This is a genomic window from Ensifer sp. 1H6, from assembly GCF_001976035.1.
Lineage (GTDB): Bacteria > Pseudomonadota > Alphaproteobacteria > Rhizobiales > Rhizobiaceae > Ensifer > Ensifer canadensis.
Genome location: NZ_MOAI01000023.1, coordinates 1 through 114,652, shown reverse-complemented (window position 1 = coordinate 114,652; position 114,652 = coordinate 1). Strand labels below are relative to the sequence as shown.

96 protein-coding genes and 9 pseudogenes are annotated in these 114,652 nt (G+C 61.9%); 47 read left to right on the top strand and 58 right to left on the bottom strand.

Features of this window, described 5'->3' with window-relative positions; genetic code table 11:
* Positions 1-263 precede the first annotated feature (263 nt).
* Positions 264-1,211 carry a GlxA family transcriptional regulator gene (locus tag BKP54_RS24330; protein ID WP_025428231.1) on the top strand — a complete coding sequence of 316 codons (948 nt, stop codon included), beginning with the start codon at positions 264-266 and terminating at the stop codon, positions 1,209-1,211.
* A gap of 317 nt (positions 1,212-1,528) precedes the next feature.
* Positions 1,529-2,326 carry a DUF1194 domain-containing protein gene (locus tag BKP54_RS24325; RefSeq protein WP_057225096.1) on the top strand — a complete coding sequence of 266 codons (798 nt, stop codon included), beginning with the start codon at positions 1,529-1,531 and terminating at the stop codon, positions 2,324-2,326.
* A 17-nt stretch (positions 2,327-2,343) separates the two neighbouring features.
* On the opposite strand, the pseudogene BKP54_RS36735 reads toward BKP54_RS24325, so the two are convergent.
* The 3 genes and pseudogenes from BKP54_RS36735 to BKP54_RS36730 form a co-directional block, all read right to left on the bottom strand.
* A pseudogene (locus BKP54_RS36735) lies at positions 2,344-2,631 on the bottom strand (hypothetical protein); the annotation flags it as partial.
* A 193-nt stretch (positions 2,632-2,824) separates the two neighbouring features.
* Positions 2,825-4,879 (bottom strand): calcium-binding protein, encoded by a 2,055-nt coding sequence (locus BKP54_RS24315; protein WP_084815046.1) that lies wholly within the window; start codon positions 4,877-4,879, stop codon positions 2,825-2,827.
* A 297-nt stretch (positions 4,880-5,176) separates the two neighbouring features.
* Positions 5,177-5,302, bottom strand: a pseudogene (locus BKP54_RS36730) (transcriptional regulator); the annotation flags it as partial.
* Between the two features lie 25 nt (positions 5,303-5,327).
* On the opposite strand from BKP54_RS36730, the pseudogene BKP54_RS36725 reads away from it, so the two are divergent.
* A pseudogene (locus BKP54_RS36725) lies at positions 5,328-5,693 on the top strand (LysR substrate-binding domain-containing protein); the annotation flags it as partial.
* Between the two features lie 253 nt (positions 5,694-5,946).
* On the opposite strand, the gene BKP54_RS24300 reads toward BKP54_RS36725, so the two are convergent.
* The 4 genes and pseudogenes from BKP54_RS24300 to BKP54_RS24285 all read right to left on the bottom strand — a co-directional run bounded on the left by BKP54_RS24300 (position 5,947) and on the right by BKP54_RS24285 (position 10,647).
* Complete coding sequence (locus BKP54_RS24300; protein ID WP_084815044.1) at positions 5,947-6,819, bottom strand: dioxygenase; 873 nt, start codon at positions 6,817-6,819, stop codon at positions 5,947-5,949.
* 13 nt (positions 6,820-6,832) lie between these two features.
* Positions 6,833-7,906: a prolyl oligopeptidase family serine peptidase gene (locus tag BKP54_RS24295; RefSeq protein ID WP_057217494.1), complete on the bottom strand. Its 1,074-nt coding sequence runs from the start codon at positions 7,904-7,906 to the stop codon at positions 6,833-6,835.
* Complete coding sequence (locus BKP54_RS24290) at positions 7,903-9,552, bottom strand: bifunctional 3-(3-hydroxy-phenyl)propionate/3-hydroxycinnamic acid hydroxylase (protein WP_051509217.1); 1,650 nt, start codon at positions 9,550-9,552, stop codon at positions 7,903-7,905. Before BKP54_RS24290 ends, BKP54_RS24295 begins: the two co-directional genes overlap by 4 nt.
* A gap of 40 nt (positions 9,553-9,592) precedes the next feature.
* Positions 9,593-10,647 (bottom strand): annotated as a pseudogene (locus tag BKP54_RS24285) (maleylacetate reductase).
* Between the two features lie 156 nt (positions 10,648-10,803).
* Here BKP54_RS24285 and BKP54_RS24280 point away from each other — a divergent pair.
* Positions 10,804-11,754, top strand: a complete 951-nt coding sequence (locus BKP54_RS24280) for a LysR family transcriptional regulator (RefSeq protein WP_084815043.1) — start codon at positions 10,804-10,806, stop codon at positions 11,752-11,754.
* A gap of 197 nt (positions 11,755-11,951) precedes the next feature.
* On the opposite strand, the gene BKP54_RS24275 is transcribed toward BKP54_RS24280, so the two are convergent.
* Positions 11,952-12,257 (bottom strand): hypothetical protein, encoded by a 306-nt coding sequence (locus tag BKP54_RS24275; RefSeq protein WP_025428240.1) that lies wholly within the window; start codon positions 12,255-12,257, stop codon positions 11,952-11,954.
* Between the two features lie 171 nt (positions 12,258-12,428).
* Here BKP54_RS24275 and BKP54_RS36720 point away from each other — a divergent pair.
* A pseudogene (locus BKP54_RS36720) lies at positions 12,429-12,539 on the top strand (alpha/beta hydrolase); the annotation flags it as partial.
* Positions 12,540-12,742: 203 nt separating this feature from the next.
* On the opposite strand, the gene BKP54_RS24265 reads toward BKP54_RS36720, so the two are convergent.
* Positions 12,743-15,304 carry an FAD-dependent oxidoreductase gene (locus tag BKP54_RS24265; RefSeq protein ID WP_084815042.1) on the bottom strand — a complete coding sequence of 854 codons (2,562 nt, stop codon included), beginning with the start codon at positions 15,302-15,304 and terminating at the stop codon, positions 12,743-12,745.
* 564 nt (positions 15,305-15,868) lie between these two features.
* On the opposite strand from BKP54_RS24265, the gene BKP54_RS24260 reads away from it, so the two are divergent.
* The 5 genes from BKP54_RS24260 (at position 15,869) to BKP54_RS24240 (ending at position 21,771) form a co-directional block, all read left to right on the top strand.
* Entirely contained in the window at positions 15,869-16,855 is a 987-nt protein-coding gene (locus BKP54_RS24260; RefSeq protein WP_084815041.1) for an ABC transporter permease, read from the top strand.
* Between the two features lie 78 nt (positions 16,856-16,933).
* A complete protein-coding gene (locus BKP54_RS24255) occupies positions 16,934-17,935 on the top strand; it encodes a substrate-binding domain-containing protein (RefSeq protein WP_057225080.1) in 1,002 nt (333 codons plus the stop codon).
* A gap of 196 nt (positions 17,936-18,131) precedes the next feature.
* The gene (locus tag BKP54_RS24250) at positions 18,132-19,718 is read left to right on the top strand and encodes a sugar ABC transporter ATP-binding protein (protein WP_084815040.1); all 1,587 of its coding nucleotides are present in this window, start codon (positions 18,132-18,134) and stop codon (positions 19,716-19,718) included.
* Positions 19,715-20,749, top strand: a complete 1,035-nt coding sequence (locus BKP54_RS24245) for an ABC transporter permease (protein ID WP_057225078.1) — start codon at positions 19,715-19,717, stop codon at positions 20,747-20,749. Before BKP54_RS24250 ends, BKP54_RS24245 begins: the two co-directional genes overlap by 4 nt.
* Before the next feature lie 74 nt (positions 20,750-20,823).
* Entirely contained in the window at positions 20,824-21,771 is a 948-nt protein-coding gene (locus tag BKP54_RS24240) for a sugar kinase (RefSeq protein WP_025428246.1), read from the top strand.
* Between the two features lie 46 nt (positions 21,772-21,817).
* On the opposite strand, the gene BKP54_RS24235 is transcribed toward BKP54_RS24240, so the two are convergent.
* On the bottom strand, positions 21,818-22,798 hold the full coding sequence (locus tag BKP54_RS24235) for a sugar-binding transcriptional regulator (RefSeq protein ID WP_225906433.1): 981 nt from the start codon (positions 22,796-22,798) through the stop codon (positions 21,818-21,820).
* Between the two features lie 467 nt (positions 22,799-23,265).
* On the opposite strand from BKP54_RS24235, the gene BKP54_RS24230 reads away from it, so the two are divergent.
* From BKP54_RS24230 to BKP54_RS36715, 4 genes are all read left to right on the top strand, one after another.
* Positions 23,266-25,314 carry a bifunctional aldolase/short-chain dehydrogenase gene (locus BKP54_RS24230; RefSeq protein WP_057225076.1) on the top strand — a complete coding sequence of 683 codons (2,049 nt, stop codon included), beginning with the start codon at positions 23,266-23,268 and terminating at the stop codon, positions 25,312-25,314.
* 300 nt (positions 25,315-25,614) lie between these two features.
* Positions 25,615-25,761 (top strand): DUF1127 domain-containing protein, encoded by a 147-nt coding sequence (locus BKP54_RS24225; RefSeq protein WP_067698903.1) that lies wholly within the window; start codon positions 25,615-25,617, stop codon positions 25,759-25,761.
* A gap of 386 nt (positions 25,762-26,147) precedes the next feature.
* A complete protein-coding gene (locus BKP54_RS24215; protein ID WP_063991850.1) occupies positions 26,148-27,044 on the top strand; it encodes a methylenetetrahydrofolate reductase in 897 nt (298 codons plus the stop codon).
* A 195-nt stretch (positions 27,045-27,239) separates the two neighbouring features.
* A complete protein-coding gene (locus tag BKP54_RS36715) occupies positions 27,240-27,557 on the top strand; it encodes a hypothetical protein (protein ID WP_245317891.1) in 318 nt (105 codons plus the stop codon).
* Here BKP54_RS36715 and BKP54_RS24205 read toward each other — a convergent pair.
* On the bottom strand, positions 27,536-28,162 hold the full coding sequence (locus BKP54_RS24205; RefSeq protein WP_057225068.1) for a TetR/AcrR family transcriptional regulator: 627 nt from the start codon (positions 28,160-28,162) through the stop codon (positions 27,536-27,538). The two genes, BKP54_RS36715 and BKP54_RS24205, sit on opposite strands and share 22 nt — an antisense overlap.
* Positions 28,163-28,502: 340 nt before the next feature.
* Between BKP54_RS24205 and BKP54_RS24200 the strand changes: the two genes are divergently transcribed.
* The 5 genes from BKP54_RS24200 (at position 28,503) to BKP54_RS24180 (ending at position 32,714) form a co-directional block, all read left to right on the top strand.
* Positions 28,503-29,219, top strand: coding sequence for a lysoplasmalogenase (locus tag BKP54_RS24200; RefSeq protein ID WP_057225067.1), 717 nt, complete (start codon positions 28,503-28,505; stop codon positions 29,217-29,219).
* A complete protein-coding gene (locus BKP54_RS24195) occupies positions 29,209-30,633 on the top strand; it encodes a coniferyl aldehyde dehydrogenase (protein WP_057225065.1) in 1,425 nt (474 codons plus the stop codon). The genes BKP54_RS24200 and BKP54_RS24195 overlap by 11 nt, the downstream gene beginning before the upstream one ends.
* 285 nt (positions 30,634-30,918) lie before the next feature.
* Positions 30,919-31,404 (top strand): DMT family transporter, encoded by a 486-nt coding sequence (locus BKP54_RS24190; protein ID WP_057207383.1) that lies wholly within the window; start codon positions 30,919-30,921, stop codon positions 31,402-31,404.
* Positions 31,401-31,823 carry a DMT family transporter gene (locus tag BKP54_RS24185; RefSeq protein ID WP_038577720.1) on the top strand — a complete coding sequence of 141 codons (423 nt, stop codon included), beginning with the start codon at positions 31,401-31,403 and terminating at the stop codon, positions 31,821-31,823. Before BKP54_RS24190 ends, BKP54_RS24185 begins: the two co-directional genes overlap by 4 nt.
* 276 nt (positions 31,824-32,099) lie before the next feature.
* The gene (locus tag BKP54_RS24180; protein WP_107027650.1) at positions 32,100-32,714 is read left to right on the top strand and encodes a DUF2165 family protein; all 615 of its coding nucleotides are present in this window, start codon (positions 32,100-32,102) and stop codon (positions 32,712-32,714) included.
* A gap of 52 nt (positions 32,715-32,766) precedes the next feature.
* Here BKP54_RS24180 and BKP54_RS24175 read toward each other — a convergent pair whose 3' ends face one another.
* Both BKP54_RS24175 and BKP54_RS24170 read right to left on the bottom strand, forming a co-directional pair.
* Positions 32,767-33,078 (bottom strand): hypothetical protein, encoded by a 312-nt coding sequence (locus BKP54_RS24175; RefSeq protein WP_057207381.1) that lies wholly within the window; start codon positions 33,076-33,078, stop codon positions 32,767-32,769.
* A gap of 221 nt (positions 33,079-33,299) precedes the next feature.
* On the bottom strand, positions 33,300-33,773 hold the full coding sequence (locus BKP54_RS24170) for a GNAT family N-acetyltransferase (RefSeq protein ID WP_057214676.1): 474 nt from the start codon (positions 33,771-33,773) through the stop codon (positions 33,300-33,302).
* Positions 33,774-34,304: 531 nt separating this feature from the next.
* Here BKP54_RS24170 and BKP54_RS24165 point away from each other — a divergent pair.
* From BKP54_RS24165 to BKP54_RS24155, 3 genes are all read left to right on the top strand, one after another.
* Positions 34,305-34,724: a VOC family protein gene (locus tag BKP54_RS24165; RefSeq protein ID WP_025428258.1), complete on the top strand. Its 420-nt coding sequence runs from the start codon at positions 34,305-34,307 to the stop codon at positions 34,722-34,724.
* A 239-nt stretch (positions 34,725-34,963) separates the two neighbouring features.
* On the top strand, positions 34,964-35,173 hold the full coding sequence (locus tag BKP54_RS24160) for a hypothetical protein (RefSeq protein ID WP_025428259.1): 210 nt from the start codon (positions 34,964-34,966) through the stop codon (positions 35,171-35,173).
* Between the two features lie 430 nt (positions 35,174-35,603).
* Complete coding sequence (locus BKP54_RS24155; protein ID WP_158071722.1) at positions 35,604-37,082, top strand: patatin-like phospholipase family protein; 1,479 nt, start codon at positions 35,604-35,606, stop codon at positions 37,080-37,082.
* 36 nt (positions 37,083-37,118) lie between these two features.
* Here the strand turns inward: BKP54_RS24155 and BKP54_RS24150 are convergent, their stop codons facing one another.
* Positions 37,119-38,372 carry a D-amino acid dehydrogenase gene (locus BKP54_RS24150; protein ID WP_057214645.1) on the bottom strand — a complete coding sequence of 418 codons (1,254 nt, stop codon included), beginning with the start codon at positions 38,370-38,372 and terminating at the stop codon, positions 37,119-37,121.
* Between the two features lie 198 nt (positions 38,373-38,570).
* Between BKP54_RS24150 and BKP54_RS24145 the strand changes: the two genes are divergently transcribed.
* Positions 38,571-39,032, top strand: a complete 462-nt coding sequence (locus tag BKP54_RS24145) for an Lrp/AsnC family transcriptional regulator (protein WP_025428262.1) — start codon at positions 38,571-38,573, stop codon at positions 39,030-39,032.
* Between the two features lie 162 nt (positions 39,033-39,194).
* Here BKP54_RS24145 and BKP54_RS24140 read toward each other — a convergent pair whose 3' ends face one another.
* The 7 genes and pseudogenes from BKP54_RS24140 to BKP54_RS24105 form a co-directional block, all read right to left on the bottom strand.
* Positions 39,195-39,452, bottom strand: coding sequence for a hypothetical protein (locus BKP54_RS24140; RefSeq protein WP_128090487.1), 258 nt, complete (start codon positions 39,450-39,452; stop codon positions 39,195-39,197).
* Positions 39,453-40,381: 929 nt separating this feature from the next.
* Positions 40,382-41,428, bottom strand: coding sequence for an IS110 family transposase (locus BKP54_RS24135; protein WP_084815039.1), 1,047 nt, complete (start codon positions 41,426-41,428; stop codon positions 40,382-40,384).
* Positions 41,429-41,691: 263 nt separating this feature from the next.
* Positions 41,692-42,723 (bottom strand): GH25 family lysozyme, encoded by a 1,032-nt coding sequence (locus tag BKP54_RS24130; protein ID WP_057214642.1) that lies wholly within the window; start codon positions 42,721-42,723, stop codon positions 41,692-41,694.
* 282 nt (positions 42,724-43,005) lie between these two features.
* Positions 43,006-44,361, bottom strand: coding sequence for a HAMP domain-containing sensor histidine kinase (locus BKP54_RS24120; RefSeq protein WP_057225059.1), 1,356 nt, complete (start codon positions 44,359-44,361; stop codon positions 43,006-43,008).
* Positions 44,358-45,032 (bottom strand): response regulator transcription factor, encoded by a 675-nt coding sequence (locus BKP54_RS24115; RefSeq protein WP_057225058.1) that lies wholly within the window; start codon positions 45,030-45,032, stop codon positions 44,358-44,360. Before BKP54_RS24115 ends, BKP54_RS24120 begins: the two co-directional genes overlap by 4 nt.
* Positions 45,033-45,151: 119 nt before the next feature.
* Positions 45,152-45,628, bottom strand: coding sequence for an Rrf2 family transcriptional regulator (locus BKP54_RS24110; protein WP_025428268.1), 477 nt, complete (start codon positions 45,626-45,628; stop codon positions 45,152-45,154).
* Between the two features lie 106 nt (positions 45,629-45,734).
* A pseudogene (locus BKP54_RS24105) lies at positions 45,735-46,621 on the bottom strand (NAD(P)/FAD-dependent oxidoreductase).
* Positions 46,622-46,972: 351 nt separating this feature from the next.
* Between BKP54_RS24105 and BKP54_RS24100 the strand changes: the two are divergent.
* From BKP54_RS24100 to BKP54_RS24090, 3 genes are all read left to right on the top strand, one after another.
* Positions 46,973-47,560, top strand: coding sequence for a YqaA family protein (locus BKP54_RS24100; protein WP_084815038.1), 588 nt, complete (start codon positions 46,973-46,975; stop codon positions 47,558-47,560).
* Between the two features lie 224 nt (positions 47,561-47,784).
* Entirely contained in the window at positions 47,785-49,056 is a 1,272-nt protein-coding gene (locus BKP54_RS24095; protein WP_063991849.1) for a glycosyltransferase, read from the top strand.
* A gap of 12 nt (positions 49,057-49,068) precedes the next feature.
* The gene (locus BKP54_RS24090) at positions 49,069-50,067 is read left to right on the top strand and encodes an NAD-dependent epimerase/dehydratase family protein (protein WP_057207374.1); all 999 of its coding nucleotides are present in this window, start codon (positions 49,069-49,071) and stop codon (positions 50,065-50,067) included.
* On the opposite strand, the gene hpaI is transcribed toward BKP54_RS24090, so the two are convergent.
* From hpaI to BKP54_RS24055, 7 genes are all read right to left on the bottom strand, one after another.
* Positions 50,061-50,858, bottom strand: a complete 798-nt coding sequence (gene hpaI / locus BKP54_RS24085; RefSeq protein ID WP_084815037.1) for a 4-hydroxy-2-oxoheptanedioate aldolase — start codon at positions 50,856-50,858, stop codon at positions 50,061-50,063. The genes BKP54_RS24090 and hpaI overlap by 7 nt on opposite strands.
* 9 nt (positions 50,859-50,867) lie before the next feature.
* Positions 50,868-51,671 (bottom strand): 2-oxo-hept-4-ene-1,7-dioate hydratase, encoded by an 804-nt coding sequence (hpaH, locus tag BKP54_RS24080; protein ID WP_057214618.1) that lies wholly within the window; start codon positions 51,669-51,671, stop codon positions 50,868-50,870.
* 3 nt (positions 51,672-51,674) lie between these two features.
* A complete protein-coding gene (locus BKP54_RS24075) occupies positions 51,675-52,544 on the bottom strand; it encodes a fumarylacetoacetate hydrolase family protein (RefSeq protein WP_084815036.1) in 870 nt (289 codons plus the stop codon).
* Positions 52,545-52,602: 58 nt separating this feature from the next.
* Positions 52,603-54,015, bottom strand: a complete 1,413-nt coding sequence (locus tag BKP54_RS24070; RefSeq protein WP_084815035.1) for a pyridoxal-dependent decarboxylase — start codon at positions 54,013-54,015, stop codon at positions 52,603-52,605.
* A 67-nt stretch (positions 54,016-54,082) separates the two neighbouring features.
* A complete protein-coding gene (gene hpaD, locus BKP54_RS24065) occupies positions 54,083-55,063 on the bottom strand; it encodes a 3,4-dihydroxyphenylacetate 2,3-dioxygenase (protein WP_084815034.1) in 981 nt (326 codons plus the stop codon).
* 44 nt (positions 55,064-55,107) lie between these two features.
* Positions 55,108-56,625, bottom strand: coding sequence for a 5-carboxymethyl-2-hydroxymuconate semialdehyde dehydrogenase (gene hpaE, locus BKP54_RS24060; protein ID WP_057225047.1), 1,518 nt, complete (start codon positions 56,623-56,625; stop codon positions 55,108-55,110).
* Between the two features lie 67 nt (positions 56,626-56,692).
* Positions 56,693-57,085, bottom strand: coding sequence for a 5-carboxymethyl-2-hydroxymuconate Delta-isomerase (locus BKP54_RS24055; protein ID WP_057225045.1), 393 nt, complete (start codon positions 57,083-57,085; stop codon positions 56,693-56,695).
* Positions 57,086-57,218: 133 nt separating this feature from the next.
* On the opposite strand from BKP54_RS24055, the pseudogene hpaR reads away from it, so the two are divergent.
* Positions 57,219-57,688: pseudogene (hpaR, locus tag BKP54_RS24050) on the top strand (homoprotocatechuate degradation operon regulator HpaR).
* Between the two features lie 17 nt (positions 57,689-57,705).
* Here hpaR and BKP54_RS24045 read toward each other — a convergent pair.
* From BKP54_RS24045 to BKP54_RS24020, 6 genes and pseudogenes are all read right to left on the bottom strand, one after another.
* Positions 57,706-58,719 (bottom strand): phosphotransferase, encoded by a 1,014-nt coding sequence (locus tag BKP54_RS24045; protein ID WP_084815033.1) that lies wholly within the window; start codon positions 58,717-58,719, stop codon positions 57,706-57,708.
* A gap of 7 nt (positions 58,720-58,726) precedes the next feature.
* Positions 58,727-60,010, bottom strand: a complete 1,284-nt coding sequence (locus BKP54_RS24040) for an aminotransferase class III-fold pyridoxal phosphate-dependent enzyme (RefSeq protein WP_057225040.1) — start codon at positions 60,008-60,010, stop codon at positions 58,727-58,729.
* A gap of 1 nt (position 60,011) precedes the next feature.
* Positions 60,012-61,369, bottom strand: a pseudogene (locus BKP54_RS24035) (aspartate aminotransferase family protein).
* Between the two features lie 18 nt (positions 61,370-61,387).
* On the bottom strand, positions 61,388-62,035 hold the full coding sequence (locus tag BKP54_RS24030; protein WP_057220701.1) for an HAD-IA family hydrolase: 648 nt from the start codon (positions 62,033-62,035) through the stop codon (positions 61,388-61,390).
* Positions 62,032-63,285: a Tm-1-like ATP-binding domain-containing protein gene (locus tag BKP54_RS24025; protein ID WP_084815032.1), complete on the bottom strand. Its 1,254-nt coding sequence runs from the start codon at positions 63,283-63,285 to the stop codon at positions 62,032-62,034. Before BKP54_RS24025 ends, BKP54_RS24030 begins: the two co-directional genes overlap by 4 nt.
* Entirely contained in the window at positions 63,285-64,067 is a 783-nt protein-coding gene (locus BKP54_RS24020; protein ID WP_057225033.1) for an IclR family transcriptional regulator, read from the bottom strand. The genes BKP54_RS24025 and BKP54_RS24020 overlap by 1 nt, the downstream gene beginning before the upstream one ends.
* Positions 64,068-64,374: 307 nt before the next feature.
* Between BKP54_RS24020 and BKP54_RS24015 the strand changes: the two genes are divergently transcribed.
* Together BKP54_RS24015 and BKP54_RS24010 are read left to right on the top strand one after the other, a co-directional pair.
* On the top strand, positions 64,375-65,826 hold the full coding sequence (locus tag BKP54_RS24015; RefSeq protein WP_057225031.1) for an APC family permease: 1,452 nt from the start codon (positions 64,375-64,377) through the stop codon (positions 65,824-65,826).
* A gap of 59 nt (positions 65,827-65,885) precedes the next feature.
* A complete protein-coding gene (locus BKP54_RS24010; RefSeq protein WP_057225029.1) occupies positions 65,886-67,364 on the top strand; it encodes an aldehyde dehydrogenase in 1,479 nt (492 codons plus the stop codon).
* A 77-nt stretch (positions 67,365-67,441) separates the two neighbouring features.
* Here BKP54_RS24010 and BKP54_RS24005 read toward each other — a convergent pair whose 3' ends face one another.
* Together BKP54_RS24005 and BKP54_RS24000 are read right to left on the bottom strand one after the other, a co-directional pair.
* A complete protein-coding gene (locus BKP54_RS24005; RefSeq protein ID WP_057225027.1) occupies positions 67,442-67,954 on the bottom strand; it encodes a flavin reductase in 513 nt (170 codons plus the stop codon).
* Between the two features lie 10 nt (positions 67,955-67,964).
* A complete protein-coding gene (locus tag BKP54_RS24000) occupies positions 67,965-69,527 on the bottom strand; it encodes a 4-hydroxyphenylacetate 3-hydroxylase N-terminal domain-containing protein (RefSeq protein ID WP_057225025.1) in 1,563 nt (520 codons plus the stop codon).
* A gap of 95 nt (positions 69,528-69,622) precedes the next feature.
* Here BKP54_RS24000 and BKP54_RS23995 point away from each other — a divergent pair, with 95 nt between their 5' ends.
* The 3 genes from BKP54_RS23995 (at position 69,623) to BKP54_RS23985 (ending at position 72,029) form a co-directional block, all read left to right on the top strand.
* Positions 69,623-70,504, top strand: a complete 882-nt coding sequence (locus BKP54_RS23995) for a helix-turn-helix domain-containing protein (RefSeq protein ID WP_057225023.1) — start codon at positions 69,623-69,625, stop codon at positions 70,502-70,504.
* Between the two features lie 592 nt (positions 70,505-71,096).
* Positions 71,097-71,390 carry a hypothetical protein gene (locus tag BKP54_RS23990; protein ID WP_128090486.1) on the top strand — a complete coding sequence of 98 codons (294 nt, stop codon included), beginning with the start codon at positions 71,097-71,099 and terminating at the stop codon, positions 71,388-71,390.
* A 78-nt stretch (positions 71,391-71,468) separates the two neighbouring features.
* Complete coding sequence (locus BKP54_RS23985; protein ID WP_057207356.1) at positions 71,469-72,029, top strand: type 1 glutamine amidotransferase domain-containing protein; 561 nt, start codon at positions 71,469-71,471, stop codon at positions 72,027-72,029.
* A 97-nt stretch (positions 72,030-72,126) separates the two neighbouring features.
* On the opposite strand, the gene BKP54_RS23980 is transcribed toward BKP54_RS23985, so the two are convergent.
* The 5 genes from BKP54_RS23980 to BKP54_RS23960 all read right to left on the bottom strand — a co-directional run bounded on the left by BKP54_RS23980 (position 72,127) and on the right by BKP54_RS23960 (position 77,676).
* Positions 72,127-73,134, bottom strand: a complete 1,008-nt coding sequence (locus tag BKP54_RS23980; RefSeq protein ID WP_057214574.1) for an alpha/beta hydrolase-fold protein — start codon at positions 73,132-73,134, stop codon at positions 72,127-72,129.
* 113 nt (positions 73,135-73,247) lie between these two features.
* Complete coding sequence (locus tag BKP54_RS23975; RefSeq protein ID WP_057225118.1) at positions 73,248-74,054, bottom strand: alpha/beta hydrolase; 807 nt, start codon at positions 74,052-74,054, stop codon at positions 73,248-73,250.
* A gap of 162 nt (positions 74,055-74,216) precedes the next feature.
* Positions 74,217-75,896, bottom strand: a complete 1,680-nt coding sequence (locus BKP54_RS23970) for a flotillin domain-containing protein (RefSeq protein WP_057207354.1) — start codon at positions 75,894-75,896, stop codon at positions 74,217-74,219.
* Positions 75,893-76,540: an OB-fold-containig protein gene (locus BKP54_RS23965; protein ID WP_057207353.1), complete on the bottom strand. Its 648-nt coding sequence runs from the start codon at positions 76,538-76,540 to the stop codon at positions 75,893-75,895. Before BKP54_RS23965 ends, BKP54_RS23970 begins: the two co-directional genes overlap by 4 nt.
* A gap of 5 nt (positions 76,541-76,545) precedes the next feature.
* The gene (locus BKP54_RS23960) at positions 76,546-77,676 is read right to left on the bottom strand and encodes a PspA/IM30 family protein (protein WP_057225116.1); all 1,131 of its coding nucleotides are present in this window, start codon (positions 77,674-77,676) and stop codon (positions 76,546-76,548) included.
* A 265-nt stretch (positions 77,677-77,941) separates the two neighbouring features.
* Between BKP54_RS23960 and BKP54_RS23955 the strand changes: the two genes are divergently transcribed.
* Positions 77,942-79,432 (top strand): sensor domain-containing diguanylate cyclase, encoded by a 1,491-nt coding sequence (locus tag BKP54_RS23955; protein WP_057225019.1) that lies wholly within the window; start codon positions 77,942-77,944, stop codon positions 79,430-79,432.
* Between the two features lie 157 nt (positions 79,433-79,589).
* Here BKP54_RS23955 and BKP54_RS23950 read toward each other — a convergent pair whose 3' ends face one another.
* Both BKP54_RS23950 and BKP54_RS35905 read right to left on the bottom strand, forming a co-directional pair.
* Positions 79,590-79,931, bottom strand: coding sequence for a GFA family protein (locus BKP54_RS23950; RefSeq protein ID WP_025428289.1), 342 nt, complete (start codon positions 79,929-79,931; stop codon positions 79,590-79,592).
* 282 nt (positions 79,932-80,213) lie between these two features.
* Positions 80,214-80,378 carry a hypothetical protein gene (locus BKP54_RS35905; RefSeq protein WP_156408417.1) on the bottom strand — a complete coding sequence of 55 codons (165 nt, stop codon included), beginning with the start codon at positions 80,376-80,378 and terminating at the stop codon, positions 80,214-80,216.
* Here BKP54_RS35905 and ggt point away from each other — a divergent pair.
* Entirely contained in the window at positions 80,377-82,122 is a 1,746-nt protein-coding gene (gene ggt, locus BKP54_RS23945) for a gamma-glutamyltransferase (protein ID WP_057225017.1), read from the top strand. The two genes, BKP54_RS35905 and ggt, sit on opposite strands and share 2 nt — an antisense overlap.
* Before the next feature lie 26 nt (positions 82,123-82,148).
* Here the strand turns inward: ggt and BKP54_RS23940 are convergent, their stop codons facing one another.
* Positions 82,149-83,039 (bottom strand): LysR family transcriptional regulator, encoded by an 891-nt coding sequence (locus BKP54_RS23940; protein ID WP_084815031.1) that lies wholly within the window; start codon positions 83,037-83,039, stop codon positions 82,149-82,151.
* A gap of 97 nt (positions 83,040-83,136) precedes the next feature.
* On the opposite strand from BKP54_RS23940, the gene BKP54_RS23935 reads away from it, so the two are divergent.
* The gene (locus BKP54_RS23935; RefSeq protein ID WP_057207406.1) at positions 83,137-83,886 is read left to right on the top strand and encodes a sulfite exporter TauE/SafE family protein; all 750 of its coding nucleotides are present in this window, start codon (positions 83,137-83,139) and stop codon (positions 83,884-83,886) included.
* 110 nt (positions 83,887-83,996) lie between these two features.
* Here the strand turns inward: BKP54_RS23935 and BKP54_RS23930 are convergent, their stop codons facing one another.
* The 5 genes from BKP54_RS23930 to BKP54_RS23910 all read right to left on the bottom strand — a co-directional run bounded on the left by BKP54_RS23930 (position 83,997) and on the right by BKP54_RS23910 (position 89,706).
* Positions 83,997-85,286: a CehA/McbA family metallohydrolase gene (locus tag BKP54_RS23930; RefSeq protein ID WP_245317890.1), complete on the bottom strand. Its 1,290-nt coding sequence runs from the start codon at positions 85,284-85,286 to the stop codon at positions 83,997-83,999.
* 119 nt (positions 85,287-85,405) lie between these two features.
* Complete coding sequence (locus tag BKP54_RS23925) at positions 85,406-86,506, bottom strand: ABC transporter ATP-binding protein (RefSeq protein ID WP_057220694.1); 1,101 nt, start codon at positions 86,504-86,506, stop codon at positions 85,406-85,408.
* 16 nt (positions 86,507-86,522) lie between these two features.
* Entirely contained in the window at positions 86,523-87,353 is an 831-nt protein-coding gene (locus BKP54_RS23920) for a carbohydrate ABC transporter permease (RefSeq protein WP_025428295.1), read from the bottom strand.
* Entirely contained in the window at positions 87,353-88,261 is a 909-nt protein-coding gene (locus tag BKP54_RS23915; RefSeq protein WP_084815030.1) for a sugar ABC transporter permease, read from the bottom strand. Before BKP54_RS23915 ends, BKP54_RS23920 begins: the two co-directional genes overlap by 1 nt.
* 83 nt (positions 88,262-88,344) lie before the next feature.
* Complete coding sequence (locus tag BKP54_RS23910; protein ID WP_025428297.1) at positions 88,345-89,706, bottom strand: extracellular solute-binding protein; 1,362 nt, start codon at positions 89,704-89,706, stop codon at positions 88,345-88,347.
* Positions 89,707-89,995: 289 nt separating this feature from the next.
* Here BKP54_RS23910 and BKP54_RS23905 point away from each other — a divergent pair, with 289 nt between their 5' ends.
* Both BKP54_RS23905 and BKP54_RS23900 read left to right on the top strand, forming a co-directional pair.
* A complete protein-coding gene (locus BKP54_RS23905) occupies positions 89,996-91,036 on the top strand; it encodes a LacI family DNA-binding transcriptional regulator (protein WP_025428298.1) in 1,041 nt (346 codons plus the stop codon).
* A 10-nt stretch (positions 91,037-91,046) separates the two neighbouring features.
* Positions 91,047-92,978, top strand: a complete 1,932-nt coding sequence (locus BKP54_RS23900; protein WP_057225011.1) for a DUF5054 domain-containing protein — start codon at positions 91,047-91,049, stop codon at positions 92,976-92,978.
* A gap of 73 nt (positions 92,979-93,051) precedes the next feature.
* On the opposite strand, the gene BKP54_RS23895 is transcribed toward BKP54_RS23900, so the two are convergent.
* The 8 genes from BKP54_RS23895 to BKP54_RS23855 all read right to left on the bottom strand — a co-directional run bounded on the left by BKP54_RS23895 (position 93,052) and on the right by BKP54_RS23855 (position 102,875).
* A complete protein-coding gene (locus BKP54_RS23895; protein WP_025428300.1) occupies positions 93,052-94,500 on the bottom strand; it encodes an MFS transporter in 1,449 nt (482 codons plus the stop codon).
* 557 nt (positions 94,501-95,057) lie between these two features.
* The gene (locus tag BKP54_RS23885; protein ID WP_025428302.1) at positions 95,058-95,684 is read right to left on the bottom strand and encodes a DUF1554 domain-containing protein; all 627 of its coding nucleotides are present in this window, start codon (positions 95,682-95,684) and stop codon (positions 95,058-95,060) included.
* Positions 95,685-96,088: 404 nt separating this feature from the next.
* Positions 96,089-96,427: a hypothetical protein gene (locus BKP54_RS23880; protein ID WP_025428303.1), complete on the bottom strand. Its 339-nt coding sequence runs from the start codon at positions 96,425-96,427 to the stop codon at positions 96,089-96,091.
* A gap of 13 nt (positions 96,428-96,440) precedes the next feature.
* Positions 96,441-97,001 carry an ATP-binding protein gene (locus BKP54_RS23875; RefSeq protein ID WP_025428304.1) on the bottom strand — a complete coding sequence of 187 codons (561 nt, stop codon included), beginning with the start codon at positions 96,999-97,001 and terminating at the stop codon, positions 96,441-96,443.
* A 4-nt stretch (positions 97,002-97,005) separates the two neighbouring features.
* A complete protein-coding gene (locus BKP54_RS23870; RefSeq protein ID WP_084815029.1) occupies positions 97,006-99,366 on the bottom strand; it encodes a SpoIIE family protein phosphatase in 2,361 nt (786 codons plus the stop codon).
* Positions 99,363-100,541, bottom strand: coding sequence for a class I SAM-dependent methyltransferase (locus tag BKP54_RS23865; RefSeq protein ID WP_025428306.1), 1,179 nt, complete (start codon positions 100,539-100,541; stop codon positions 99,363-99,365). The genes BKP54_RS23870 and BKP54_RS23865 overlap by 4 nt, the downstream gene beginning before the upstream one ends.
* On the bottom strand, positions 100,538-101,056 hold the full coding sequence (locus tag BKP54_RS23860; RefSeq protein ID WP_025428307.1) for a hypothetical protein: 519 nt from the start codon (positions 101,054-101,056) through the stop codon (positions 100,538-100,540). The genes BKP54_RS23865 and BKP54_RS23860 overlap by 4 nt, the downstream gene beginning before the upstream one ends.
* 139 nt (positions 101,057-101,195) lie before the next feature.
* Positions 101,196-102,875, bottom strand: coding sequence for an EAL domain-containing protein (locus tag BKP54_RS23855; protein WP_025428308.1), 1,680 nt, complete (start codon positions 102,873-102,875; stop codon positions 101,196-101,198).
* A gap of 772 nt (positions 102,876-103,647) precedes the next feature.
* On the opposite strand from BKP54_RS23855, the gene BKP54_RS23850 reads away from it, so the two are divergent.
* From BKP54_RS23850 to BKP54_RS23815, 8 genes are all read left to right on the top strand, one after another.
* Positions 103,648-104,421 (top strand): amino acid ABC transporter ATP-binding protein, encoded by a 774-nt coding sequence (locus BKP54_RS23850; RefSeq protein ID WP_025428309.1) that lies wholly within the window; start codon positions 103,648-103,650, stop codon positions 104,419-104,421.
* Positions 104,418-105,062, top strand: coding sequence for an amino acid ABC transporter permease (locus tag BKP54_RS23845; protein ID WP_025428310.1), 645 nt, complete (start codon positions 104,418-104,420; stop codon positions 105,060-105,062). Before BKP54_RS23850 ends, BKP54_RS23845 begins: the two co-directional genes overlap by 4 nt.
* A complete protein-coding gene (locus BKP54_RS23840; protein ID WP_025428311.1) occupies positions 105,062-105,724 on the top strand; it encodes an amino acid ABC transporter permease in 663 nt (220 codons plus the stop codon). The genes BKP54_RS23845 and BKP54_RS23840 overlap by 1 nt, the downstream gene beginning before the upstream one ends.
* A 27-nt stretch (positions 105,725-105,751) precedes the next feature.
* A complete protein-coding gene (locus BKP54_RS23835; protein ID WP_057207345.1) occupies positions 105,752-106,591 on the top strand; it encodes a transporter substrate-binding domain-containing protein in 840 nt (279 codons plus the stop codon).
* 102 nt (positions 106,592-106,693) lie between these two features.
* Positions 106,694-107,428, top strand: coding sequence for an aspartate/glutamate racemase family protein (locus BKP54_RS23830; protein ID WP_025428313.1), 735 nt, complete (start codon positions 106,694-106,696; stop codon positions 107,426-107,428).
* A 43-nt stretch (positions 107,429-107,471) separates the two neighbouring features.
* On the top strand, positions 107,472-108,611 hold the full coding sequence (locus BKP54_RS23825; RefSeq protein ID WP_084815028.1) for an aldo/keto reductase: 1,140 nt from the start codon (positions 107,472-107,474) through the stop codon (positions 108,609-108,611).
* A 50-nt stretch (positions 108,612-108,661) separates the two neighbouring features.
* Positions 108,662-109,552 (top strand): formyltetrahydrofolate deformylase, encoded by an 891-nt coding sequence (gene purU, locus BKP54_RS23820; RefSeq protein ID WP_084815027.1) that lies wholly within the window; start codon positions 108,662-108,664, stop codon positions 109,550-109,552.
* Between the two features lie 78 nt (positions 109,553-109,630).
* A complete protein-coding gene (locus tag BKP54_RS23815) occupies positions 109,631-110,914 on the top strand; it encodes an FAD-binding oxidoreductase (protein ID WP_025428316.1) in 1,284 nt (427 codons plus the stop codon).
* Here the strand turns inward: BKP54_RS23815 and BKP54_RS23810 are convergent.
* The gene (locus BKP54_RS23810; RefSeq protein WP_057207341.1) at positions 110,911-111,846 is read right to left on the bottom strand and encodes a LysR substrate-binding domain-containing protein; all 936 of its coding nucleotides are present in this window, start codon (positions 111,844-111,846) and stop codon (positions 110,911-110,913) included. The two genes, BKP54_RS23815 and BKP54_RS23810, sit on opposite strands and share 4 nt — an antisense overlap.
* Before the next feature lie 95 nt (positions 111,847-111,941).
* On the opposite strand from BKP54_RS23810, the gene BKP54_RS23805 reads away from it, so the two are divergent.
* Together BKP54_RS23805 and BKP54_RS23800 are read left to right on the top strand one after the other, a co-directional pair.
* Positions 111,942-114,383 (top strand): FAD-dependent oxidoreductase, encoded by a 2,442-nt coding sequence (locus BKP54_RS23805; RefSeq protein ID WP_025428318.1) that lies wholly within the window; start codon positions 111,942-111,944, stop codon positions 114,381-114,383.
* 42 nt (positions 114,384-114,425) lie between these two features.
* Positions 114,426-114,652: pseudogene (locus tag BKP54_RS23800) on the top strand (hypothetical protein); the annotation flags it as partial.

The following is a 114,652-nucleotide window of genomic DNA, read 5'->3' as shown; positions in this document are numbered from 1 at the left end:
CGGGTACGCAATCCACCGAAAACCGGATTGCGTACCCGTCTGCATCTTGTCGCAGGGCGTCTACGACTACGATGAGGCGGACGGCATCCGGTTCCCGACGAGGCGCCGTGCCTTCTTGCGGGGCACGGATGATAGCGTCGTCGAAGATCCGCTGCTGGCGTCCGTCAATGTATGCAACATCCACTTCGCGTGCGGACGAGGGCGCTTCTTGCGATGGCGCAAATGTGATATAAGCGGCGGTTTCAGACAAAAGGTGGTGTGCCATGCACAAGATCGGTTACGTCGTGTTTCCAGGATTCCAGCTCCTCGGTTTTGCAGCGGTCACTGCCTTCGAGATGGCCAACATTCAGCTTGGAGAGCCGGCTTACGAGATAACGTTGCTTTCCGAAGCCGGCGGAGAGATCAAGTCGTCGGCTGGGTTTGGTGTCATCACGAAAGCCTTCGACGATACGACCTACGACACCGTGATGTTTGGAGCCGGCACGACGATCGAGCCGATGACACCGGGCCTTATCGAGTTCGCGCGCCATTCCCTGCAAACTGCGCGTCGGCTGGCTGGCCCCTGTACCGCCGCCTTCATTCTTGCAGAATCCGGGCTGCTGGATGGGCGCCGTGCGACGACGCATTGGCTTTTTGCGCGCCAGCTCCGGGAGCGGTTCCCGGCCGTCAAGGTCGAGGAGGATCGCATCTTCATCGTCGATGGCTCCGTATGGACGTCGGCGGGAATGACGGCAAGCATCGACCTGGCTCTCGCCATGGTCGAGAAGGACCATGGTCAGGACGTTGCTCGCTCGGTCGCACGCAAGCTCGTGGTCTACCACCGCAGGGCCGGCGGCCAATCGCAGTTCTCGGCGTTGCTCGAACTGGACCCGAAGTCGGACCGGATCCAGAAATCGGTCAACTATGCCAAGGCCAATCTGCGCAGCGTTCTGTCGGTGGACGAACTGGCGGATGCGGCGGGCTTGAGCGCGCGCCAGTTCAGCCGCGCCTTCCGGTCAGAGACGGGGCAGTCGCCGGCCAAGGCGGTGGAGAACCTGCGCGTCGAGGCGGCGCGGCTGCTGATGGAACAAGGCCGCCACTCCATGGATGTGATCGCGGAGGAAACCGGCTTCGCCGATAGCGATCGCATGCGCCGGGCTTTTCTGCGGGCACTCGGACAGCCGCCCCAGACTATCCGGCGCAACGCCCGCGACAGTGAACTGGCACCCTGAATCGGGAGAACGAGGGTGTCGCGGCACAGAAGAACTGTGCACTGCTGGAGATGGTGATCGAGTTGTCGTGTGATTCCCTAATCTTGGGGTTCATGGACTCTGCTGGCAGGCATAGCGAGGTCGGCGGTTCGAAACCCTTCAAGGCAAGGGTTCACAGCTGGCTTTCCGAAGGGCGGCCGGTCCATCGGCCCGCCCCTTTTCGTCTGGAATGGGTGGGTGCGCCAAGAGCGGACAGGTGCTGAATCTGAGCTAGCATCCCTGTATTGCGAGCTCGCTGAACGGGCGTAGTATGATCGTGCACTGGGCTTCCGATCGCGATGAAACCGCAATGCGCGCTTCTTGTCTGCTTTGGCCTTCTGGGGGGCAGCACGCCCGCTCAGCTTTCTCAATTTGACGTTGATCTTGAGTTGGTTCTTGCCGTCGATGTCTCCTACTCAATGGAGATCGACGAACAGCGTGCGCAACGTCAAGGCTATGTGAATGCATTTCTCCAGCCCGAACTCGTCAATGCAATAGAGGACGGGCCTATCGGCAAAATCGCCGTGACATACGTTGAGTGGGGTGGCTCTGCTGTCCAGATCATGCCTTGGACGCTGATCGATGGCCCCAGCACTGCGGGCCAATTCGCCGATGCTCTGCGCCAGCAACCGATGAGGAGGATATCGTTCACCTCGATTTCCAACACGCTGGCGTTTTCACGAAACCTCTTCTTAGCTAGCCCGTTCCAGGGAATGCGACGCGTGGTCGACATATCGGGAGATGGGCCGAACAACTCCGGTGTGCCGGTACCCGTTGCCCGTAATTCGACTGTCGCCCAAGGCATCGTGATCGATGGACTGCCCATCATGTTGACGCGTCAGGATTCCGCATCGATTCCGGACCTCGACGCTTATTATGAGAATTGTGTCATCGGTGGAGATGGGGCCTTTCTGTTGAAAGTCTCAGATCCTGGCGATTTTGCGGAGGCTATTCTGAGCAAGCTCATTGTCGAGATACTTGGACCGAACGTGAGCGACCTGAAGCGGTTCGAGCCACTGTTGCAACGCGTCGACGACCGAGCAGACTACAATTGCTTTGTGGGCGAAGAAATGCAGGAGCGTCGCATTGGGCAATAGTTCAATGCGCTTTGCGTTCACGCTGAACCGCGACCTGCGGGCTTTGAGAGGCTGACCGGTGCGCCTGATCTGCGCGCGCGTTTCTGGCGGAAGACTTCGGCGGGTGGTTTGTAGCCGAGGCATTTGCGCGGTGTTGCGTTCAGATGATTGCAGATTTCGGTTAGATCGCAGTCGCTGAGCGACAGGGGATCGACCTCTCTCGAAAGCCATTTCCTGGCCCGTCTGTTGGTGTTTTCGACGGTTCCTTTCTGCCACGGGGATTGTGGATCGCAGAACCATGTTTGCGCTCCGATGGTGGCTTGCAGGCAGGGCCGCGGGCGGCAACAATGTCGTGATCGGCGAACCATGGCATCCCGGCTCCTCGCGGTCATCCACGACCTCGACACGGCGTATGGACCGGCGGCGTCATCCCATCGATGGACGCCTGACCACGGTGGCCAACGAAGCCGCGGCTGCAGGCGAATGCGGGCCTCCGGAAAGCTGAGGCCTAGCGTGCCGTCAGCCGAGACCGAAGACGACATCGCTTTCCATGAGAGCCGAGAGCGAAACATGCTCAATCAGAATGCCTTCGACATCGGAGCCGTTGAAGGCGATGAACAAGCCGTCGGTCGTATCGCTGGCGGCGGCAAGAAAATCGGCATAGCTGTGAATGCCTGTGGCGTCCTGGGCCTCTTCGGAAAAGGCGATCCGATCGCCCTGCCTGCCAACGAAATCGAGAATGTGATCGAGGCCCGCCTGGCCGGAGGTTTCCGACGACCACAGAAACGTGTCGGCGCCGCTGTCGCCCTTCAACAGGTCGGCGCCATTGCCGCCACTCAACAGGTCGTCCTGCGAGCCGCCGTCGAGAAAATCCGCACCTTCGCCGCCGAAAAGCTGGTCGTTTTCCGAGGCGCCCCTCAGCGTGTCGTCCCCACCACGCCCATCGAGGATATCGTTGCCGCTCGACGAATAGAGGGTGTCATTGTCGTCGGCGCCGCGCAGCACGTCGTCGTAGCGCCCGGATGAGACGTTGAAGTACTCCACATTGGTGAAGGCCAAGCCGGTGTGTGTTGCGCCGCGTGTCGCGTCGAAGTCGGTTACCTGCGGCAAGCCGCCATAGTTGAGGTTCAATAGATCCCGGCCTTCGCCGCCATCGACCTCTCCGAGGTAACGGGCATTGATCGTGTCGTTGCCCGCGCCGCCGCGCAGGATCGACGCGACGCCAAGGGTGCCGCTGCCGGGAAAGGTGTCCTGCAGCCAGTCATCGCCGGCGCCGCCATCGAGCATGTCGCTGCCGCCGTCATTGGCAAGCGTATCCCTGCCGTCGCCGCCAAAAGCCACGTCATCGCCAGCGCCTGTCTCTATCATGTCGTCTCCGGCGCCGGCATCGATGTAGTCGTTGCCCTCCTCGCCATCGAACCGGTCACGCCTGGCACCGCCTTCGAGATGATCGTTTCCCGCGCCGGCATCGACCACGAGATAGGTAAGATCACCCGCGATGACCCGATCGTTGCCGCTGCCAAGCGCGAGGCTTGCCTCCTCTATGCCGCGCAACACTGTGCCGGTCGAGGCCTCACCGGCAGCGAAATCGACAGTGAGGTCGCTCGTGCTCTGCGTCTCCTTGATATAGAGCCAGTCCTGGCCGGCGCCGCCATCGATCTCGGCGGAGTAGAGTGTCGAGACGATCTGGTCGCGGCCGTCGCCGCCAAAAAGACGGTTGGCACCGAGCCCGTCGGTGATCATGTCATCGCCCGCGCCGGCGTCGACGAAATCGTTGCCGCCTGCCGTCTCGATAACGTCGCCAAGTGCGCTACCCGTAATATGATCGCTTCCGCGTCCCGTCGTCAGCACAATCCGCTCGACATCCTGGTACTGGATGAAGAGATGCCGCTCCTCCTGCGTCCCGTATCCGATGATGCCGTGACCATTCTCCAGGTTGAACACGACCGGAGCGGCCGATGCCGAGAGGTCGACGGCCAGCGTATCGTCTCCGGCACCGCCGAAAACGGCGCTGCCCGTCCCGACAAGCACGAAGCGGTCATTTCCATCACCGCCGTCGAGACGGTCGTGACCACCCGTATTGGTGATGATGTCCTGTCCCGCGCCCGCATTGACGACGTCGTTGCCGGCACCGGTCGAAATCCGATCGCCCCCGGCAGTTCCGGTGATCCGGTCGTCACCACTGCCGGCGAGCAGGCGCAGCCACTCGATATCGTGGAAGAAGATGTGCCGGTTTGTGGCGCTCGGGTCGCCAGCATAGCCATGGCCGCTGGCACCGTTGAAGACCATCCGGTCTGCGCTTTGCGAGAAGTCGACGACAAGGCCGTCGTAACCGCTGCCTCCGGTAACTGCGCCGCCGGTCCCGGTGAGAACGATCTGGTCATCACCGGCACCGCCGTCGAGGCGATCGTAGCCGTTCGAACTTGTCAGGGTGTCGCTTTCAGCCCCACCATCGACAAAATCGTCGCCGCCGCCCCCATCGATCGTATCGCTGCCGGGCAGGCCCCAGATGTAGTCGGTTACCTCCGAGCCTTTCAAAGCATCGTTTGAGTACGAGCCTACGATCTTTGCCATCTCGCCATACCTTTCGATAGACTTATGCCAATACTTGCGATCACTCGAATAAAATCACCAAGCATCAAATCTATTTAACTAATTGCGTAAATCAACTCCGAATTAATCTTCCAAATGGAGGCAATTTAATATGAAATCTATATTAGATATCGAAAGGGAACTGCGGAGAATTGCTTTGAAGTAAAGCCAAGATCTGCGGAAAGACGAAGCCATAGGTCAGGACGTGCTGTGACATGCTCGAGGACGAGAAGAGGTCCGTCATGTTTCTCCAGAGCCCCAGAGAGGATGTGGACAAGGGGTGCAATCTGCGGCCTCGGCGGCGCGGCGCGGCGTGTTGAGTTGGATCGCCCCTACCGCTTCTGACTTCTCGATCAATTCGATGGTTGAGGACCGAACGCCGATGCGTGCACCGACGAGAAGCCTGGTCCGTACGTGACCCTATGTCGTGCCGTTGGCCAGAAGCGAGATCTGCATCGAGGATCTGAAGGGCGAGAAGATCATCTCGTTCTCGCGTCAGAACCTGTCGTTCACCGAGCGCTGCTTTGCTGAAAAGTTCGAGGCGCACGATCTTGCAAAGAGCGTCGCCTATACCTGCGACGACACCTTCTCGGTGGTGTCACTGGTCTCGGCCGGTCTTGGCATCGGCTTTGCGCCGGAATGGACGCTGGATCTTCCCAACCGCAATTTCGAGCTCAGGAAGGTGAGGGGTATCGACTTCCGGATCGGTCTTGGGGTCGCCTGGAGTAAGGACGATCCAACCGCGGCCCGGGACGACATCATCGAAATTGCTCGGTCGCGGGTCAGAGCGGGGAAGTCAGGGGCGAGGTCTCGAAAACCTCGTGGTCTGCGATCCCTCAATCAAACGGAGCGGCTTGCCGGGCCTAGGCCTCCCGGATCCCGGCCGTTGGCCGTCGCGATGCTGATCCTCCGAGACGAGGCCTTTAACCGGTCAAGCCGCGCGCGAACGGGCTCTGGCAGCGCTGTTGCCGTCGCCTGGTACGCTCATTATTCTCCCAAGCTGCCGGCGGGGTCCGCGTTCGACCTCACTCAAAAGCTACAGTTCACGACTATCTGACGTTACTGCAGCTGCGATGTTCGAATCTGTCCTCCTGCACCATGACGAAATCGAATGCGGCCTGCCACGAGGTCGCGCCGTCGATGCGCTCGAAATCAGCGATCAGGGAGGATTTGACACCGAAAACGGCGTCGGAAGTGAGGAAGGGGTCGCCGCCGGTGAAGATGTGGGTGACAACCTTCTGGTGGCCCGGAGCAGTTACAAGGAAATGCATGTGGGCCGGGCGACAGGGGTGGCGATGGAGCGCCTCCAACAGGTCCCCAGCAGGCCCGTCGTCGGGAATGGAATAACTGACAGGCTTGATACCGACGAAGCTGTAGGCGCCGTCGGCGCCCGTGACGAAGCGTCCGCGGTTGTTCCATTTCGGCTGCAGGTCCGGCTGCTGAACGTCGTAGAAGCCATCGGCATTGTCTGACCAGACGTCGATCGTTGCCCCTTCTATTGCGTTGCCGTCGAGATCAATCACCCGGCCGTGGAACAGGCAGCTTTCGCCCTTACCGTCCAGACTGATGCTTTCCCCCATCGCCCGGATCGGCGCGTTGGCGACGTGGAACGGGCCGAAGACGGTGTTCTCCGTCGCGCCTTCGGGACGACGGTTGCCGATGGCGTCGACCAGCATGGAAAGCCCAAGGACGTCGCTGAGCAGGATAAACTCCTGCCGTGTGTCGGTACAGGTCTGGCCGGCGCGGGTGAGGAAATCAACGGCCAACTCCCATTCCCGCTGGGTCAACTCCACGTCCTTGATAAAATCATGCAGATGTCGAACGAGGCTCGCCATGACCTGACGCATGCGCGGTGCCACGTCTACGCCAATCCTGCCGTTCACAGTCTCGGCGGAGTGTTCCTCAGTGAAATAACGGCGCATCAATCGCTCCCTGTCAGGCGGATCGGTCGAGCCGTGCGGCGAACCAGTCGCCGACGAGTGCCGTCCGCTCGAAGCTGTGGTTGTATATCGTGTGCTCACCGTCCGGCCAGACGCGGAGGGCGGCCTCGCCCGTCGCGGCATCGAGGAAGGGTTGCTGGTCCTCCAGTGCCACCAGCGGATCGGCGCCTCCGTGCAGGACGAGAAGCGGGCAGGCGATTCTGTCCCGCGCCGGATCGAAACGCAGCTTTTCCATGACAGCCTCAATCATCGCTCGATCCTCGGTGCCGATCATTGCCGCGCTCTGCTCGAAGGCCGTGCGGAAGGGCAGGATGGCGGGGTGGGCGAAGGAGCCGTTGACGCAACAGGCGCGGATGCGGCTGTCGCTGCCCGCAGTGCGTGCCGCCCACAGGCCGCCGTAGCTGTTGCCCCAGATGCCCGGCGCGCCGAGGCTCGGATCGTCCAGGATTACATCGACCCAGCGGCTATAGGCGGCCTCGACCCCCGCCTGAAGATAAAGGCCTTGCTCGATGCGGGTCTCGCCCTGGCCGGGGCCTTCGGCGAGAAGGGTGGCAAGCCCGCGGCGCGCCAGCTCCCGGGCGATTGGCAGATAGGCGATGCCCCAGCCGCTCTGGCCGCCGAACAGGATGACGGTGCCGTTTGCACTTCCGCTTGCGGGGCGCACCAGCCAGCCGATCAGGCTTTTTCCCGAATATCCGGTCTCGACCCGCTCGAAGGGCAGGCCGAAGACAGGGGTGAGCTTCCGACAGGCGGCGACCAGCCTGCGATACAGCGCGACCTTGCGGGGTTCGTCGAAATTGAAGGCCATCTGGGCGTAGACCAGCGCGGCGATGCCGCGCTGCCGTGCCTCGCCGGCGGTGACGATGTTTCCTTCAGCCTCGGCCCGGTCGGCCTGTTGCAGGCGCTCGGTGGCGATGGTTTCTGCCACCGCATCCCAGGGCTCGCCCTCCGAGATGCGGGCATGAAGCCGGCGCGCATCCCCCGGGTCCATGCCGCAGTCGAGAAGCCGCGTCAGTGGCATGGCCCGCTGATGGGCAAGGTTCGCCTTGATGACCGAGTCCTCGGTCATGCCCGTGCCTCCATGGTGGTCTCAAAGGTGGGTACAGGCTGATGCAGCCAGTGCAGCCTGTCGCGAAGGCCGCGCAGCAGGGTGGGGAGATCGGAGAGATCCCGGACTGCACCATACATCAGGAAATCGGGACGGCGCAGATAGGCGGCGAAACCATTTCTCTCCAGAAACGCCAGTTGCACGCCGTCAAGATCTGCGACTTGATCGGGCGCAGCATCGGTGTCGCCGACGACGATCCAGCGACCACCGATGGCGTCGAAGAAAGCGTGGGTCGCGGGATCCAGATGGAGGCTCGGGTCGGTCCGGCTGACGATCAGGAAGCCGCGCCCCACCACGTCGTCCATCAAGCCTTCGCGGCCGCCGGCGCGCACGAGACCCTGTGGCGTTGGTGCACCGGTGGGGGTGAGGAGGTTACCATCGGGCTCCACATGCACCACGCCGGTCTCGATCTTGGGGAAGGGCGGGGGCGGCGGCATGTTTCCGGACAGGAAGAGTGCATTGCGTTCAGCCACCTTCGCCGGGTCGTCCTCGTTGGCGACCTTGCCGAGCATGGTCGAGGTCTTGGTGATCTGCGTGACATGCGGGCGCCGCTCTGCTTCATAGGTATCGAGAAGCTCCGGCTCGGCCTTGCCCCGCAACACGAGGTCCAGCTTCCATGCAAGATTGGCGCTGTCGCGAATGGCCGAACAGGCGCCCTGGCCCATATAGGGCATCATCGTGTGGGCGGCATCGCCCACCAGCATGACCCGGCCTTCCTTCCAGCTTTTTGTGATCGCGGGGTCAAATGTATAGACAACGTTGCGGATCGGCCGGATTTCGTCGAGCCCGATGCCATGCTGCTCGCTGAGCCAGGCAAGGCCATTCTTGATGTCTTCCCAGTAGCTGGTTTCCTCGCCCGGCAGCACGCGCATCTCGAAACGCACGCGGGATTTGCCGATCGGCATGTACATGTGCGCCCGTGCCGGGTCGCAATAGATCGAGGTAATGGCAAAGCGGTCGCCGAGATCCTTGACGTATTCGGAATCAAGATTGAGCCAACGTTCATGATGGCCGTACTGGTGACGCGCGATGCCGAGTGCGCGGCGCGTGAAACTGTTGGCGCCATCCGCGCCGATCACATAGTCCACCTCGATCCTGCGGACTGGATCGCCCCCGTCAGAAACCGCCTTCCACGAACCGTCCCAGGGTTGGGCTTCCAGAACGACCTTATCCGCACTCTGCTCGAGCTTGGAGACTTCCCAGCCGCGTAGGAACTCGACGTTCGGCAGAGGCTGTGCGCGGGAATAGATCGCGTCCTCGATTTCCGGCTGGAAGATCGAAATATGGGCGGGAAAACCGCATTGCTGCCCCTTCCAGTCCAGATCGATCAGAATGTTTCCCTGATCGTCGAGGTAGTGGTAGGTGTCGATCGCCTGCGCGTCGCGAAGGGCATGACCGATATCCCCGGCCGAGGCGACCAGGCGTGCCGTCTCGCCGTCGATATGGCTGAGGCGGGGCAGGCCGTAGGGTTCGGGCCAGCGCTCGATAACGATGACATTATGGCCGGCTTGTCCGAGGAGCGAGGCGGCAGTCAGGCCCGCAGGCCCGCAACCGATAACGGCCACTTGCCGGTGCACCACAGGCGGCGATGCCTTGGATTGATTCATGTTATCCTCCCGTTTTGCAGATATGTCTCGGCGCGCGCGTTCAGGGCGCGTCGCCTCGCCATGCCGCGGCGAGCAGCGCGTGAATATCGGCCCGTGTCACTTCCCGCGGGTTCCAATAGGGGTTCGCTGTGGCGATCTCCGCGGCGCGGCCGATATCTTCCTCCCGAAAACCGATCTCCCTGAGGGCTGTCGGGGCGCCGATCTTGACCGCAAAACCGTGTATTGCCGCACCGGGGGAGGTTTCCCCGAAAATCGCACTGAGCGGCCGAAGTTCGTCGGCAGCGGCGGCCGCGTTGAAGGCGATTGCGTGGGGCAGAACGATCGCATGGGTCTCCGCATGCGGCAGGTCGAAGGCCCCCCCTAACACATGGCAGAGCTTGTGATGCAACGACATGCCGACTGTGCCAAGCACAGTGCCGCACAGCCAGGCGCCGTAGAGTGCATCGCTTCTGGCCGACAGATCCCGCGGCGCCATAGCGATGCGCGGTAGGGCCTCAGCGAGGGCTCTCAGGCCTTCCGTCGCCATTAGCGAGGAAATCGGGTTACGATCGCGAGCGTAGAGTGCCTCGGCGGCGTGGGCCATGGCGTTTAGGCCGCTGGTCATCGTCATTGGGACCGGCAGGCTGAGCGTGAGTTCCGGATCATAGATCACCAGTTCCGGCAGAATCGACGCTGCACGTACCGTCTCCTTGCGCCCCGCCTGAGTCTGCCCAAGGATGGGTGTGACCTCCGAGCCGGCATAGGTTGTGGGTATGACGATCTGAGGCGTATCGAGGCGATAGGCGATCGCTTTGCCGAGCCCGGTAGTCGAGCCGCCGCCGAAAGCGACGGTGCAGTCCGCGTCGTTGTCGCGCATGGCCTTGAGCGCCTGTTCGGTGATCTCGACGGGCGTGTGCATGGTCGCCTGCGTGAACAATCCAGCGGCGCGATCCGCCAAAAGGTTGACGATGGCACCGGCATCGTTGGCTTGCTGTGGTGTGGAGAGCACGAGGGCACGCTTGCAGCCCAAGGCTTCAACAGCTTCTGCCACCCCCGCGCGGCGCCGGCGCCGAACCTAATTCTTGCCGGGGACCCCTGATAGTCGAATTCCCTCATCGGTTCCTCCCTGAACGGGGCCGCGAAATCGCTTGCGGCTCCATCTCGAGGAAAACAGTAGCGACGGACGAAGGTGAATTCGAATAATGATATCTCCAGATAACATACCATTATGTTATGTTGTGAGCGGAACACGGAACTTGGGAGAATCTCTTCTTGCAGATTGATCCGCGCCATCTGCTACAGCTCTGGGCGATCGTCGATGCCGGCGGCATGTCCGAGGCGGCGGAAATGCTGGGAATGACGCAGCCCGGCTTGTCACGCACAGTCGCCTTTCTGGAAAAGCGGCTGGGTGAGCCATTGTTTCTGCGCAACCGCCGCCCGATGGAGCCGACTCCCTTGTGTCGGGATCTTGCCGATCTCGGTGCAGCGGTACGGCGCGCAACGGCGCGAGCGAGCGACGTGGCCCAGTCATTCAGGCGTGGCGAGCGTGGCGATATCAGGATCGGCGGCACGCCGTTTTTCATGGACGCGCTGGTCTCGGCGATGGTCGGCCAATTCCAGCGGACAAGGCCGAACGTTAGAATCGAGCAGGTCTATGGTTACACGACGAGCCTTGCCGAAAAGATCAGAGCTGGGCAGCTGGACCTCGCGATCTGTCCGGTCGAGGTCTTCGATGCAGATAGCGATCTGACCTTCGACCCGATCCTGACAGGGCGCAATGTGGTTGCCTGTCGCTCGGGACATCCGCTTCTTGCATCGGACAGGCTCCTGCCTGCCGACCTGCTGCGGTATCCCTGGATCGAGCCACCTGCCGGAAGTCCGCTGAGCGCCGATCTCAGAACTGCGCTAGTCAATCTGGGCGCCGAGCATGTGCGCATCAATTTCTCCGGCGCCTCGCTCGCCGGCATTCTCGCCCATCTCGCCCATTCTGACAGCCTCGCCGTGCTGCCCTTCGGCGTGGTCTTCGCTCGGCGGGAAACCGACAACATCACCGCGTTACCCATCCTGCCGAGCGGCGTGCCGCGCGCGCTTGGCTTCGTGCAATCAAAACTGATGCCGCCTGGGCCAGCAGCGCTGCAACTCAAGATGCACGTGCTCTCGGCTTTTGCCGGGCTGAAGCCCGAGATGGAGGCCTATGCGCAACGGTGCGGCGTTTCTGGCTAGGATAGCCACTGGTTCCGGCGGTCTAATGCTACGACAGACATTCGTAACAGACGGGCCAAGGGGCAGTGGTTCAATTCTACCCAAGGCGACCTTTACGTCGGATTGAGATTAGGCGTTCCACAGGCTGCAAGCACACGTCTCAAAAGTCCTTTTGACCCCGTCGTGTACGAGGAAGCGCAACATGGCGGCGCGAGTTCTTAAATCCCTGATCCGTCGAGCTCTCGCTCGTCTTCGCCTTCCCAGGGTGAGGGCATTGAGGTGCGATTGAGATTGGCCGAGGGCATCGGCATCCAGCACTTCAATTCGGGCTCGGCGTATTCGATGATGCGGCCGGGCGAGGAATCAGAGGCGCGCCAGCCTTCTGCACCGAACTGATCGCCATTCGACCAATATGCGAGGTCAACTTCTGCCGCCCCCTGTTCGGACGGGCGGATCGTAACGAGGATCCGACTGCCGTTTTTCGGCGCGCTTGCCATGTGGCGCCAGGGATCTGGCTCGGCCATCATTTTCCTCCTGTCTTGCTGCAGGTTGCAAGTGTCGCCTCGCCATCGGAAACGGTCAACTCAAACTTTGCACAACCCATCGTCTATCGATTGACTACCCGATCAGGATGGACGCTCCGAATTGAGGTGTACCATCGCTCCTCGGCTGGCATTTCGTAGCGTGGGTCCGCCGATGGCGCCGGCTGGAGGAGTGTCTACGACATTTTGAAGCAGGACGGCTGCACCATCAGCATCGTCCAGAACCCGACGATCTCGCCTGCCGATGACGTTGCCGCCGCCCGCACAAAGGCTGATGGCAAAGCGCGCCGGCTCAAAGTTCACCAACGTCATGTCCTTCGCACACTGGCGGCTCCGGTATCCGAACAACAGACAAATTCCAGGGGCGCAGGCATAATGAACGAACGCCAAAAACGAACGCGCCCGCTTGAAGCAAGCAGGCGCGTGACGGGACGTCCACCGCGGGTGGGCCGAGGGGTTGTAAAATCTCAGCTCCGCGGCTTCAGGTTCTCCGGGTCGTAGAGTGGCTTGTAGCCGACGCCGGCGACTTCGACGGGGTAGGTCTCGGCGAAGTATTCGACGTTCAGCTTGCGGCCGACCTGGCAGTGGGACCAAGGCAAATAGGCAAGCGCGATGTTCTTGCCGATCGTCGGGCCGTAGGCGATGGAGGTGGTATAGGAGCGGCGGCCGAGTTCGTCGACCAGCACCGCGCCGGTTTCCGGGTCCATGACCGGCAGGCTGCCGACCGGGTAGCGCTTCACGCCGTTTCTATCGGTATTCTCCGTGAGGATGAGCGTGCAGAGCATGGCCGGCTGGTGCTCACGTGCCTTGTATTCAAGATGTTTCGCCTTGCCGCGGAAGTCCACGTCCTTCACCTTCGGACGAGCCAGATCGGCCTCGATGAGGTTGTACTGTGTGAGAAGATCGGCATTCTGCAGGCGCAGGCTCTTTTCCAGACGGCGCGAGTTTGCATAGGTTTCGACGCCGAAGGCCATGACGCCGGTTGAGCGCAGTGCGTCCCAGACGGCGAGGCCGTCCTCATATTTCATGTGCAACTCCCAGCCCTGCTCGCCGACATAGGAGATGCGGAAGGCGGTGACCTTCCTGCCGGCGATTTCGATCGGTTTGATCGCAGCGAAAGCAAAGTTCTCGAGATCGAGGCCGGCCGGATCGGCAACCACCTTCTTCAGCGTTTCGCGGGCGTTGGAGCCCCAAATGCCGATGGTGATGAACTTCTCCGAAACGTCGGTGATGGTGACGTCAATGCCGCGATCTTCGGCGACGCGGCGCATGTACTGGAAGTCGCGCGGGCCGGCATCGGCGCCGTTCACGAGACGGCAGCGATCGGCCATGCGGAAGACGGTGAAGTCGGCCCGTACCATTCCTTCGTCATCGAGGAAATGGGTGTAGATGCCCTTGCCGATATTGCCGTCGCCGCCGATCTTGGCGGCGCAAAGCCACTCCAGCAACTCGACGTGGTCAGGGCCTTCGATGTCAACCATATGAAAGTGCGAGAGGTTGACGATACCGCAATCCTCGCTCATCGCCAGATGTTCGGCGTTGGACACGCGCCAGAAATGGCGGCTGTCCCACTCGTTCTGGCGCACTGGAACGCGGTTGCCGTATTTTTCTAGGAGGTGCTCGTTGGCGGCGTAGCCATGGGCGCGCTCCCAGCCACCGAGTTCCATGAAGTAGCCGCCGAGCTCTTTCTCGCGCTCGTAGAAGGGCGAGCGCTTGACGTTGCGGCCGCTGGCATAGGGCTCGCGCGTGTGCACGGCCGGATAGTAGATCTTCTGCGCCGCCTCGAAGCAGCGGCCCTCGATGAACTTCTCCTCCAGCTGGTGCGGGTAGAAGCGAGAATAGTCGATCGAGGCGTGGTCGATCTCAGTGCGCCCGTCCGTCATCCAGTCGGCGATCAGCTTGCCGTAGCCGGGACCGTCCTTCACCCAGATGGCGACGCAGTACCAGAGGCCGCGCACCTTCTGGCTCTCGCCGCAGGAGGGGCCGCCGGCGGCCGAGACCTGCAGCAGGCCGTTGAAGGAATGGCCTTCATTGTAGCCGAGTTCGCCGAGGATCGGCGTCAGTTCCATGGCGCGCTCGAGCGGCTCGATGATCTGCTCCATATCGAGGTCGCGCTGCGAGGGCGACAGGCGTGCCTCGTGCTTTTCGAGAATGTTGCGCGGATGGCAGAGGCGCGGGTTGGTGGTCTCGTAATAGCCCCACTCGATCTGGCCACCTTCGGTGGTCTTCGGATCGCCGGTGTCGCGCATATAGGCGGAGTTGCCCTGGTCGCGCAGGAGCGGGAAGCCGATTTCCTTGCCGGTGCCTTCGAATTCGTTATACGGGCCGAAGAAGGTGAGCGGATGGTCGACCGGCATCACCGGCAGATCCTCGCCGACCATTTCGGCGATCAGGCGGCCCCAGATGCCGGCGCAGACGACGACATGGTCGGCCATGATCGTGCCGCGATGGGTGACGACGCCCTTGATGCGGCCGTTCTCGACGATGAGCGACCTTGCCGGCGTGTTGCCGAAGATCTGGAGCTTTCCGGATTTCTCGGCCGCATCGACCAGTTTGCCAGCAACTGTCTGCGAGCGCGGGATGACGAGGCCGGCATCCGGGTCGAACATGCCGCCCATGACCTGATCTTCCTCGATCAGCGGGAACATCTTCTTGATTTCCGCGGGCGAGACATAGTGGGCGCGGGTGCCGAAGGCCTTGGCGGAGGAAAGCTTGCGCTTGATCTCTTCCATCCAGACATCGTCGCCGGTACGCGCGACTTCCAGGCCGCCAATGCGGGCGTAGTGACCCATCTTCTCGAAGAAGTCGATCGAATACTGCGTCGTCCAAACCGAAAGATAATCGTGGCTGGTCGTGTAGCAGAAGTCGGACGCGTGCGCCGTCGAGCCGATATCGGTCGGGATGCCGGACTTGTCGATGCCAACGATGTCGTCCCAACCGCGCTCGATCAGGTGATGCGCGATCGAGGCACCAACGATGCCACCCAGCCCGATGATTACGACCTTCGCCTTTTGAGGAAACTCTGCCATTGATTGCGACCCTGATTGAAACTGAAGCCGGATTTTAGGATTTGCGGCGCTGCGATTAGAGCCTGTCTACGACATAATTATCGTGCTGCACGACCAGAGCCTGCACTCTGCAAACAGGATTTCTCCATCACGACAGAGCCGTCGACAAGGGTGCATCTCCTCGAACTCGGGTTTTTTCTTATCACCGCGACGACGCAGGGCCGCTGCAGAGTGGATCGCACGTGGCGCTGGCAGCTTCATAAGTCACGAGCCCTTGACGTCGTTAGCTCTCGACGTCGTTCATTTTCTCCTGATGCGCGGAATGCGCGCCGAAAATTGCGGCATGGGGAGTGTTCTCCGCTGGGGGAAACGCCAAACTTTTCAGATAAATAAGCCGGCCGCGATAGATTGGTGTTGACAATACACAACAGTCTTTGGCAAATGTCATCGCCGGCCTCATCAGGTCGGCCGTCGCGGCATCCGAACTCGAAAGAGGTCCGGGTGCGCGCTCACGGAGCGTGCCTAGGAGCACGCTGGGAGCCGTGATTGCGCTTGCCTGCGAACGACAATGACGGAGGGCGCGCTTTGGAATTTCGGGTTGATCGCCAGTTGGCATTTTTGGCCGTCGTCAACGTTGCTGTGCTGGTAGCGGGCGGCGTGTTGGTCGGTGCCAGTTTCCTCGACATCTACAACCTGCAATCCATGGCGGGCCAAGTGCCCGAACTCGGCCTTCTTGCGCTGGGCGTTATGCTGGCGATGATCTCCGGCAATGGCGGTATCGATCTGTCCGGGATCGCGCTTGCGAACCTGTCGGGCGTCGTCGCCTATCTTCTGCTGCGCGACACGGTTTCGCCCGATGACGCGCCGCTGCTGTTCAGCTGGAGCTTTGCCGGCATAGCACTGCTCGTCGGCCTAGTTGGCGGAATGCTGAATGGGTTTCTGATTTCGAGCGCCGGCTTGACGCCGATCATCGCGACGCTTGGCACGCAGCTGTTCTTTACCGGCCTTGCGATCGCTTTCACCAACGGTTCGGCGCTGGGCCTCGGCTTCATCGAGCCGCTCGACGCCTTCGGTAACACACCGGTTCTGGGTGTGCCGCTGTGCTTTGCGCTCTTCTTACTGATTGCTCTCATCCTCGGCGGCGTGCTGCGCTACAGCCCGTTCGGCCTCAGGCTCCTGCTGCTCGGCAACAATGCCAAGGCCGCGCGCTATGCCGGCATTGCGGAAAAGCGCATCCTGTTTTTGACCTATACCGCCTGCGGCGTGCTTGCGTCGGTCGCCGGCATCGTGATCGCCGCGCGCACATCGAGCGTGAAGTGGGACTACGGCAATTCCTACGTGCTGATCGCCATTCTCATCGCCGTCATGGCGGGCGTTCGCCCTGAGGGCGGCTATGGCCGGGTGATCTGTGTCGTCCTGTCGGCGACGTCGCTGCAGATCCTGTCGAGCCTGTTCAACTTCATTGACATTTCCAACTTCTTCCGCGACCTCGCCTGGGGCGTGCTTCTGCTCGTCTTTCTCGCGACATCCGGCTTCGACGCCAAGGCCTGGTTCAAGGCATTGCGCGGCTGATCCAAGTTCCAGGGCCGGCGAGATGCCTTCGCACGCCGGTCGATCTGTCAAAATTCGAAGGTTCTTTGGGAGGAATGCATGCTTGCCATTCGTAAATTCGCTGCCTGCGCCGTCGCGCTTGGAGCAATGACTGCAACCACGGCCGCCATTGCCGAGGAAAACCCCAGCATCGTCACGGTGGTGAAGGTCACGGGCGAAAACTGGTTTACTCGCATGAACGAAGGCGTCGATGCCTATGGCAAGGAAAATCCCGGCGTATCCACCAGCCAGGTCGGACCGGGCAAGGCCGACGCAGCCCAGCAGGGCCGGCTGATCGAAGACCTGGTTGCCAAGAAGGTCGCCGCAATCGCCGTCGTGCCGATGGATGCTTCCGCCCTTGAAGGCGTGTTGAAGCGCGCCGCCCAGCGCGGCATCAAGGTCATCACCCATGAAGCCGATAATATGAAGAACACGCTCGTCGACATCGAAGCCTTCGACAACAAGGTCTTTGGCGCGCGCTTCAACGAGAAGATCGCCGAATGCATGGGCAAGTCCGGCAAGTGGACCTCCTTCGTCGGCTCGCTCGGCAGCCTGACCCATGTGCAGTGGGCCGATGGCGGTTCGGAAAACGCCCAGAAATACCCCGAGATGGAACTGGTCTCCGAGAAGAACGAATCCTTCAACGATGCCAACCGCGCCTATGAAAAGGCGCGCGAAATCCTGCGCAAGTACCCCGACATCAAGGGCTTCCAGGGCGGTTCGGCCATCGACGTCATCGGCATCGGCCGTGCCGTCGAGGAAGCCGGCCTGCAGGACAAGACCTGCGTATTCGGCATCGGCCTGCCCAAGGACACCGGCTCCTACCTCGAATCGGGCGCTGTCGACGGCATCAGCTTCTGGGATCCGAAGGATGCCGGCTACGTCATGAACAAGGTCGCCGACATGGTGCTGAAGGACGAGGAACTGAAGGACGGCATGGACCTCGGCGTTGCCGGCTACGAAAAGGTCACCGTCAAGAAGGGTGCCGGCGACGGCGTGATCGTGGTCGGCCAGGCATGGGTCGACGTCGACAAGTCGAACTACGCCAAGTACCCGTTCTGATTGGGTCGAGATGATAGCGATGCCGGGCCCGACAATGGGCCCGGCGTTGCGCGTCGAGTGCCGCTACAGCGTCGCGCGTCGAATGTGATGCGCCAGAGACACTGTAACGCTTTAGACCTGCTGCAATCGTCTCCTGGATCTATGGCGATCCAAGGAAACGTGCAGCAGGCCCGTTCTTTTTGGTCAGGACAGTGCCATGCAGCTCAAGCACGAAGCCGGCGCGCCGCATCCCGGCGGCGAAACCTCGAAAGCCGCAATTCCCTATCTGGAAATTCGCGATGTCCAGAAACGCTTCGGCGGCGTTCGCGCGCTGAAGGGGGTCAGCTTTTCGATCGAGCCCGGACAGATCTACCATCTCATGGGCGAGAATGGCTGCGGCAAGAGTACGCTCATCAAGATCATTTCCGGCGCGCAGCCGGCCGATGCCGGCGAACTGCTGATCGATGGCAAGCCCGTGGGCCATCTCACACCGGTTGCCGCGCTCGCGGCCGGGATCGAGACCGTCTATCAGGACTTTTCTCTGCTGCCCAACCTGTCCGTCGCCGAAAATGTCGGCCTGACGCAGCAACTGGTCGCAGCCTCCGGCAAGCTTGCCCGGCGGCTTGATCTCGGACGAATGCGCCAGACGGCGGAACGGGCGCTCGCGGCCGTGAACCTGCCGACGACCCGCGCCTTTCTTTCGACCCGCACGGACGAGCTGCCGATGGCCACGCGTCAGCTCATTGCCATTGCGCGCGCCATTGCTTCCGATGCGCGCCTCGTCATCATGGACGAGCCGACGACGGCACTGACGAAGCACGAAGTCGATAATCTCATCTGCATAGTCAACCGACTGCGCGCCAAGGGCGTCGCAGTGCTGTTCGTCACCCACAAGCTCGACGAGTGCAAGTCGATCGGCGGGCGCGCCGTCATCATGCGCGACGGCCAGAAGGTCGCCGAATGCGACATCGCCGATCACACCAAGGCCGAACTCGGCTTCTGGATGACGGGCAAGGTGCTGGACGAGGCGCGCTATCGTTCGGCGCCGAAGTTCGGCGAGGATCTGCTTGTCGTCGACGCGCTGTCGCTGAAGGATACCTTCGCCAATGTTTCCTTCTCCATGCGCCGCGGCGAGATCGTCGGTATCACCGGGCTTCTGGATTCCGGCCGCAACGAGCTGGCCCGGGCGATTGCCGGCGTCGCTCCAGCCGATACCGGACGCATCCGCCTCAATGGAAAGGATGTGACGCCCCGCAAGCCCGCCGACGCCATTGATGCCGGCATCGGCTACGTCCCCGAGGATCGCCTTTCGGAAGGTCTCTTTCTCGAGAAGCCGATCGAAGAGAACATTGTCGTGCCGGTGCTCGATCGCCTGCGCGGCGCCTTCGGCATCCTGGACGGCCGCCGCAGCCGCGCGCTGGCGAAGCGCTCGGTCGAAGACCTGCAGGTGGTCACGCCGGATGTCGCCAACCCGGTGCAGTCGCTGTCGGGCGGCAACCAGCAGCGCGTGCTTATCGGCCGCTGGCTGACCATCAATCCGAAGCTTCTGGTCCTGCACGGGCCGACCGTCGGCGTCGATGTCGGATCCAAGGACACGATCTACCGGATCATCCAGCGTCTCGCGGACGAAGGCATGGGCGTCATCATCATCAGCGACGACCTGCTCGAACTTCTGCAGAACTGCGACCGGATCATGGTGATGCGCAAAGGCGAAGTGGTGGAAACCTTTCAGGCCGAGGCGCTGGAGGAAGAGGCGCTTTACCGCGCCCTTGTAGAAGAGACGACCGTGAGGACCCCGCAATGACCGATACGACATTCAATGGGGCCACCCCAGCTGGCAACGACAAGGTTTCGCTTGGCTCCGCCTGGCGCTGGCTGCTGCGTCATCCGCCGGTCGTGACCTTTGCGCTGATCGTGCTCGTCTGCCTGGTGGTCGGCTCGATCAATACGGACTTCTGGCAGGTGTCGAACCTGTTCGACATCCTGCGCGCTTCCGTCGTGCGCGGGCTGTTCGCGCTCGGGGTCCTGGTGGTGCTGGCGTCCGGCGGCATCGACGTTTCCTTCACCGCCATTGCCGCCTTCGTCATGTATACGGTGACGATGCTGGTCACGAACCTGCTGCCGGGGTTGCCGATGCCGGTGATTTTGCTGGTCGCTGCCGCCGGCGGCGCCTGCTTCGGAGCGCTCAACGGCGTGCTCGTCCACGCGCTGCGCGCGCCGTCGCTGATTGTGACGATCGGAACGCAATACGTCATTCGCAGCTTCCTGCTGACCTTTGTCGGCACTGCCCTGTTCATGAACATTCCGGGCTCGATGGAGGCGTTCGGCAAACTCGCGCTTTTCACCCATCAAAGCGCCAACGGCTCCATCTCGGTGCTGCCGGCCTTCGTGCTTGTGCTCGCTGTTGCGGCCGCGGTGACCTGGTGGATCCTAGAGCGTACTTTGATGGGCCGGGCGGTTTATGCGGTCGGCGGCAATCCCGGCATCGCCGAACGCCTCGGCTTCAATCTGCGCACCGTGCATATCTTCGTCTTTGCCTATGCGGGCCTGCTGGCCGGTATTGCCGGGATCATGCATGTGGCGAGCAACCGGCTTGCCAATCCGTTCGACCTTGCCGGAACCGAGCTTGAGATCATCGCCGCGGTCGTTCTCGGCGGTGCGCGCATCACCGGCGGTTCGGGTAGCGTGATCGGCACGTTGCTCGGCGTGGTGCTGATCACGCTTGTCAGCAACGTCCTCATTCTCGTCGGCATTCCGAGCACGTGGCAGCTCGCCATTATCGGCGTCTTCATCGTTCTTGCCGGCACCGTCTTCTCGCTTCGTGCAAAAGACTAACGGGCTTCGGCCGTCGTCCAGCGGGTCAAGGACTGCTATCCGCGGTCACCAATTCAGTAGGGAAGGTTGAGTGCATGGCGCACGACGTATCTGTAATCGGACTTTACATTCTAGATATTCTCGGCCGACCGGTGGACCGGATCCCGTCCGGCGGCAACGTCGAATTCATCGACGAGATCCGCTTGACCGTTGCGGGCACTGCCGGCGGTACGGTCGTCGACCTTGCCAAACTCGGGCTGAACTGCCTCGCGGTCGGTGCGGTCGGTGACGATGAGAAGGCGGACTTCGTGCTCGCCACGCTCGACCGCTTCGGTGTCGACCGGTCGGAGATGCAGCGCATTGCCGGCGTGCCGACATCCGCGAGCATTCTCAACATCCGCCGCAATGGCGAACGGCCAGCTTTGCACGTACGCGGCGCCTCCGGACATTTCGAGATCCCCGCGGATGCGCGCGAGCGGGTGCTGGCGCCGCCGATCGTCCATCTCGGCGGCACTGGGCTGCTCGATCGCCTCGACGGCGAACCCAGCCGCGTTTTGCTCGAGGAAGCCAAGCGCTTCGGCAGAACCACGACCTTCGACCTCCTGGGCGCGAACGACAACACGCTGTCGCTGATCCGGCCGCTTTTCCCCTTTATCGACTATTTCATGCCTTCAGTGGAGGAGGCGATGCTGATTTCCGGCCAGAAGACCGCCGAGGATGCCGGCCGTTTCTTTGCCGATCTCGGCGTCAAGCACTGCATCTTTACGCTCGGCGGCGACGGCGTCTGCTTCCTCGATGCCGACGGTAAGAGCCTGCGCCTCCCGGCATTCGAGATCGACGTGGTTGACACCACCGGCTGCGGCGACGCCTTCAATGCCGGCTTCATTGCCGGGCTTCATCATCGCATGGAGACGGAAACCGCCTTGAAGTTCGCCCAGGCATCCGCCGCGCTCGTGGCGACGGGTCTCGGCTCTGACGCCGGGATCACCTCTTTCGAGGCGACCTGGGACTTCATGAACAATGCCCGCGTGAAGGCCAACTGACGCCAGTCGTGGCTGCTGCCCGATCCTGTATCGGGCAGCAGGACGGCTATTGCAGCAGCATCTCTGCCGTCGCGATGTCAGTGACAAGATGGGTTGCGTAGCCGCCCTTCAACGTCGCCCTGATGGCCGTCAGCTTGCTGGCGCCCCCGGCAACGCACAGGCGCCGCGGCACCTGGCTTAACTCGTTGAGTTCGATGCCGACCATGCGGTTGTCGAGATCACCGCGCACCGGCCGGCCTTCCGCGTCGATGAAGCGGCAGATCAGCACCCCGACCGCTCCTCCGGCCTGGTAGGCGTCGATGTCTTCCTGCCCGGTGATATTGGCCGAGCGGATCAGCGTCTCGGGGCCGATGTCGCCGACACCGAAGAGGATGATGTTGGAGGAATGAATGAGCTCGAACTGCTTGACCAGCACCTGTTCGGCCAGAAGCGCCTGCTTCAAGGCGGGTGTCGACAGCAGGGCCGGCGCAAGCAGGTTGATGCAGCGGGCGTGGATGCGGCGCGACATCAAGGATGTGCAGAATTCAGGCGCGAAATCCGGATTGGCGATCGAGCTTCCGGAGACCTGCACCACCGTCAATCCCTCTACCGGCTCGGGAAGCGAGATGCTGTCGGCCACGGCCAGCACCGTCCGGCCCCAGGCGACGCCGATCGTGTCGCCTGGCTGAACCATATCGGCAAGCAGGCGAGCACCGGCCTCGCCAAGCCGTTGCACCAGGTCGCTGTTGTCGAGGGCGGGAATGACCAGCGCACCCTCCAGGCTGAACTTGTCCTTCAGACGCCGTGCGATACCAGTCCGGGAGCCGACTTCCGTGTTCAGGCGAATGTTGACCAGGCCACGCTCGCGCGCTTCCTGCAGGTAGTTGACGATCGTTGCCCTGGATACACCGAGCATCTTGGCGATTTCGCTCTGGGTGAGCTGGTCGACATAATAGAGCCAGGCAGCCCAGACGACGCCGTCGTCGAACTCCGCAGGCAAGACTATGCCTTCGCCGACTGCCCGGTTTCCCCGCGCCGTATCCATCATCGTCTGCTCCCCTGGATTGTCATGGCTTCTCCTGAAGCGGAAAAAGTGTCCGCCGTCAAACAAATTTGCCATGCGTGTTGACACATGACACAGCATGGTGGCAATTGTCTCGACGAAGGTTTTGGGAGACGCCGAGATGGAATGCTCGACTATAGGCGCGTGCCAGTGGGTTGGAAACGAACCAATCGGCAAAGCGCGGCTTGGTGTCTTTCCCGCCCCCACAAATCGGCTGCAGCTCGCTCTCGACGTCGACCGCAATCCCGAGGCCATGCAGCCTTGGCGTGATGGCGCAGACGCAGGTTGCCGCCTGCAGCCAACCGACGGATAGCGTCGCCGTTTTGTCCTCACGGCGTGCGGGGAACGGTCGTCCGTTCGGCGCGCAGGCCGAGCAAGGGCTGCTGACGACAGGACTTGATTTTCAAACCCCATGGAAAACGCTGCCAAGCGCGGGAAGACAGGAGCCTTTTATGAAATCCAGATGGTCAGAAACCGAATTCGCCCGTGTCGTCGACACCTACGTCAACGCCGGCGTCAACCGGGACCTAGCGATCCGCACCTACACGACACGGCTTCTGGGTTCGGATTCCGAACTAGTACTGCATGGCGGCGGCAACACCTCCGTCAAGACCACGTTTACCGAGATGGACGGTTCCGAGGTTGCCGTTCTGTGCGTGAAAGGCAGCGGCTGGGACATGGGCACGATCGAACCGGCGGGCCTGCCTGCCGTCAGGCTGGAGCCGCTTCAGGCCATGGTCAAATTCCCGACGCTCAGCGACGACGACATGGTGATGCTGCAGCGCCGGCTGCTGCTTGATCCTGCAGCGCCGAACCCTTCGGTGGAAGCGATCCTGCACGCCAACCTGCCGTTTCGGCATATCGACCACACCCATGCCAATGCGATCGTGTCGCTGACCAATCAGCCGCATGGCGAGGATCTGGTGCGCGAACTGTTCCCCGATTCCATCATCGTTCCCTACGTGATGCCGGGCTTCGATCTCGCCAAGGCCTGCGACGAGGCGTTCCGCGCCAATCCGGGCGCCGACGGCATGATCCTGCTGAAGCATGGCATTTTCACCTGGTCGGAAGATCCGCGTGAATCCTATGAGAAGATGATCGCCACCATCGACAAGGCCGAGCGCCGCATCGCCCGCGGCAACCCGCGTCCGTTCATGGTCGTCCAGCCGGCGGCCCCGCTTGCCACGGCAGCTCAGATCGCCCCGGTTCTGCGCGGCGCCATCGCGATAGACAGCGGCATCGAGGGCTGCCCGCGCCGCTTCGTGCTGGAACATCGCTCCGGCCCTGATGTCCTCGATTTCTGCAATGCCGAGAATGTTGCCGATCTGGTTCACCGCGGCAATGCGACCCCTGAGCACGTCATCCACATCAAGCGCTTTGGCGTGGCGCTGCCCGCCCCCGTTGCCGGCGACATGGCCGGCTGGGCCGACAAGGTGCGCGCAGCCGTCGCCACCTACAAGGACGAGTATCGCGCCTATTTCGAGCGCAACAATGCGCGCGTCGGTGGGATCAAGCGCATGCTCGATCCGATGCCGCGTGTCTTCTATGTTGCCGGTGTCGGCCTGTTTGCCGCCGGCCCGACAAAGAAGGCCGCCCGTGTCGGCGCCGACGTTGCCGAGGCGACGATTGCCGTGATCCGCAATGCCGAAGGCATCGAGAGCTTCGAGGCATTGTCGGAAGAGGACCTATTCGACATCGAGTACTGGTCGCTCGAGCAGGTTAAGCTGACGAAGCAGGCGGAGAAGCCGCTGAGCCGGCAGGTCGCGGTGATCACCGGTGGTGCGGGTGGCCTCGGGCTGGCGATTGCCGAGGCTCTGCACGCCGAAGGCGCCGAGATCGCGCTCTTGGACCTTGCCGAGGATGCCTTGCAGAAGGAAGCGGCAAGGCTTGGTGGTGTCGGCCTCGTCTGCGATGTGACGAAGCCCGAGGCGGTCGACGCGGCGCTCGCCGATGTGGCCCGGCATTTCGGTGGCATCGATATCGTCATCTCGAACGCCGGTGCGGCCTTCCAGGGCGCCCTGCTCGATGTTTCGGAGGAGGTCTTCCAGAAGGCTTTCGCGCTGAACTTCTGGGGGCACCACTATATTGCCCGCAGCGCGGTCCGGATCATGAAAGCCCAGAGAACTGGCGGTGCACTGGTCTTCAATGTCTCGAAGCAGGCGGTCAATCCCGGCCCCGACTTCGGCCCTTACGGAACGTCGAAGGCGGCGCTGATGGCATTGATGCGCCAATATGCCGTCGAACATGGCGCCGACGGCATTACCTCGAACGCGGTCAACGCCGACCGCATTCGCACCGGCCTGATGACCGACCAAATGATCGAGGAGCGCAGCCAGGCGCGGAGTATTTCGCCGGAAAGCTACATGCGCGGCAACCTGGTTCGACGTGAGGTAACGGCACGGGACGTCGCGGCCGCCTTCGTCCACCTCGCCAAGGCGCGCACCAGCACAGGCGCGGTGCTCACGGTCGACGGCGGCAATGTCGGGGCGATGATGCGCTGAGTTTAAAGCGTCCGTTATTCCGCCAAGTCCGAAGTAGCTCGGCCCCGGTCAGTCCAACTTGACCGGGGTTGGGCATATCCGTCCTTCAGGGCAGTCGCTCCCATTGGCTGTTCCCGCCGATCCATCTGCCGGCCGCCGCAGTTCCCTGGGGCACAACGATCCATGCGCGGCTTGCAGGGGTGGAGTGAAGTCTTAGCGCTGCTATCTGCGGGGGTGATCGACTATATATCCCTCATCGAAGTGAACGAAGCGCCAAGGACTGGCAGCTAGGCTTCGAAAGCCCACGGAAAGGGGATCATCATGAACGTAGCACGCTCTTTCAACAACTGGCTCAAGTACCGGCAGACGGTCTCCGAACTGGGCCGCATGTCCACGCGCGAACTGCGCGACCTCGGCATCGACCGCGCCGACATCCCGAGCATTGCCCGCAATGCCTTCGGCCGCTAACCGCGCCTGAGACCATCAAAGATTTCATGAAGCGCCCGCTCGGAAACGAGCGGGCGCTTTCTATTTCTGACGCTGCTCGTTCGGTCCGGACACTGTCGCTGAGCGCCGCGCTTCGAGCCCCGGAGCCATTCGGCAGGTCGGCGCTTGCGTCCCATATTTTCCTCGGACTGGATGCGTTGAGGGCCTGCGACGCTTGGCGCGTCGACGCGGCAATTTCGATCGGCTAGATCAATGCCGCATGCGCGGAGGCATGGTGGCTCGGCCGCCGCAGAAAACCGTGCCCGCTTCCAACTCGACCAAGCCTTAGATTGAGGCATGCCCGAGCCCGACAGCTCGCGCCGTTGACTCGAGGCGACCCAAGCCCGTCGCACCGGCAAAGGATCTTCATGACCGCGCTCATACAACACGGTTCTGCTCTGTTTCGTGACTATTCACTGGAGATTACCGGCAAGGATATCTGGCAAATCGAAGCTGCGAAATCCGAGATTCCTGCCGGCACGCCAATCAATATCGCCTACCTCGGCAACGAGAGCCACGCGCAACGCATCGAGGCGGCCGCGCGTATCCGGCAATGGGGCTTCGAGCCTGTCCCCATCATTTCGTCCCGGCGGCTGAGATCGGTGCAGGATCGGGACGAATTGCTCACGGGCCTGATCAGCGCAGCGCGTCCTGCCCGGTTCATGTTCGTGGGTGGCGATCCGTCGTCGCCAACCGGTCCCTATAAGGACTCGCTCGATCTAATTGCCGGCGGCATCGTCGCGGACCATGGCATCGTCAACGTCGGGATCGCCGGCTACCCGGAAGGCCATCCGAAGATTGACCAGGCGCGCCTGTGGGAGGCCCTTGGCCAGAAGACCGAGCTTCTGAAGGCCCGCGGCTGCAGCGTCGAGATCACCACCCAATTCGGCTTCGATGCGGATGCGGTCGTCGACTGGATCGCGCAGGTCAGGGCGCGTGGCATCGATGCGCCGATCCGCATCGGCGTGCCTGGACCTGCGGATGTGAAGCGATTGCTGCGGTTTGCGGCGCAATTCGGTGTGGCTTCGTCCGCGGCGATCGTCGGGAAATACGGGTTCTCGCTGGCCAACCTCGTCAACAAGGTGGGGCCGGATCGTTTCATGAGCCGGCTTGCAGGCGGCATGGCGGGCCGCGATCTCGGCACGGTCATGCTGCATCTCTACCCCTTCGGCGGCATTGCCGACACGGTCGCCTGGGCTGCGCGCGCCGCTGGCCGGCAAACGAATGAAAGCGTCGGTGCGCTCGACAGGCCCCGATATTATTGATCGGGCGGAAAACACGTCAACCAAGCGGTGCGAATGCCGTCGCCTTGATCTCGACCAGCCCACCGTCCGGATTGAGGTCGCCCCGGCAAGCTCGACCGCGGCGGGGTAGGGGATAGCAAAGAACTCGTCCCGCACCGCGGCGATCGCGGCCAGTTGCCCCGCCGTGTCCAATGCCAGGCGGTCACTTCCGAACACATGAAACATCTGGAGTTCGACGACGTCATCGAGGCGCGCCTCGCACGCAGCCAGCAATTGCTCGATCAACGTGAAGACACGGCGCAGTTCGCGACGAAATCCTTCGGCGTCCATCGGTTCGGTGTCGCCGTTTGCGGCAACAATGCCGGACAGGTAGACGAAATCACCGGCACGGCGCGCGGGCGCGTAATGAAACTGATCCACATCCGACTGGAGTTCGGCCGGTATCACGACCTTTCCGGTCCGGGTGGGCACAGCGTTGACGGTCGTTCCGATGGGCTGCATCATATTCTTTCTCAAGGTGTTGAGACTTCTTGATCGGCAGCCGGTATTCCCTGCAGTGCGGCGAGGGATGGACCGACGAGGGCTTCGAGCTCCTGTCGGGTCGCGCCATCGCGGGCCTGCATGGAAATGGCTTGCATCATGGCACCGTAATAGGTCGCCAGTGTCGGTATGTCGGTGGTTTGCGGGAGGTCGCCGTCGGCCACGCCGCGCTCCAGCCTTGCGTGTACGCGCTCCACCGTTTCTTTCCTTATGCCTTTGAGCAGGTCGTAGAGTGGCCCGGTTTCTGGCTGGCAATTCATCACGCCGAGAATCAACAGGCAGCCGTTCGATTGCGGTGCCCTAAGCGCGACCTCGATACTGGCGAGAAGCATCGCGCGTATCGCCTGTCGCGCCGTTTCACCCTCATCGAGTGCGCGCATCGGGCCCGATCCTGCTGTCGCGGCATAGAGGCTGACCGCCTCGCGAAACGCGGCTTCCTTCGACCCGAACGCGGGGTAGAAGCTCGGCGGCGTGATGCCGATTGCCGCCGTCAGGTCGTTGAGCTGGGCGGCCTCGTAACCCTTCGCCCAAAACACCTCCGTGATTTTTTGAAGCGCAAGATCGCGGTCGAAACCACGTGGCCGTCCCCTGGTCGCCATGAGCACTCCTTTCTGTAGTGAAGTTTATATAAATAGCAAAAATATCTCCCGCAACCCTGACCGCAGAAATATGTAGTGATAATTATAGAAAGCATTCGCCGGTAGCGAACACCGCTGATCGCCAACCAATTGCTTCTCCGATGCAGACGGATGCCGGGCGGCACTAGAAATGGATTCCACTCAGCCTTACGCGCAAGGAACAGCGCCTCCATATTTGTTCAGCTATGGACAATATCCGGGGCTTGACTACAGTCCCTCGAATAAACGGTTGCGGATCGGCGATGCCGGTCGTTGTTGGGCAATAAGGGCGAGCCAGTCTCGCTGATAACGAGGGACGGGCATGAGGCAGAGCAGTACTTTGAGCGCGCGAAACAACGCATCGATCTATGCGCTGTTTGCCGTTTGCGCGGTTCTCGCCATCATCGGCAGTCTCTTGGCCGGCGGCGATCAATCCGGCTGGCGGTGGTTGCATTACGTCACCAAGCCGACGGCAACGATACTTTTGCTCATTGCTGTTCTACGCAACATCGGCCCGCCATCGCGGGCCTATGGGCTGGCGATTGTCGCCGGGCTCGCCTTTGCGGCGGCAGGCGACTTCTTTCTGATGTTGCCGGGCGACTATTTCCTCGCCGGCCTCGTCTGCTTTCTCCTGACCCACTGCGCCTATATCTGGGCGCTGACCCGCGATAGCCGCTTTGCCGCCGACAAGGGGATATTCGCGATCTTCGCAGGGATCGGTTTGATCGTCATTACCGGATTGTGGTCGTCCTTGCCGCCCGGTATGCGCCTTCCCGTTGTCATCTATGCGCTGGCGCTGGCAGCAATGGCCGCACAGGCAATTTCCCGTGATCGACAGCTGGCGGTTGGAGCGCCGCAGAAATCCGCCGCGCGGTCGGCAGCCCTCGGCGGCCTGTTCTTCATGGTCAGCGACACGCTGCTTGCCTATGGGCGGTTCCGCTGGAACATTCCCTATAATGCCGTCTGGGTGCTGGGTACCTACTACACGGCGCAATGGCTGTTCGCGCGCTCGACTAAAGGCAATGCGCATGCAAGATAACCATCCGTTTCAGCTGCAGCCCAGCTTCGAGCGGCTGCGTGCCGCCTGGCTCGAACAGCGTCCGTCCTACGAGCAGCGCCGGGACGATCTGAAGCGTCTGCGCCGTCTTTTCCGCGAGCGCCTGGATGAGATGTCGAAGGCGGTCAGCGCCGATTTCGGCCATCGCTCAGTTCACGAGACGCTGCTCGGCGAAGGCAGCGTGGTTCTTTCGGAGATCGATCACACGCTGGCCAGGCTCAAGGCCTGGATGAAGCCCGAACGCCGGGCGGCCGGATGGAAGCTCTGGCCGGCAAAGGCAGAAATTCGGTTCGTTCCGCTTGGTGTCGTCGGGATCATTTCGCCGTGGAACTACCCGGTCAATCTGGCGCTCGCGCCTCTGGTCGCGGCGATCGGTGCCGGCAATCATGTGCTTCTCAAGCCGTCCGAACATACGCCGCGCACGTCGGAGTTTTTGCGCACGCTCATCGCCGATGTTTTCCCAGACACGCGCGCGACGGTGGTGCTCGGCGGTGCTGATCTCTCGGCGGCCTTTTCCGCCCTGCCGTTCGACCATCTGTTCTTCACCGGCTCCACCGCCGTTGGCCGTAAGGTGATGGCGGCTGCCGCTCAAAATTTGACCCCGGTCACGCTGGAGCTCGGCGGCAAATCACCCGCCATCGTCGGGGAGACGGCGGATTTGCCGCGTGCTGCGAACCGCATCGCCACCGGCAAGTTCTTCAATGCCGGCCAAACCTGCATCGCGCCGGACTATGTCCTTGTTCATGAGAGCAAACGCGATGCTTTCGTCACCCTGCTGAAGCAGCAGATGGGCGAGCGCTACGGTGCCGGCAACGGTTATGAGGACTACACGTCGATCATCAACGAAGCCCAGCATGACCGCCTCGCCACTCTGGTAAACGATGCGCGCGCGCGCGGATACGAACTGGTTTCGCTGCTGGACATGAAACAGATGCCACCGTCGCGGGTGCGAATGCTCGAGCCCACCGTAGTGCTCGATCCGGACCAAGACAGCGCGGTTATGCGCGAGGAGATCTTCGGGCCGATCCTGCCGGTCATCGGCTATCGCACCCCGGCCGAGGCGATCGGCTATGTGCTCGGTCGCGATCGGCCGCTGGCGCTTTATTGCTTCAGCGCAGATGCGGCCGAGATCGAAGCGATCCTCGCCCGCATCGTTGCCGGTGGCGTTTGCGTCAACGATACGCTCTACCAGTTTGCCTGCAACGACATGCCTTTCGGCGGTGTCGGGGCGAGCGGCATGGGCCACTACCACGGCAGGGAAGGCTTCCTGACCTTTTCCAAGTCGATGTCGGTGCTCAGAAAATACGATCCGGCGCCGAGCGATTTGATCTCGCCGCCGTACAAGGGGCTGACGGACAAACTCGTCCGTTTCATCACCTGGATCCCCGGGCGCTGAATGTTTCGGCTGCCCGGGATCACGCCTGGAAAGCGGGCGTGATCGTGCAGTTCGTATTGCAGCCGGTGGTGTATCGTCCTCATATAGGTGATGCCGCCTGTGGCGCCCACGCCGTAGACGCCGCCGGGCGGCCCCGCGCAGAACATCGCAAGGCGAAACTGCAGCCAGTCGGGTTGTTGGGCGAAACCGAGTGAAAGCTGTCAGTCTGTCATCGAAGTCTCTGGAGGAAAGGCAATCGGCAGGTGATGATTGTCGCATGACCGATTCTGTTGCGAGCACCCCTTCATGACCAGTCCCTCCGGGCACCCACTCAATCCGCTGCATCTCCTGGCCGCCTTTGGTACCGGCGGGCTCTTGACCCTCATGGTTCACTTCAACGGCGAACTGGGACGCTACGGCAACGCGTTGTTCTCGTCCTGGGCGGCGCATGGCACGGGGACTGTGGCGGCGCTTGTGATGCTCGCCATGCTTTATCCCTGGCGCAACCGGAATGCCGGGACGAAACCGCATGCGCCGCTCTGGGCCTATCTTGGCGGGATTTCCGGCGGCGTGACCGTCATGTTGACCTCTTTTGCCGTGAACTCACCGCTTGCACTATCCGGGACTCTTGCCTTGGGGCTGGCGGGCCAGGTGGTATTCAGCATCGCTGCGGATCGCTGGGGGCTGTTCGGCCTGCCGATGCGCCGCCCGGATCGCCGCGATCTGGCAGCCATGGCACTGATCGTTGCCGGCAGCGCCCTTATCATCCTGTTCGGCAGAGGCAGCGCATGACCTTGCCGATCCTTCTCGCCTGTCTCGCCGGTGTGCTTGTTGGTGTCAGCCGGCAGGTCAATGGCCGGCTCAGTCTCTCGACGTCACCGCTGATCGCATCGTTCTGGAACCATGTCGTCGGCTTCGTCGCGTTGAGCATTCTTGGGCTGTCGGTCGGCGGGCTGATCCCGGCGGGCGCTGCGGACGCGCCTTGGCACGCCTATCTCGGTGGTTCGATCGGTGTGGTCTTCGTTGCCGCCGGCAGCTGGCTCATCGCGCGCATCGGTGCCGTCAATACCGCCCTGCTGGTGATCGGCGGGCAGATGGTCTCGGGCGTGGCGCTCGATCTGTTGCGGGGAACATCCGCAACCTTCCTTGCAAGCGCCCTTGGCGTGGTTCTGATCCTGGCAGGCATGGCGCTGACTCAACGACGCCGCTAATCGCCGAATTGCGCAGGCAAGCGCCATAGCCGTAATAGGCGGCCTCTGACATCACTCGCTCTGATAGATACTGGCGACAGGCGCCTTGCCGATCATGCCTTGCGCAGGCCCTCGTTCGATCCCGCGCAAGGCAATGGGTCTTAGGCCCGCCGACAGGAATGGTGCCACTGCTTTCGTGGCCTCAATAAGGCGTCCAGACGCGTCGGGAGCGGGCACATCGCGGGCTGCCGGTTGATCCCCAACTTATTGCTCAAGCTGTGGACAGCCTCCGTCCGCATGGAAAAAGCGACGCTGAGCGAAAAAAGCGTCATTCGGGTGTCACGGGCGGCCACTGCCGATCGTCATCAAGGTATCGCGCTTGAGCGTGCAGGCCCAACCCATGGTGATATCGAAATGACTCAACCAACCTCGCTTCTTCTGATCAAAGCCGTACTGCTCTCCGGGCTCGCGCTCTGGCTTGCCGTTATCGTCCTCAACAACGTCGTCGCATTTCGCAATGGCGTCTTTGCGGTTGGTATGCTGATGGGCATGCAGCTCTTCGATCAGGAACCGCCCATCCGTACACCGCTGTTGTCGCGCCGTGTAACGAACGCTGTGTGGCATCGTATGGTCTTCAGCTTCGTTCTGGTGATGGAGGTGGCAACCATGATGCTTTTGGCGGCGGCCGCCATCATGCTTATCGGCACATTCTTCGGACTATCGGACGGTGCCGCCGCGATGATATGGGCGAACCTCGCTCTCGCAGCCTTCATCGCTCTCAGCCTGATCATGCTGCTCGGCGGTGCCTGGTTTGCCTACTATGTCCGTCAGGAGACCATGCAGATCACCCATTTCATCCTGATTGGGCTCGGGGTGGCCGGCACCCTGTTGGTGAACATGCCGATGCAATAGAGTAGCGCCTGACCCTGCGGTTGACGGAAGGGTCAACCTCAGGCTCTGCCTGCTATCGCCACCGCGCGTTGCTTTGGAAGGACACGCCGACAAGGACTCCGATGGCAAAGCCGATCAGTCCCGCCGTACTGACGACCGTCGTCGCGGTGCCCGGGTTGTCCTTTGCCGCTTCGACAACGCTTTGTCCCTGTGCACGCACAACACGTGCGGCCGAGCTCACCCGTCCTCTTGCGTCCTCCGCCAGATCGGCGGCACTGCCTGCAGCCTCGCCAGCGCGTGCGGAGATCGATCGTGTCAGATCGGCAACCTGTGCCCGCAGCTCGGAAATCTGGTCTTCGACGGATCGCTGAATGTCATTTGCCATTTTTTGCACCTCGTTTGTTCTACAGCGCCTTTTGCGCGTCTTATTAGACGCGCAAAGGTCGCTGTAGCACTTTGAATGGCTGCCTGTTTTTATCCTTAAATCGAATAGGATTTAAGGAAACATGCAGCAGCAAGGTACCAACGACGACGGCCGGCTTAAGTTCCGCATGGGATCGTAACCGGGGGCAACCGCCGATGCCATATCTGAGTATGCGTTGAGTTCTAGCGCGGCTTGAGCGTCTTGCTCATATTGGTGCCGGTGACCCGAAACCCTGTTGCCTCATAGACATGCCGGGCGCGGCTGTTGTCTTCGGCGACGCGCAATTTGATCTGGTCGAACCCGTTTGCCAAGAGCTCGGCCTCAAGTGCTTCGATCGCGAGCTTTCCAAGGCCTTTTCCCTGGTGGGTGGGCAGAATATGGAAATCGCTGATGAAGGCTGAGCGGCCCTTCGCGTCCGGTCGATACCAGAGATAGCCGACATGCTCGGCGCTTTCGCTGTCGATCAGACACAGCAGGACGTTGCCTGGCGTGCCGACGCCTTGCGGCAGGTCCTCGGCGATTTCACCGGTTGCCTGGGCGAGGGCGTCTGCGTCGGGGAGCCCGTAGTTGGCGGCGATCTCCGTGGCATAGTCGGGGATGAAATAGGCGAGATATCCAGCATACTCGCTCTCAAGCATAGGTCTGAATGAGATCATGGCTCTTTCGCATGTCAGCGGCGCCGCCATTCCGACGGCTCATGCCGCGGAAAATTCGTGAACGGCCACGTGGTCTCGTGGCAGCGAGGTAGACGTCAATCGCCCGCCCGACCCCACCCTAAAACTGATGGCGATCGCGTTCCCGGGTCTTCTGCCAGACAAAGGCAGTCGAGCGCAACCGATCTGTTCGGATTTTGATGAGACCGAGGGATCCCAAAACAAAAAAGGCCGGCAATGCCGACCTTTTCCCGTTCGCTGCTTTACCCTGCCAGTACATCCGTGGTCAGCGGTTTAGCGCAAACTCTGACCGGAACACATCCGTCTCACCGAGACTGTCTATGCTCAACGATCAATTCGTTATGCCCCATATGGCGAGCGATTGCGGCTATTTCAAGCCCTTATAATCACATCGTCCAAATCCTGTCTTCGGCCCCGGAGACCTGAGGCGGCCAAGGTGCCGATGCTCCGCCACCATTGACGGACCTCAGGTCGGACCTAAATTTCTGCCGATTGCGAACGGAGGATTTCCGGATGGAATTGCACCGCGGTCGGCTGATCGACCATATTCAACTCGTGATCAAGGATCTCGGCGCCAGCCGGAGGTTTTACGAAGCCGTGTTTCAAGCTCTCGATGTGCCGATGGGAGGCGAGGGCAAAGACTACTTCTGGGCCGACGAGCTTTTCGTGTCGACCGCCGATAGCGAAGCGGCCCAGGGAAAGCTGACCGGGCGCCATCATCTCGCGTTCCAGGCCCGGGACCGCACCATGGTCGACGCCTTTCACAAGGCCGGCGTTGAAAACGGCGGTAAGGACAATGGGCCACCCGGCGAACGCCCCTATCACCCAGGTTACTACGCCGCCTTCCTGCTCGATCCCGATGGCAACAACATTGAGGCGGTGTTTCACGGGCCGGCCAACCGCAGCGCCAGTTCGGTGAAGATCACGTTCTAAAGCATGTCGCGCAGTGCGCAGCGGTTTTGCGATAACGGCATGCGCAGAACCAGAGCTTAAAGCGCAACAAGAGAATCCTGGAGATCGCGACGCGCTTTAGCGGCTGCCGGGGTGACCCGCCGCTCACGTGCTGCTGTCGCGCCGACCGGCCCGCGTTGCCGCTGTTCTCAACCTGGGATCTGGTCACTTGACATTCTGCTAAAAATAGAACAAAAAGAGAACAGATGTGGAGATGAACGATGACCCGCACTGACATCATCAATCGCGCACTGGCCGCCGTCGCCGATTCTCGCCTGAAGCGGGAGCGCGACAGTGAGCGCCGCAAGCAGATTTTTGGCCGTATCGACCTCACGGCACCTTTGCCGAAGCTGAGCCGCGGCGTGCAGCTCAGCTTGAATCTCGATGGCGGGCGGAAACGATCCGAGCCGACGAGGGCGAAGTCCCATTGACCCCGAAGGCCACCGCGATTGGTGGCGCGCAAAGTCGATGCCGAGCGGTTGCTTTCCAATGAAAGAGCACTGTACGCCTTGGTGCGGGACTGCCTGCGGTTATTGCCACGAACGCGGCGGCGCCGAGGATAATCGGTACGACGGGCGGGTATAAAGGCATCTGTCGCGGCCAGAGTCATGTTGACCTCAGTGATAGAACCGCTTGGCCACGGTGCCGGAGGAGGCATCCCATCTTCCAGAAACCGTTGTCGGAGGGAGCCGGAGCCGCCGCTTTCGCTTCGCCCGCCGCGGCATGCCATGCTGTCTCAATCTAGATCCGTAAGGTGTTCGAACGGTCGGCGCCGACATCAATGTCGGCCCGGCTGGATCAGCCCGCGGACGGAGCGAGATGGCGATGAACTGCGGAGAACGATGGGACAGGTGGCATCTCGTGCGGTCAGATGTTCGCGATTTGCGGCGGTTATGGATCACCGCCGGCCGCGTCCTGAGGAGAGGCGTCCTTGTCGGCGCCATGATCTTGTCCGGCTGCATGGCGCCTGATACGCGCCCGACCAACAAGCCACTTGTCTTCACCACCGGGAGCATCCAGTTCCGGGACGCGCAAAACTTTGGCGACGTCGGCATCATCATTGCCTTTTCTGGCGGTGGTGCCAGATCTGCCGCCTTCGGCTATGGCGTACTGTCCGCCCTGGCTGATCAGCCTTCGCCCGGTGGTAAGAACCGAATGCTCGCCGATGACGTCGCAGTCGTTGCTGGGGTTTCGGGCGGTGCGGTCCTTGCCTCCCATTTCGCGCTTCGCGGGCGGACCGGTCTTGACGATTTTCGCCGGAATTTTCTCGGTCAGGATGTGGAAGCCTCGCTGCACACGGCCTTCACGCCGCAAAATCTGCTGCGCGGTTATCAGGGTGGCATGAACGACCTCTCGGGGTTCCCGTCCTGGCTCGATCGCAAGCTCTTCCGGGGCGCGACACTTGGCGACATGAGCCGTCCTGACCGTCCTCGGCTGGTGATCCACGCCACCGACCTCTACAATCGCAACCCGTTCATTTTCGATCGTCCATCCTTTGCCGCAATCTGCAGCAACTACAATGACTATCCGCTGGCCTATGCCGTGGCGGCGTCCGCCGCTGTCCCGGTGGTGTTTGCGCCGGTCACCCTGCAGAACTTCAGCAAAAGCTGTTTGCCAGGCGATGGCGGAAGCCCGCGAGCACAGTCGTCTGCTCGTGGCGCGACGTCGCTTGTCGAGCGCGAATATTGGAATGCGCTCGGCCGCTACGAGACGGCGCCGGATCTGAACTATCTCAAATTATACGACGGCGGCCTGGTCGATGGCATCGGAACACAGAGCCTGCTGCATCTGATGGGCCGGCCAGCGCCGGAACCGCTTCCTGCCGCCCGCGCGCGACGGCTCCGGCACCTGCTGGTCATCGTCGTCGATGCCTCGACGCGGGTTGGAGGTGATCTTTCCATCAATGCAAAGAGCCCGAAAGCCCCCGATGCGATCGTGGCCGCGATCGATGCGATGATCAACATTCCGAACTTCCAGAGCTTCGATGCCCTGCAAAATCGATTGCCCGTCTGGCGTGATCAGGTCATCAGATGGCGCTGCGCCACTCAGCGTTCCGGCAAAGGCTGTCGCGATCTCGATGTCGGCATCGTTCGCCTGGCGCTCGCCGATACCGCCGATCCGCCAACGGCAAAACGCATCATGCGGCTGCACAACCGCCTGACGTTGAAGCCCGACGATGTCGACTTTTTGTCAGGCCTTGGCCGACGGCTTCTCATCGAGCATCCGGCTTATCGACAGTTCCTGCAACGCACGGGCAAGGGGATGCCGCTTGCGCGTTCAACGCCAGATCTCCGGCGAGGCGGACTCGTGACGGCCCGGCGGATCACCAGTATGTTCTGACGTTTACGCTCGGCATCGAAGCGATACGAATGCCCATCAGTGGTATCGGCTGATCGCCAGGTCCGCCGTTTCGATCTCGGGCTTGGTGCCGCTGATCAGATCGCTCAGCACGCGGCCCGAGCCGCAGGCCATGGTCCAGCCGAGCGTGCCGTGCCCGGAGTTGAGGAACAGGTTGGCGAAGCGCGTTGCACCGACCACCGGTGTTCCATCCGGCGTCATCGGCCGCAAGCCGGACCAGAAGGTTGCTTGCCTCTGGTTGCCAGCGCCGCCGAACAGGTCTTCGACCGAATGTTCGAGCGTCGCGCGACGTGTCTGGGGAAGGGCACTGCTGAAGCCGGCGATCTCCGCCATGCCGCCGACGCGAATTCGATCGCCAAGCCGGGTGATGGCGATCTTGTAGGTCTCATCCATGATCGTCGATACCGGCGCCCGCGTCTCGTCGACGATCGGAACGGTGATGGAGTAGCCCTTCACGGGATAGACGGGCAGGCGAAGGCCGAGCGGCTTTAGGAGCGCCGGCGTATAGCTGCCGAGGGCGGCGACGAAGATGTCGGAACGGATCTCGCCCTCTGCCGTCTCGACGGCGACGATGCGGTTGCCCTCCTGTCGAAGCCGGCGGATATCGACGCCGAAGCGGAACTGCACGCCGAGAGCCTCGGCGCGTCTCTGCAGTTCGTTGGTGAACTTGAAGCAGTCGCCGGTTTCGTCATTCGGCAGCCGAAGGCCGCCGACGATCTTGTCGCGGACCGGTTGCAGGCCTGGTTCAGCGGCCACGCAGCCGGCCGGGTCGAGCACTTCGAAGGGCACGCCATCGGCCTTCAGCACTTCGATATCCTTGCCGATGCCGTCGAGTTGCTTGGCGGTCCGGAAGAGCTGCAGGGTGCCCTGCGTGCGGTGATCGTAGGCAATGCCCGTTTCCCCGCGTAGCGCAATCAGGCAATCACGGCTGTATTCGGCAAGGCGGACCATCCGCCCCTTGTTGACGGCGTAACGCGCCGAGGTGCAGTTGCGCAGCATTGCCGTCATCCAGCGCCAGGTGGCAGCGTCCACCATCGGGCGGATGATCAAGGGCGCGTGCTTCATGAACAGCCACTTGAGTGCCTTCTGCGGGATGCCGGGTGCCGCCCACGGCGAGGCATAGCCGGGAGAAATTTCGCCGGCATTGGCAAAGCTCGTTTCCAGAGCAGGGCCGGACTGCCGATCGAGGACGGTCACCTCGTGACCCGCCTTGGCAAGATAATATGCGGAGGTGACGCCGATCACACCGGCGCCCAATATGGTAATCTTCATCGCATCCTCAGGATCACAGATCGATCGTCAAACGGGCTGAGGTACGCGCAAAATGCTCGCTGTTACCAGCCCCCAAACCCGGCAGAAGTTGCGCTCGAACATAGTGAAATAATCGAGCACGATCATGCGAAGTAGCGCTTGAATATTCGAGTATTCGCTGATCTTAAGAATTATCGGCGGGAAAATGAAAGAATCTGCATGTCCGGTTTGGATGCGATCGATCGCAACATCATTCGTCTGCTGCGTCTCAATGCGCGCATGAGCAACACAAAGCTCGCCGCCGAGGTGGGGCTGTCACCTTCGGCCTGCTTGAGGCGCATCAATCTGCTGGAGCAGGGCGGCGTGATCCGCGGTTATACGGCGCTGGTCGGAAACGCCGATGGCGACAACGCCATTGCGGTGATCATCAACATCACGCTCGAACGCCAGACGGAGGAGCACCTCAATCGCTTCGAGGCGGCGGTGCGGAAACACCCGGAAATCCAGGAATGTTACCTCATGACCGGCGGGTCCGATTATCTGTTGCGGGTGGAGGTCGAAAATGCCGGCGACTTCGAGCGCATCCACAAGGAAATCCTTGCGAAGCTCCCGGGCGTGTTGCGCATTCATTCCAGCTTTTCGATCCGCAACGTGCTTGTGTCACGCGCGAGACGGCGCTAGCTCATTCGCGCAGCGAGAGCCGTAGCGCGCGGCTTCTACCCTATGGAGCGGTTCCAGCGGACGATGGCCGATACCAAGCATGTTTCCTCAACCAACCCGTTCACTGGCATTGTCCAAGCGGAGGCCATTGCGACGGCCTCCGCACAGACTTCCGAACGCGGATCAGTGAAGCGCGCGCTGCTCGGGTGGTGTGGATTGCAGCCACGGCGGGAACGCCCGGCTCGAAACCAGACGCGCGATCAGGCGCCCGCTCGGGGATAGGACGTCGACGATCGCGCCCCGATATTCGTATTCCTCGGCGAGTTCGTCGACGATGAGTTGTCCGTAAGCGACCGCACGGCCGTCATTGGGGTGCTGTTTGCCGGCCTGATCGCGGCTCGTCACGCCGGCCGCATGGATATGGTACATGTAGCGGGGCATAGTCCGCCGATCCTTTCCGATTTGCATGGGCTTTCAATGCTTCTCGCATCCACAACCGATGGCGGAGGGATGTCCGAGACACGCGATGACGGGATTTTATAACACGGTTTGTGGGACCGTTCCCGTGACATGGGCGTGACGCTTGCAGGCGCTGTCGCTAATATTCAACTAACCATTTGGAATATTATCGTTTTTTGCCGACTTGGTGGGCGCGCCCACGCGAAGGGGTAACCGTGCGCCGGCATTTCTATGGTCTCTTCAGTCAAGACCACTGCATGTTTCCCTAAATCCTATTTAGAAACATGCAGCAATTCAAAGTGCTACAGTGACCTTTGCACGTCTCATAAGACGCGCGGCGCTGTAGAACCTGCATGGTGCCCTCGGAGTGCCTGACCGGCGCTCCGCGCATGGCTGGTCTGCGAAGTCAGATCTACGAAATCGCGTGCATTCTTGTATAGTCAACTCATCGAAGCGATGCATCTCCTCCCGCAGGACTTCGAGTGTGCAAGCGCTTTCTCCTCCTCCCAACGAGCGCTTGCCGGAATGGCGACACTCCTCCTCCCGGTTGCCATTCAATCCCTTTGAAAGCCTGCCGCACCTCCTCCCGCGGCAGGCTTTTTCTTTTGGGGAGCTGCCTTTATGCATATGTGGACGGCTCCCGCTTGCAAGTCATTTCTGCAGATATTTTCGATCGGATCGCTTGCTTCCATATGTGCGGCCTTTGAATGCGGTCGCACATGACCACTGGCCAAGATGGTTTCCGCGACGCGAGTTCCCAACAAGGCAACGACCTTAAATGGCCACTGGATATAACGGAGTTTCACGCGTCTTGGATCGATCGATCGCACCATCTGCTTTTCTCTTGCAAGTTCACAGCATCAGCTCAGCACGGTAGCGTTCATTGTGTGCTCACCGTGATGGCCAATCTGTCATGCCGCCAGCCCCGCAGCCTGCGGGACATCTTGTGATCTTCGGCACGCTTCGCCGCTGACCATAAGCTTCCAGGCGACACGGGCGATCTTGTTCGCCAGCGCCACCGCAACCAGCTTCGGCTTCTTGCGTTGGAGGAGTTCAAGGAGCCATCGGGAGGCGTGTTTACTTCGACCTATCCGAACCTGCTGAAGAAGGGCGGTGGCACCAACCACCAGGACGCTTCGTAGCATCTCGTCGCCAGCGCGGGTGATCACACCAAGCCTGACTTTGCCGGCGGTCGAATGATCTCTGGGCGTCAGACCGATCCAGGCGGCAAAATCACGCCCCGATTTAAACATCGTCGGATCCGGGGTCTTCATCATCAGAAGCGATGCGCCAATCGGTCCAACACCGGGGATTTCCGCCAAGCGTTTGCTGCATTCATCAGCACGATGCAAGGTCATCAGCTTCTCATCGACGGTTTTGATCTCGGCAAGAAGATCACGATGTTCCTCACCTTGCATGGCGAAGAGCTCACGTGCCAATTCCGGCAGAGCCTCGTCACTGGCGATGCGCTGCAACAGCGGTTCGATCCGGCACATACCCTTGGCCGCGACGATGCCGAACTCCATGGCAAAACCGCGGATAGCATTGGAAAGTTGGGTGCGATTGCGGATCAACCTTTCCCTCACTCCGACCAGCATCAAGGCTGCCTGCTGATCGGCGGTCTTTACCGGCACGAAGCGCATGGTCGGGCGGCTCATCGCCTCGCACAATGCTTCTGCATCTGCCGCATCGTTCTTGCCACGTTTGACGTAGGGCTTTGCCAGTTGCGGCGCGATCAGCTTCACCTCGTGACCGAACGAGCTTAACAATCTCGCCCAGTGATGCGAACCGCCGCAGGCCTCAAGCGCAATAGTGGTCGTCGGCGTCTTCGCGAAGAACTTCACCATTTCCCTGCGTGAGAGCTTCTTGCGAAGCACCGGCTGCTCGCTCGCATTCACACCATGCAATTGGAAAACGCTCTTTGACGTATCCATACCAATTCGGATAATCTGTTCCACGGACGGTCTCCCTCGATTGAGATTTCAACGAACTCATTCTGGCACATTCGATGCCGTTGGGAGCCGTCCACTCCAACAAGGCAGGTTGTAATCACTCAGGATTTGAAACTGGGCCCGGAGCGCGCGGCTGCTCCCGCGCGCAATGCGGCGGCCCAAGTGCATAGGGACGGCACCACAGCAGGCTTCGGCTCAGGGGCAACGCAGCTGTGAAACAGAGATCAGGCCAGCCAGGCACACGTCAGGCGCCTGGTCTGTCGCAAAACCTAGCTTGCCCGCCTGGCGAGCCAGTTCTGCCATTCGTTCTCGTTGCCGTGGAACACATTAAGGTCGATCTTGCCTTCGACGCCGTGCGACAGGCCCGAGCCCGAATACTGCCAGAAGATCCACTTGCGGCCTGGATATCTCTTGGAGGGATGAGCTGCCACCGAGCGCAGCCAGAACGGGTAGTCGAGCAGTTCGCCGGTCAGGTTGTCCTGATAGAAATCCGGGGCGGTGTAGATGATCGGTCGCTGGCCGTAATGCGCCTCGAGCTTGTCCATGAAGACTTGCATCTTTTCAAGCACACGGGCGCGCGACAGGCGTCGCTTGCAGCTGGACTCACCGTTGTATTCGACGTCGATGACAGGCGGCAGAGCGCCGGCTTCTCTTGGAACATTGCGGATGAACCAGTCGGCCTGCTCGCCGGCCGTGCGGCACCAATAGAAGAAGTGGTAGGCGCCGCGCTTCAGCCCGGCTTCTTTTGCCTTGCGCCAGTTCTTCTTGAACATCGGATCGAGGTGGTCGCCGCCATCGGTCGCCTTGATATAGGCGAAGTTGGCACCCTGCGCGCGCAGCTTGGGCCAGTCGATCTCGCCCTGCCAGCGCGACACGTCGACACCATGAACGGCCATCTTGCGCGGGGATGCGCGGCCGAAATTAATCGGCTTGGCATCGCGGAAGCGATGGCTGTAGATCTGCGTGCGTGTCCCCGGTGTCGTCAGGACCGCGGGTGTTGCCGGGGCGATCACGGCAACGGGCCGCTCCAGCGGCATGGGCGTTGCCGCCGTCTTAGCCTGCGGTCGGAAGGCTTCCGGTTCCGGAACTGCTCCGGCCCAGGCCAGCACCTCCTGCGGCGGGGCGGCTTGAGCCGCTGCGACGCCGACATTGGCCGAAGGCACGGGAGACGTCGGCACGACCGAACTCGTCGTTTCGCGCGAGGGCTGCTGCGGCACGATCGTGTCCAGCGTCGAACTGGACGTGCAGCCCGCCAAAACCAGACAGGCAAGGAACATTGCTGGCACAGCTGAAAAACGCATGAGCACCCGTACGCAAAACATTGTCGACGGCGAACAACAGTACCGCCGGGACCCCATTGATGTGAAATTGCTAACGGAAACTTACCGGAAAAGATTAAATACAATCTTTACGATCGACCCCCTTTCCGAAAAGTCGAAGCGGCGAGCATGGCGCAGAGAGAACACGCTTCTTTACAGCGCCGCGCGTCTTATCAGACGCGCAAAGGTCGCTGTAGCACTTTAAATTGCTGCATGTTTTTATCCTTGAATCGGATACGATTTAAGGAAACATGCAGTAGCGCGTCATGCCGGCGGCAGGTCGATCCTGAAACATGCGCCGCCCGATGTCGCGTCGACGATCGCGACATGGCCACCGTGGAGGTGCACGATCTCCCTGACCAAGCTCAAGCCCAGCCCGGCGCCCTTGCCGCCGGGATGAAGCCGGCTGAACGGCTCGAAAATTCGTTCGCGCTCTGCAAGTGGGACGCCGTCACCTTCGTCGCAGATTTCGACGCGCGCCGGCGCCATGACGCGAAAAGTGATCTTGCCGCGACGACCGCCATGCTCGATGGCATTCTGCACGAGATTGGTCAAAGCCCGTTCGAGCGACGAATGATCGCCAAGGACGATCATCGGCTCGTCTGCCGGATCGAAGGACATTTCGTATCCGGCGGCAAAGGCAAGTGGCGCCAGATCGACAATGACGCGTTCGGCGAGTGCCCTGAGGTCGAGCGGGCAAAACGGGGTCGTTCGTTTGCCGAGGCGCTGCAGGTCGAGCAGCTGGCCGGCGAGTGTCGCCAGGCGATTGGTGTCCTCGATCAGCCGCGCCTTGCCGTCGCTCGGCGGCAACGTTGCTACCCGCGTGTTGAGGATTGCAATGGGGGTGCGCAACTCGTGAGCCGCCTGGGCGAGAAAGCGCTTGTGGCGGGCATATCCCTCGTCGAGGCGTTTAAGGGCATTGTTGAAAGCTTCGACCAGCGGCAGGAATTCGGCCGGAACGCCCTTGATCGGCATCTGCACGCCCTGCTGGTCAAACTCGATATGGGCTGCATGGGCTGCTGCATGCGAGAGACCGGCCAGCATCCGGCGAACGACGATCGGCGTGACGATGATGGTGGCGAGTGCCAGCAACAGCAGCATAGGCACGAAAATGGTCAGGAACGCGCCAGAGGTGCCGAGCAGCAGCCGGCGAAGCGTGAGTTGCCCCTCCGTGCCGGTGAAGATCTGGATATTCCCCGCGGGCGAATCGACCCATTTGACGACGGCTTCCGGCCGCGAATCCTTGTCGGGCGAGAGCCTGAAGCGTCCGTCGTTCATCCGGTCGAGACCGGCCGTGGCAAAGGCGAATGCCAGAGGCACCGCGCCTTCGGAAAGCCTGTGTCCGGCGCGGTCGCGAGCGATGAACCAGATCTCGCCTACTTCGCGCCGCAGCCGCGCCAGCTCTGGGGTTTCCTGGACCACGAGGTTGTTCTGCCCATCGCGCACGATCGCGTCCGTGAGCACATCGATATTGCCGTTCTCGTAGCCGTCGATAAGATAGCCAGTCGCCCAGAGCAGACCGACCGCGATGGCGATTACAAGGCTGATGGCGGCTGTTTCGAAGAGCACCAGCCAGCGGACGAGCCGCCATTTGAAGGAGTGCGGCGTGCCGGTGATCATTGCGCTTCCCGCAGGAGGTAGCCGACGCCGCGAATGCCATTGATCGTGACGCCTGCATTGGCGTCGAGAAGCTTTCTCCGCACACGCGATATGTGGGTATCGAGGGCGTTCGACTGGATTTCGTCGTCAAGGCCGAACACGGCTTCCATGAGGGCCGCACGCAGCACCATCCGCCCCATGCGCCGCGTCAGGGTTTCGAGAACCAGCAGTTCACGGCGTGGCATTTTCAGGGGCACGCCATCGACTTTGGCTTCAAGATGGGCGAGGTCGAACGACAGGCGGCCGACCGCCACGACGTCGGATTGTACGGCGACAGGGCGCCGCGCCAGCGCCCGCAGGCGCGCCAGAAGCTCCTCGAATGCGAAGGGCTTGCCGATATAATCGTCGGCGCCGCCATCAAGTCCGGCGACACGATCCGCAAGTTCGCCCAGCGCCGTCAGCACAAGCACCGGCACGCTGTTGCCCCGCAATCTGATCGCCGGGATGAGCGAAAGCCCGTCTCCATCCGGCAGCCGCCGATCGAGCACGACGACGTCATAGACCGCATCGCTGAGAACGAGGGTCGCCTCCGCCAGGTCACGCGCATGATCGACGACCATGCGGTGTTGGCTAAGCGCTGTCTTCAGCGCCCCCGCAAGTTCTGCCTCGTCCTCGACCAATAGCACCCGCATGAAACCGCTTCACTCCGCACGACGCTCCGACGCGCGGCGATCCTCGCGCACGTTCATTGAGGGAACCTGTCATCAGCCGGAAAAACAAACGATGTCCGGTTCAATCAGTGACGAGGTCTTCAACTCGGCTCTGTCGGATGACCTTTGCACGAGGACAATCGGTTGCCCGTGACAGCGCCATAGCGCCGCTCGAAATCGGCGGCGATATCGGAGATGGCGATCTCGCCCAATCGCGCGAGCAGCAGGGTCTCTGCCTCATCGAGTGTTCGCTCCAGCGCCGAATTGACAGCCTGTTCGACCAGGCATTGCGGTTCGTCGGTTGCGACACCCATGGCGAAGAAGCCGGGACTGCCGATGGTTCGATAGACGTCGAGGAGGGTGATCTCGGAAAGCGGCCGCGACAACGTCCAACCGCCGCCATGGCCCTTCTCGGACGACACGTAACCGGCATCGCGAAGGCCGGCCATCGTCCGGCGCACGACGACGGAGTTCGTGCCGAGCATCCGGGCAATGGTTTCGGATGTCATCGGCGCTGCGTGCTTTTCCATGTGCAGCAACACATGCAGCAGCCGTGAAAGCCGTCCGTCCTGGCGCATTGGCAATCTTCCCTGTTTCGCATCTGATAGCATGGATAGTGCCGCCTAGGGGAGGCCGCCGTTTCATTGTCCAGCGGCGTGACGCCCGGACCCGCTGCAGTCGCTGTCAGTCGAACATCAGCGAGCGGTGGGTTGCAGCTCCGGCCATGGCACCGTCTCCAACGGCGAGCGCGACCGACCCCGTCGGCCTTGCCGCATCTCCGCAGGCAAAGACGCCCGGAACCGTCGTTGCCTTCATCGCATCGGTTCGGATGTAGCGTCCGAGCGGGCCGTCGTCCAAGGTGCAGCCGAGCTGTTCGGAAAATGGCGCCGAGACCACCGTCCTGGTGGTGGTGAATATGCCGTCCATCGGCAACACCCGCCCGTCCTTCATGACGACATCGACCCGTTCACCCTCGATCCTGTCGATAAGCCCGTGCTCCAGCGTGACATTGCGCCATGCAAGCTGCTGTAGCTGGTCCGCGTCGGGCTCGAATGCACCGTTGAGAAAGAAGGTGGTCGGACCCCAGTCCGGCAGCATCAGCGCCTGATGCATCGAAAGGGGCGACGTCGCGAGCACGCCGATCCTACCCTGGTCGAGTTCGTAGCCATGGCAATAGGGGCAATGGAAGACGCTCCTGCCCCAGCGTTCGGCAAGCCCGTCAAGATCCGGCAGGACGTCGGTGACGCCGGTGGCGAGGACAAGCCGTTTGCCAGTGACATCGGGGCCCTGCTGCAGGGCGACCTTGAAGCCATCCTGCACACGTTCGGCACTTATGGCGCAGTCTGCAGCCATTCGACCGACCGGTATTCCATCAATTGCGAGCGGGCTTCGGCGGCGATTTCAGCCGGCGCGCTGCCATCCTGGGTCAGGAAACCGTGCGATGTCGCGGCGAAACGGTTCCGCCGCATTCCGGTGTCGATAACCAGCACGCTCCTGCGGGCGCGGGCGAGTTGAAGGCCGGCGGAAAGGCCGGCGTAGCTGCCGCCAAGGATGATTACGTCATGGGTCATATCGGGCCTCTTCGTCTCAAGATCGTATCTTTATAAGTTACGTGAAGTTGGCTTTCAATATCACGAAACAACAAAAGTTCCATGACTGAGCCTGGCGGCGATGGCTGGCGCCTCAGGATCGGCTCCGGCCGAAAGACGCGAGGCTACGGATAGCTTTGCTGGCGGGGCGGACCAATAGGACCGTCGCTCAAGTTGCTCTGGCGCGATTTCAAGGCAGACAAAAGTCCGCCTGTTTGGTAGTCGACTGGATATTATCGTTGCGTGTTCAGCCTCTGTCCCCGGCATCGGGGATCGGAACGCTTCCCGCCAAGGTCCCGCACGGGACGCCCCCGATGAACGACCGGATTTCCCATGCTTCGCAGTTTGTACAATTGGACGATGGACCTCGCTGGCCGGAAGTCCGCCGCATGGTGGCTGGCGCTGGTAGCCTTTGTCGAAAGCTCCGTCTTCGTCGTTCCGGCAGACGTCCTGTTCCTGCCGATGGTGCTGGCAAAACCGCATAGGGCCTATCGTTATGCCTTCATTGCCACACTGTTCTCGGTGCTCGGCGGCATCGCGGGCTGGTTCCTCGGACACTACGCCTTCGACGCGATCGCCCGTCCAATCCTGCAGTTCTACGGCAAGATCGATGCGTTCGAATCGATGCGCGCTTCGGTCGACATGGAGGCAATCGTGCTTCTGCTGGTGACATCGGGGCTTGCGCACGTGCCGCCGATGAAGGTCGTCACCATCCTCTCTGGTGCCGCCAATGTCAGCCTTGGCATGTTCATCGCGTCGGCGGTGATCACGCGCGGCGCGCGCTTCTTCATTTTGGCGGCGGTTCTTCGCCGGCACGGCGAAGCCGTCCGGCATTTCATCGAGAAGCGCCTGGGGTTGATTGCAGCCGTCGCTGCGGCCGTGCCGATCCTGCTTTACGGCGTCTACGTTCTCGCAAAATAACAACAGCGAAGCTGTGCCGAAAGCCTGCCTGCCGTCGGTGGAGGCAAAGGCTTAACGGCCATTTCGGCCCGACAGTGCGCGCCTTGAGGTATTTGGCAAGGCGTTATTCCGTCCATCCGCGCGCAGCGTCTACCGCAAATTGATATCTTGCAAACCGTCGGCAAGCGGCAGCCAAATGGGGGAGATCCAGGTCGCCCAGTAAAGTCTCCGAGAGGCAAGTGTTCATGCGGCTTATCGTTGTCAACGACGTGTCGGAGGCCCTGGGCGGTGCGACCAAGGTCGCGCTCCAATGCATTGAGGCAGGCGTTGCGGCGGGGCTCGACTGTTCCGTTCTGGTCGGGGATGACGGTGCGGGCATTCGCTTGCGATTCCCGGGCGTACAGGTGGAGGCGCTGGGCGAGCGCCCCTTGCGCGACGGCGTCCGCTTCGCAAACCTGTTCGACAGGAATTTCAACGGCCGCGCCTACCGTGCCTTGCGCCGATTGCTCAAGTCCGGAAGTGACACGGTCGTTCATGTTCACGGTTGGTCACAGATCCTGTCCCCTTCGATTTTTCACGCGCTGGAGCGCAGTGACGCCAAGGTCATCGTTACCGCGCATGATTTCTTTCTGAGCTGTCCGAACGGCGCGTATGCTCATTTCGGGAAGGGCGATATCTGCGAGGAGAAACCGCTGACTGCCGGTTGCTTGGCCAGCGCCTGCGACAAGCGCAACTACCTTCACAAGCTGTGGCGTTTCGGCCGTTCGATGACCCAGAGCGCCGCGGGTGAGGTCTTCTGGGGCCGCGTCGGTGTCATTCTCGCGCATGAAGCCATGGAACCTTACCTGAGCACGGGCTCGCTTCGAAACTTCCTGACGTTGCGCACGCCGTCGACGCCGCTCACGCGGTTTCCCGTTGAAGCCTGGAAGAACGAACGCGCCATGTTTCTTGGCCGCATGACGGTAGAAAAGGGCGTCCGTACGCTGGCCGAGGCGCTCAACGTGACGGGCAAGGCGGCGACCTTGATTGGACAAGGGCCGTTGCTCCAGGAAATACAACACACACTTCCTCACTGTCATGTTCCGGGATGGCTTGATGACGGCGAGGTTACCGCCGTCGCGGCCAAGGCACGCTATTTTTTCATGCCGTCGCGGATGCCCGAACCCTACGGTCTCGTCGCCGCCGAGGCGCTGATGTCGGGCATACCGGTGATCGCCAGCAGCAATGCGCTCATTGCCAGAGAAATCGAAGAGAACCAGGCGGGGCTGGTTTTTCAGAGCGGCAATGCCCGATCCCTCGCCGAGAAGATGGTGCTGATGGAAAACGACGATCTCGTTCGGCGTTTGAGCGAGGGTGCATTCGCCTATGGCAAGAGGATCGCGCCTTCGCGCGATGAATGGCACCAGCGGATGGTCGATATCTATGCCGGACGGATCAAATTTTCGATCCGTGATGTGATGACAGGGGCGGTGGGGCGACCTGGACATCCAGAGTTTGGGATGGCCAGCCGGATCTGAAAGGGAGAGAGGATGGCGCGTGCATTGGTGACCGGCGGAGCCGGATTTGTGGGACGCCATCTCTGCGGCAAGCTGATGTCGGAAGGTGTCGAGGTCGTTTGCGTCGATAAGCTCGCGCGCGGAACCGGGGCAATGCGTCCTGAGGATTGGCCGAACCCGCCGAGGGGCGGCTTCTCCCTCATCGAGGAGGATTGCCGCCGCTACTTCGATCGCTCCGACGACCGTTTCGACATGGTGTTTCATCTCGCCGCGATGGTCGGCGGTCGTGTCATGCTGGAGACCCAGACGCTTCTGGTTGCTGAGGATCTCGCGGTGGACACCGATATGTGGCGCTGGGCCGCGCGCACGCGTCCGGGATCCGTCATCTATTTCAGCTCGAGTGCCGCTTATCCCGTGAGCCTCCAGCGCCCGGAAGGGTACCGCAAGCTGAGCGAAGACATGATCGACTTCGAGCACACGATCGGCGTCCCGGATCTGAGTTACGGCTGGGCGAAGCTCAGCGGCGAATACCTCATGAAGCTTTATGTCGAGAATTATGGCGGGCGGGCGGTCGCCTACCGGCCGTTCAGCGGCTACGGCGAGGATCAGGACCTGAGCTATCCATTCCCGGCGATCTGCAGACGGCTCCTCGATGAGCGCGGCACGGAAGAGGTTTTCGTCTGGGGCTCGGGCCGGCAATGTCGCGACTTCATCCATATCTCGGATTGCGTCGATTTCGTCTGGCGAACCTTTACCCGGTTGCAGAACGGCGCATCTCTCAACATCTCCACCGGCATCGCCACCTCCTTCATTGAACTCGCCCAACTGGTCAGCCGGTGCATCGGCTGGGAGCCGAGAGTAAGCGGCCGGTCAGACAAGCCCGAGGGCGTGTTCTTCCGTTGTGGCGATACGGCGCTGCAGGCGTCCTATGGCCTTGCGCCGCGCATCGATCTTCAGGCCGGCGTGGCGCGGGCGCTCGACCAAATGCAATCGAAGCGACCCTATGCACTCGGTGGCGTTGCCTCTCAATAGCCGGATGCGGGCGGCGCAACCGGCTGTTCGGCAAAGTTCGCACGCAGGCGGCTGGTCGCTCCCACGAGCAGGCTAACATCGTTCCCAACAGCGACGAAGAGCGCGCCCAGTTCGAGGTAGCGCTTGGCGAGTGCGGTGTCCGAGGTCAGGATGCCGGCAGCCTTGCCGTGCGACTGTATGCGCGCGAGTGCAGCCTCGACCGCCTCCTGCACCTCGGGTGCCCCGGGCCGGCCAAGGAAGCCCATGTCGGCCGCCAGATCCGCCGGACCGATGAAGACGCCATCGACCCCTTCGGTCGACGCAATATCGTCCAGTGCCGCCAGTCCCGCACGGCTTTCCACCTGCAACAGCAGGCAGATCTCGGCATTGGCGGTCGGGAGATAATCATCAATGCGGTTGAAGGCCGACGCGCGGGCAAGCGCTGCGCCGACGCCGCGCATGCCGTGGGGCGGATACCGCACGGCACGGACCAGCGCGCGGGCCTGTTCGCCGGTCTCGACCATAGGCACCAGCAGCGTCTGCGCGCCGAGATCGAGAAGCTGCTTGATCAGCCACGCCTCGCCGATCGGCGGGCGGATGATCGGATGGCTCGTCGAACTGGAGAGCGCCTGGAGCTGCGCCATCATCAGCGGCACGTCGTTCGGGGCATGTTCGCCGTCGATCAGCAGCCAGTCGAAACCGGCACCGCCGCAGATCTCGGCGGTGTAGGGATTGGCGAGGGCCAGCCAAAGGCCGATCTGCGGCCGGCCCTCGGAAAGGGCAAGCTTGAACATATTGCGTGGAGCAGGCATGGGCGCACCCTATTCGAAGAAGCAGCTGACGGTTCCCTGCGGCCCGAAATCGGCGACGATGGTGTCGCCGTGCCGGGCCTCGACGGGGCGGATGAACGAGCCGGCAAGCACAATCTGGCCGGCGTCGATGCGGTCGCCATAGCTGGCAAGCCGGTTGGCAAGCCAAGCGATGCCGCGGGCCGGATGGTTGAGGACGCCTGCACCAAGCCCGGTTTCTTCAACCGCGGCATTGCGCGAGACGATGGCGCCCATCCAGCGCATGTCGACATCCTGCGGGCGCATGGCGCGGCCGCCGATGACGATGCCGGCATTGGCGGCATTGTCGGAAATGGTGTCGACGATGGTTCGGGCCTTCTTCGTTTCCGGATCGACACGCAGGATGCGTGTGTCGAGAATCTCGAGCGCTGGAGTGACGTAGTCGGTAGCATTGAGGACGTCGAAGACGCTGACATTGGGGCCGGCGAGCGGCGCCTTCATGACGAAAGCGATCTCGGCCTCGATGCGCGGCTGGATGAAACGATCCCTGGGGATCGTGGCGCCGTCCTCGAACATCATGTCGTCGAACAACACGCCGGAATCGGGAATATCGATGTTCAGCGCATATTGCATCGCCTTCGACGTCAGCCCGATCTTCCAGCCGATGACCCTGCGTCCGCGGGCGATCTTCTGCTTCACCCAGGCCGATTGCACGGCGTAGGCGTCGTCCATGGTCATGTCGGGATGCTTCAGGGAGAGAAGGCCGGTCTGGATACGGCTCGCCTCCGCCGCATCGAGCGTCCTTGCGGCATCGGCGATTTCGCTGGCGTTCAACACGGCTCACACCTCGTCGGCGATGGGGTTGCGAAGCAGGCCGATGCCATCGGCCTCGACCTCGACGACATCGCCGGGTTTCAGCCAGATCGGCGGGTCGAAGCGGGCGCCGGCACCGGTCGGCGTTCCCGTGACGATCACGTCGCCGGGCACCAGCGTGGTGAAGGTCGAGACGTAGTTGATGATCTTGCGGAAGGAGAAGATCATCCGGCTGGTTCGGTCCTGCTGGCGGACCCAACCATTGACGCGGGTTTCGAGCTTGATGTCTGCGATCTGCGCCTCGTTGGTGAAGGGAACCAGCCATGGCCCGATCGAACCCGTGCGGTCGAAGTTCTTGCCTTGCGTGACGTTGAACTTGGCGTGGCGCACCCAGTCGCGGATCGTGCCTTCGTTGCAGAGCGACAACGCAGCTATATGGTCGAGCGCCGAGCCTTCGGGGATGCGCCGGCCGCCCTTGCCGATGACGATGACGATCTCGCCCTCGTAGTCGAGCTGCGGGCTTTCAGGCGGGCGGATCAGCGGCTGTCCGTGCCCGGTAAAGGAGCGCGGAAAACGGATGAACAACGACGGGTTGGGAGGTGCTGCCTGCCCATCCCGGTACTCTTCGTTGCGATCGGGGAAATTGACTCCGACGCAGATGATCTTTTCCGGCGCGGGGATCGGGATTTCGAAGCGGATATCGGCGAGCGACACGTCGGGGGCGAGGGTGGCGGCTTCGTCCGCAAGCCTTGTCAGGGCGCCGTCGGCAATGACCTCGCGCAGCGTCGGCCATTTCGAGCAATAACGCCGGGACAGATCGATGATGCCGTGGTCGCTGACAAGGCCGTATCCCTGACCGTCGCTCGTGTAAAAACTGGCGAATTTCGCAAGCGTCATTTCAATCCTCCGGCCTGGTCGGGCGATGCCGACGGGCAGACATGTTTGATCCCGCAGATCACCGGTTAGCCATGCCCGCAGCGACCTCGGTGATGACATCGAAGGCGACATCGGCGTCCGCCTCGGTCATGTCGAACTGGCCTGCCTGGAAGCGGATGGCGACGCGGCCGTCGACCCGCGTCTGGGTCAGGTAAATGCGGCCATCGTCGTTGATGGCATTGACCAGCGCGATGTTGTGGGCGTCGCTGTCGGCGCCACCGCGATGGCGGAACGAGAACAGCGAGAAGCGCGGCGCGGTGACGATTTCGAAGTTTTCGTTCGCGCCGAGGCGCGCGGCCAGGCGATTTGCCCAGGCGACGTGGTTGCGGATCATCGTCTTCAGACCATCCAGCCCGTGGAAGCGCAGCAGGAACCACAGCTTCAGGGCGCGGAAGCGCCTTCCGAGCGGGATCGTCCATTCAGAATAGTTGATGATGCCGTCGCGGCCATGGGTCTTCAGATATTCCGGTTGGATCGCCAGCGTGCGGACGAGATCATCGGGATTGCGGATGAAATGGGCAGAGCAGTCGAACTGGGCGCCGAGCCATTTGTGCGGGTTGAAGACGACAGAATCCGCCTCTTCGACACCGGCCCAGAGCGAGCGGAATTCCTCGCAGATCATTGCCGACCCGGCCCATGCCGCATCGACATGGACATAAAGGCCGTGCTTGTGGGCGACGCGAACGACTTCGGCGATATCGTCGCAGGCGCCGGTGCTGGTGCCGCCGGTACAGGCAATGACGCCGGCCGGCAGGAAACCTGCGTCTTTATCCCTGATAATGGCCGCTTCGAGCGCTTGGCAGTCCATTGCGTGGAGCGGCCCGGCCGCCGGTATGCGCACGAGGTTTTCCTCGCCGATGCCCGACACCCAGATGGCCCGGTCGATCGAGGTGTGGACTTGGTCCGAGGAGTAGATGCGCAAGGGCGCGTGTGCGCTCAGTCCTTGCTTGTTGCCTTTCCAGTTCAAGGCGCGCTCGCGCATGACGAGTACGGCGGAGAGCGTGGCGGAGGACGCCGAGTCCTGGATCACGCCGGAAAAGCCGTCGGGCAGGCCGATCGCCTGGCGCAGCCAGTCGATCACCCTGGTTTCGAGCTCCGTGGCAGCGGGGGAGGTCTGCCACAGCATGCATTGGGCGGCCATCGCCGTCACCAGATATTCGGCGATGACGGAAACCGGGGCGGCGTTGGCAGGGAAATAGGCGAAGAAGCGCGGGTGCTGCCAATGGGTCATGCCCGGCAGGATGATGTTTTCGAAATCCTCGAAGATCGCCGCAATGTCCTCGCCGGTCTGGGGCGGCTTGCTCGGGATCTGGGCTGCGATCGCGCCCGGTGCCGTCTGGGCGCGAACAGGCCTGTCGCGTAGCGACGCCCGATAGGCCGATCCCCATTCCGCCGCTTTCTGCGACCACTCACCGAAAGTCTTCTCGTCCATAACGTTCCTCCCCTTGCGCCATTGGTGCCGGCCCTGTTGTGCCGGCATCCACCTTTCATGCCTCGATTTACGGGGCGATGATAGGTTGCGCCTTCAACGCCGGTTCCACCGTCTCGGCGTCTGCAAATTGGCTGCCCTCTTCGAACCAGGAGCGTGGCGCAGGCGCGCCCCAGAGCGTTTGGCGCTGCGGGTCCTTGAGATCCCATTTGATCGGTTCGAGATCGGGATCAACGGTCTGGTAGTCCGAGCAATAGATCTCGATGCGGTGGTTGTCGGGATCGCGGACATAGAGGAAGAAGGCATTGGAAATGCCATGACGTCCGGGGCCGCGCTCGATATTGGCGAGCCAGCCGGAGGTCGACATCAGGTCGAGCAGGTCGATGATGTTGAGCGGCGTCGGCACCCAGAAGGCGGTATGATGCAGGCGCGGGCCGCGACCATTGGTAAAGGCGATGTCGTGTACGCCGCCCTTGCGGTGGGTCCAGGCCGCCCAGAGCCGGCCGGTCTCCTCGTCGGCCGTATACTCGGTCACCCGGAAACCGATCTCGTTATAGAAGGCGACGGCGTCGTCGACATTGGGCGAGAAGCAGTTGAAATGGTCGATGCGCAGCGGCTTTACGCCGCGATAAAGCGCATATTTCTGATGGATCGGCGGCAGGCGGTCCATCTTCGAATAGAATTCCAAGGGAATGCCCTGCGGATCGCGGGTGCGGAAGGTGCGCGACTGATAGGGCCGCTCGATCCATTCGACCGGCAACCCCTTCTGCTTGAAGAAATGCGCCGCCTTGTCGAGGTCCTCGTCACCAAAGACCTTGAAACCGAGATCGCGGGCTTCGGCAGTCGCTGCCTTCTTCAGCACGATGCAGTGATGGCCGCGTTCTTCCATGGCGCGCAGATAGATCGTGTCGGCCGTCTCGTCGGTCACCTGCAGGCCCAGCACATCGACATAGAAGGCGCGCGATTTGGCGAGATCGGTGACGGCGAGTTCGACATGGCTCAGCCGCACGATGTTGAAAGGCGGGTGAAGGTTCGGCTTCGGTAAGGGCATTCTTGTCTCCTCCAGTTTTGGGCGGCGCGGTTCGTGTCTCGCGCTCAGCCGCCGAGCTTGGCGATCGCATGCGCCGAGCTGGCAAACGCGATGTTCTTGGTTTCCATGTAAAAGTCGAACGACCAGTCGCCGCCGTCGCGGCCGATGCCGGAGCTTTTGACGCCGCCAAAGGGCGTCGGCAGATGACGGACATTTTCGGAATTGACCCAAATCATCCCCGCCTCGAGATGATCGGTGAAGCGGAAGGCGCGCGTGATGTCGGAGGTCCAGAGGTAGCCGGTAAGGCCGTATTGAACGTCGTTGGCAAGCTCCAGCGCCTCCGCCTCGTCCTTGAAGGCAATGGCGGTCAGGACCGGCCCGAAGATCTCCTCCTGCGCGATCCGCATGGAATTGTTGGCGCCGGTAAAGAGCGTCGGCTGGACGTAGCAGCCGCCACCGGGGCCGTCGAACTTTGCACCGCCGGCAGCAACCGTCGCACCTTCTTCCTGGCCGATGCCGATGTATTCGAGCACCTTCTTTTCATGCTCCGGGTGGATCAGCGGCCCGACTACGGTTTCCGGATCGAGCGGATGACCGATCCTGATGCGCTTGGCCTTCTCGGCAACCAGCGCGGTAAAGCTGTTGTAGATGCTGTCTTCCACCAGCAGCCGAGAAGAGGAGGTGCAGCGTTCACCGTTCAGCGAATAGATCATGAAGACCGCGGCGTCAGCGGCGCGCTCCAGATCGGCGTCGGCAAAGACGACGACCGGGTTCTTGCCGCCGAGCTCGAAATGCACCCGCTTCAGCGTGTCGGCGCCCTGTTTCATGATCAGCGATCCCGTCCGGCTTTCGCCGACGAAGCCGATGGCCTTGATGGCAGGGTGCTCGGTCAGCGCCTTGCCGGCGTCCTCGCCAAAGCCGTTGACCAGGTTCCAGACACCCTTGGGTAGACCGGCTTCCTCGGCGATCTCGACGAGCAGGCGGGCCGTCAGCGGCGAGAACTCCGCCGGCTTGTGGACGATGGTGCAGCCGGCCGCGAGCGCGGGCGCTATCTTCCAAGTCGACAGCATGAACGGCGTGTTCCAGGGCGTGATGATGCCGACCGGGCCGATCGGTACGCGCGTGGTCATGTTGATCTGGTTGTCACCGCGTAGCACCTTGCCGTCGCGGGCCTCCGGTGCGCGATCGGCAAAGAAGCGAAAGTTCTCCGCACCACGCAGAGCGGCCTTGGCCATGAACTTGAGCGACTGCCCCGTGTCCATGCATTCGACGAAGGCAATCTCCTCGGCGCGCGCGACGATGGCATCGGCGATCTTGTGCAGAAGTTTTTTGCGCGTTTCGCCCGGCATGGCGGCCCAGGCTGGGAAGGCCTCCTTCGCGGCACGGGCAGCGCGGTCGATATCGGCTGCTTTGCCGCGTGAGACGGTTGCAAGCGGCTTGAGATCGACTGGCGAGATCGTCTCGAAGCTGTCGCCATCCAGCGCCGGCACGGCTTCGCCATTGATGTGGTTCAAGACGCCGTGCGTGCCGAAGCGGGCGAGATAGGCGTCCGCCTTCTTGAAGTTCTCGTCGAGTTTGGACATGTCATTCTCCAATCGTGGTGCGCTGCCGTTGTGCGGGCGCAGAAACTCTTGCCGACTTCTGCCGGGGTCAGTTGCCCTGCTTTCGAAGGCGCGGGTGGATCGCGTTCTTCTTCCAGCTGAGATCCGGGTCGATTTCGCGGATCTCCAGGCTGAGGGCGAAATGAGGTGTGTCGAAAAGGCTTGCGAGCTCTTGTGTGGCGGCATCGAAGATGGCCGTCCCGGTCGCCTGCTTTTCGGCGTCCGAGCGGCCCCAGCCGATTCGGAAGGACATGTCGATGAAACTGTTCTCAGGCAAGAGATCGGCAATCGCGTAGTCGGCACTGCGGATTGCGCGCACGCGAACGGCGCCGGTTTCAAAGAGACCGGTGCCGAGGATGGTCTTGTGGATCGTGCGGCACAGGCGGTCGAAGTCGACGCGCGCGTCGAGATTGGCGGAATGTTCGATCGTGAAGTGCGGCATTTCCTGTCCCCCGTGTCTCTCTGTTTATTAATTAACACGTTAACAATATGCCGTTCCGTGTCAAGCGACTTTCGCTGTCGCCCGAAGCTCGCCGGCAATTGCAGAAAGGTGAAAAATCGCCCATAGATCGCGCATGAGCCGTGCGAAAACCCCGATCGAGCTTGGGCCCGACGCCCTTCTTCCCCACAATACGCGTCGGTCGCTGCCGATCGCGCTTCTGCGCGCGCGCGAAGCGGTGATGGGGCATTTCCGACCGATGCTGGCGCGTCACGAAATCACCGAGCAGCAATGGCGCGTCATCCGGATCCTCGCAGAATCCGGCAAGGTCGACGCGTCCGAGATGGCCGACAAGGCCTTCATTTTGGCGCCGAGCCTCACGCGTATCATCGCTCGCTCGAGGAGCGCGGACTGATCACCAAGCACAAGGACGCCGACGACGGTCGTCGCGTGCTGCTCGAGATCGCGCCCGCGGGCATGCGCGTCATTGCCGATGTCAGCCCGGAAAGCCGGGCGATCTACGACCAGCTCGAAGCGCGTTACGGCCGCGAACGTGTTGAGGTGTTGCTCGACATGCTGGACGAGCTCGCAACGCTCGGCGATTGATAAGGCATCTGCATTCCTCATGCGAGGACCGGTAGCGCTTGCGCCAAGAGCAACGCCTCATCCGCGTAACGACGCACACGCGCCTCCGCGTCCGGAAGTTCCGGGCGCGCGGCAAACCAGCCGATATAGGTGAGGCTACGAAGCGCCATGAAGATCGGCAGCGCCGAAAGTGCCGGATCCGTCAATGGGCGCTTGCTTCTGTATCCTTCGATCAACGCCCTTTCGATCGCCTCGTAGGCCGGTTCATTGCGGTTCTTCAGGAGCGCCGTCGCGATATCGAACAGGCGAAAGCCGAAGCCCGCGTCGTCGAAATCGATGAACGCCACGCCGTCGTCACAAACCAGCACGTTCTCGCGCACGAGGTCGGCATGGACGAGGCCGTAGTCGAACTCGCCCGCAGGCACGTTTTCCAGAATGCTCCGAAGCCGATCGCGCAGAATGCCGAGCCCACACCTCTGCTCGACCGACAGGCCCTCGCAATCCCAGAAGCGGCCCCAGACCGGCCTTTCGCCAAGCAGGCCCGCGATGTCCCAGGCAGGACGTTTGAAGCCTGATGGCGCCGACCAGCGATCGGCAAGGTTGTGCATGTCGGCCATCATGGCCCCAAGCGCATGAAACAGGACGATCTGCCTCTCACCGCTATGCGCGAGCGGAACGCCGCTTTCACCGAACGGCGAGCCGTCCAGCCAGCTGACGATATCGGCATGCTGTGCGCCAAAATCATCGGTCGGGTCGAGATGCACGAGAAGACGGCCGTCCGGTGTCGCAATCGCGCTCGGCACCGTAAGGCCGCCGTCGCCCAAGGCTGTCATCCACTGCAGTTCGGAGCGCAGCGCGGCCTCGTCGTGATAACCCGGTCGGTGCAGTCTGAGCGCAGCCGGCTCGCCGTCGGCGAGGGTGACCCGGAAGACGGCGTTCTCCCGATATTTCAGCAGCTCGGGCCGCACGTCGGCAAGTCCCCAGTGGGTTATGGCCTCCAGTGCGCGGGCCTCGAGTGCTAGCAGCAGATGTTGTGGCAGATGCTCGGCCATGGCGCGTTCACAAGCCTGAAAGCACGTCGTCGAGGGTCGACAACATCAGGTCGGCGTTCTCCTTGGAGAACGGCATCGGCGGGCGGATCTTTGTCGCGCATTGATGGATGCCGAGCTTGCCCATCAGCACGCCACGCTCGCGCATGTCGTTGATGACCTTGGTGGCGAGTTCGGCGGCCGGCGTCTTGTTACCCCGGTCGAGCACGAGTTCCGCTCCGAAGAACAAGCCGCTGCCGCGCACGTCGCCGATGATGGCGTGCTTGTGCCTGAGCCGGTCGATGCCGGCCTTGGAATAGGCGCCGACCTCGCGGGCATTATCTACAAGCTTTTCATCCTCGATGACGTCGAGCACGGCCATTGCCGCGGCGCAGGACACCGGATTGCCGCCGAAGGTGTTGAAGTAGCGGAACGCCTTGCGGAACGCGTTCAGCGCATCGCTGCCGGCAACGACGCCGCCGATCGGATGGCCGTTGCCCATCGGCTTGCCTAGCGTGACGATGTCGGGGGTGATGCCGGCCTTCTGGTGGCCCCACATGTGCCCGCCCGTGCGGCCGAAACCGGGCTGGACCTCGTCGGCAATCACCACGCCGCCGGCTTTCCGCACGGCCGCAACGGTCCTGTCGAGGAAGCCCTCAGGTAGATCGGGGAAGCCCTCATTGGCGAAGAACGGGTCGATGATCAGCGCGGAAAAACCAAACGGGCTTTTCTGCAGCTCGGCGATCGCCTTTTCCACTTCGGCCGCAAACGCGATCGAAAAGGCTTCGCCGGAAACGCCGCCGAGTGGCCGGTAGCTATCCGGTGCCGGCACGTGGCGCACATGGCCGCCGGAGCCGCCGACCGGCGGCATCCGGGTGGAAAGCTGCGAAACGGAGGCAGTGTTGCCGTGATAGGTGTGATCGGTGGCGATGACCCCGGTTTTTCCGGTCACCGCCTGAGCCATGCGCAGGGCAATGTCGTTGGCCTCGCTGCCGGTGCAGGTCAGGATCGCTGTGTCTAGACTAGGATCGAACGTCGCGGTCAGTCGTTCGACATAGTCGAGGATACCCTCGTGCAGGTAGCGCGTGTGGGTGTTCAGCGTCGATGCCTGCCGGGTGATCGCTTCGACCACGCGGGGATGGCAATGGCCGACATGCGGCACATTGTTGTAGCAGTCGAGATAGCGTCTGCCGTCGGCGTCAAAGAGCCAGACGCCTTCTCCCCTGATGATATGGACCGGGTCGCTGTAAAACAGCGACATGTTCTTGCCGAGCAGCCGTTCGCGGCGTGCCAGCAGCGCTGCCGTGTCGCTCATGTCATTTGCCCCCGGCAGCACTCAGGCCGGCGTCGAGCGCCGAAAGAATGCGCGTGACATCCTCGGCAGTGATCACGAGTGGCGGCGACAGGATCACGTTCGGGCCGGAGGTGCGGACCATGACACCAGCCTCATAGGCTGCGTCCTGGACCTTCTGCACCACGTCCTTGGCAGCCGGCGATTTCTTTGCCTGGTCCGACACCAGTTCGAGCGCGCACATCAGGCCCTTGCCGCGCACATCGCCGATGAGGTCGTGGTTGGCCTTCAGAGCTTGCAGGCCGGCCATCAACTCCTCGCCGCGCGCGCCCGCATTGGCCGCCACATCAAGGCGTTTTGTTTCCTTGAGGGTTGCAAGGGCGGCAGCCGCACCGACCGGGTGACCGGAATAGGTGTAGCCATGGCCGATCGAACCGGCAGCCGTCCTGTTGGTCTCGAAAGCCTCGGCAACCTTGTCCGAGATCATCACCGCGCCGAAGGGATAATAACCGTTGGTGATGGCCTTGGCCGTCGACATCAGGTCCGGCTTGACACCCCAAAGACGCGAACCGGTCCAGGCGCCGGTGCGGCCGAAGGCGGTGATCACCTCGTCAGCAATCAGCAGGATGCCGTGGCGATCGCAGATCTCGCGCATTAGCGGCATGAAGGTTTCGTGCGGCACGATCACGCCGCCGGCACCGAGCACCGGCTCCATGATCAGCGCGGCGATGGTGTCGGCCCCCTGGAAGGCGATCTCGTCTTCGAAGAGGCGGGCAATGCCCCTGGCGATCTCGGCGCCGTCCGTCGTCGCGAACGGATTGCGGTAGGTATAGGGGGCGGGAAGGTGGAAGACGCCCGGCAGCAGCGGCTCGTAGTTGCGGCGGAAATTAGAGTTGCCATTGACCGACGCGCCGCCGAAATGCGTGCCGTGGTAGCCCTTCTTCAGCGCGACGAATTTGGTGCGCTCCGGCTGGCCGTTGAGCTTGTGGTACTGGCGGGCGAGGCGAAGGCAGGTCTCGACCGAGTCCGAGCGCCCGAGGTGAAGAACGAGCGGCTGAGGCCATCCTCCTTGAACCATTCGGCAAGTTCATAGGAAAGCTCGATCAGCGGCGAGTTGGTGGTGCCGCGGAAGGTCGAATAATAGGGCAGGTCGTCGAGCTGATCGCGGATCGCCTTCTTCACCGGCTCGCAGGAATAACCGAGATTGACGTTCCACAAGCCGCCGACCGCATCGAGTACCTTCTTGCCGTGGATGTCGACGATCTCCACGCCCTCGCCGGCATTGATGATGCGCGGCGGCGTCGCGTGCATTTCGGCGGGGTGTGCCATCGGATGCCACAGGTGGCGGGCGTTGTTCTCGATGAGGAAATTGGTTTCGCGCATGTCTTGCTCCTGGTCAGTTCAAATGCCGAGCATCCGGAGGGCTCTGGCGTAGCTTTCGGCGGGTCTGGTGACATCGAAGTGCACGTTGGGCAGGGACACTGCCTCGGCGCCCTCAATGTTCTTTTTCTGGTCGTCGACGAAGACGCAGGCCTCTCGCGGCAGGCCGAGCTCGGAAAGTGCGAGTTCGTAGGCCCGCGGGTCCGGTTTCAGGATGCCGGTGTAGGTGGCATCGACGATGACGTCGAAAAGCTGGATCAGCGGGAAGCGCTTGCGAAACTCGACCCCGTAGAAAAGATCGAGCTCGTTGGAAAGAATGGCGAGCCTGATACCGGCGTCCTTGGCCTGTAGGATCGCATCGCGCGCTTCCGGGCGCAGCACCAGTTCCGGCTCGGCGCCGCGCGCGCGCTGGACGAAGGTCTTCATATCCGTCCAGTCTTCACCGACGAGGTGCCCGACTTCGCGGGTGCGCTCCGTCCAATAGTCGCGCTCGGTGATCTCGCGCCTCTGCATCGACACCCAGAGTGGATCGGTGGCGGTGTCGAACGGCCCCCGCCAGGTCAGGCTGCCGGGGGCAAGGCCGAGCGCGCGCTCGGTGACATCGTGGGTTTCAAACAGCGTGCGTGTAACGACGCCGCCGAAGTCGAGGATGAGAGCGCGATCCGTCACGGGCGGCCTCCCGGGATCACGCCGCGGGCGATCCAGTCGTCGAAGATGGCGAGCGCCTTTGCCGAAAACTCCGGTGCGTTGATGTGGCTGTCGATTTCATGAAGGCTGACGGAGGAGGGGACGGCGCGGCGCATCTCGTCGATGAAGGCGTCGAGCGCTTCAGGTTCGTGCAGCGGTTCCACCGGCTTGTCCCATTCCTGGATGCCCTTGAGCGGCAGGATGAAGGCGACTTCGGCGCTGGTCACGGCGAGCTTGCCGCCGATGATGCGGGCGATCTCGCGCCGGCCTTCTGGCGATGTCGTCACCGAGCCCAGCAGCCGGTTGTGGGCATGATAGGGCCGGCCAGCTAAGGCTGCGGGCAATGCCTGCCAGGCGGGCAGGTCGACCATATCGACTGCTCCCGGTGCTACAAGCTGCGGAATTCCGGCGCGTCCGGCATTTTCCAGCCGATCTGGCCCTGACGTGACGACGGTGCCGTGATGATGGTTGCTGACTTCCTGGATGCAGAAGTCGAAGACGGCGGTAAAGCCGTTCTGTGCGGCAATCGCCTCGAAGGCGCGGCCGCCCATGCCGGTCGCATGAAACACTGCGACGTCATAGCCGCGGCGCTCAAGTTCGGGCTTCAGGTATTTCATGTATTTGAGGCAGCTCGATCCGAGCGAGGTCATGCCGATGAGCGGCCGCTCCTTGTCCGGTTTGGTGCCGAAGCGCGCCGCCCCGACGACGGCGCCACAGGCTTGCGAAAGCACCGACCGGCAAATGCCGTTGAGGCCGTAAAGTCCGCCCGCCCACAGGATCATCATCAGATCGGGCGCGATGCGTTCCGGCGGCAGCAGGTGCGAATAGGCGATCGTCGAGACGACGAACTTCGGCACGCCGAGCGGCAGGGCTGCAGCGACGTCGAGTGCCAGGTCCGTGCCCATCGAACCGCCGAGAATGATGACGCCATCGGCCTGGCCCGCATCGTAGAGGCTGCGGGTGAGGGCCGCCGCACCCTTGGCCATCAACTCCATCGCACTGTTTTCGTCGCCGCTTGCGGCAATCGCTACGATCGACGTGCCTGCCGCCTTGGCGATATCGTGACGGGAATATTCCGGCGCATAGGGCGGATCACCGAGAACGCTGACGTCGATCATCACAGGCAGGCCACCGGCCTCGCGAATGACGGATGCCATGAATTGAAGCTCTTCGCATTTGGTGTCTCCCGTCCCAACGACAAGGATGTTGGGTAGACGGTTCATCGCATTCATCAGCCGGCCCTCCTTGCCAGCGGATTGGCAGGCACCTGCTCCAACCCAAAGAATTTCTCCGAAATGCGTTTCGCGATCGCCGCCGTTGCCGGTCCGAGTTGCTCGATCGTGTCGGCATTGGCGCGCACCTGCGGGGCTGCAACGGCGATCGCGCCGATCGGCACGCTGTCCGGCGCACGGATCGGGGCGGCGACACTGATGACGCCGCTTTCGAGCCCCTGCTGGCTGATCGAATAGCCGCGGTGGGCGGTCTCTACGAGCAGGCGGCGAAGTTCTGTTTTCGACGTGATCGTGTACTCGGTGAAGGCTTCAAGGGGCATGGACAGTGCATCTTCGATCTGCCTTGCCGGGCAGAAGGCGAGGAAGGCGTGGCCGGATGCGGTCGCATGGAAGGGCAACGCGCTGCCGATGTCGACGATGACCCGATGGGCGCGCGGCGAATCTTCCACGTGAACGGTCGAAAGCCGGTCGGCGACGAATTCCGAGAGATGCACGGTCTCGCCTGATGTGCTGGCAAGCTCTTTTACGAATGGAATGGCGAGCGTGAGAAAGGGGAACCGTGCTTCCCGGATGCGGGCAAGCCGGACCGGCGCGCCGCCGATGCGGTAGCGCTTGGTATCCGGATCCTGTTCGACGAAACCGTGTTTTTCAAGCTCGACGAGAAAGCGTCGCGCCGTCGCCTTGTCGAGCACGCAATGCCTGGCGATGTCGCTCAAGCCCACTTCCCTGTCCAGTCGCGAGATCGCGTCCAACAGGGTCAGTGCCTTACCGATGGTGCTCATCCAGTCCTCCGTCGTTGAGCGCCGCCGTCAGTGATCCCGATGCCTGTTCCCTTGATTCCCAGGCGGTTTGGTCGCCCGTATCGCGTTTTTATCCGGCCGAGATACTTAACATGCGAAATAACTTGACAGGTCGCCGTGGCATTTGCAAGTCTATATTTGAAGCAACGGTTTGAATATTGAACCGATTATTGCGCGCGGCCAAGAACAAAAAGCAACATGGTCAGCAGCAGCTTCGCGGAGGATGCCTTTGGAGAGATGGACCTGAGGCGAAGGCAAATAGTGCCAAGAAAAGGGGAGCTAAGAAGCTATGGACAATCAATCGTCGCCCGCAACCGGCGCCAACCAGCTGCGCAGGAATGCGCTCGGAGTCGGTGCCGTCACATTTCTCGTGGTATCGGCCGCCGCGCCGTTGACGGCGGTCGCCGGCGGTGTGCCGCTGGCAATGCTGCTCGGCAACGGCGCCGGCATTCCCGGCACGTTTCTGCTGGTCACGCTGATCCTTCTGATGTTTTCGATCGGCTACGTCGCCATGGCGCGGCATATCCGCAACGCCGGCGCCTTCTACGCCTATACCGCGCAGGGGCTCGGCGGGTTGATGGGCGGTGCCGCCGCGATGATCGCGATCCTTGCCTATAACGCGATGCAGATCGGCGTCTTCGGCCTGTTCGGCGCGGCGACCGCCGGCCTCTTTGCCGGGCTCGGCCTCGACCTGCCCTGGTGGGTCTGGACCTTCATCGGCATCGCGATTGTCGGCGTTCTCGGCTACCGCCGCGTCGACCTGTCAGCGAAAGTGCTGACGGTGCTCGTCATTCTCGAATATCTCGTCGTGCTGGTCATCGACGTTGCGATCATCGCCAAGGGCGGCGACAGCGGCCTGACGATGACGTCCTTCGCGCCTTCGGCCCTGATGTCCGGCTCGCCGTCGATCGGCATCCTGTTCTGCTTTGCAGCCTTCATCGGCTTCGAGGCGACGACGATCTACAGCGAGGAAGCCCGCGATCCGCACAGGACCGTGCCGCGCGCGACCTATATTTCCGTGCTGATTATCGGCGTTTTCTACATGCTGACATCCTGGCTGATGGTGAATGCGGCCGGTGCAGACAAGCTGGTGCCGGAACTGCAGGGCCTTGCCGATCCGACCACCTTCCTCTTCGGTCTCGCCGAGCGCTATGCCGGAGGCTGGCTGCCGCCGATCATGAATGTACTCTTCGTCACCAGCCTGTTTGCCGGCGTGTTGGCGTTTCACAATGGTGTCGCCCGCTATCTCTACGTCGCTGGCCGCGAGCGCCTGTTGCCGGCTTCGATCGGCGTCACCCATCCGGTCTACCATAGCCCGCACGCCGGCTCGGTCATCCAGACGATTACAGCTGTGCTTGTCGTTGCGCTGTTTGCGGCAACCGGACAGGATCCGGTGCTGGCGCTGTTTTCCTGGCTGACCAATGTCGGCACGCTGGCCGTGATGGTGCTGATGGCGTTTACCGCCTTTGCCATCGTCGCTTTCTTCAATCGCAATCCGGGATTGGAATCGAATGCGCTGGTGACCAAGATCATCCCGGTCATCACAGGCATCATCCTGATTGCAGTGATCATCGCCATTGCGATCAACTTCGGCGACCTCGCCGGCGCCACCGGTCTGCTTGCGGTCTTCCTGCCCGGACTTGTCGTTATCGCTGGCGTCATCGGGCTTGGCTTGGCGGCGATGCTCAAATCGGGCCGTCCGCTCGAATTTGCCCGGCTTGGCGCCGGCCAGGAGATCTGATCCGATAGGGGCGGCCGAGCAATCGGCCGCTCTTCTGCCTGACACATGGAACGGAAAACATGCAGGAAAAAATCGACCAGTTGCGCCGCAATGTGGTGCCGCCGCAAAAGCTCTTCATCGGCGGCAACTGGCGCGGCGCCCAGTCCGGCAGGATGCTGGATGTCATTTCCCCGATCGATGGCACGCGCCTCACGACCATCGCCGATGCTGATGTCGACGACGTCGATGCCGCTGCGCGTGCCGCCCGGGCGGCCTTTGAGAAGGGCACATGGTCGAGGGCTGCACCGGCGGAGCGCAAGAAGGTGCTTCTGCGCATAGCCGAACTCATCGAGAAAAATGCTCTCGAACTTGCCGTTCTCGGCGTACGTGACAATGGCACCGAAATTTCGATGGCGCTGAAGGCTGAGCCAGGCAGCGCCGCCGGTACCTTTCGCTACTACGGCGAGGCGATCGACAAGGTCTACGGCGAGATCGCGCCGACCGCTGACAACGTGCTCGGGCTCGTTCTTCGCGAACCCGTCGGTGTTGTCGCCGCTATCGTTCCCTGGAACTTTCCGCTGATGATCGGCGCCTGGAAGATCGCGCCGGCGCTCGCGGCCGGCAATTCGGTCATTCTGAAGCCTGCAGAGGGCGCGTCACTGACCTTGCTGCGGCTCGCCGAACTTTGCGCCGAAGCCGGCCTGCCTGAGGGCGTGTTGAATGTCGTGACGGGCAGGGGGGCGGTCACCGGCGAGGCGATCGGTCTCCATGCGGATATCGACGTGCTCGCCTTTACCGGCTCGGGCGGCGTCGGCCGGCGACTGCTTGAATATTCGGCGCGCTCCAACCTCAAGCGCGTCTATTTGGAGCTAGGCGGCAAGTCGCCCAACATCGTCTTTGCCGATGCCCCGGATCTCGATCAGGCGGCGAAAATCTCAGCCTATGGTATCTTCCGCAACTCCGGCCAGGTCTGCGTTGCCGGCTCGCGCCTGCTGGTGGAGCGATCGATCCACGAGGCCTTTACCGAGAAGGTTGCGGCGATCGCAGCAAACATGAAGGTCGGCGATCCGCTACTGCTGACAACCGAGGCCGGTGCGATCTCCAGCGAAATCCAGCTTAAGAAGAATCTCGGTTTCGCCGAGCAAGCGATAGCCGAGGGCGCGCGGCTGAGGGCCGGCGGCAAGCGTATCCTCGAGGAAACGGGCGGCTTCTACATGCGGCCGACGATTTTTGACGTCGATCCGGGCATGACGCTCGCCAGAGAAGAAGTCTTTGGGCCGATCCTCTCGATCATCCCCTTCGACGATGAAGCCGACGCGCTCCGCATCGCCAATGGCACCGAATACGGGCTTGCGGCGGCCGTCTGGACCGCGAACCTGTCGCGGGCGCATCGCATTGTGCGCTCTATTCGGGCCGGCGTCGTGCACGTCAACACCTATGGCGGCGCCGACAATACGGTGCCGCTTGGCGGAGTGAAGCAGTCGGGCAATGGCCACGACAAGTCACTGCACGCGCTCGACAAATACACCGACCTCAAGACCGCCTGGATCCAGCTCTGAGGGCAGCGAATAATCGCCACCAAACGAAACGGGCCGGAGTTGAACACCGGCCCGTTTCGTTTTTGTATTTCGGTATTCTACCCGCCGAAACTGCCGAGCTGTGTTGGCACGTGCACGTAGTTGCGATCGAAGTAGAGGAGCGCGTTGCCGTCGCTACGCGATCTTATGCCGACGACGCGGCCGATCAGGATGTGGTGGGTGCCGAGCAATCTTGCTTCCGCCAGTTCGCAATCGAGCGAGACGATCGCATCCTTCACAGCGAGACTTCCCGACTGCATCTCGACCCAGTCGGCGGCGGCATAGCGGGTTGCCATGTCCTTGGTGGCGCCGGCGAAATGGCCGGCGAGCTCGGTGTGGTCGTGGCTGAGCACGTTAACGCAGAAGCGCCGGTTGTCGATGAACAGGCCGCATTGCGTCGAGTTCCGGTTCATGCAGACGAGCAGGCTCGGCGGGTCGTCGGTCACCGAGCACATCGCCGTTGCAGTGAACCCGCCGCGCCCGGCGGGTCCATTGGTGGTGACGACATTGACGGGCGCACAGACCCGCGCCATCGCGTTGCGGAATTCGGTCTTGGAGATAGCCGTTTCCATGGCAATCGCCTCACTCGGCCGCATTGCGGATCGGCGCCTCGGCGCCAATTGGCGGCAGCCAGGTGTCGCCGGTCCAGCCATGCTGGTCGTAGTCGCTCATACAGGTGTCGACGAGGGCTTCCATCTCTTTCAGACGCCCGCCGCGCTCGGCGCCCTTCAGCACCTGCAGGCGGACTTCTTCAGGCGCGCCGGCATAGTTGAGTTCATAGAGCGCATGGCGCCCGCCGAACTCGGTGCCGGTCGCGTCCCACAGCAGCTTCATGATCTTGATGCGCTCGATATGCCCCATGTCGTTGGAGCCGCGGACATATTGCGCGAGGTAGCGATCGATCTCGCCATTGCCGAAATCCCTGACCGAGGACGGCAGGTAGATGAGGCCGGACGCGATAACCCGGCGAATGGTGTCGACCACTCGCGGATAGGCTTCCGACATGAACGTTCGGTAAGAGAGTGCGGCTTCGAGATTGGGCAGAACGGCGCCATCCGCCCACGGGATGGGGTTGTAGGCCATGGCATTGGAAAAGCTCCAGAACATGTGCCGAAGCGCGATGACCTCGCCAAGGGCTGCCTGGTTGCCGCGAAACGCGTCGCCGCCGGTTGCCCGCAGCGCTTTGGCCAGCAGGCCGGCGAGGAAGTCGAGCTTGACGGCAAAGCGGGTGCAACCCTGGAAGCAGTAGCCGTGCATGAAGCCCGATGCCGGATGAAACGAAAGGATCTTGGCGGCATCGCGCAGCACGAGCACGTCCTCCCAGGGCACGAACACATTGTCGAGCACCAGGATGGCATCGTTCTCGTCGAAGCGCGACGACAGCGGATAGTCGAAGGGATGGCCGACAGTGTTGGCCGTCTGCTCGTAGGAGACGCGGCAGAACATCTTGATTCCAGGCGCATTCATCGGGACGATGAACATCACCGAGAGCGACGGATCCTCGGTCACTGTTGCCGAGCTCTGGGCAAGGAAATTATAGTGCGTCAGCGCCGACGACGTCGCCACCACCTTGGCGCCGGAGACATAGATGCCGGCATCGGTTTCCTTGGTGATATGAACGAACACGTCTTTCACCGCATCGGCAGGTTTATGCCGGTCGATCGGCGGGTTGACGATCGCGTGGTTCATGAACAGCGCCGCCTCCTGGGCGCGCTTGTGCCAGGCGAGCGCATTGTCCTTGAACGGGCCGTACCAGGAGGCGTTGGCGCCAAGCGTGTTCATCAACGCCGCCTTGTAGTCGGCCGTGCGTCCCATCCAGCCGTAGGACATGCGCGCCCATTCGGCGATGGCGCCCTGCTGGGCAACGAGGTCGGCAGACGATCGGGCGACGCGGAAATATTTGTGAGTGTAGCCGCCGGAGCCGGTGTCAGTGGGGGCGGTCAGGGTCTTTTTCCTCGCCGGGTCGTGCAGCGCATCGTAGAGCCTTGCCAGCGAGCGGGCCGAATTGCGCATGGCGGGGTGGGTGGTCACATCCGCGATGCGCTCGCCGTTGATATAGACCTCGCGGCCATCACGCAGGCTTTCGAGATATTCGGCCCCGGTAAACGGGCGCGCCTTGTCGGCGCGAAAATCCTCAGCTCTCATGGTTCTCCTCCTTGAGTTTCGTCAAGACTAGGCATTGATTGTCGAGGCAGCCATGGACAGAATGCCAAAATGACTTGCACTTTTTCGGGTGGTTGATGGCCGACATCATTCCAAGCTTCTTTGTCTACGGCGAACCGGAACAACAGCTCGAACCGGGGTTCTTCCACGTCGAAACGGTGATGGCTCGGCGTGGACTGCATCAAGGACAGGTCAGGGCCCATAAGCATGATCAACTTGCCCAGGTGACCTACTGGTTTCGCGGACGTGGGTCGTATTTCATCGAAGACAAGGTTTTGGACTTTTCCGCGCCAGCCGTCAGCTTCGTGCCAAGCGGTATCGTGCACGGTTTCTCCGTCGAACCGCTGGAAAGCGATGCTTTCGTAATATCGATCGCCGACGGCTTGATGCTGTCCGCCCGGGAGAGAACAGTCCTGGCGCTCGATGCGCCGATCATGGTTGCCGGCGCCCGGGACGACCGGCAGTGGCAGCGCCTATCGTCATTGATGGACATGATCGCAGAGGAGTACGGCACGGGAGCTTTCGGTACCCAGTCGATGATGGCATCGCTGGTATCGGCGATCCTGACGCAGATCGCGCGCCTTGCCACCGCCGCGCCATCGCCGTCGCAGTCCCCCGATATGATGCTCGCAACACAGTTGCGGCGCATGATCGATGCGCATTTTCGCGAGAACTGGACGGTTGGGCGCTATACGAGTGCTCTTGCGACCACCCCGCACCTGCTTGCCAAGGCCAGCAATGCCGCGTTCGGGATGCAGGTGAAGGAACTGATCAATGAGCGCCGGCTGCTGGAAGCCAAACGTCTGTTGCTTTTCACCGTTCGATCACTGGAAGATATAGCCTACGAGATCGGACTGAAGGATGCCGCCTACTTCTCCCGTTTCTTCCGCTTGCGTACCGGCATGGCGCCAAGCGACTGGCGACGGCTCAAGCTGGCGGACGCGATGGTGCCATCCTGATTACGACTTTGCCTATCTGTCCCGACAATGCGTTCATCCATGCTTCATTACGGACCGCCGAGTGGAAGAAATCCCGATCGGATCCGGCCCGACAAAGTGTCTTTGCCGTGCCGATCAAACAATTTCCGGGATAATCATGATTGGGCCTTGAAAACCCTGAGCCACTGACTATCTAGGGCATCACTACCCGTATCGATGGCGTCCTGCAGCGGCTAAGCCCGCGCGTTTGACGTTGTCCGGGTCAAGAAAAGGCGCTCCCCGTCAAGGGTCGAGCGCCTTTTCTATTTCGGGGCTCTCCCGCATCGGGCGGCGGCGGGCCTGCCGTTCGTCAGCTTGCAGGTGCTGTGGTCACGAGACGTCTGCCGCCCTTCGCGTTTTCCGGGCGGTGAACCGTGTTGTGATGGAACAAACGCGTTTCCGGTGTATTGTTGTTACGGGAGGCCCCAAGATGTCAGTCCGTCACCCGAAAGGCAGACGCACGTCCGCAATGCTGCTGCCGTCAGCGCAATGGCCACGTCACGCGGCGACGGCTCAGGCGCGCCGTGCCTGGCTTCACGCGCTGTTGGGACGACCGGAGCCGGAGGATCGCGTGTTGCGTGAGAGCCAGGTGGCAGATGCCGGCGACGGCGGGATTGTCAGCGCCGGGGTTTATTTTGACGAATCCACAACGGTGAACCGGCAGCCGCGTCCTCACGATTACAGTTCGGCAGTGTCAGCGCAACAAGCGCCGGCGTCTGCGGCAACCACCGACGTCGATGCTTCCGGCGGAGCCTTGTGGAACGCGCTTTTGGGCGACGACACATCCCACGGCATGCAGCGCTTCGCCAGGCTGATCGCCCTTTTCATCCTTCTTTCCGGGCTGGTGTTCTGGTTGCTTGCGCCCTGAAGGGCTTGCAGAAGGTCGGAACCATTTCATTCGCAGCCGGTTCTACCCCTGGGTTCACAAACCGGGAAGGACTTCGCCATGCCATCGATCGACACAGCCAAAATTCTGATCCTCGCTACCGACGGCTACGAGCGCTCGGAACTGCACGTCCCGCGCGACGAACTGTCAAAGCGCGGCGCCAAAGTGACCATCGCATCGCTGGAAAAACGGGCCATCAAGAGTTGGGACAAGGGCGACTGGGGCGACACCGTTGACGTCGACCTGACGGCAAAGGACGTGTTCGTGCGAGATTTTGATGCGCTTGTGCTGCCAGGCGGGCAGATCAACCCGGACCTGCTAAGGAAGAACCCCGACGCGATGCGCGTCGTCACCGATTTCGTGCAGTCGGGCAAGGTGGTGGCAGCCATCTGTCATGCGCCGTGGCTGCTTGTCGAAGCCGACGCCTTGAAGGGGCGCAAGGCAACGTCCTATGCCTCCATCCGCAAGGATGTCGAGAATGCCGGCGCGCAATGGGTCGATCTGAAGGTCGTCAGCGACCACGGTATCGTCACCTCCCGCTCGCCAGACGATCTCGACGCCTTTGTTGCCAAGATCGTCGAGGAGATCGAAGAGGGTCGCCACGATCGGCGTGCCGCTTAAACTCGACAGAAACGAGGGCGACCGCCATCAGGTATCGCCGCATCTCGAGACACCATGGCCGGCCGGCGTTTGCTTCCGGTCGGGCCATTGACGCTCGTTACTGCAGCGCCTTGGCAAGGAAGGGCAGGCTGACATCCATGCGGTAATCGACCGAATTGTGGTTGTCCTCGAACTCCTCATAGGTGTGTTCGATGCCGAGTTGCTTCAGCGTCCGATGGATGCGGCGATTGCCGTAGAGCAGATTGTACTGATCCACAGTGCCGCAATCCATGTAGAAGGCCTTGAGCTTGCCGATGTTGTGCCCATGGGTCTTGGCGAGCTCAACGGGATCGCACGCCATCCAATTCTGCCAGCGGTCGTCGATCAGCTCGCAGGTCTCCAGATCGACCGGGAGCCGCAGGCCTTTGAAGGCCTCGAGGTTGGGATCGGGGTCGTAGCTTGCCGCCTGGGCCAAAACGAGGAGGACGGGGATGTCCTCATCGGCATGTTTCTCCCGGGCCTCATAGGCTCGAAACCAGCTTTCAATCGAGAGATCATGCCGCGCAAGCGCGCGCAGCACCATGGGAAAGTCAGCCGCCATCAGGTCGAAGCCGGCGTCTCCGGAATGGCTCGCTGCCGCAGCCCAGACATCCGGCCGCCGGAAGGCGTGGGAGAACGCGCCGTAGCCACCCGAGCTTTTTCCAAAAACGCCGCGCCGTCCGGTGCCGCCGCAGCCGAAGCGGGTTTCGACTGCCGGAAGCATCTCGTCGATGAGGAAATCCTCCCAACGGCCGACGACCTCGCTGTTGACATATTGGTTGCCGCCAAGAGAAGTGAAGCAATCGGGAAAGGCGACGACCACCGGCGGCATCTGCCCGGTCGCAATCAGCCGGTCCAGGCGCTCCGGGACGTTCTCGAAGAAGGCTTTCCAGGCGGTGTGCAGAGGGCCGCCGGCCGTAAAGCCGACGAGATCGACGAGCAACGGCAGGCCGGCGCCATCATGGTTTGCCGGGATATAGACATCGACGTCGCGGCGGCTCGGATCCCCGAGCCTGTTGCTTTTAAGCACGTCGCTGTCGACGCTGAGACGGGACACCGTGCCCTTGGGATAATCTGACTTCCGCATTCTTTCCTCCTGATCGCTCCCCGGTTGTATCGCGCGCAATCGACACGAGCCACCATTATCGTCGGTTTGAAGACGTCCCTTCGAAAGGACGGCTCTCGGGATCGCGTAGGGCGCTAGCGCAAGATGCTCGTCAAGAACGTCATCACGGCGCCATTGAAAACATCCGGTGCCTGCAATGGGGCAAAATGGCTGAGACCGGGAAGGTCGTGAAGCGTCGCGTCAGGTAGCGTTTTGGCGAGATAGGTCATGTGCTCCTGCTCGATGAATTCGTCAAATTCGCCAAGGACCGCGGCCACGGGCACGGAGATACCGGCAAGTGCTGCCGCCGACAGGTTGGGCTGTGTCCGCTGCATCGTTTCGACGGCTGCCGAGAGCGCGTCGAAATCACCTGGCGTCGCCGAGAATGCGGCGTAGTCCTTCTGATGTTGCTGCCAAATGCGGCCGATAACAGGGGTGAACACGAACGGTTTGGTGCCTGTATCGTCGACGTTGCAGGCGAAGAAGAAAATGCCGGCAACGCGCTCGGGCGTTTCTTGGGCGAGGATCAGGGCAGTATCGGCGCCATCGCTCCAGCCGACGATCGCGGCCTTCTCGATCCCTAGCCGATCCATGACGGCGCGGGTATCGGCGGCCATCAGCTGGTAGCTGTATTCACGTGCGTCGCGTGTGCTGCGGCCGTGGCCGCGGCTGTCGATGACGACAGCGCGATAGCCGGCTTCGACGATTGCCGGGACCTGATAGCCCCAGTTTCCGCTGTTTCCCATGCCACCATGCAGCAGGATGACTGCGGGGCCGGAACCATGGCTCGCATACCAGATGCGTGCGCCTTCGTTTTCGACGAAGCCCTGTTCGTCCGGCTCCGGAAGCGGTGGGATGCCGTGGCTTTCAACATAAGTCAGATCAAGGTCGCGAAAGGTCATTGCATACATCCCATTCAGCGCTGCAGGAACGCCGTCAGATAGAGACCGTGACGATTGCCGCAAGGGTAGCGGGTGCTTGTTCCAATGTTCGGTAGGCTGTTGTCTTCGCCTAGGTTCAATCTGCGCCGGCCATGTGGAGGCGGCCGGCGCGATTGGAAAAACTCAGTCTTTTTCGAGCACTTCCAGTTCCTTGGGCTCGTCGCCCTGCAGATTGGCAAGCAGCGAAGAGACCGCGTTGTCGCCCTCGAAGCCGGCTTCTTTCAGCAGGCGATCGAGGATCGGCTTGTTGGCCTGGTAGGCGAGCAACTGTCCGGCAAGGCCTTCGCCCATGCCGATACCACTTGCGCCGCCCGCACCGGCACCGCCACGACCCAGCATGCCGCCGGTGTCGAAGATGCGGATATCGGAAATCTTCTCGATCGGCTTCACCGCCTCGGCCAGCGCCTGCGGGATGATGCGGATGCGTTCGCGCAGGATCTCGAACTCGATGATGGCGGGGCTGAGCTTGTTGCGCGCCTCGTTGAGCAGCGCCTCGCTCTGGGCTTCCGCCTTGCCGGTCTCCAGAATGCCCTTGGCCTTGATCACTGCGGCCTCAGCCTCGGCGGTTGCAAGGGTTCTGATGGCATCGGCCTGGTCAGTGGCCGCCTGCTTTTCAGCTTCGGCGCCGACGGTGACGGCCGTTGCTTCGGTTTCAGCAGTCTTGCGGGCGTCGATGACGGCGATCTGGCGTTCGCGCTCGGCAATTTCGACGGCCTTGGCGGTGCCGACCTTTTCTTCCGCGGCGATTGCCAGAGCGCGTGCGGTTTCAGCCTGAGCTTTCGCCTCGGACTCCTCGCGGCTCTTGTTGGCGACGGCGATAGCACTTTCCTGGGCGACGATTTGCAGGTCGCGCTTGGCTTCCGTATCGCGCTGCTGGACCGTGCGGGTCGCCTCGATATTGGCGCTTTCGCGCACCTGCTTGGCGGCCGCCTCGCGCTCGGCAATGGCCTGCTCGGTGGCGATGCGGGCCTCTTCTTCGGCGCGCTTGGCGGCCTGCTCCTGTTGGGCGGTCTCGGCGCGGGTCGCTGCAGACTTGTTGGCGATGTCGCGTTCCTGGTTCAGTTCCGCTTCCCGCTTGGTTCGTTCGATCGCCAGCGACTGCTGGCGAGCCTCAAGATCCTTCTGCGCGATGGCGACTTCGGTGTCGCGCACGATCTCGTTGCGCTCCTTCTTGCGGCCTTCGGTGATGCGCGTCAGCGCGGCGAGGCCGTGGGCGTCGAAGAAGTTGTTGGCATTGAAGTGCTTGATATCGGTCTGGTCGAGCCGTGTCAGCGACACGGACTCCAGTTCAAGGCCGTTCGATTGCAGGTCGGCACCAACCGCTTCCTGAACCGCCTTGACGAAATCCATGCGCTGCTCCTGCAGAGCGTCGAGGCTCATGGTGGCGGCGACCGAGCGCAGGCCGTCGACGAACTTCGCCTCGATCAGCACGCGCAGCTGTTCCGCATCGTTGGTGCGGTCGCCAAGCGTCTGGGCCGCAAGCGCGATCGACGACGCGTCGGGCTTCACGCGGACGTAGAATTCGGCGCCGATATCGACGCGCATGCGGTCCTTGGTGATCAGCGCGTCGCCTTCGCCGCGGCGAACTTCAAGACGAAGGGTCTTCAGATTGACCCGGGCGATCGAATGGAAAATCGGCAGGACGATAGAGCCGCCGTCCAGGACGACTTTTTGGCCGCCGAGGCCGGTGCGGACATAGGCTTCGTCCCGGCTCGATCGCGTATAGAGCGATGCAAGCACGAAGCCGATGCCGAGGATCAGGACGACGCCGATGCCGGCGGGCAGGAGAAGATCAAAGATCATTGTTGCTCCATGGAGGTGGTGTTTGGCGAAGTGAGAAGGTCTTCCGGCGCGGGAATGGCGATGAAGACATCCTTGGCGCGGTCGACGATGAGGATCTGTGTACCGATGGCGATGGCAGCTTCGCCCTTGGCGGCTTTGGCACGCAGATTGTGCCAGTTTCCGTGTTTGTCTTTGAGGCGCACGCGCCCCGGCAGGCCCTGATCGAGCGGGCCCACGGCCACTTCGGCGGTCTGGCCGACGAACTCGGAGAGGTCGACGACATAGGTTTCGTCGCGCGGCACGATCCGCGCCACGGCCCGGCTCGATGTCCTGACTGCGGGAAGGCTCAAGAGAAGCGCCGGGATGGAGGCAATCATGGCCGGCAGCGGCAGCCAGACACTGTGGGCGATGCTCTGGATGACGAACCCGGTCATCGAGAACAGGGCCAGCAACAGCATCACCAGGATGAGGATCGGGACGCCGCCGACATTCAGCCAGGAAAGGAGCCCGGCCATGCCGTTGTGCTCATCGAGCCCGGCCTTGTCGATCACCTCGCCAAGGGAAAATCCGAGCAGCAGGCACAGCATCTCGATTGCGGTCAACGCCGCCAGCATGATGGCGGCAATCGCAAAGGGCAAACATTCAGGAGCGAAAAAGAGCTCCATCGGGGTCAGGCCTTTCCGGCTTTGAACTTTGCCAGCCGCGCTTCGATCGCTTGCTCGCGGTGAAGCCGGTCGAGCTCGTCGAGCTCGGCACTGGTCGCGTTGCTGCCGGCGGGAACGCCGGTGACGCGGGAGACGGCGGCAGCGGCTCGCGCGGCACCATCGGCGGGGTTGTTGCGTGCCCTTGCTGCCGCCGGTTCGTCCGGATACTGCGTCAGGCTGCGTTTCAGATCGGCAAGTCTGGCTTCGGCTTCGCGGCGGGTGGCAAACACGGCCTGCAGCGCCTTCTGTCCCTCATCGAGATGGATCCGGGCATCGGCCAGCGCCTTGTCGAGCGCTGCGGTCTGGGATTCCAGGTCGATCTGGCGGGCAACACCGGCCTTGGCGAGATCGTCGCGGCCGGACGAGACCGCCATGTGGATCTTTTCTTCCAACATGTTCAGATCGGCGACGATTTCTTCACGGCGACTTTGAATGCGATATTCCTCAGCCCGCGCCTTGCCGATGTCTGCCTTTGCCTCTTCGGCGGCGGCATCGATTTCCCGCAAGGCTTGTTCGACGACGGCGACCTTGTTGGTGCCTTCCGCTTTGTCGACGGCGGCGTTGGCGATGCCGGCGATCAGCCGGCCCATGCGCGAAAGAATGCCTTCATTCATCATCATGTCTTCCTCCGTTCGATCCGTGTGTGGCGTGACGCCGATGTGAATTTCATAACCGCCGAGATCGGCGACGAGCTGGGCCGAAAAAATGTTGAGCGTGCCGCGCGAATAGCCCGCCACGTCGAAGGGGATGGCGACACGGCCACGCACGGTTGCGACCGTCAGGTCCGCCGGCCCCTTGATCGCAAACAGCTTTTCGTCGAGCGGCAGCCGCAGCGGATCGCTCGGACGTCCGCGGTTTGAGGCGAAATCGCGCAGACCCAGCGTGACGAAGCGCGCCGGAAGGCCCGTGTGCTCCCTGACGGTTTCATAGGCGAGCTCGTGCAGGGTCACGAGATTTGCCCCGCCTTTTTCCGCCGTCAGCTCCTCGAGCAGGGCCAGCATCGCCGCATAGGCGGCGAACGTTTCCACCAACGCGCGCCGGGCCTGGTCGTCGGGCGCGAGACGGTAGCGAAGGATCGCCGTGTGGGTCATTTGCATCATGCATCTGATGTAAAGCACCGATTTGGTGCTTTCAAGGAGGTGGTGACCTCAGGTTGCAAATATTTCTACTATGCGGTGTGACGGCCGGTAACCGAAGCAAACGCCGTATCGATCGGACAGCCGTGTGTTGAGCGGATGGTTCGCATCGACGGCGATCTGCGGTTGAGGATTTAGGCATCTTTACTTAAAGACCGTTAGAATGCACTCAAAGGCGATGCGCCTTGCACGGAACCCTCTCCCCGCGAACCGAGATGGAACAGTAATGACAGGTTCTTCCGACACCAATATTTTTGATCTGGCGCCGATCGCGATGTGGATCGAGGATTTCAGCGGGGTCACAACGCAGTTCGATCGTTGGCGGGCCGAGGGCGTGGTCGATATCCGCGCCTATCTCAGAGAAGACTTGACGCGTGTCGCCGCCTGCTCCAGCCAAATTCGTGTCCTGCAGGTCAATCGCCGGACACTGGACCTGTTTGAAGCCAGGGATCTCGATCACCTCTCCGCGAACCTGTCGAAGGTCTTTCGCGATGAAATGCTCGACAGCCATGTCAATGAGCTTGCCGAATTGTGGGAGGGCAAGACCGAGTTCAGCAGCAGCGCGGTCAACTACACGCTGTCTGGCCGCAGGCTCGACATTCAGCTGCGCGGCTCGGTGCTACCAGGATACGAGAACACGCTCGGCCGGTTGCTGCTGACGACGGAAGATGTCACGGCGCGTGAGGAGGCGCGCCGCAGCGAACTGGCCAACCGCCGTTACGCCGAAGGTATCTTCGAGCATTCGCCGGTGTCGTTGTGGGTCGAGGACTTCAGTCGCATCAAGTTGCTGCTCGAGGATGTCCGTCATCGAGGGATCGTCGATTTTCGCGTGTTCACGGACGTCCATCCGGAGTTCGTGCGCCAGTGCATGAGCGAGATCAGGGTCATCGACATCAACCAGGCGACGCTCGACCTGTTCTGCGCGCCGGATCGGAACACGTTGCTGCAGCGTCTCGGCGACATTTTCCGCAACGAGATGGAGAAGCACTTCAAGGAGCAGTTGATCGAGCTGTGGAACGGCAATCTTCTGCACCACCGCGAGGTGGTCAATTATGCGCTCGACGGTTCCGAGCGCCACGTCCTGCTGCAATTCTCCGTGCTTCCGGGCCATGAAGGCGACTGGTCGCTGGTCCAGGTGGCGTTGACCGATATCACCGCACGCAAGAAGGCCGAGGCCTATCTCGAATATCTCGGCAAGCATGACGTGCTGACCAAGCTGCACAACCGCGCCTTCTACATGGACGAGCTGAACAGGCTGGAGCGCAAGTCGCTTCGCCCGGTCTCGGCCATCGTCATCGATCTTGATGGCCTGAAAGCGGCCAACGACCAGCTTGGCCACGACGCCGGTGATGCCCTCCTGCGCCGGCTCGGCGAAGTGTTGAACGGTGCGGTGTCGCAGCCCAACCATGCCGCCCGCATCGGCGGCGACGAGTTCGCCATCCTGATGCCGGGTGCCGACCGGCTGGCAGCGGCCACCATGGTCGAGACGATCAACGAACTGTTGAAGATCAACAACCAGTTCTATTCCAACGCTCCCCTCAGCATATCGCTCGGCGTTTCGACCAGCGATACCGGCGAATCGATGGAGGCGCTGGTCAAGCGAGCGGACCTCAGCATGTACGAGCAGAAGCGGGCGCGATACGCCACAAAGGAGAGCCGTGACGCCCAATATGCCAAGGCGGCCAGCGAGCGTGGCGGCGCAGCCTCGGCGGCCTAGCACCGTTTCTGCAGGACTGTCGTGCAGGCAAGGCGCCCTACAGCGCCGCGCGTCTTATTAGACGCGCAAATGTCGCTGTAGCGCTTTGGATTGCTGCATGTTTTTATCCTCAAATCGAATAGGATGTAAGGAAACATGCGTAGGAAGAGAGTGGCACCTACCATCTGGCGCCGTCGATGAGCCGGTGGGGTATGTCTTCCCAGACGGATCGATCGAACAGGCGCATGTTGACACCCATGCGCGTCGCGTCAGTGCCGATCGGCGACCAATGGGTGGTGCAACCGCAGGTGCCGCAATGGTGCATCGTCAACGTGGCATCGCCTTGGACGTAGCCGACGAGCTTGCCCTGCGGGTCGCTGATCGAAACCTCTTCTGCGTTGTAATAGCCCCAAAGCGTGCCTAGTCTTGAACACAGCGAACAGTTGCAGCTGCCAAGTGTGTCAGGGCGGACACGGACGGAAAGGCGAACCGACTTGCAATGGCAATGGCCTTCGATCATGCGACCTTCTTCCCGTTTAGTGTCCTCGTGCAGAAATCCGGATGCGGATGATACCAGATCCCTGGAGCGAACTGTCACAGCCACGGTTGTTCATGGCAATGGCAAAAATTTGGTGGTCGCTAGGATGCGGTCATCGGCTGCACTCCGGCTTGTCGCGACCCGGTACTCACTGGGGTAGCGTCGCGGCAATGACAGAGCAATGGTAAGCCGATCGTCTTCGCATTCGAATTGTTCGCCGATCATGATCGTCAGGCGGCGATTGCCCGTGCCGTCCGCACATGTCTATACTCCGGCCAAGGCTTCAATTTCTGAACAAGCCTCAGCCCGCCCGATGGCCGGACTGTTGTCCGCCGCCTGATGCGTGGTGCCTTTGCGAACTTCGATGCCGCCGCCCTTAATCGAGGGCGTCAATTGCCAGCAAAACCTGTTGTCGCGGGAGAAAAGCATGCGCAGTTCCTGCCTGAATGTTCTGTCCTTCACCCTTATCGCCGCACTCGGCTCGGTTTCGCCATCGGCCGTCAGGGCCGCTTCGCCGGAGCCGGTCAAAGCCGAGCACGGCATGGTCGTCACCGCCCAGCATCTGGCGTCGGACATCGGCGTCGAGGTCCTGAAAAAGGGCGGCAACGCCGTCGATGCGGCCGTAGCCGTCGGCTACGCGCTTGCGGTCGTCTATCCGACCGCCGGCAATATCGGCGGCGGCGGTTTCATGACGATCCGCTTCAAGGACGGAAAAACCACCTTCCTCGATTTTCGCGAGCGGGCGCCCGATGCTGCGACCAAGACCATGTATCTCGATGACAAGGGGCAGTTGGTCACTGGCTTGAGCACCAACGGGTATCTGGCCGTTGGCGTTCCAGGTCCTGTCCTGGGGTTCGAAGTGGCGCGTAGCCGCTACGGCACGCGTCCACTGAAAGAGCTGATCGCGCCTGCCATCGCCCTTGCCAAGGATGGCTTTCGGCTGGAGCAGGGCGATGCCGACTCCTTTGACGGCAAAACCGAGAGGCTGGCCAAGGACCCGGCAGCGGCCGCAATCTTTCTGAAGCCCGACGGCAAACCCTTTGCCGTCGGCGAGACACTGGTCCAGGCGGATCTCGCCGCCTCGCTTACAAGCATCTCCGAAAAGGGAACCGACGCCTTCTACAAGGGGGCGATCGCCGACGCCATCGTCAAAGCAAGTGCCGACAAGGGCGGCATCCTCGCCAAGAAGGATTTCGAGCAATACGCCGTGCGCGAGCTTGAGCCGGTCAAATGCAACTATCGTGGTTATGACATCGTCTCTTCGCCGCCGCCGTCCTCGGGTGGCGTCATCATCTGCGAGATCCTCAACATTCTCGAAGGCTATCCGCTCTCCTATCTCGGTTACGGCTCGGCCGAAACCGTGCATGCGATGATCGAGGCCATGCGCCATGCCTATGTCGATCGCAACACGACGCTTGGAGACCCCGATTTCGTCGAGAACCCGGTCGCCAAACTGCTCGACAAGGCTTACGCGGCCGAGATCCGCGGCAAGATCGACCCGTTCAAGGCTGGCGTCTCGCAGGCGCTGATGCCGGAGGGGTTCGCAGAAAGCAAGGAGACCACCCACTATTCGATCATCGACGACGAGGGCAACGCGGTCGCCGTTACCTATACGCTGAACGGTTCTTTTGGCGCCGGCGTGGTCGCTCCAGGAACCGGAATTCTGCTCAACAACGAGATGGACGATTTCACAGCGAAGCCGGGTGCTCCCAATCTTTACGGGCTCGTTCAGGGCGAGGCGAACGCGATCGCACCGGGCAAGACACCGCTTTCATCGATGAGCCCGACCATCGTCTCCAAGGACGGCAAGCCGTTCATGGTGATCGGCAGCCCCGGCGGAGCGCGCATCATTACGATCACGCTCGAGGCGATCCTCAACGTGGTCGATCACGGCATGAATATTCAGGAGGCCGTCGACGCGCCGCGCATCCATCATCAGTGGCTACCGGACAAAGTGTTCATGGAGCCCTACGCCCTTTCGCCCGATACGCGCAAGCTTCTCTCGGAGATGGGCCATGATGTGCAGATCGACAAGAGCTGGAGCATCTGGGGGCAGGCGACCGGCATCCTTGTTGGCGGCGAAAGCCTGGCCGAAATCAAGGACGGCGGTGGCGCCCGCTACAACGGTGCGGTCGACAGTCGCATCGGCGCGGGTGCTGCCAGAGGCTACTGATCGACCGCCACGGGTCGCCTCGACGGTCAGTCCGGCTTGAAATTGCCGAGATGCTCGACCAGGTTGCGGGCGAGCGGCGAGAGGTCTTCATCCGGCCGCAGGCAGATCGACAGGCGACGCGTCGCCCACTTGTCGGTCAGGCGGAGGGCGGAAATCGCCGTGCGACGGCATCGGCGCGCAGCTGTCTGCGGGACGATGCCGACACCGACATCCTGTGCGGCCAGACCGCAGACATCCTCGAAGCTGCGCACGCGCAGGCGGTAGCTCATCCGGCGGCCGATGCGGGTCGCCTGGCCCTCGATATGGGCCTTCAGGGCACTGCCTTCCGCAAGGCCGACGAAGGCGTGGTCGAGCAGATCCGTGAAGCTGATCTGTCTTGTTTCTGCAAGAACATGGTTCTTGGCGACCACGGCAACCAGCCGGTCGATCGCGAAGGGGATGAGGCGCAGGCCGGTCGCGTCGACGGCATCCGAGATGATGCCGATCTCAGCCCGGCCACCTGAGACGGCCTTGACGATGTCCGCGCTCTGGCGCTCCTTCAGGTCGATATCGGTTTGCGAGTGGGCGCGAAGCCAAGGCCCAAGACGGCCGGGCAGGAACTCGGTGATCGCGGCGGTGTTGGCGAGAAGGCGAATGCTCGCCCGCAATCCCCTGGCGTATTCGCCGAGCTCCCCATGCATATGCTCCATCTGGCGCAGTACGAGCCGGGCATGATGGGCGAGCGCATCGCCGGCGGCGGTCGTGGATACGCCCCTGCGGCCGCGCGCCAGAAGTTTTACGCCGCCGTTCTCCTCCATGCCGCGCAGCCGCTCGCTGGCGGCGGCCAGGGAGAGGTTCGCGACCCCGGCGCCGTGGGTGATGCTGCCTGCCTCGACGACGGCAAGAAACAGGCGAAGGTCGATCAGATCGAAGCGCATGCCGGCACGATAGCGGCAAATGTGCCTTCGGCATAGCCGAAGCCAACCTGCGGATCATCCGCATTGCGCTGTCGCAATGCTTCATGACTTTAGAGCCATGATCGAACTCTCCACATGGCTCACCGGCGCAATTGCTGCCGCCTTTTTCCTCGCCGGCGTGGTCAAGGGCGTGACGGGTATGGGGCTCCCCACCGTCGCCATGGGCGCGCTCGGTGCGCTGTTGTCGCCGATTACGGCCGCCAATCTGCTGATCCTGCCGTCCCTCGTGACAAATGTCTGGCAACTGCTGGCGGGTCCGGCCCTCGGCCCGCTCATGCTGCGGCTCTGGCCGATGATGCTGGCGATCGGCATCGGTACCATCCTCGGCACGGCTCTTCTCGCGGGCGGCGATACGGCCCTGTCGACAGCCATGCTCGGGACGGCGCTTGTGGTCTATGCCGGATATACGCTCATGGCGCGCCCGTTCTCAGTGCCGGCAAGGGCCGAGGTGTGGTTGTCTCCGCCTATCGGCATGATTACGGGCGTGGTCACCGGCTGCACCGGCGTCTTCGTCATGCCGGCGGTGCCGTATCTGCAGGCCCTTGGTCTGGAGAAGGACGACCTGATCCAGGCGCTCGGCCTCTCCTTTACCGTGTCGACGATGACGCTTGCGGCAGGTCTGCTGTGGCGTGGGGCGTTGGAGGCCGACAACCTGCTCCTGTCGGTGGTTGCCATCGTGCCGGCGCTGGCCGGCATGTGGGCCGGGCAGGCGATCCGCCGTCTGGTCAGCCCGACCACGTTCCGCCGGTGGTTCCTGGTCGGTCTGCTGCTTCTTGGCGCGGAGCTGGCCCTGCGACCCTTTTTCTAGCCCTAGAGCGTTTCCGATTTAAACGGAGTCACGGAAACGCTCTACCTCTTTGTTTCCAAGCATTTCCTAACGGAAAACCGCTTCGCACTTTTCCTGGAAATGCTCTCCGATCACGCCACATAGATCGGATTGCTGATGGCGCGGCGCACGGTCTGTAGTTGCAGTTCCACTTCGGTTAATTGCCAGGGCAACCCGCCGCCAAGGGCCGCGGTGAAATCGCCGATTATCTGCGGCCGGCTCTTCTCTGCTGCGATTTCGGCGCGCAGGAACAGGCTCGGCCGCCCGGAGAATTGTCCGACCCAGCGGTCGTCTTCGATGAGTTGATCGGCAATCTGCCCTGTCGCGTCGAACCAGAGCAGCCGATCGCCTTTTGCTCCGTGAACGTCGGCCTTCGCGTCGACGGGCCCTCGGATCGTCGAGCCCATCGGCTGGCCATCGACCGAAAGTGCCAAATGCGGTCCATCAGGGCTCTCGGTGATATAGCCAAGCCCGGTCTTCATCGCGGCGAGGATCGCGTTTTCAGAAAGTTCGTCGAGCCACAGCACCGTCGTCGGTCGCGCAAGCACGAGCGGCCCTTCGGGCATCAGCCGGGCCGGCTGGTGGAAGTCGCTGCCGCCGATTGCCGAGATTTTCTTGCCCGAAGCCAGCCGCTGCTGATATCGGCCGAGCGATACCCAGTTCCAGGCCATCCAGTGCGATTGCCAGACTTCCATGCAGTCGATCTCCGGCACGTCGTAATCCCAGGGGATCGTCGGCTTGTCGTGGTTGATCGACAGCATGCCGCCGCGCTCATGCACCATGTCGGCAAGCGTGTGCCCATGTTCGGGCCGGGTCATGCGGAAATCGATCCAGTCGTCGACGCCAAAGACGTTGGCATGGCCGACTGCGGTCGTCACCTCCATCGCACGCACAAAGACGAGGTCGGCGGACGAGTTGGGATGGAAATAGCGGCGCTGGCTGATGGTGTTGTGGTCGGCGACGGCGAGAAAGTCGAGCCCGGCCTGCTTGGCGGCTGCGTGCAGCAATTCGGGCGAGCCTGCCGCATCGGAGTGGAAGGTGTGACAGTGCAGATCGCCGCGATACCAGCCGGCCGCCTTCCTGACGGGGAAGGTGCGCGCGGGCTGCGGTTCGAGCGCGAGAGGCGCATTGTCATGGCTGAACGTCAGCGTGACATCGGCACCTTCTGGCGGAAGCTTGTAAAGGCCGAGCATGACCTGCCAGCGACCGGCAGGCATCTCCCCGTGGATGTAGCCGGGCGTGGCGTCGTCCGTTGCGACGAAAAAGCGGTCGCGGGCGCCGCCGCTCCAGCCGCGAAAGCCGGCGCGGGTCGGATAATCGGTCGCGCGCGGATCAAGCATGCCGAGATCGATGATGCAATCTTCCGCTTTTGCATGGGCCATGGTGACATCGATGCGCGTCTGCCCTCGGGCACGTCGAAGGGCACGTAAAAGTACGGGTTGGCGGCCTGGTCGGCGCGTGTCACGTGAACGGTGGTCGTCATCATTTGCAGCAGTCCGGACTATTCGCCAAGGACGGGAATGCGGGCGCCGGTGCTGTCGAACAGCGTGACGTGTTCGGCGTCGAAGGAAAGTCGCACCGTCTTGTCTACCCTGATCTCGTCGTCGGTAAAAATGCGGGCCGTGACGCGGCCGGCATCTTTCCGCTCGATCGTCACCAGGCTTTCCGGCCCCATGTTCTCGTTGGCGAAAAGCTCGCCGGTGATGATGTTGCCGTCGTCGGGACGGGCAATGCGCAGATGCTCCGGGCGAACGCCGAGCGTTATCGTTTTGGCGCCGACCGCCTTTGCGATGGCGTCGGAAACCGGCAGTGCCGCGACCGACAGCCCCTCGGCGCGAAGCTGCAGCTTTCCGTCGATGATTGCAGCCTGCGCCGGCACGAGGTTCATCGGCGGGTTGCCGACGAAATTGGCAACGAAGGTGGTGGCCGGGCGCCGATAGATCTCGATCGGCGGCGCGAACTGGACGATCCGGCCCTTGTCCATGACCGCGATGCGGGTGGCGAGCGCCATCGCTTCCGCCTGGTCGTGGGTGACGTAGACGGCGGTCATGCCCATGTCGCGCTGCAGGTGGTTGAGAAACCCGCGTGCTTCCAGGCGCAGCTTGGCGTCGAGGTTGGAGAGCGGCTCGTCGAAGAGATAGACCTGGCTCGGATAGACGAGCGCGCGCGCCAGCGACGTGCGCTGCTGCTGGCCGCCGGAGATCTGGCTCGGCAGGCGCTTCATCAGATCGCCGATCTTCAAGACGTCGGCGACCTCCCTGGCGCGGGCATGACGCTTGTCCTCCGCCTCGCCGCGCACCTTCAGCGGATAGGCGATGTTGTCGGCAAGATTCATGTGCGGATAGAGTGCATAGTCCTGAAAGACCATGGAGATCTGCCGATCCTTCGGGTGCAGGTAGGTCACGTCCTTGCCGCCGATCAGCACCTTGCCGGAGGACGGCGTTTCGAGCCCGGCGATCATGCGCAGGCTCGTCGTCTTGCCGCAGCCGGATGGTCCGAGCAGGCAGACGAACTCGCCGTCAGCAATCGAGAAGCTGATATCGGGCAGGGCGTTGAATGCGCCGAAGCTCTTGGAAACGTTCTGGAATTCGACAGAGGCCATGAGACTGGTTTTCCGATTACGACTTGATGCCACCGAAGAACCGGAAACCGAATTTCCAGTTCACGAAGAGGTAGAGCGCGATGACGGGGAGCGAATAGATGAGTGAGTAGGCGGCAAGCAGTGTGACGATCGGCGTGCCGGCCTCGGAATAGAAGGAATAGATGGCGACGGAGGCGGGCATCAGGCTGTCGCTGCGCAAGAGGATGAAGGGGATCAGGAAGCTTCCCCAGATGTTGACGAAGGCCCAGACGACGACCACGACGATACCCGGCCGGATCACCGGCAGGGCGACGTCGAAGAACGCCTGCAGTGGAGAGGCGCCTGCAACCATCGCGCTTTCTTCATAGGAGCGCGGGATGGCGTCGATGAAGTCGCGCAGGATGAACATGGCTGTCGGCAGTAGCCCACCGGCAAAGACGAGAATGACGGCGAGATGCGTGTCGATCAGTCCGGCCGCAGAAACGATCAGGAAGATCGGCACCATCGCGGCCGAGCCGGAGACCACTGACGAGAACAGCAAGAGCACATAGGTGACTGCGCCTTTTCCGGGGATTGGCGAGCGGGAAAGCGCATAAGCCGCAAGCGTTGCTGCCGCGCCGACGAGGACGACGCCGCCGAAGGCCTGCACCAGGCTGTTGAACAGCGCCTGCATGGCGAAGGTGTTCTGAAACACCGTAGCAAAATTGGCGAACGTGAAGGGTTCCGGGATGGCAAGGCCGAGTTCGGCGCGGGCGTTGAACGGCGCGAAGAGGAACCAGACGAGCGGTAGCGCGAAGATGGTGCCGAGCAGGGCGGCGACCACCGAAAAGCCCATGCGGCGGAAGTAGATACGGGAAGAGAACGGCATCATTCGGCCTCCGCCGGCTTCTTGTGGTCAAGCCTCAGATAGACGAGTGCGAAAGCCAGATTGATGAGCATGATGACCACGCCGACGGCCGCGCCCTTGCCGAACTCGAAATCCTTGAAGGCGATGCGGTAGGTGTAGATCGACAACAGTTCGGTCCGATAGGACGGCCCGCCATTGGTCAAGAGGAACGGCGTGAAGACATTGAAGGTCCACATGGTGATGAGGATCAGATCGGTGACCACATGGCCGCGGATCAGCGGCAGGGCGATATCGCGCAGCTTCTGCCAGGAGGTTGCGCCGGCGACATCCGCCGCCTGGAAATAGCTCGGCGGGATCGACTGGAATGCCGAGTTGAACAGCATCATCGAGAAGGCAGCCCCCCGCCAGGTGTTGAAGAACACGATGACCCAGAAGGGCTGCTGCAGCAGCCAGTCTCCCGGCGGCAGGCCGAGACCGCGCATGATCATGTTCAGCGTTCCGCTGTCATAGTCGAGGAATGCGAACCAGGCGAAGCCGATGACCACTTCCGGCAGGATCCAGGCGGCAATGACGGTCGTCTGCAGAAAGGACTTCATACCGGGCGACACGGACTGGCTGAGCCAGGCGAGGATCAGCCCGAGCAGCGCCTGGCCGATGAGCGCGGAGAGCAGCACGAACTGGATCGTCAGGATCAGCGAAAAGCCGAACTGGCCGCGGGTGAAAAAGGTGGCAGGATTGAAGAGGGCGAAATAGTTCTGGAGACCCACGAAATCCGGGTCGAGCGCGGTCCGTCCAAGCAATGTCCTGTTGGTGAAGGAAACGAAGATCACCCAGAAGAAGGGGATGATGACGAAAACACCGACCAATGCCGTTGCGGGAGCCAGAAAAAGGGCGCCCGCCCGCGTGGACAGTAGCGAGAATTTCTTCATGCGTTGAGTTTCCCATTGCAGGGCGAAGCGGTTCGGCAAGATCACCGGCCGGCCGATCGGCCGACCGGTGATATTAGGCCCGATCAGAGACGGCTGACCGTGTTCTCTTCACCGACGATGGCGATCACGGCGGCCTTGTACTGGGCCATCGCGTCTTCCGGCGACAGTTCGCCCGAGACGACGCTTTCGGTCATGCGCTGGATTTCGGTCGAGACTTTGTTGTAGTTGGCGTCATTGGGACGTGCCGTGGTGATGGGCAGCAGGACCTCGGCGGTCTCGGTCAGGAACGGCGAGTTGGGGATGGTGACGTCGTTTCGAATGCGGATCGCCGGCTGGATCTCCTGGAAGGCGGTGAGCTGCTCCTGGCTGTTCATGAAAGACAAGAGCTCCCAGGATTCCTTCGGGGCGTCGGTATGCGGGTTGATGACGAAGCCGGTGCCGCCGGACATGGTGACGAAGTCCTGGCCGCGCAGGCCCTTGCCTGGTTGCGCCGCCGGCATCTTCTTCCAGGTCATGACATTGTCACGGTCGGCGACCGCGAACTCGGCGTCCGGTGCGGTGACGGAACGATAGAACCAGTCGCCCTCCACCAGCATCGCGGTCTTGCCGTCGCGGAAGTTGGCGAAGGTTCGATTGCGCCCGTCGGCCAAGAGCTGGGCGCGCTGGTCGCCGAGCTTGTCGTCGACATAGATGGTCTTGTAGAGCTTCAGTGTATCGAGGATGCCCTGGCTGGAGACGATGTATTTGCCGGCATCGTCTGTGACCTGCTCGCCGGTGCCGAGCAGCGCCATCCAGTAGCCCTGCATGGTGGTGGCCTCGCCCATGGAGACGCCGGCATTCAGCTGCAGCGGGAAGGAATCCGGCGCCGCCGCCTTGATCTTGCGCGCGGCGTCGAGCAGTTCGTCCCAGGATTTCGGCTGCCACGTCGCCGCGTCGAGGCCCGCCTTCTGGAACAGGTCCTTGCGCACGAAGATCATGCGCGCGTCGGTGCCGAGCGCGATGCCGTAAGGCTTGCCCTGATAGCTCATCAACGCCTTGGTGCCGTCGGAAATGTGGCTCCAGCCTTCCCAGGCATTGACGTCGGCGCCGGCCACTTCTTCAAGCGATTTCAACAGCCCGCCCTGGACGAAGCTCGGGATCAGGAAGCCATCGAAGCCGGAGACATCCGGGCCAGCACCGGTGGAGAAGTCAAGCGCCAGCTGCTGTGTCAGCTGCTCGTCCTCGCCGCCGAACTGATTGAGCTTGACGGTGACGTCCTTGCCTTCGGCCTTCATCTTGGCGGTAAAGGCCGGAATGACCTTGTTTTCGATCCACTCGGCCATGCCGCTGTTGACCCCTCCGACAACGCATCGGCAGGTGATGTTGAGCTCGGTTGCCATCGCCGGCCCGGACAGGGCCATGATGGCCGCCGCGCTCAGCAAATATGACTGAATCCTTCTGCGCATTGAAACTCCTCCCACGGTGTCCGGTTCTCCGGACCGTTTCGGCTGCGGTGCATCCGGGCTGGAATCGGCCTCCTCCGGTCAATCCCATCCCGTCTGAACTTAAGAATGAACACGCTTTCATTTTTGTCAACACGCCATGAAGTGGATTCTGGTGATGAGGCTTATACGAGTTCATGCTCTCCGGGTTTTGCCGTCTATGAGGTGATTTCTACTGACATCTTGACGGAAGCGCGATCATTGGTGCAGGTTGAATTGAACACGTTTTCATTTTTGCGCAGAGCACTACCCCATGAGCGAGAAAACCGACAGGAAAGCAGGACGCGCCACGGCCGATCTGGTGGCACGAGAGGCCAATGTCTCGCGCGTCGCTGTCTCGCGCGCCTTCAATCCGAATGCGTCCCTGAAGCCGGAGAAGCGAGATCGCATCCTGAAGGTGGCACGTGAGTTGAACTATACGCCTGACATGGCCGCGCGTTCGCTGGTAACCAGGCGCTCGCATCTCGTCGGCATGATCGTTCCCGATGTCTGCAGCCCCTGGGAAAGCCAGGAGATCGACGCCTTGACGACCGCGCTGCAGGCAGAGGGCTTCGCGACACTTCTGTTCAAGGCGAAAGCCGATTTCAGCATGGACCCGATGCTGCTGACCTATATGCGCGGCTTCAATCCCGACTCGGTCATCGCCTTTACCGAGAATATCGAGCCTGATGTTCTGAGCGGCTTTCTCGATCGTGCCGTTCCGATCTACGTGATCTATGACGACGCGGATGCGTTTGCCGGCAGGGCGTCCGAAACACTCTATGACCGTCTTCTCGTGCGGCAGAAGGACGGCATCGAACAGGCGGTCGCCTTGCTGCAAGGCTATGGTGCCCGTCGCATCGCCTATCTCGGCGGCAAGAAGCAATCCCTTGCCAATACCGAACGCGAGCGGATGATCGCGCAGGTGCTGGCCGAGCGCGGCATGGCGCCGCCGGTTATCGTCCCCGGTGACTACACCTACGACACCGCCTATCGCTCGACGCTTGATCTCTTCCGGGTCGGATCCGGCGCCGATGCGATCTTTGCGGCCAACGACGTCGGGGCGTTCGGCGCGATCGATGCCCTCAGGCACGAACTCGGCCTTTCAGTGCCTGGCGATGTCAAGGTCGTCGGCTTCGACGACATCCCGCAGGCACATTGGAAAAGTTACAATTTGACCACCGTCCGCATCGATCTCGACGATCGCGTTCGCGCCCTTGTCCGGTTGATCCTTCGACGTCTCAAGACGCCGGATGCCGACTCCCTGGTCGAAACCCTGACCACCCGCCTCGTCGTTCGCGGCACCGTCGGCTGAATGGAAGAACATGACAGAAAAACGCGTGCATCTGGTCTTCAAGACCCATCTCGACATTGGCTTCACCGATCACGCGGAAAAGGTGCGTCGCCAGTACCACGACCGGTTCATTCCGCAGGCGATCGAGACGGCCGAGCATTTTTATGCCGAGGATCCGCGAGATCCGAAGTTCGTCTGGACGACCGGTGCCTGGCTGATCTGGGATCACCTGACGTCGCGTTCGGCCGCGGAGGTGAAGAAGCTCGAGCGGGCAATCGATCTCGGACTGATCCGCTGGCATGGCCTGCCGTTCACCACACATACGGAGTTGATGTCGCCGGAGCTCTTTCGCGCCGGCCTTTCCTATTCACAGGAACTCGATCGGAGGTTCGGCAAGAAGACGATTGCGGGCAAGATGACGGACGTGCCGGGGCATACGCTCGGCATGGTGCCGCTGCTGGCCGAGGCCGGCATTCGCTTCCTGCATCTCGGCGTCAACACCGCGTCGCCGCCGCCTGAAACACCTGACATCTTTCGCTGGCGTGCGCCCGGCGGCGCAGAAATCGTCGTCATGTATCAGCGATCCTATGGGGAGACTTATTTCCCCGAAGGTTTTGCCGACGGCCTGAGCTTTGCCCACACAAGCGACAATATCGGTCCGCAAAGCGTGCCGCAGACCGCCGAGGTCTATCGCGACATGCGCCGCGAACAGCCGGATGCGACCGTCCGCGCGGCAACGCTCGAAGATTATGGCGCGTTGATCTGGGATGCGCGGGAAGCTTTTCCCGTCGTCGAGCACGAGCTTGGCGACAGCTGGATCCACGGCAGCGCCTCCGATCCGGTAAAGACCGCCCGTTTCCTAGCGCTTCAACGGCTTTACGACCGGTTCGCAGCCGAAGGCCTGACCGCCAGCCGCCTGGCTTTCGGGCAGAAGCTGACGATGGCGGCCGAACATACCTGCGGCGTCGATATCAAATCCTATCTGCGCGACGACACGGCCTGGTCTCGGCCCGACTTTGAGGCCGCCCGCAAGACCGACCACCGCTTTGCCTATACGGAAGCCTCCTGGCGCGAACAGCGCGCCTATCTTGATGACGCTCGCTCAGTGCTCGACGGCCCGGACGCAGCGGCAGCCGATGCCGCCTTGGCCGAATTGACCGTACCGGCCCTGATAGCCAGAGGAGACAGGCGGACCAGTCTCGCCTGTGGCAGCTGGTCGATCGAGCTCGAACCTTCGACCGGAGACATTCTTTCGCTGACTGCCCCGTCCGGGAAGTACATGGCTGGCCGGTCAGGTCCGCTGATCGCCTATCGCTACGAGAGCTATGACGCTACCGACGTCAACAGGCACATGGACACCTATCTGACTCATCGCCAGGAATGGGCGATCCTCGATCACGACAAGCCGGGTCTTGCCCGGTCCGGCGCGGCTCTGTCCCGTGTCTTTACGCCGACCTTTCAGGCAGCGGACGCATCCGGCCTGCTCCTGTCCATGCCTGAGCAGGCGGTTGCCGGTTACGGCGCGCCGCGCCATGTCGCTCTCGCCTTCTCAGGCGAAGACGACACGCTCGAACTTCACCTGACCTTGCACGAAAAAAGCGCCAACCGCATGCCGGAGGCGAGCTTTCTCTCCTTTATGCCAGCAGGCGATGTCGCGTGGAGCCTGCGAAAAATGGGGCTCTGGCACAAATCCGGCAACGCCGCTGCCGGTGGCGGCGCGCAACTTCAGGCGGTCACCGGCGTTCGCGGCGATCTTGCTTCGGGTGGTTCGTTGTCGATCGAGCCGCTCGACACGCCCCTGGTCGCGCCCGAGGCTTGGGACTTTATGACGTTCTGCAAGACATTGCCGGACTTCAGCGAAGGCGTTCGTTTCAACATCCACAACAACAAGTGGGGAACGAACTTCCCGATGTGGTGGGAGGGCGATTTTTCCGCCCGCTTCCGGCTGCGATTGGACGACTGAATGCGAAGCCGACGGGCGGCGATTGAGATGAGAGCGCTGCTGCCCGGGCATGCGAGCTAGCCCGTTCGAATGCCTACGTTGTGCGAGGTCGGGTTGTATGCCCGGAAACCTCGGCGCCCGCCTCCCGAGGCAGGCCAAGAAAACGCAAGCTCGAGACGATGCCGATCGACGCAACCACCAGAAACGCCCAGCGGAAGTCCGCAAGGGCTGCCGTTTCGCCGCCGCGAAGGGCTTGCGACAGATTGAGAACGGCGGCGGCAACCGCAACGCCCAGAAGCATGGCCACCTGCTGGAGCATGCTCGACAGGGTTGACGCCGAGCTGCGCTGGCTCGCGTTGATATCGGCAAAGCCAAGGGTATTGAGTGCGGTAAACTGCATCGAGCGGAAGAGCCCGGCAGCAAATAGCAGCAGAAGCGTCAGCAGTTGTGGCGTATCCGTTGAAAGCATCGCGCAGGCGCCGATCGCCAGTGAGGCGAGCAGGCCATTGCCGACGAGTATGCTGCGGAAGCCGAAACGGCGCAGCAACGGCGTGGTCGCCGTTTTCATCGCGAGATTTCCGGCGAAGTAGGCGAGCACATAGATGCCGGTCTGGATCGGAGCGAGGCCGAAGCCGACCTGGAAGAGCAGCGGAATCAGAAAGGGCGTCGCATTGATCGCGACCCGGCAGGCGGTGCCGGCCGACAGTGTCGACATAGCAAAGGTCTGAACCTTCAAGGCGGAGAGATTAAGCAGCGGATTGGTGATTGACTTGAAGTGCCGTGTCGCCAAGACCCCGATGGCAGCACCTGTTGCCAGCAGCAGGACGATCGCCAATGCATTGGCTGTGCCGTGGACGAAGGCTTCGAGCCCGGCCAGAACCAGTGTGAGGCTGGTCGACGACAACACGAAGCCCTTGGCGTCGAGGCGGCGCGTCGCTTCCTCGCGCTGATCCGGAACGAAACGCAGCACCAGCGCCAGGCCGATCAGTCCGATCGGGATGTTGATCAGAAAATTCCAGTGCCAGCTGAAGTAAGTAGTGATGACGCTGCCGAGAAGCGGGCCTACGACCGGGGCAATCAGTGCCGGCCAGGTGATGAGCGCGATCGCGCCGACAAGCTCCGACTTGCGGGCGTTCTTCAACACGATGATCCGGCCGACCGGCGTCATCAACGCGCCGCCGATGCCCTGCACCGCGCGTGCAGCGATGAACTGGCCGAGGCTTCCCGACAATCCACAAAAGAGCGACGCGAGGGTAAAAATGGCGATCGCGACGAGGAAGACGTTGCGCGCCCCGAAGCGATCGCCGAGCCAGCCGGAGAGCGGAATGAAGGCCGCCATCGTCAGCATATAGACGGTGATGCCGATGCTCATGGCGACGGGCTGGACGCCGAAGGAAGCCGCCATCTGCGGCAACGAGGTAATGACGATCGTCCCGTCGAGCATCTGCATGAAGAAGGCGATGGCGACGACGAGTGCGACGATGCGGGAATTGAAGCTGGCGGATGCGTCGGAAGCGTCCGTGCCGGAGGGGATCGTCGTCATCTGATCAGCACCGGCCTGTGTTGCGAACAAGGATTCGGATAACCGACGGGAAGGAAGGGGAGCGCTCGATTGTAGTGGAATACGACATCATAGGGGCGGTTCAGAGCTGATCACGGTTTCGCCGATCCACGGCTTTAAATGCGGATCGCGGTGATAGAAGGGCGGGCCACTCTACCGGTTGGCGCCAACGCCCTATATGCCTCGTCCGACGTGTGGATGTCGATGCATTTGTCGCAATCGATGCAGTCTTTGAAACACTTTACCTCGGACATGAACTTCTGCGCGCCCATAGCGACGCACAAGCTGAACACCCGGCGGGAAGGCGTATGCTGGTCTTGCACCGGCCGTAATCATTCTCATAGCGTGTCGAGCATGAAATCGAGACCCGGTCGGATTCGAAACTGTTTTGCAAGTTGGCCGCCACGAGACGTCCGCTCATGTCACGTGAAAGTCGGCGGCAACCCGCCGAAGCCTGAGGAGACACGCAGCGACCTGCTGAGATGCGGCGTTGCTCCATGCGGTACTGTAGAGCGGGCACATTTTGTGGGCTGCCGTGGTCAGTTCGCAGCGAAGCAGTAAAAGAGGCCGTCGCCGCCCGTTCCCTTGAAGGCCTCCTGGGTGCAGCCACCGCGGGTCGCATGCGAGGCGTTCCAGGACTTGGCTTCGGCGCTATCGTTGAGGCCGGTTCGGTCGCTGTGGCCGACAATGGCCGCGCCGTCGGTCCCGCCCAGGGTCCAGTTGCCGCAGGTCTCCGGCGCGGCAGTGCCGTCCGCCTTGGAGCCGGTCAGAATGTCGTGCCGGTTCGGCGTGTCGCCGCGGCCGTTGATGACCTCGCCCTTCTCGTTGAGTGCGGTTTGCTTCGTAAGGTTGTTCTTGTCGCTATGCAGAGAGGCGACATCGTCGGCGATCTTTTCGCCCTTGGCATTGTACCAGGGGCCTGCGCCGATACGGTCCTTGGCATTTTCCGCGTCGGTGGAAAGATAGGCCTTCCAGGTCTTGCCGGTCGAGCCGCTCGTCGTGGCCAGCGTGTTGCAATAGGCATCGGCACCGGCAAGACCGCCAAGATTGCCGCCCTTGCCCGGATTTGCACTGGTGACGAAGAAACTCATCGTCGTGTCTTGGGCGTGGGCCCCGACGATAGAGCAGGCCAGAGCGGCCGCGACAAGTACGAGCCTGCGTTTCATGGCGTTTCCTCCCGGTGCTGTTTGAACCGGATGAAGCCTAGGGGCAGCCTGGATCGGAGTAAAATCGAAATCTTGTGAACCGTCCGCCGACAAGCGTCGTCGCGATGTCCATTCGACGTCCCGGCCAAAAGGGGACATTGTTGTCAGTCCACCTTTTCCGTCGGCTCCGGTTGCCGACGCCGAAGAAAATGTGTGAAGGGAAAGGCCGGTTTCGGCGCAGAAAGGCGTTGGCGCCTACAGCGCCGCGCGTCCTACTAGACGCGTAAAGGTCGCTGTAGCACTTTGAATTGCTGCATGTTTCCTTAAATCGAATAGGATTTAAGGAAACCGCAGTAGGTCAAGCCGGGCATTTGCCCGGATGACCGCAGGCAGCCTGTGCAAGAGACAGGCTGGCAAATCGCGGCTCAGTTCAGCCTGAGGTCGATGCCGGGATGGAGCTTCTTGAGATTGGGTAGGGACTTCGACTGCCACGGGATCTCGGAGGTTCCGCGCACGGTCAATTGCACGTTCGGACGGTTGCGCGCCTCGATCGTCAGTTTTGCGAGCAGGTTGATCCCCGACGAGTTCAGGAACTGCAACTCCGTCAGGTCGATCGTCATGCGATCGGGCTCGGCCTCAAGCACGCCCATGGCAAGGGAGAAGATAGGGGCATAGGCTTCCGTACCGGGAAGCCGCATGGTTCCCTCGAAGTGTATGTCATTGCCCTCGGACCAAATGCGGTAGTCCTCGTCCTTGATTTCCATGTTCACCTGCTTGTCAGTTCGAGATATCGGGGACGGGGATCGAGGCATAAGTCTCGAGCGCGATGCCGCCTCCGTCGCCGTTGGGTCCGAAAACCCAAGCGAAACGGACGCCATAATCGCTCATCAGTGTTAATAGACCAAGACCAGATCCACTCTTGCCTGTGCCGATTGCGTTGGCTTCGATGCGTTCGATCAGAAGGTCGCCCGGATCACCTGTCGTGATCTCGGAAAGCAGATCCTGGAAGCGGGCTGCAGTCTCACCATCGACGAAATTCGACACCTTGGCACGGAAGTTGCTGTCGTCGATCGAGGCCTCGACCATGATGCCGCCGGTGGCACGGAACTTGACCGCGTTTTCGACCAGCTCGTTTGTCAGGTAGCCGATATTGTGGCGAACTTCCTTGTAGGCATTGCGCGAGGCGCGGTAGCGCATGGCGATCAGCTCGGCGACGAAATCCGAGGCGATGGCGCAATGTTTCCAGCTCAGATTGAGCTGGCCGTCATAGAGGCGCAGCCGCGTCACGCTTTCGTTGGCACCCCTGGTCAGGTCCGCCGGTCCGTACAAAGTCGTCATCTGCTCACCTGTGTCTCATGACCACGAGGGTAATGTCGTCGTGTATTTTCTGCTTGCCGATATGCGCCATCAAGTCTTCGATGATACCTGATTTCGCATCTTCGGCGCTGCGTCCGTAGAACTGCCGCGCACTGTCGCAAAGCCGCTCGATGCCGAACAATTCGCCCGCCGCGTTCTCTGCCTCGGTCACACCATCTGTGTGCAGGATGATCATGTCGCCGCGGGCAAATGCGACCTCGCGCGTGGCGACGAAACGCGAGATATCCGACTCCAGACCGATCGGCAGGCCCAGATCCAGCGTATCGATGCGCTCCACCTCTTTGCTGTTGCGAACGACGATCAGTTCCTCGTGCTGCCCGGAAAGCGTCAGGCGGCCACCATCATAATCGAGGAATGCGAGGGAAAGGTGCTTGTCGGTGTTGGTGCGCACGATGTTCTTGTAGATCGCCCGGTTCAGGCGGTTCAGGAATTGATTGGGATCCATGTCGCCGGCTTCCTGCAAGGCACGAGCGACAGATTGGACCATCAGCATCAATACGCCGCTTTCAAGGCCGTGGCCGGTCACGTCGCCGATGCCGATCTTCAACCGTGCGCCATCGCGCAGAACATCGTAATAGTCGCCACCCACTTCGTCGGCGGGACGCATATAGGCGGCAATTTCGAGTTCTGCGATCTCGTCGAGCTCGCCGGCTTTCGGCAGCACCATCATCTGGATTTGCCGGGCGACCGCCAACTCGGCGCCCAGGCGCAGGTTCTCACTGCGCAACTGCTTATTCAGGGCGGAGATCTGCTGATTGGCCTCCTCGATCTGCTTGGTGCGCTCTTCGACGAGATGCTCGAGGTTCTCGGTGTGGAAGCTGATCTCTTCGGCCATCCGGTTGAAGGCCGTGCCGGCTTCGCCCACTTCGTCGCGCGTCGAGATAGGCACCCGGACCGAGTAATCCTTCGCCTGGATGCGCTTGGCGGCGCCGGCAAGCGCACTGATGCCGGCGGTCACGCGCTTGGAGATGCCGAACACCGCCGCCGTCACGAAGAGCAAGGACGCAAGCAGCGCCAGGATCTGATAGGCGAGAATGCGGTTGGTCGCCTGCGAGATACCTGTCTGGGCGGCAAACAGCGACGCATAGATTTCCCGCTCGGGAACCACGATGCCGAGCGACATCGTCTCCTTGCGAACCGGGCCGGACATCCAGAAATTCTCCGGCAGCAGCTGCTTCAGGAGAACGAGATAAGGCACTTTCTCGCCGGCCTCGTCGAGCATGACGCGCTGGATCACGCCGTCCTGCCCGAGCGGTAATTGCGCAATGGCCTGCTGAGCACTCTTGCGCAGCGAGCGGTCGGCACCGGTCACACCTTGTGTGCCGGTATCGCTTGAGGTCTGCAGCCCGATCGTCTTTTCGCCGGCAGGGTTGATGGCGAGCACATTGCCGTCGGACATTGCCAGGAAGCCAAAACCGCTTTCGGCGACCTTGACGTTCTGCACGACCTCGGCCAGCTGGTCGAGCGTGATGTCGGCGCCGGCGGCGCCTGCCACCGTCTTTCGATCGCGGGACCACAGCGGTTGGAAGAAGCTGACGATGAGCTTGCCGGTGATCGCGTCGGTATAGGGCGCCGTCTGGGTAATATCGCTCGCCACCGGCCTGAGGCTCGGATCCTTCGCCCATTGCTCCCAGGATTCATAGATGCCGGGGAAGAAGAACGTCCAGAATTCAGCCTGATTGTGACCGGGATAAAGCCGATCGAAGGTTTGCGCCTGATCCGTATAGGGCGCGGTCCGGAAAATCGGCCGCTCCTTGGGGCCGATGTAGTACATCTGCAGTTTGGAGCGCCCGCTTTCCAGCAGGCTCGGCGCAACGAGGTCGAGTACCGCGCTGTTCTCAATATCCGCCTGGACGTCAGGAAGCGGATGGTGGTCCGGCCCCAGAAGATATCCCCAGACGCTGATCACAGAGAGCGGGCCGGGCAGGTTCTGAGCCCATCCGCCCTTCTCGTCGTAGACGACGGTGACGGCGCCGGGTGCGCCGCGGGCAAGGGCCTCGCCGATTTGCGATTTGCGCACCGGCCGATCGATCTGCGACTGCAGAACGCCTGCGAGCGTTCCGACATCGGTATGAACCTGGCCAAGAAGCAGGTTGACGCGGGCGGCGGTCGATTCCGCGTAGGAGCGCATATAGTCTTGGTTGGCCTTTTGCAGGCCCTGACCGACTTCCGTCGCGGCATCCCGCGACAGCCTCTGCACGTTCCAAAGGGCAAGGCCGCCGGTCACCATCAGGTCGAACAGCACGGCGCCGCCGACAACGAGCACGAACTTGGCGCGGAAGGATCTCAAGCCGAGGTGGGAGCTTGGGGTACTGGGCTCCTTCATGTCGGCTTGCGTCCCGATGCGACCCAGATCGGCCAGCCGGCATAGCCCTTGGGGTGCAGCGCGGCAAAGATGTGATCCCTGAACCCCTGCCGGAAGCGTTGGATGAACTCCGGCGGATCACCGCGCCGGACAGCCATTTCGCCGGCATAGACGTGTTCCCAGGCGGCGATCACGTCGGCGAAGTCCTGCGGATCGCCGTCGTGATTCGTCACCATGAACGATTCGACCAGGATGTCGTCGAAACCTGCATCGGCAAGGTAACGGCGGCTTTTCGGTCCGAGTTCGACGTCCATTTCAAAATGACTGAACAGTTTGGCAACTTCGTTGTAGGTCCACTGGATGCTTTGAGCGCGGGGCTCGCCGAGGCAATGGGAGTTTTTTTCATTGGTGATGTAGACACGTCCGCCGGGTTTGCAGATCCGGTAGAGCTCCTTCAGGAGCAGCTCCCGTTCGTTGAAAATCTGCAGCGAATGCCGGCAACTCACGAAGTCGAACTGGTTGTCCTCGAGCAGCATTTCTGATGCATCGCCGTAGGTGTACTCGATATCGGTGATGCCGAAGTTGGTCGCCACTTCGCGTGCATAGGCAAGACTGGCCTTGGAGTGGTCGAGGGCGACGATCCTTGCCGGCTGGAATTCCTTCTGGACGAGAACAGCAAAGTCGCCGATGCCGCAGCAGACGTCGGCCATGGCAATGCCGGGCCGCAGCCCGTGCCGAGGCAGGATCGAACGCTCGTGCCGCCAGGTCATCTTCGTCTGGGTTCTCAGGATCGGGATGAAGCTGGTGTCTTCGACGAAGCTCTGTCCGGGATAGAACGTCGAATCGTACACCTCGACTGTAATCTGCGGCTCGATCTCGTTGAGATGGCCGAACATTCTGGTGGCCCAGCCGACGACGCTCGACGTTACGATCACCACGCGCAAGTCGGCGCGGGCACGGCAGGCGTCGAGGGCAACCCGCACGAAGGCATGGAATGCGGTGTTATTCATCTGGATCAGGCGTTTCACGTCGACGTAGAGTACGCCGCGCACGCCGTCGATCGCCTGCTTGAGCATTGCGATGCTATCGGCGATCTCGTCGACCGACCGCGGCCGGATGACGCCGGCGAGCGAAAACACCTGGCTGTTGGCGTCGAACGCCGCCTTGAAACTGGGAGAAAGGCCCGCGACGCTCAACTCACCAGCCCTTCCAGCGGCAGGTCGACGATCAGCGTGACAGCGTGCAATGTGCTTTCCTCAATGCGGATGCTCGCGTCGAAATTGATGGCGAGATCAAGTAGGATGGACTCGCGACTGGGCGCCATGTCGGTCGATATGGAATCGAGATAGCGGGCATGTGCATCGCTGCGATCAACCTTCGACACCGCCTCGCGGTAGAACGGGACCTGTTCGGCTGGGCATGGGAACGTGATTTGAACCCGCTCGATCGGGCCATGTCGGTAGATCGCCAGACCGATGTGACCGCTGGCGGCGCCGCTGCGGAACGAAACTTCAAGCAGTTCGTTGAGCGCCGACGAGAAGAAGTTCGAATGCCTTACCGGATCGGTCCTGTTGTGGCTGATCATCCGGGCCAGATAGCTGGAGAGATGGTCGCAATGCTGCCACTCCGAGAGAAATGTTCCCATCTCCATTTCGAACTGGAGCAGGGGCTCAAAAATCGCTTCAGCTGGAACACTGTTACCGACGTCCATGCTTGCTTTGTCCTCCATCTGCGGAACTTTGCCACGGCCCGCAGGCACTTCTAGGCTGATTTATCAGGCACGCAAACCGGTGAGCGGCCAGGCGGCCCTTGCGCCGGTGGCCGACCCGACAGCATAGCCCCTCGCCGTGTTATGATATTTCCATCGTCGACGATTGGCGCAAGTAACTGTCGATTGTATTGGGCGGCATCGGAACACCAAGGAAATACCCCTGCAATCGATCGCAGCCTTCGTGGTCCAGCCATAGGGCCTGCGCCCGCGTTTCGACGCCTTCCGCGGTCACTGACATTCCCAGCCCGTGCGCGAGCGCGATTATCGAACGCACGATCACCTGGCTCTTCTCGTCGTTCTCCAGATCCTTGATGAAATAGCGGTCGATCTTGATCGTGTCGAACGGGAAGTTCTTGAGATAACTCAGCGATGAATAGTAGGTACCGAAATCGTCGAGCGAGATCTGAATGCCGAGGACGTTCAGCGTATTGAGCGTGTCGAGATTGTTGGTCGTCTTCTCAAGCAGAACCGATTCGGTCACTTCGAGTTCGAGCCGGTCCGCCCGCAATCCGACCATATCCAGCGTCTGCGACACGCGATCAGTGAAGCCGTCGTGCAGGAACTGCGCCGGAGACAGGTTGACGGCTACGGTAAAATGCGAGGGCCATTTGGTTGCTTCGCGGCAGGCCTGCTCAAGCACCCACTGGCCGATATCGCTCATCAGCCCATCGGCTTCGGCCATCGGCACGAAGACATTGGGCGGAATGATGCCCACCAAAGGATGACGCCACCGCACCAACGCCTCGAAACCGACAATGGTGAAAGGCGGCTTCACCAGAGGCTGATACTCGAGGGAGAACTGGTTTTCCTGAAGCGCGGTGCGCAGGCTTCGGCGCAGCATTTCCCGTTGTTCCAGCACGATCAGCATCGAACGGCTGAAGGTTTTGGCGCGGCCGCGGCCCTCCTTCTTGGCCGCATAAAGGGCGATGTCGGCGGCCTTCATCAACTGTTCGCCCTCGTTGCCATCGGGCGGGGCAACGGCGATGCCAATGCTCGCACCCACGAACGCCGAAATGCCGTCGACCGTGAAAGGCTCCTTGAAGGCGTTGACCACAGCATTGGCCAGCCGCTCGGCTTCCATAGGCTGATCGGCGTCGCGCTGAATGATCGCGAATTCGTCTCCGGCAAGCCGGTAGGCGACCTCCCCGTCGCGCAGAACGCTGCGGATGCGTTCGGCTGCCATCCTCAGTACCGCATCGCCGGCACCGTGTCCGAGCGTATCGTTGATCGGTTTGAAGTCGTCGAGGTCGATCTGCATCAGCGCCGGCTTCTTTTCATGAACCGCCGGCAATACGCTTCGCAGATCATCGCTGAACTGACGCCGGTTGGGCAAACCAGTCAGTGCATCGTGCGTCGCCTGGTGAAGCAGCAGCGCACGCTCGTTTTCGCCCTGGCTCGCGGCTTCCCGCCGGACCGATGCCCCGTCCGTCTCGATGACGCCGATGCCATGTCCGGCGCGAAAGACGAGCAGTGTCCGCCGTGATCGTTTGGGCGCATCGATGATTTCGATGCTGCGTGGAACGCCATTGGCAAGAACGGATTCTGCCATTGCCTTCGAGGCCGGCTCCAACAATTCGGGGTAGACGTGCCAGAGCGTTGCATCGACCAGTTCAGCCACCTCGTAGCTTCGCTGAAGCGCGACCGAGGCCCCGACGAGATGAAGAGCCTCGTCATAAAGCGAGATGACCTCATCGGTATTGCCAAGGACGGTATCGTCCACGGAAGACGCAGCAGACAACGTCGAGTCAGTACCTGACATTCTAGCCTTTCCCTTTCCGTCGCGGTTTTGACTGGACCGCCTGTGACCATTGATATGATCGAGACGCCGTGCTCGAAATACATGGTCGTACTATTTCAGTCGACCCTTATGCATAGCTATCGCGAAAAGTGTCGCGGTCAATGCTGCTCGCCTATGGTGCGGCTGGACACCGAAGCTCCGAGCGTCGAACCGGGTGTACAAGCACAAGAATCTTCTCTGTTCGGTTGCAATTCTGTAGCTCTTTCTATCACTTGCGGACGACGCAGGCAATTTTCGTTCGACTCAATAAGCATAGCGATATCTAGCGATCTGAAGGCTTTGCTCATCGGTCGTGGTTAAAATAGTGTTATCTTGCCAACAGCGCGGATCGTCAGCATTAACCATTTTTGGTTTGACCGGCAGGACGTTCGCATGGCTTTGCGCATCACGCAAACGCCTGGCAGTTCACGCGTTCGATCGGTTTCCAAGCAATACAGTGTAACGCTCCCACCAATGGCATAACCTCAGGTTATGCGGCTCTGCAATTTTTGTCGTCTGCCGACCAGACGTCGAATCGTTATGGTGATCCACAAGAAAAGAACGGGAACGACTGTCGTTCGCCCCGCGGCGCACGACAAACATCAAAATACATTCAGCGAACAGGACGCGGCCTGCCCGGCGCAGGGTCGATCCGTGCCTGCAGTGGAGCGAAATCGTCATGGATGGCGCTGTCTTGCACTTGGGGAGTGGCAAACCGACAATGACTGAAGACGATGCTCTGGCCGCCAAAAGGATGCCTTCCGCAAAAGGCCGGGCGCGAAAGCCGCTTATCAAGCTCGACAAGTTGAGCAAACACTACGGCAATCACACGGTGCTCGACGGCATTGACCTTGAGGTGATGCCCGGAGAGGTGCTGGCGATCATCGGCCCGAGCGGCTCCGGCAAGAGCACGCTGCTGCGCTGCATCAACTATCTCGAGCCGCCGGATGGCGGCCATGTCACTATCGGCGACATCTCGCTCAACGCGGCCGCACCCGCCGGGCGATCGGAACTTTCGACCCTGCGCCGCAGCGTCGGCATGGTCTTCCAGTCCTTCAACCTCTTTCCGCATATGACGGTGTTGCGAAATGTCAGCCTGGCGCAGGAGCGCGTGCTCGGACGCAGCCGCAGAAACGCCGACGACCGGTCGATGCAATTGCTGAAGCGTGTCGGCCTGGCCGACAAGGCGCAACAGTATCCCGGCCGCTGTTCCGGCGGCCAGCAGCAGCGCATCGCCATTGCGAGAGCGCTCGCACTCGACCCTGAAGTGATGCTGTTCGACGAGCCGACCTCTGCGCTCGATCCCGAACTCGGCCTCGAAGTCCTCGCTGTCATGCGGGAACTGGCAGAAACCGGCATGACGATGATCGTTGTCACTCACGAAATGAGCTTTGCCGAGAATGTTTCCGACACGGTGATGATCATGGCCGATGGCAAGATCATCGAGAAGGGGCCGTCGGCAGACGTCATGCGCAATCCGCAGCAGGAGCGCACCAAGCGCTTCCTTCGGGCGGTGCACGACCGATGAGCACGGCCGACGTCTTCGCCATATTGCGCGGGCTCCCCTGGACGGTCGCCCTGACGCTCGGCGCGTTCTTGGCCGGCGCCGTGCTTGGGATGCCGCTGGTGGCGGCCAGGCAGAGCCGCATCCTGCCGCTGCGGATCGTGGCGATGGTGCTCATCCAGATCGTGCGCGGCATTCCGCCGATCCTCTGGCTGTTCATCATCTTCTTCGGCCTGGGAATGAGCGTCTTCCCGATCAGCCCGTTCAACGCGGCGCTGGCCGGGCTCGGCTTGATCGCGGCTGCCAACATGGCGGAAATCTACCGCGGCGCGCTGGCCTCGATACACTTCGGCCAATGGGAGGCGTCGTCGGCGCTGAACCTTGGCCGCTGGTCCACGCTGACCGACGTCGTCGCCCCGCAGGCCTTCCGCGTCGCTCTGCCTTCGGCGGCGAGCTACCTGATCGGCCTGATGAAAGAGACGGCCGTGGCTTCGACCATTGGCGTCAGCGAACTTGCCTTCCAGGGCAACCAGCTGTCGCAACTGACATTCCGCGGTCTCGAAGTCTTCGCTCTGGTCGGCATGTTCTACATCCTTTTGAGCCTGCCGGTCGCCTGGCTGTCGCGCGTCGCCGACAGCTATCTGCAAGCAAAGGTGGCCCGCTGATGTTGCCGAGCTACGAAGAACTCTCCGCCTGGCTCCCCGATCTCCTGTCGGGTCTGTCGATCAGCCTGCAGGTCACGGTGCTCAGCCTCTTGATCGGCATTCCGTTCGGGCTGCTGCTTGCACTTGGCGTGCTCGCCAAGAGCCGGTTGACAAAGATACTGGCTCTGTTCCTGGTCGAGGTCGGCCGCGGCGCGCCGGCGCTGGTGCTGCTGCAGTTCATCTATTTCGGCCTGCCGACATCGGGCCTGACGCTCGGGTCCTTCACCGCGGCCGTCATCGCGCTTGCCTGGAACACCGGCGCCTATACCAGCGAGATCATTCGCGCCAGCCTGCAGTCGATCCCGCATGGCCAGCGCGAGGCGGCCGTCGCAATTGGTCTCAATCGACTGGATGCCTTGCGCTACGTCCTGCTGCCGCAGGGCTTGCGCGTCGCGCTTCCGGCGCTGCTCGCCTTCTCGATCCTGATCTTCCAGGGCACGTCGCTGTGCTTCACCATCGCGCTGCCGGAACTCGTCAGCCGCGCCTATGAAATCGGCTCGAACACCTTCCGTTATTTCCCGGCGCTGCTAGCCGCCGGCGTTCTCTACGCCTCGATCTCCATCCCCGCCGCTCTCCTCGTCAGTCATGTCGAAAAGCGCGCCGGCTCCTACGCGCAACGCTGAACCAACACCACGAAAGGGCATTCAGGCATGACCACATTTGCGACCAAAACCCGCCTTCTGCTGACCGGCATCGCCGGCCTCCTCGTATCGAGCCAGGTGGCGCTTGCGCAGGATTGCACCCCGAAACACACCTTCGCCACCATCGAAGAGGGTACGCTCACGGTTGCCGTCACAACCTATGTGCCGCATTCCTACCTGGACGACAGCGGCAACATGAAGGGCATCGACGGCGATATCGCTGCGGAATTTGCCAAGCGCGAATGCCTGAAGGTGAAGGCGGTCGCCGTCGATCCGGCCGCCGCCATCCAGTACGTGCTTTCGGGTCAGGCCGATATCGCCACCGGCGACTGGTACCGCACGGCCGAGCGCGCCAAGGTCATGAACCTCTCGGCGCCGCTCTACACCGATCAGATGGCAATCTATTCCAAGAACGGCTTCGCGGATGTCGGCGACCTTGAAGACAAACAGGTCGGCACAGTGCAGGGCTATCTCTGGGTCACCGACCTGAAGACCATGCTCGGTTCCAAGCTGAGGCTCTATCCGAATTCGGTCAACATGCAGCAGGACCTGTTCTCCGGCCGCATCGACGTGGCGGTGGACGGCTATTCGACCGGCGTCGTCGCTGAAAAGAACGGTGCGCTCAAGGACGTCAAGGTCAAGGTCGCTGCCTCCGACGACCGGGTGAGGGCGACCAAGGAAGCCGCACAGGCCGCGTTCCCTTATTCCTTCAACGCCAAGGAACTGGGTGTCGCGCTGGATGCCGGGATCGAGGCGATGCATGCGGATGGCACCATCGTCGGCATCCTGAAATCCTACGGCCTTGACGGTACGGCGGCCGAGACCGGCGCGCCGCGCCTGGTCCAGTAATATAGTTGCCAGCCGCAACAGGTTGCGGGAGCCGCTAGGCTCCCGTCCCCCCTCCCGGCAGGTATGCCGGTTAGCGAACAATTTGATATCGGAGACAAGACGATGACTGTCTACACAGTCACGCGGAAGACACAGTCGTGGTACGGGGAGCAGATCGGCATCCTCATCCTCGATGCTGCGTACCCCTGCGTGCCCGGCAATGTCGGCAACGCCACCACCTATGACTTTCCGGTCCGCTTCCAGGAGGTGCGCGGCGCCTCGATCGACCGGCTGCTCAACCAGCGCGATCCCGCACTTCGCGACGTCTTCATCGAAGCGGCCGTCGAATTGCAGAACCGCGGCGTCAAGGCGATCACCGGCGCCTGTGGTTTCATGGCCTATTTCCAGGAAGAGGTTGCAGCCGCGGTCGATATTCCGGTGTTTCTGTCGAGCCTGATGCAGATCCCGTTCATGCATGCGGCCGCCGGCGGCAGCGTCGGCATCATCACGGCCAATGCTAGCCGACTGACGCCGCGCCACTTCGAGGCGAGCAACGTGCCAGGGCATATCCCTCTTGCGATTGCCGGCATGGAAGGGCAGACGGAATTCCGCGAAGCCATTCTTGAGGAGAAAGGCACGCTCGACAGCGCTCAGATCGAGCGGGAAGTGACCGAGGTTGCCCGCAAACTCGTCGAGGATAACCCGGATGTTCGCTCCATTCTGCTCGAATGCAGCGATCTGCCGCCCTATGCTCATGCGGTGCAGACGGCGACCGGTCGACCGGTCTTCGACTTCATAACCATGATCAACCACGTCCAGCAAAGCGTCGCCCGCCGGAGCCACCACGGCCACATGTGATCGGCGCCAGCGGCAAACACGTGCGATAAACCAGGAACCACTGATGTCCATGGACCACTATTACCTTCTCGGGCGCTCGGGCTTGCGGGTCAGCCGGCTCGCGCTCGGAACGATGACCTTCGGCAATGGCGGCATTCGGGGTATCGGCGGTTCGTGGGGATCGGACGAGGATGCCGCGCGCGCGATCTTCAACCGTTACCTCGAGATCGGCGGTAACTTCATCGACACGGCCGATTCTTACGCGGCTGGCGTCAGCGAGGAACTGATCGGCAAGTTCGTCGCCGAGGCGGGCATACGCGACCGGATGGTGATTTCCACCAAGTTTTCCAACAACGTCGAGCCCGGCAATCCGAATGCCGGCGGCAACGGCCGCAAGAACCTGATGCGCGCCGTCGACGCCTCATTGCGGCGGCTGAAAACGGACTACATCGACCTCTATCTGCTGCACACCTGGGATCGGATCACACCGGCCGAAGAGGTCATGCGGACATTCGACGATCTCGTGCGCGCGGGCAAGATCCGCTACGCCGGGCTTTCCGACGTGCCGGGCTGGTATGCGGCACGCGCCCAGACCTGGGCGGAGGCGCATGCGCTGACGCCGCCGATCTGCCTGCAGCTACCGTATTCGCTGGCCGAACGCAGCATCGAGAACGAATTCGTGCCGCTCGCCCAGACGCTTGGCCTCAGCATCACCGCCTGGAGTCCACTCGCCATGGGCTTGCTCTCCGGCAAATACCGGGCCGGCCAGCAGGCCGCAGGGCGGCTTTCGCTCGACGCCTCCGGCAGCGGGCTCGGGCTCTTTACCGAACGCAATAGGCGCATTGTCGCTGCGCTCGAAGCGGTTGCCGGCGAGGTCGGCCGCAGCATGGCGCAAATCGCCCTGAACTGGGTGGTGACGCAGCCCGGCGTCGGTGCTGCCATCATCGGCGCAAGCCGGATCGAGCAGCTCGACGACAATCTGGCTGCACTGGATTTTTCGATTCCCGTCGAGTTGCGCCGGCAGTTGCAGGCGGCAAGTGCGGTTGAACCCGTCTACCCTTATTCGCTGTTTGCCGACGATTACCAGGCCGGCATTCTCAATGCCGGCGTCGCGGTCGGCGACAAGCCGCGCGGGTATTACAGCGAGACCTTTCTGCCCAGGGTCACCGACTACGTCTTTGGCCAGTCGAAATCCAAGAGCTGAGCCGCAACGGCGCGCCATTCCGGCCACCGTTATCACGAAAGGAAAGAGGCATGACCTTGATGCCCGCAAACCTGACATCAACAGGCACCGCTGCCTCATTCGTCCTGACGCTCGCCTGCGACGACCAGCCCGGCATCGTTGCCGCGGTGACGACCGAGCTTGCGGCGATCGGCGGCAACATCGTCGAAAGCAATCAGTTCCGCGACGTCGAGACCAACTGCTTCTTCATGCGCATTGCCTTTACCGGTCCGTTGGGCATGTCGCGAGACGGTGTCGAGCGGGCGCTGAAACCGGCGATCGATCGCTTCGGCATGAGGGCCACGGTTGCCGACGCGACACGGCGGCCGAAGATCATCGTGATGGTCTCGAGGTTCGATCATGCGATGCTGCATCTGCTCTACCAGATCCGCGTCGGCTGGCTGAATGCCGAGGTGGTCGCCATCGTCTCCAATCATGACGACAGCGCAAGGACCTCCGAGCTCGGAGGTATCCCCTATCACCACTGGAAAGTGACGAAGGACAACAAGGCCGAACAGGAGCAGCGGCTGATCGATCTGGCGCGTGAGACGGAGGCCGACCTCGTTATCCTCGCCCGCTACATGCAGGTCCTTACGGACAACCTGTCGAACCGGCTCTACGGCAGGATCATCAATATCCACCATTCGTTCCTGCCGTCCTTCAAGGGCGCCAAGCCCTATCACCAGGCCCATGCGCGCGGCGTCAAGCTGATCGGGGCGACCGCGCATTATGTCACGCCCGACCTCGACGAGGGCCCGATCATCGAGCAGGAGACGGAGCGGGTCAGCCATTCGATGAGTGCCGAGGATTTTGTCGCCACCGGCCGCGATATCGAAAGCCGGGTTCTCGCCCGGGCGGTGAAGATGCACCTGGAAAACCGCGTCATGCTCAACGGCCACAGGACGGTGGTCTTTACACAGTGATGGCGGCGTTATCATTGTCATGATTGATGGAAGTTGCGGGAAAAGACGAGCGACACCCCCGCACGAAGGACCTGAACGATGCTGAATGATCCCCGCTCCCATGGGCTTTGGGAAAAGACCGCCCCGCCGCCGCCGGTCACCGGCCCGCTTGCCGCTGACGCATTCGCCGATGTGGTCGTCGTCGGCGGCGGCTTCACCGGCATTTCGGCTGCCCTGCATCTGGCGGAAGCCGGCCGCAGCGTCATCCTGCTCGAGGGGGCGGAGATCGGCTTTGGCGGTGCGGGCCGAAATGTCGGTCTGATCAATGCCGGCATGTGGGTGATGCCTGACGATCTACCAGGCGAGCTCGGCGATGTGCATGGAGAGCGGCTGCTGGATCTGCTCGGCAACGGGCCGCGCGTCGTGATCGACCTGATCGACAAGCACGCGATCGCCTGCGAACTCGAACGCAACGGCACGCTGCACTGTGCCGTCGGCGATGCCGGCCTGAGGGAGATCAAGGACCGTGCGTCGCAATGGCAAAAGCGCGGCGCGCCGGTCGAACTTCTCGATGCGGCCGAGACCGCCGCAAGGATCGGCACGACCGCCTATGCCGGCGCCCTGCTCGACAGACGGGCGGGCACCTTGCAGCCGCTCGCCTATGTGCGCGGCCTGGCGCATGCGGCCCAGCGCGCCGGCGTTGTCCTGCACACTTCGAGCCGGGTCGTCTCGACGGAGCGGATCGGCAGTGGCTGGAAGGTGGTGACCGACAGGGCGTCCGTGACGGCGGACTGGATCATCGTCGCGACTGATGCCTATAGCACCGGCCCATGGGAACGGGTGCGGACCGAGCAGGTGTATCTGCCCTATTTCAATCTTGCGACGCGGCCGCTCGCACCCGACTTGCTCTCGAGTATTCTGCCCAACCGCGAAGGCGTTTGGGACACCAAGGAAATCCTTTCGTCCTTCCGCATGGACAAGGCGGGCAGGCTGGTGTTCGGCAGCGTCGGTGCCTTGCGCAACGGCGGTGCGGCCGTCCACAAGGCCTGGGCCCGCCGCTCGCTTGCCCGGCTTTTCCCGCAATTGGGCAAGGTCGATTTCGAGTGCGAATGGTACGGCCAGATCGGCATGACCACCAATGCATTGCCACGGTTCCACCGCTTCGCGCCGAATGTCGTCGGCTTTTCCGGCTATAACGGTCGTGGCATCGCGCCGGGAACGGTGTTCGGCCGGGTGCTGGCGCGTCACATCCTGGGCGAGATCACCGAGGCGGAGCTGCCGCTGCCGCTCAGCGACCCGAGCGATCCGCCGATGCGGCGTCTGAAGGAAGTCTATTACGAGGCAGGAGCCCAGGTCGCCCACTTCGTCGGCGAGCGGTTCTAACCAACCTCGTCGGCGAAAATGTCGGCGTCGGCATTCTGCTCCATCAGCCAGTCGCGAAAGATCTCGGTGCCCCGCTTCGGCGGGCGCTGGGAAGGCATGACGATATGGATGCTCTGGCCAGAGTGATAGCTCGCCCGGATCGGGCAGACGAGCTTGCCCGCCTTCAGGTGGTCGTGCACCAGATGCTTCCAGCCGAGCGCGACGCCTTGCCCGTGCACGGCTGCCTCGATCGAATTGAGTGCATCGGTGAAGACGAAATCCTGCGTCAGCTTGGCGGCCGAGACTTCATTGCGCTCGAGATATTCCCGCCAACCGACGCGTGAGCGATGTCGCTCCTCGAAATGCAGCAGCGTGTGGTTGAGCAGGTCGGCTGGGGTTTCGATCGGCCCATGCTCTCTCAGATAGGCGGGGCTGCACACCGGCCAGACTTCCTCGGTGACGAAATGCCAGGCGTGAATACCCGGCCATTTGCCGGTCCCGAGCCGGGCAGAAAGATCGATATCCTCCTCCAAGAGGTCCTGGTCGTCGCGGCTGCTTTCGGCAATGCGCAAGGCGATATCAGGATGCTGCGCCTTGAAGGCCTTCAGCCTGGGAAGAAGCCACAATTGCACGAAGGATGCGGAGAACGAGACGCGCACGATATCACGCGAGTGCTTTTGCCTCAGCGACGAGATCACCATGTGCAGATGGTCGAACGCTTCCTGGGTTTCCTTGTAGAGCCGTTTGCCCTCGGCCGTCAGTTCCAGCCGGGCGTGTTCGCGGCGGAAGAGTTTCAGGCCGGTCGCCTCTTCCAGGAGTCGGATCGTCTTGCTGACGGCCGGCTGGCTGACATTCAGCTCTTCCGCAGCACCGGTAAAGCTCTGCCGCCGGGCGGCGGCCTCAAAGACGAAGAGATAGTTGGCGGAGGGGACGAGCGAGCGGAGTCTATGCATAAACTGAGGTTATGCCCCCGGACAATTTTTAGCAAGATTACAAGCGTGCCAGCCGTTTGTAAGTTGCTGAAAATTCCACATAAGGGAACCTCTTTATGCAAACTCATGCACGGGCTGTGGTCATCGGTGGCGGTTGCGTCGGCGCAGCCATTCTCTACGGTCTGACGAAGCGCGGCTGGACCGATGTCGCGCTGCTCGAACGCACGCAGCTGACAGCCGGCTCGACCTGGCACGCCGCCGGCCTCATTCCGTCCTATGCCCGCAGCATCAATATCGGCCGCATGATCGCCAAGACCATCGAGATCTACGAGGGCCTCGAAGCCGAAACCGGCCAGCATGTCGGTTGGCACAAATGCGGCCAGTTGCGCATCGCCAATACCCGCGACCGTTTCGACGAGTACAAGAGCTACATGAGCGTTGCCGAGGTTCAGGGCATTCGCGCCGAACTCGTCTCACCGGCGGAAGCCCGCGAACTCTGGCCGCTGCTTGAGAACAACAAGGAGATGCTCGGCGCGCTCTATCATCCTGATGACGGTCACATCGCGCCGGCCGACGTCACCCAGGCGATGGCCAAGGGCGCGCGCGATCGCGGCGCCAAGATCTATCTCAACACGGAGGTGCGCGGCTTCGAGCGCATGCCGAGCGGCGAATGGAAGATCAAGACCAACCAGGGCGAGATCATCTGCGAACATATCATTTCGGCGACGGGCAACTATGCGCGCCAGACCGGCGCGATGCTCGGACTCGAAATCCCAGCGATCCCGATCGTCCACCAATACTGGATCACCGATGCCGTCCCTGAAGTGATCGAGCGCAAGCGCCAGGGCCTGCCGGAGATGCCGATCCTGCGCGACGAGGGGTTCGAGGGCTACCTGCGCGAGGAGGGCGACGGCCTGATGTTCGGTCCCTACGAGAAGACAGAGCATCTGAAGCTGTTTGCCGAAAACGGCGTGCCGGAATGGTTCGGCGCCGACCTGCTGGAAGAGGATTTCGATTCGGTCGCCTGGAACTGGGAGCGGGCAATGGACCTCGTGCCGGCGCTCGGTCGCGTCGGCATCAAGGCCAATGTCCGCGGTCCCTTCCAAATGACTGCCGACGAACTGCCGCTGGTGGGGCCGGCCTGGGGGCTCGACAATGTCTGGATCGCCGAAGGCGTGCCCGGCGGCATCCTCTGGGGTGGCGCGATCGGTTACTATCTCTCCGAGCGTATCGTCGAAGGCGGCAACAGCCTCGATACCTCCGAGCTCGACCCGCGCCGCTTCGGCGACTACGCCAACAAGAATTGGACGCGCGAAAAGGTGCGCGAAGCCTGGGGCACCCATGCCGAACAGCACTATCCCGGTCAGGACATGCCGGCCGCCCGGCCGCAGAAGACTGCACCGTCCTATGATCGGTTGACCGAGAAGGGCGCCGTCTGGAGTGTACTCAACGGCTGGGAAATGCCGAACTGGTTCGCGCCTGAGGGCGTAGAAGCCAAGGATCAGTACAGCTGGCGCTGGACCGAGAAGGGCAAATATGTCGGCGAGGAGGTTCACGCCGTCAGAAATGCCGTCGGCCTCGTCGAAATGACGCCGATGACGAAGTTCGAAGTGAGTGGCCCCGGCGCCGAAGCCTGGCTTGACGGCATCCTTGCCAACCGTTTGCCGAAGACCGGCCGCGTCAACCTCAGCCATCATCTGACCCCGAAGGGTGGTGTCCAGGCGGAATATGTCGTCGCCCGGCTGAAAGACGGCTCGTTCTACCTGATTTCGACGCCGCGAGCCGAGCGCTGGAATTTCGACGATCTGTCGAAGCTTCTGCCTAGGGATGGCAGCGTCCAGCTTCGCAATGTCACCAACGATCGCGGCTGCTTCACCATCGTTGGCCCGAAGGCGCGCGACGTGCTGCAATCGCTGACCGAGATCGATCTCTCCAACGAGGCGTTCCCATGGTTCGGGGTGCAATCGGGCACGGTGGGGCTCGCCAGCGACGTCCGCCTGCTGCGCGTCAACTACGAGGGCGAACTCGGCTGGGAACTCTATCATCCGCTCTGCTACCAGCGACACCTGCTCGATGCGCTGCTAGCCGCCGGTAAGGCCCATGGCCTGAGGCTGATCGGACTGCAGGCGCTGGAATCGCTGCGTCTCGAAAAGTCCTACCGGGCGATGTATCGCGACATGAACCCGGAACTCAGCGCCTGGGAAAGCAGCCTCGATCGCTTCGTGCGCCTCGACAAGGGCGAGTTCATCGGCCGCGACGCTCTGGCAAAGGCAAAGGAAGAGGGCATTGCCCGTCGTTCCTTCACCATCGCGATCGACACCGATGGCGCAAGCTCGCTGATTTATGAGGGCGTCTACCACCAGGGCAAGCTGGTCGGGCGCATCACCTCGGGCGGTTATGCCTACACGCTCGGCCACGACGTCGCCTTCGCATTACTGCCGGTCGAGCTTGGCGTTCCGGGGACGGAGCTCGAAGTCCCGATCCTCGGCGAGCGGCGCAAGGCCCGCGTCATCGCGGAATCGCCCTATGATCCCGAAGCTAAGCGCGGGCGGATGTAACCACCGTCAGCAGACAACGAAAATTGCCGGAAAGGGTTGGCCATGAAAATACTTGTGACGGTTAAGCGGGTGGTTGACTACAACGTCAAGATCCGGGTGAAGGCTGACGGCTCGGGTGTCGAGCTTGCCAACGTGAAGATGGCGATGAACCCGTTCGACGAGATCTCGGTGGAAGAGGCGCTGCGGCTGAAGGAAGCCGGCAAGGCCGACGAGGTCGTGGTCGTCTCGGTCGGTCCGGCCAAGGCCGAGGAAACGCTGCGGACGGCGCT

Bases quoted from the DNA above. Each gene is read 5' to 3' on its own strand.
- BKP54_RS24330 (WP_025428231.1), top strand. From the start codon at position 264: ATGCACAAGATCGGTTACGTCGTGTTTCCAGGATTCCAGCTCCTCGGT.
- BKP54_RS24325 (WP_057225096.1), top strand. From the start codon at position 1,529: ATGAAACCGCAATGCGCGCTTCTTGTCTGCTTTGGCCTTCTGGGGGGC.
- BKP54_RS24315 (WP_084815046.1), bottom strand. From the start codon at position 4,879: ATGGCAAAGATCGTAGGCTCGTACTCAAACGATGCTTTGAAAGGCTCG.
- BKP54_RS24300 (WP_084815044.1), bottom strand. From the start codon at position 6,819: ATGCGCCGTTATTTCACTGAGGAACACTCCGCCGAGACTGTGAACGGC.
- BKP54_RS24295 (WP_057217494.1), bottom strand. From the start codon at position 7,906: ATGACCGAGGACTCGGTCATCAAGGCGAACCTTGCCCATCAGCGGGCC.
- BKP54_RS24290 (WP_051509217.1), bottom strand. From the start codon at position 9,552: ATGAATCAATCCAAGGCATCGCCGCCTGTGGTGCACCGGCAAGTGGCC.
- BKP54_RS24275 (WP_025428240.1), bottom strand. From the start codon at position 12,257: ATGGCCGAGCCAGATCCCTGGCGCCACATGGCAAGCGCGCCGAAAAAC.
- BKP54_RS24265 (WP_084815042.1), bottom strand. From the start codon at position 15,304: ATGGCAGAGTTTCCTCAAAAGGCGAAGGTCGTAATCATCGGGCTGGGT.
- BKP54_RS24255 (WP_057225080.1), top strand. From the start codon at position 16,934: ATGCTTGCCATTCGTAAATTCGCTGCCTGCGCCGTCGCGCTTGGAGCA.
- BKP54_RS24250 (WP_084815040.1), top strand. From the start codon at position 18,132: ATGCAGCTCAAGCACGAAGCCGGCGCGCCGCATCCCGGCGGCGAAACC.
- BKP54_RS24245 (WP_057225078.1), top strand. From the start codon at position 19,715: ATGACCGATACGACATTCAATGGGGCCACCCCAGCTGGCAACGACAAG.
- BKP54_RS24240 (WP_025428246.1), top strand. From the start codon at position 20,824: ATGGCGCACGACGTATCTGTAATCGGACTTTACATTCTAGATATTCTC.
- BKP54_RS24235 (WP_225906433.1), bottom strand. From the start codon at position 22,798: ATGATGGATACGGCGCGGGGAAACCGGGCAGTCGGCGAAGGCATAGTC.
- BKP54_RS24230 (WP_057225076.1), top strand. From the start codon at position 23,266: ATGAAATCCAGATGGTCAGAAACCGAATTCGCCCGTGTCGTCGACACC.
- BKP54_RS24225 (WP_067698903.1), top strand. From the start codon at position 25,615: ATGAACGTAGCACGCTCTTTCAACAACTGGCTCAAGTACCGGCAGACG.
- BKP54_RS24215 (WP_063991850.1), top strand. From the start codon at position 26,148: ATGACCGCGCTCATACAACACGGTTCTGCTCTGTTTCGTGACTATTCA.
- BKP54_RS36715 (WP_245317891.1), top strand. From the start codon at position 27,240: ATGAAACATCTGGAGTTCGACGACGTCATCGAGGCGCGCCTCGCACGC.
- BKP54_RS24205 (WP_057225068.1), bottom strand. From the start codon at position 28,162: ATGGCGACCAGGGGACGGCCACGTGGTTTCGACCGCGATCTTGCGCTT.
- BKP54_RS24200 (WP_057225067.1), top strand. From the start codon at position 28,503: ATGAGGCAGAGCAGTACTTTGAGCGCGCGAAACAACGCATCGATCTAT.
- BKP54_RS24195 (WP_057225065.1), top strand. From the start codon at position 29,209: ATGCAAGATAACCATCCGTTTCAGCTGCAGCCCAGCTTCGAGCGGCTG.
- BKP54_RS24190 (WP_057207383.1), top strand. From the start codon at position 30,919: ATGACCAGTCCCTCCGGGCACCCACTCAATCCGCTGCATCTCCTGGCC.
- BKP54_RS24185 (WP_038577720.1), top strand. From the start codon at position 31,401: ATGACCTTGCCGATCCTTCTCGCCTGTCTCGCCGGTGTGCTTGTTGGT.
- BKP54_RS24180 (WP_107027650.1), top strand. From the start codon at position 32,100: ATGGAAAAAGCGACGCTGAGCGAAAAAAGCGTCATTCGGGTGTCACGG.
- BKP54_RS24175 (WP_057207381.1), bottom strand. From the start codon at position 33,078: ATGGCAAATGACATTCAGCGATCCGTCGAAGACCAGATTTCCGAGCTG.
- BKP54_RS24170 (WP_057214676.1), bottom strand. From the start codon at position 33,773: ATGATCTCATTCAGACCTATGCTTGAGAGCGAGTATGCTGGATATCTC.
- BKP54_RS24165 (WP_025428258.1), top strand. From the start codon at position 34,305: ATGGAATTGCACCGCGGTCGGCTGATCGACCATATTCAACTCGTGATC.
- BKP54_RS24160 (WP_025428259.1), top strand. From the start codon at position 34,964: ATGACCCGCACTGACATCATCAATCGCGCACTGGCCGCCGTCGCCGAT.
- BKP54_RS24150 (WP_057214645.1), bottom strand. From the start codon at position 38,372: ATGAAGATTACCATATTGGGCGCCGGTGTGATCGGCGTCACCTCCGCA.
- BKP54_RS24145 (WP_025428262.1), top strand. From the start codon at position 38,571: ATGTCCGGTTTGGATGCGATCGATCGCAACATCATTCGTCTGCTGCGT.
- BKP54_RS24140 (WP_128090487.1), bottom strand. From the start codon at position 39,452: ATGCCCCGCTACATGTACCATATCCATGCGGCCGGCGTGACGAGCCGC.
- BKP54_RS24130 (WP_057214642.1), bottom strand. From the start codon at position 42,723: ATGCGTTTTTCAGCTGTGCCAGCAATGTTCCTTGCCTGTCTGGTTTTG.
- BKP54_RS24120 (WP_057225059.1), bottom strand. From the start codon at position 44,361: ATGATCACCGGCACGCCGCACTCCTTCAAATGGCGGCTCGTCCGCTGG.
- BKP54_RS24115 (WP_057225058.1), bottom strand. From the start codon at position 45,032: ATGCGGGTGCTATTGGTCGAGGACGAGGCAGAACTTGCGGGGGCGCTG.
- BKP54_RS24110 (WP_025428268.1), bottom strand. From the start codon at position 45,628: ATGCGCCAGGACGGACGGCTTTCACGGCTGCTGCATGTGTTGCTGCAC.
- BKP54_RS24100 (WP_084815038.1), top strand. From the start codon at position 46,973: ATGCTTCGCAGTTTGTACAATTGGACGATGGACCTCGCTGGCCGGAAG.
- BKP54_RS24095 (WP_063991849.1), top strand. From the start codon at position 47,785: ATGCGGCTTATCGTTGTCAACGACGTGTCGGAGGCCCTGGGCGGTGCG.
- BKP54_RS24090 (WP_057207374.1), top strand. From the start codon at position 49,069: ATGGCGCGTGCATTGGTGACCGGCGGAGCCGGATTTGTGGGACGCCAT.
- hpaI (WP_084815037.1), bottom strand. From the start codon at position 50,858: ATGCCTGCTCCACGCAATATGTTCAAGCTTGCCCTTTCCGAGGGCCGG.
- BKP54_RS24075 (WP_084815036.1), bottom strand. From the start codon at position 52,544: ATGACGCTTGCGAAATTCGCCAGTTTTTACACGAGCGACGGTCAGGGA.
- BKP54_RS24070 (WP_084815035.1), bottom strand. From the start codon at position 54,015: ATGGACGAGAAGACTTTCGGTGAGTGGTCGCAGAAAGCGGCGGAATGG.
- hpaD (WP_084815034.1), bottom strand. From the start codon at position 55,063: ATGCCCTTACCGAAGCCGAACCTTCACCCGCCTTTCAACATCGTGCGG.
- hpaE (WP_057225047.1), bottom strand. From the start codon at position 56,625: ATGTCCAAACTCGACGAGAACTTCAAGAAGGCGGACGCCTATCTCGCC.
- BKP54_RS24055 (WP_057225045.1), bottom strand. From the start codon at position 57,085: ATGCCGCACTTCACGATCGAACATTCCGCCAATCTCGACGCGCGCGTC.
- BKP54_RS24045 (WP_084815033.1), bottom strand. From the start codon at position 58,719: ATGGCCGAGCATCTGCCACAACATCTGCTGCTAGCACTCGAGGCCCGC.
- BKP54_RS24040 (WP_057225040.1), bottom strand. From the start codon at position 60,010: ATGAGCGACACGGCAGCGCTGCTGGCACGCCGCGAACGGCTGCTCGGC.
- BKP54_RS24025 (WP_084815032.1), bottom strand. From the start codon at position 63,285: ATGAATGCGATGAACCGTCTACCCAACATCCTTGTCGTTGGGACGGGA.
- BKP54_RS24020 (WP_057225033.1), bottom strand. From the start codon at position 64,067: ATGAGCACCATCGGTAAGGCACTGACCCTGTTGGACGCGATCTCGCGA.
- BKP54_RS24015 (WP_057225031.1), top strand. From the start codon at position 64,375: ATGGACAATCAATCGTCGCCCGCAACCGGCGCCAACCAGCTGCGCAGG.
- BKP54_RS24010 (WP_057225029.1), top strand. From the start codon at position 65,886: ATGCAGGAAAAAATCGACCAGTTGCGCCGCAATGTGGTGCCGCCGCAA.
- BKP54_RS24005 (WP_057225027.1), bottom strand. From the start codon at position 67,954: ATGGAAACGGCTATCTCCAAGACCGAATTCCGCAACGCGATGGCGCGG.
- BKP54_RS24000 (WP_057225025.1), bottom strand. From the start codon at position 69,527: ATGAGAGCTGAGGATTTTCGCGCCGACAAGGCGCGCCCGTTTACCGGG.
- BKP54_RS23995 (WP_057225023.1), top strand. From the start codon at position 69,623: ATGGCCGACATCATTCCAAGCTTCTTTGTCTACGGCGAACCGGAACAA.
- BKP54_RS23985 (WP_057207356.1), top strand. From the start codon at position 71,469: ATGCCATCGATCGACACAGCCAAAATTCTGATCCTCGCTACCGACGGC.
- BKP54_RS23980 (WP_057214574.1), bottom strand. From the start codon at position 73,134: ATGCGGAAGTCAGATTATCCCAAGGGCACGGTGTCCCGTCTCAGCGTC.
- BKP54_RS23975 (WP_057225118.1), bottom strand. From the start codon at position 74,054: ATGACCTTTCGCGACCTTGATCTGACTTATGTTGAAAGCCACGGCATC.
- BKP54_RS23970 (WP_057207354.1), bottom strand. From the start codon at position 75,896: ATGATCTTTGATCTTCTCCTGCCCGCCGGCATCGGCGTCGTCCTGATC.
- BKP54_RS23965 (WP_057207353.1), bottom strand. From the start codon at position 76,540: ATGGAGCTCTTTTTCGCTCCTGAATGTTTGCCCTTTGCGATTGCCGCC.
- BKP54_RS23960 (WP_057225116.1), bottom strand. From the start codon at position 77,676: ATGCAAATGACCCACACGGCGATCCTTCGCTACCGTCTCGCGCCCGAC.
- BKP54_RS23955 (WP_057225019.1), top strand. From the start codon at position 77,942: ATGACAGGTTCTTCCGACACCAATATTTTTGATCTGGCGCCGATCGCG.
- BKP54_RS23950 (WP_025428289.1), bottom strand. From the start codon at position 79,931: ATGATCGAAGGCCATTGCCATTGCAAGTCGGTTCGCCTTTCCGTCCGT.
- ggt (WP_057225017.1), top strand. From the start codon at position 80,377: ATGCGCAGTTCCTGCCTGAATGTTCTGTCCTTCACCCTTATCGCCGCA.
- BKP54_RS35905 (WP_156408417.1), bottom strand. From the start codon at position 80,378: ATGCTTTTCTCCCGCGACAACAGGTTTTGCTGGCAATTGACGCCCTCG.
- BKP54_RS23940 (WP_084815031.1), bottom strand. From the start codon at position 83,039: ATGCGCTTCGATCTGATCGACCTTCGCCTGTTTCTTGCCGTCGTCGAG.
- BKP54_RS23935 (WP_057207406.1), top strand. From the start codon at position 83,137: ATGATCGAACTCTCCACATGGCTCACCGGCGCAATTGCTGCCGCCTTT.
- BKP54_RS23930 (WP_245317890.1), bottom strand. From the start codon at position 85,286: ATGGCCCATGCAAAAGCGGAAGATTGCATCATCGATCTCGGCATGCTT.
- BKP54_RS23925 (WP_057220694.1), bottom strand. From the start codon at position 86,506: ATGGCCTCTGTCGAATTCCAGAACGTTTCCAAGAGCTTCGGCGCATTC.
- BKP54_RS23920 (WP_025428295.1), bottom strand. From the start codon at position 87,353: ATGCCGTTCTCTTCCCGTATCTACTTCCGCCGCATGGGCTTTTCGGTG.
- BKP54_RS23915 (WP_084815030.1), bottom strand. From the start codon at position 88,261: ATGAAGAAATTCTCGCTACTGTCCACGCGGGCGGGCGCCCTTTTTCTG.
- BKP54_RS23910 (WP_025428297.1), bottom strand. From the start codon at position 89,706: ATGCGCAGAAGGATTCAGTCATATTTGCTGAGCGCGGCGGCCATCATG.
- BKP54_RS23905 (WP_025428298.1), top strand. From the start codon at position 89,996: ATGAGCGAGAAAACCGACAGGAAAGCAGGACGCGCCACGGCCGATCTG.
- BKP54_RS23900 (WP_057225011.1), top strand. From the start codon at position 91,047: ATGACAGAAAAACGCGTGCATCTGGTCTTCAAGACCCATCTCGACATT.
- BKP54_RS23895 (WP_025428300.1), bottom strand. From the start codon at position 94,500: ATGACGACGATCCCCTCCGGCACGGACGCTTCCGACGCATCCGCCAGC.
- BKP54_RS23885 (WP_025428302.1), bottom strand. From the start codon at position 95,684: ATGAAACGCAGGCTCGTACTTGTCGCGGCCGCTCTGGCCTGCTCTATC.
- BKP54_RS23880 (WP_025428303.1), bottom strand. From the start codon at position 96,427: ATGGAAATCAAGGACGAGGACTACCGCATTTGGTCCGAGGGCAATGAC.
- BKP54_RS23875 (WP_025428304.1), bottom strand. From the start codon at position 97,001: ATGACGACTTTGTACGGACCGGCGGACCTGACCAGGGGTGCCAACGAA.
- BKP54_RS23870 (WP_084815029.1), bottom strand. From the start codon at position 99,366: ATGAAGGAGCCCAGTACCCCAAGCTCCCACCTCGGCTTGAGATCCTTC.
- BKP54_RS23860 (WP_025428307.1), bottom strand. From the start codon at position 101,056: ATGGACGTCGGTAACAGTGTTCCAGCTGAAGCGATTTTTGAGCCCCTG.
- BKP54_RS23855 (WP_025428308.1), bottom strand. From the start codon at position 102,875: ATGTCAGGTACTGACTCGACGTTGTCTGCTGCGTCTTCCGTGGACGAT.
- BKP54_RS23850 (WP_025428309.1), top strand. From the start codon at position 103,648: ATGCCTTCCGCAAAAGGCCGGGCGCGAAAGCCGCTTATCAAGCTCGAC.
- BKP54_RS23845 (WP_025428310.1), top strand. From the start codon at position 104,418: ATGAGCACGGCCGACGTCTTCGCCATATTGCGCGGGCTCCCCTGGACG.
- BKP54_RS23840 (WP_025428311.1), top strand. From the start codon at position 105,062: ATGTTGCCGAGCTACGAAGAACTCTCCGCCTGGCTCCCCGATCTCCTG.
- BKP54_RS23835 (WP_057207345.1), top strand. From the start codon at position 105,752: ATGACCACATTTGCGACCAAAACCCGCCTTCTGCTGACCGGCATCGCC.
- BKP54_RS23830 (WP_025428313.1), top strand. From the start codon at position 106,694: ATGACTGTCTACACAGTCACGCGGAAGACACAGTCGTGGTACGGGGAG.
- BKP54_RS23825 (WP_084815028.1), top strand. From the start codon at position 107,472: ATGTCCATGGACCACTATTACCTTCTCGGGCGCTCGGGCTTGCGGGTC.
- purU (WP_084815027.1), top strand. From the start codon at position 108,662: ATGACCTTGATGCCCGCAAACCTGACATCAACAGGCACCGCTGCCTCA.
- BKP54_RS23815 (WP_025428316.1), top strand. From the start codon at position 109,631: ATGCTGAATGATCCCCGCTCCCATGGGCTTTGGGAAAAGACCGCCCCG.
- BKP54_RS23810 (WP_057207341.1), bottom strand. From the start codon at position 111,846: ATGCATAGACTCCGCTCGCTCGTCCCCTCCGCCAACTATCTCTTCGTC.
- BKP54_RS23805 (WP_025428318.1), top strand. From the start codon at position 111,942: ATGCAAACTCATGCACGGGCTGTGGTCATCGGTGGCGGTTGCGTCGGC.